Here is a 109,919-nt window from a genome sequence, read left to right as displayed (position 1 = left end):
GACGCGGGACGTGGTGGAGCCGGCGACGGCGCACATCGTCCAGGCCGACCTTGGCTCCCGGGCTTATGCGCTCGACGTCACGAACGCGTGCAACAGCTTCGTCAACGCCATCGACACGGCACGGGCGTTGATCCTCGCCGGCCGGGCCCGCCGTGCCCTCGTCGTCACCGGCGAGACCCCGAGCCGGGCCGTGCGGCACCGGCCGGCCGACGCGGGCCAACTCCGCGACGGGTTCGCCGGGTACACCTTCGGTGACGCGGGCGCGGCCGTGGTCCTGGAGGCGGTGGAGCGGGGCGGCATCGTCGACGTGGACACCGAGACGCACTCCGGGCACTGGGCGGTCGGCGGGATCTTCGGCGGCGGTTCGCGGCATCCGCGGGGCGACGAGCACACGTACTTCCGTGGGGACGGGAGCGAGTTGCGCGAGGTGTTCGAGAAGGTCGGCACGTCCGTGCTCGACCGGATGCGCCGCCGCACCGGCCTGGAGTGGGGCGACTTCCGGCACATCCTGGTGCACCAGGTCACCGTTCCGTACCTGGAGCGGTTCGTGGAACTCACGGGTGTGCCCCGGGACCGGCTCGTCGTCACCGTGCCCGGGCTCGGCAACATGGCGAGCGCCACGCTCGGCGTGCAGCTGGACCGGGTGCACGACCGACTGCGGTCCGGCGACCGGGTGTTGTTCGTCGGCCTGGGCGGCGGCGTGAGCATCATGACGATGGTCTGGGAGAAGGCATGAGCGCTCCCCTCTGGGTCGTGGTGCCCGCACACCAGGAGGCCGCGCGGATCGGCGCCACGCTTGAGGCGCTCGCCGCCCAGCGGGACCGGGACTTCACGCTCGTGGTCGTGGACAACGCCTCGACCGACGCGACGGCCGCTGTCGCGCACGCCTTCGCCCGGCGGGCGCCCTTCCCGGTGCACGTCCTGAGCGAGCCGGAGAAAGGCGTGGGCTGTGCGGTCGACACCGGGTTCCGGTTCGCGATCGACCGGGGTGCGGTGCTGCTCGCCCGTACCGACGCCGACTGCCTGCCGCGCCCCGGCTGGACGGCAGGGGCCCGGGGCGCGCTGGCGCGGGGTGCGGGTCTGGTGTGCGGACGCATCGACGCGCGGCGCGACGAGCACGGGCCGCTCGGGCGGGCCGTCTTCCGCGCCCTGGTCCGCGTCGCCGCGTTCTTCGGCCGCGTCCGCCCCGCCCACCACCACCGCCACGGCTACCTCGCGCCGTACCGGATGCACGCCGGCAACAACATGGCCATCACCGCCGACCTGTACGACGCCGTCGGCGGCATGCCGCGCCGCCCCTCGCCCACCGACCGGCTGTTCCTGAACCGGGTACGCCGGCACACCACGGCCATCGTCCGGGCCCGCGACATGGTCGTGGAGAACTCGACCCGGCGGCTACGCGCGTACGGCGTCGTCGGCACCGCCCGCTGGTACCTCGACAAGGGCCCGGGCCATCACGGGGAGGACCCGCGCTGATGCTCGACACCCTCGCCCACACCCTGCGCGCGCACCCGGACCGGCCCGCCGTACTCGGCGCCACCCGCACCGGCGCCGTCCGCGTCAAGGCCACCCACGCGGACCTGGCCGACCTCGCCGACCGCCATACCGCGGCCCTGCACGCGCGGGGCATCGGAAGGGGCAGCACCGTCGGCGTCGCCGTACGGCCAGGGCCGCGCGCCCTGGCCGTGATGCTCGCCGTGCACCGCCTCGGCGCGCGGGCCGCGGTACTCGACCCCGGGGCCGGTCCCGACGTGCTGCGCGCCCGGCTCGCCCTGGCGCGCCCCGATGTCGTACTCGCCGACGCCACCGCGCAGGCGGTCGCGGGCTTGGCCCGGCCGCTCGCGCGCCGGGCCCGCCTCGCCCTGCCGGACCTGGCCGAGCTCGGCCCGGTCGTCACGGTCGGCCCGCGGCTGCCGGGCTGCGCGCCCGCCCTGGACTCCGGTGCGCGGACGACGGCACTGCCCCGGCCGGTGGACGAGGACGGCGACGCGGTCATCGTGTTCACCTCGGGCACCACGTCGAGTCCCCGCGCGGTGGTGCACACGCGGTCCTCACTCGCGGCCGGGATGGCCACCGTCGCCGAGCTGGTCGCCCCGGAGGCCGGACGGCCCGTGCTCGGCGGCACGTTCTTCGTCCTCCTGCCGTCGCTCGTGAGCGGGGCGCCGGTCGCGCTGCCCGCACGGCCGCCACGCGTCCTGGCCCGGCAGATGCGTCAACTGGCCCCGCAGGCAACCTACTTGACGCCCCCGCAGCTGCGTCGCCTGCTCGCTGCGGGCGGCCGGTTCACGGGCCGGGTGTGGACCGGCTCGGCCCCCGCGAGCGCCGACCTGCTGACCCGCGTCAAGCAGGCGGGCGCCGACGAGGCCTGGGGCGTCTACGCGCTGACGGAACTGTTCCCCGCCGCGGCCGTCGAGCAGGCCGAGAAGGCCTCCTTCACCGGGGCCGGAGACCTGGCCGGTACGCCCCTGCCGGGGGTCGCGGCCAAGACGGACGCCACGGGCGAACTGCTGCTGTCCGGCCCGGCCGCCCGCCACCGCTGCCTCGGCCGGGAGCCGGACCCGTGGGTCGCCACCGGGGACCGCGCCCACCTCGACGCGTACGGCCGGATCGTCCTCGAAGGGCGGCTCAAGGACATGGTGCTGCGCGAGGCGGAGAACATCTACCCGGGCCTGTACGAACCGGCGTTGCACGTACCCGGCGTCGAACTCGCCGTACTCGTCGGCGTACCGGCCGGGGACGGCGACGAACACCTGGTCGCCGTCGTACAGCCGAGCCGCGGAGCCGACCGTGACGCGCTGCGCGCCGCGCTGGCCGGGCCGTTGGAGCGGATGGGCGCCGCCCGGCCGGACGCGGTGCTCCTCGCCGACATCCCGCTGGCGGGCCGCTCGCTGAAGCCGGACCGCGCCGCCACCGCCCGCCTGGCCGCGGTGCGCCTGGCCGCGGTGCGCCGGAGCGACGGGAGCCGAGGGTGAGCGCGCGGAGAGGGGCTTTGTGGGTGGTGGTGCCCGCGTACAACGAGGAGTCCGGCATCGCCGCCACCCTCACCGCACTCGCCTCCCAGACGGACACCGACTTCGCCCTGGCCGTCGTCGACAACGCCTCCACCGATGCGACCGCCGCGCTCGTACGCCGCTTCGCGAGCACTACCGCGCCCTTCCCGGTGCACGTCCTCCAGGAGAAGGAGCGGGGAACCGGCGCCGCCGTCGACACGGGGTTCCGGTACGCGATCGCCCAGGGCGCCGCGCTCCTCGTCCGCACGGACGCCGACTGCCTGCCCGCCGCCGACTGGATCGCGGCGGCGCGCGCGGAGTTCGGCCGCGGCACGGAGCTGGCCTGCGGCCGCAGCGTTCCGCGCCGCGACGAGCGGCCCTCGCTCGCGGAGCGGTATCTGCTGCCGGGGGTGGTGCGGGCGACCGCGCTGTACGGGCGGTACCGCAGCGCCCACCATCACCCGCGCTACCGCGCCCCGTACGTGCTGTGCCACGGCCACAACATCGCCGTCACCCCCGAGTTGTACCTGCGTTGCGGCGGCACGCCGCGCACCCCGCTGGAGGGGCCGCCGGAGGACGTCGTGCTCCTCAACAGGGCCCGTGAGCACTCCGACCGGATCGCCCACGCCGAGCGCATGGTCGTGTACGCCAGCCTGCGCCGACTGCGGGCCTGGGGTGCGCGCCGGACGCTGCTGTGGTGCTGGGAACGGCGTTACCGTCCCGCCGACCCGAAGGAGGTGCACGTCCGATGAACACCGCTTCGCAGGATGGAGTGCGGGCGGCCCGGCGCCGTGACCGGCGGGTGTACACCCGCTCCCACCCCGTGCTGTTCGGGCTCCTCGCCGCGACCCGCCGCAGGCCGGTGGCCCGTGTCGGGCGCGCCGTCCTCGTGCATGGCTCCGCCCCGTACCGGCAGGCCCTGACCCGGGTGCCGCTGGACCGCACGGCGGCCGGTACGACGGGCGGCGCCGCGCGTGAACTGTCGGCCGGTGGAACGCTGTTCGACCAGGAGGGCGCCGGTCACCGGGGCACCCGGCGTGCGGTCGCCGAGGACCTCGGCGCGGCCGGGGTTGGGCGGCTGCGGCCGGTGTGGCAGGAGGTCCTGACCCGCCGCCTGGCCCCGCTGGCCGCCGGACAATCGGTCGAACTCGTCCTTGTCGCCCGCGAGTTGGCAGGCGCGACCGTCCAAGCGCTGCTCGGGTCCACGGCCGCCCCGGAGGACATCGCCGAGGCGGCCGCCCACGCGGCGGCCACCGCCGTACGCGACCATCTGCCCGGGCCCAGGCCGCCCGGCACCGCGCGTGCGGCGGTCGCGGCGGCCGCGCGTCTTGAGGCGCTGCTGGCGGCGGACCTGCCCGGTGACGGCACGGAGTCCGCGCTGCGGGCGATGCTGGCGGTCGCCGCGGTCAACACCACCGTCGCGGCACTGCCGCGCGCCGCCGCCTGGTGCGCCGACGCCCGGCTCTGGGAACAGGCCGCCGACGACCGGCTGCGACCGGCTCTCGTCGGCGAACTGCTGCGCGTGACCGCCCCTTCGCCGCTGCTGCCGCGGGTGGCGGCGGCCGACGCGGAGCTGGGCGGCTGCCCGGTGCGGGCCGGGGACCGGCTGCTCCTGGTGGCACGGCACGCGGTACGCGCCCACAGCGACCCGCCGGACGCGCACCACCCGGCACCGCCCGCCGAGGCCCGACTCGTCTTCGGCGCGGGCGCGCACGCCTGCCCCGGCGCGCGCCTCGCCCGCGCCCAGCTCGCCGACACACTCGCCGCGCTCGCACCCCACCGCCCCACGGTCCTGCGCGCCCGAGTCGACCGCGGCGCGGCCCTCCCCGGCTGGCGCTCCCTCACGATCCGAGCGACGAGCCGAGCGACGAGCCGAGCGACGAGCCGACCCTTCTCCCCGGAGCGTCCATGACCACCATCGCCGTCACCGGAGCCGGCGGCTTCTGCGGCTCGCACATCGCGAGGACCGCCGCCGCCCAAGGCGCCCAAGTCCTGTGCCTGGGACGGAGACCGGGCCCCGTCGGACGGCACGTCCCCTGGGACGCCGCGCGGGAGGTGCCTGACCTGTCCGGTGCCGATCTCGTCGTGCACTGCGCGGCGGCCGTCGGCGACCCGGTGCCCGGCTCCCCCGCCGAGGCCGCGATGCGCGCCGTCAACGTCGACGGCACGGCACGGCTGCTCGACGCGGCGGCGGGCCGTCCGGTGGTGTGGGTGAGCAGCGCCAGCGTCTACGCGCCCGCTCCGGGCGGCCTCCCGATCACCGAGGACCATCCCGTGCGCGGGCACCTCAACGCGTACGGCCGCACCAAGGCGGCCGGGGAGCGACTGGCCCTCGCCGCCGGGGCCGTGGTGCTGCGACCGCGTGCGGTCTACGGTCCCGGGGACCCGCATCTGGTCCCACGGCTGCTGTCCCGGGTCCGGCGCGGGCAGCTCGTCCTGCCGGGGCCCAGCTCCCGCCTGAGCCTGACGGCCGTCGAGAACCTCACGCGGGCCTGCCTCACCGCCGCGCACTGGCCCCCGGGCGCGTACAACATCGCCGACCCCACCCCGTACGACCGTGACACGGCCATCCGCACCGTCCTGCGCGCCCACGGCACGCGTGCCCGGATCCGCCATCTTCCGCTGCCGGTCGCGGAGACGGCGGCCCGGGCGGCTCAGGCCCTGGCGCGCCTGCGCCCCCGCGGCAAGCCGGTCCTCACCCGTTACGCGGTGCGGCAGTTGGCCCACCCGGTCGTCCTGGACGTGACCAGGGCCGAGGCCCAGGGGTGGCGGGCGGAGCGGGGGCTCGGGGACTACGGGGGCGGGTAGTTCGGTGGTCGACGCCCGCGGGCCCGCCCTGGCGCACCGCGTGAGGTGCGTCAGAACGGGCCCGGGGGACGGCCGAGTTGTCGTGGTCAGCGGACCGTGGTGACCCGGTGTTCCTTGAGCGCGGCGCAATTGGAGCCGGTCACCTGGACGTACACGTTGCCGATGCTGCCGCCCCAGTCGACACAGTGGGCCTTGCCGTAGGCGTAGACGGGACCGGCGTACGAGGTGTAGGCGCCGTAGTCGTCGCCGCCCTCGCCCGTGTCGGGGATGTAGATCCAGGACGACATGTCCATCTTGGTACCGGGGTTGCTGCGGATGGTGACGACGCAGTTCTTGCCGTTGCTCGCGTTGTACGTCAGGTAGACGGTGCCCCGGGAGCCGATCGGCGCCGAGTTGACGGTCTTGTAGCCGCTGCCGCAGACCTTCTGCGGAGTGGTGTTGGGCGCGGCGGAGGCGGGAGTCGCCAGGGCGGTCGCACCTCCCATCGCCAGGGCCGACAAGGCCGCGACAGTCAGGGCAGATCGGTTGAATCGCATATTTCCCCCCATATGACGGTTGGAGTGGTCTGCTCGTACTTGGTATGACCCACAACACATCGCAATGGTTGTGCCCCTCTGTGCGGCTACTTCACCGAACCGCGGGGCTCGTGTCCGCCGCCTCGGCCGCGGCGGCGCGACGGAGGGCGTCCTCGTCCGTACGGGCGTCGTAGGCCAGGAGTCCGGGCAAGGCGGCGGCGAGCTGGCCGACCGAGACGACGCAGGCAAGGCCGCCGGTCCAGCCGGCAGGACGGGCGCCGGTCCAGCCGGCCGTCGCGCCCGCGCGGACCTGGCCGAGCTGCGGGCCGACGCTGTAGGGCGGCGGCTGCGGCGAGCCGGCCGTGCGGGACGGACTCGGCGTCCTCGCGGCCGTCCGCCGTCGCGGGCACGGTCCTGCGCGCCCACCTCTTCCGGTACGGCACCACGTCCGCGCTGTCCGGAACGTCGGCGGCCGTGGAGATCACGACGCTGCTCCGGCTGCTCCTGGAACGGCTGGAGGAGCCGGACCTGTCGTCCGAGTCCAGCTTCGCGCGCTGGGTCGCCGTGGTGCGTGGCAAGGACGTGGTGCGGCCGGTCGCCCAGCTCTCGCCGAACGGGCCGTTCCCTCGGCCCTGTTGTGTCAGGAGCCGGAGTCCGCCTTCTTCCCTGCGGGCCGGGAAGGGATCCGCGCCGACCGCCGGTGCTCGTGAAGCGCCGCGAGGGCCGTGTACGTCAACGGGAGGGTCAGCGCTGCGGAGACCAGGATGCCGACGATCACGGGGCGAGGATGCCGGCGTAGTAGGCGGCGAAGAAGTTGCCCGTGACCTGCTCGACGAGGTCCCGTACGACCGGGCGCAGCGGGAGGGCGAGTTGCACCGCCAGCCGGAGCACCCCGGCGGTGAGCGCGGCCAGCGGCAGCGCCAGGGCGAGGACGCGGGGCACTCCGCCGCGCGTCCACGTCAGCGACCAGGATCGGCGCAGGGCCGCGCGCGGGCCGAGGCCGGCTGCCGCGGCGGCCGGGGCGAGGGCGAGTCCGAGGCGCAGCAGCAGGGCGACGCACACGGCCACCGCGGGAGACGCGGTGACGAGTGTGTGCGGCCAGGATCCGCGTTCCAGGGGTTGCGGGGTGTCGAGGTGGTAGCCGGTGAGACTGTCCGCCACAGCATGGACGAGCAACGGCAGGGGCCATACGACCAGCCCGCGCAACGCGTTCACGGCGAGCACCGGTCGCCACCGCGCGCGGCCCCCGGCTCGCGGCCGCTCCTCCTCCGCGGTCGTGTCGGCGCCGTTGGCCGCCGCGACCGCTCGGGAGCACACGTTCTGCAGGGCCGCGCTGCCGACGCCGAGGAGAAGGAGGAAGAGCGGGAGGGTGTACAGGGCGACCAGAGCGAGGTCGGTGTGGTCGTGCAGGTACGGGTCCTCCAGCCGCTGGTACCTGATGCGTTCGTTCCGCATGTGCGTGAAGAGGGGCCAGGCGAGCGCGAATATCGCACCCGTCAGTACCAGCCCGACGAGTCCGGCCAGCCCGACGACCCGTGCCGTCGCACCCACCACGGCGCCTCGTTTCCACCGCAGGGCGACCAACACCGTCGCGGCGACACCGTGTTGCGGGCTCGCGCCCGGCGTGCCTGCGCCTGTCTGTGGCGCGGTGTGGTCGTGCGGGGTGGTGCGCTTCATGGGTGAGCCTTCTGTCCGTTCCTGATCCGTCCAGGTGAGACGCGGGGGCGGGCGGACGAGGTTCTCCGGACGGGCCCGGGCTTCACCGAGCCGCTTTCACCGACGGGGGGCTGGCACTACGGCTTCACCGAGGGGCGGCCAGCACTACCGCTTCACCGACGGGCGGCCAGCACTGCCGCGAGGCCTTCTTGCAGGTCCTTGACGAAATACTCGGGAACCTCCAGCGACGGGAAATGTCCCCCGCTTTCGGGTGTCCTCCATCGGACGATCTGCCGGTACCGCTCCTGCGCCCAGGGGCGCGGACACTTCTCCACGTCGCGGGGATACATGGTGAGGGCCGACGGCACATCGACCCGAAGTTCGCGGTCCAGAGAGTTGTGGCTCTCGTAGTAAATGCGGGCCGCCGATGCGCCGGTCCGCGTCAGCCAGTACAGGGTGACGTCGTCAAGAACTCTGTCCATGGAAATCGTCTCGAACGGACTGTCTTCGGTATCTGTCCACTCGGCGAACTTGTCGAGGATCCAGGCGAGAAGCCCGACCGGTGAGTCGACGAGCGAGTACCCGATGGTCTGCGGTCGGGTCGCCTGCTGCTTCGCGTACGCGGCGCGGTGGCGCCAGAAGTCGCGGGTCTCCTCGGCCCACTCGCGCTCGACCGCCGTCAGCCCGTCCGTCGCCAACCCGGGCGGCGCCTCCGCGAACGTCGAGTGGATGCCGAGGACGTGCGCCGGGAACCTGCCGCCGAGGACCGTGGTGATATTGCCTCCCCAGTCGCCGCCGTGGGCCGCGAATTCGCCGTAGCCGAGCCTTCCCATCAGTTCCACCCAAGCGGCCGCGATCTTTTCGGTTCCCCACCCGGTGGTGGCCGGCTTGTCGCTGTAACCGAAGCCCGGCAGCGACGGAACCACGACGTGGAACGCCGGCGCGTCCGCGTCTTTCGGATCTGCCAGCTCGTCCACTACGTCGATGAACCGCACGATGCTGTCCGGCCACCCGTGCGTCAGGAGCAGCGGAGTGGCATCCGCGCGCGCGGATCGGCGGTGCAGGAAATGGATTCCCAGATCATCAATGGCCGTACGGAACTGGCCGATCGCGTTGAGGCGCTCTTCGAACGACCGCCAGTTGTACCCGGTGCGCCAGTAGTTCACGACGTCGACGAGGTCGGCGAGCGGAACGCCCTGTTCCCATCGGCGAGGGCCGGGCGCGGCGCGGTGGACCGTCTCGGCCTCCGGCAGTCGCGCCGCGGCCAGTCGCGCGCGCAGATCGTCGAGGTCGGCGTCAGTTGCGTGGGCTTCAAATGCTTGTACGTCGCTGGCTGTTGGACGGGGCATGAGACCTCCTGGCCATCGCGGAACCGGCTTAGACGGTTCTAGCAGTCCGCCGAGCCGCGCCGCAACCGGCTAAGCTGGTTCCATGCCTGCCGACTTCCCTGACTTCCGCCTCGGCAACGTGCTGGCGACCAGCTTCACGGGGACTCTGTCGGAGCGTCATGGCAACGCCGTGGAGCGCGTTCCCACGCCGCGGCGACTCATCGACTGGCTGGCGGTGTACGGCCTCGCCGTGGACTCCTGCACCGCTGCCCAGCTCGACCTCGCTCGGGAGCTGAGGGAGTCGATTCACGCCGCCGCGACAGCGGCGGCGACGCGGGACGCTCTCCCTCCTTCCGCCGTCCAAGTCATCAATGACCGCAGCGCTCAGGGGCGGGCCGCGGCGATCCTGACGCCCGAGGGCAAGCGGCAATGGCGGCTCAGCTCGGCTTCCGTGGAGGATGCCCTCAGCGTGATCGCCGCCGACGCGATCAGCGTCATCGCGGGCGAACGAGACGGAAAACTGGCCCTGTGCGCCTCACCAACGTGCCGAGCCGCCTTCTTCGACACCAGCCAGAGCCGCACCCGCCGGTGGTGCGACATGAACACCTGCGGGAATCGTCAGAAGAAGGCACGCTTCAACGCCAACCAGCGCAAGAACTCCAGATCAGCGGATTGATCACGGATCCGCGAGGAGTCCCCCACCGTGCCCTGGGGGCGGGGCTCTCAGGCCAGGTCCAGCAACTGCTCGTGGAATCCACCGAATTCACGGCGGCGGTCCACGAACGCGACGTCGTCCGGGCCGATCACCCGGTCCGGCGGGTTCTCCCGGTACGGCACCAGGGTGTTGGCGCCGGAGCGGACGATGCGCTTGTGCCCGTGCCTGGCCGTGCCTGGCCGTGCCGAACATCTCGTTTGCCAGGCCCTGACGCGGTCACCGGCCTCGCGGGCCAAGAGCGGCGCGACCGTGTACAACGTCCAGGCATCGGCGAGCAGTTCGGGCTCCTCCTCGACCCGCTGCATCGTCCGCCGCGCCGCTTTCGGTCGACTCCGCGCCGACCGGTCCGCGCACCCGCAGCCGGCGCCCCAGAGCGGGCCAGTAGTGCTCGCGTCGTCGGCTCGGCGACCTCCCCGCAGACGGTGAAGGACGCGATACGGGTCGGGAGGTGCGGGGTGGTCAGGGTCGAGGTGGTGAGGGACGAGGTGGTCAGGGGCGCCGTGCTCGGCTGGCTCATCAGTTCCCCTTCAGGCCGACGATCGGTGCCGCGTCGAGTGATACCCGAGCACTGCCCCTGGGAACCGTATGCGGTTGCTACGAAACTTCGTCTGGCATTCGCTGCACGGCAGCACACCTGGGAGTGTCGACATGGACGTTGGTCGACTTCACCCGCGCCGTGACCGTGACGCCGACCTGGATGCCGAGTTCCTCGACGGACTCGCGCGTCACAAGCGAGACGATCCGGTGCGGCCCCGACTGGACTTCGACCTGCGCGGCGATGTCGTCGAGCGTCACGCGGGTCACGATCCCGGTGAACGCGTTGCGTACGGACGTGACCGCGGACCTTCCCGGCAACGGGTGCGCGCCCGCTCCCCGTTCCTTGGCGAACGCCGCCAGACTCACGCCGTCGATCGCCCGGTTTCCCGGCCCCTCCCGGTCCATGAGCAGCCGTCCGGAGTCGGCCCGCCTCCGGACGGTCTCCGAACTCACGCCCAGGAGTCTCGCTGCCTGACCAATGCTGTACGACGGCACGCGGCGCACTCCAGGCCAGGGCGCCGCCTCCCTGGTCAGCGGCACAGAAGGGGGCGGCGTGCAGGTCGAGTTTGTGGTCGAGGCGGGAGAGGTTGCGGCCGGTGAGTGCCTGTACGCGTTCGATGCGGTAGTGGACGTGTTGACGTGCAGATGCAGGGCTGCGGCGGTGCGGGCCCAGGAGCAGTTGTGGGCGAGGAACACCTCCAGGGTCTCCAGAAGCGTTCGGTGCGAGGCGGACTCGCTGCCGTCGAGTGGGCCGAGAGCCGTGCCGCTGAAGGCCCTTCGCACGTCGTCGGGGATGCCCGCCAGGAGTGCTTCCAGAGAGGAGAGTTCGCCGATCGTGGCCACGTGGCCGGTGGTCGGGGAACTGTGCCGCGCGGCCGCGATCGCGTAGCGGGCCTGGGCGAGGGCGGCGTGGAGTCCGGTGGGCTTTCCGGCGAGGCCGCTGACCCCGGCGTACAGCGGAGTCCGCGGTCGGCAGCCGTTCAACAGGGGCCAGGGCTCGGCGAGTCGGAGGGAGTCCTCGCCCGCGTGCGCGCGTACGACGGCGACGGCTTCGGCGTCCATGGTGGTTCCGGCCGCGAAGACCGTGCCGGGGAGGTGCTGAAGTGCCTCCCGGAGCGCTTCCTCGGCACCGCTGTCCGTGAACCGCCCGCCGCTGTCCGTGAACCGCCCGCCGGTGGCCGTGACCACGACCCGCCAGGGCCCCTCGGCCAGCGGCCCGCAGGACGCGAGGGCGTTCGCGAGCGCTCCCGCGTCGGTGCCGCCCAGGTCGATCAGCGCGATCAACTCCTGCCCGGCCCGTCGCCGGGCCGCTTCCTTGCCGTGGCGATGGCGGCGGTACCGGCCGATCACCTCCGCGATCTCATGCAGCGCTCGGGGCGGCGCTCCCCCGGACCGGGGCAGGTGGAGATGCCAGGCGTCGTACGGGGTGGTCTCCGCCTGGACGTGCAGCGTCTCCCCGGTGCGGCGGCGCAGGCTCTCCACCGCCCGTGCCGCCGGAAGCCGGGGAGCCGAAGCGGTGCGGGCGATCGTGCGGCCGCCGCTGGTGAGCACGTAGGCCGGCGGTGTGCCGAACGGCGCGAGCGCACGCCCCAGGAGTTCGTCGGCGCCGGTGTCCTGTTCCACGAGGCGGCCGAGGTCGCCGCGTACGTTCTCGGGCAGGGCGAAGTGGTCGGCGGGGCCGCGGTTGAGGTCGCCCCACTGGCGCCGGTACACGGCTTCGGTGATGGCCCGGAAGGTGGTGTGCGCGGATACGGCCAGGAGCGGGATGCCGTGTGCGCGGCAGTAGTCGACGACGTCGACGGGGACGCTGCCGTGCGTCTCCTCTCCGGCGAGCAGTGCCGTGGCTCCGGCCTGTGCCAGCGCGGAGACGAACCGCTCGGCCCTGGCCCGGCCGTCCGCCTCGTTCCACCAGACCAGGCCGCTGAGCACGATCTCGCCGGGCCTGACGAATCGTGTGGGGTCCTCCAGGTCGGTCGCGGTCACTCCGCTGATCGCCCGGCCGAGCAGTTTCTCGCCACCCCAGAGGTGGGTGAGATCGAGTCCCTCGATCTGGAGGAGGTCTCCGACGTGCATGGCGCTGACTCCTTGTACGGCCACCGGAACGTGCTCCGGCTTCTCGTATTCACCAGGTGAATCCGAGTCGAAGCATCGTAAGTGCCAGCTTGTCGCAGGGGGATGCCTCTTGGTTGATTCACCAGGGACGGGCGGCTCCGGCGGGAGATTTTCCGTGTGGCGGACCAGTCGTTCTCGGCCTCCGGCGCGGCTTCACTGGGGAGGCAGGCAGCGACCGACGGCGATGGAGACATGGATCTGAACACGGTGCTCGACATGCGTGACGCACGACGTCACGAGCCCTGGCGGCCGGGGGACGCCTGGCTCGGCGGCGGCACGTACCTCTTCTCCGAGCCGCAGCCGCGGCTGCGCCGCCTTGTCGATCTGAGCCGGATGGGCTGGGAGCCGGTCCGGACACTGCCCGACGGTTCGGTGGAGATCGCGGCCACCTGCACGATCGCGCAACTGTCCCGGTTCGGGCGGGCGCTCGGCGCTCAGGCCGCTCCGCTCATTTGCAGTGCCGGGGCCAGGTCGAAGGCGGAGTCGCCCAGGCGCTGGGTGCGACGCTCTTCGAGACCGTACGGGTCGACGAGCGCGGCGAGGTGACGACGGCCGCCTTCCGCCGGTACCGCCTCCCGCAGTACGCCGACATGCCGCGCACCGAGGTCCACTTCATGGAGACGTCCGACTCGACCGGCCCGCTCGGCGCCAAGTCGATGAGCGAGAGCCCCTTCAACCCGGTGGCCCCCGCCTTCGCCAACGCCTTGTACGACGCCACGGGCATCCGGTTCACCGAGTTGCCCGTGACCCGTGACCGCGTCTGGCTGGCGAGGCACCAGCGGACGGCGTGACGAGGCGCGTCCACACCCCCTGATTACTTGACCGCTGAGCGAAGGAGACCGCCATGCTGGCCATCGCCGAAGAGCTCGACCGGTGGGCCCGGGAGGGTCGTGAGTTCGCCGTCGCCACGATCGTGGCCACGAACGGAAGTTCGCCCCGGCAGCCCGGTGCGGCCCTCGCCGTCGACAGTGACGGCACAGCCTTCGGTTCGGTGTCCGGCGGCTGTGTGGAGGGCGCGGTCTACGAACTGTGCGACAGGCCCTGGCCGACGGCGAGAGCACCCTGGAGAGCTTCGGCTACAGCGACGAGGACGCCTTCGCCACCGGGCTGACCTGCGGCGGAGTCATCGACATACTCGTCACGCCGGTCCTGGCCGACTCGCCCGCCCGGGCGGTGTTCGCCGCGGCCTGCGCCGCCGCCGCGCAAGGGGCGGCGGCGGCCCTGGTCCGCGTCGCCGAGGGACCGCCCGAACTGCTCGGCCGTGCCCTTCTGGTGCACCCCGACGGCAAGTACGAGGGCGGGCTCGGCGGCCACTTCAACCTGGACCGGGCGGCAGTCGGCGAGGCCCACGCCCTGTTGGACGCCGGGCGGACGGGGACGGTCGCCATCGGCGAGGGCGGCGCGCGCTGCGGACAGCCGCTGACACTCCTCGTCGAGTCCAGCGTCCCCCCACCCCGCATGATCGTGTTCGGGGCGATCGACTTCGCGTCGGCACTGGTCAGGGTCGGCAAACTCCTCGGCCACCACGTGACCGTGTGCGACGCCCGCGCCGTCTTCGCGACGAGGCGACGCTTCCCCGAGGCGGACGAGGTCGTCGTGGACTGGCCGCACCGCTACCTGCAGTCGACCCGGCTGGGCTCCCGTACGGTGCTCTGCGTCCTCACCCACGACGCCAAGTTCGACGTACCCCTGCTGGAGCTGGCGTTGAGACTGCCCGTGGCGTACATCGGCGCGATGGGTTCACGCCGCACCCACCTGGAACGCGACGAGCGGCTGCGGCAGGTCGGCGTCACCGAACGGGAACTGGCCCGACTGCGCTCCCCCATCGGACTCGACCTCGGCGCACGGACACCGGAGGAGACGGCACTGTCGATCGCGGCGGAGATCGTGGCCGTCCGGTGCGGCGGCTCCGGTGCGTCGCTGAGGGGAGCGCACACGCCGATCCATCACGACGGGCCGAGACGCTCCGAGCTGACGATCGGCGAGGTCGCGTAGACCCTGCCGGTTCACCAAGGGGGCTCGACGGTCACGAGCGGCGGTAGGCCCGCGTACGCAGGCCCCGGTTCCACTGACGACAGGATCAGGTGGTCCCGCATGATGCCGTGCACCGTACGGAGATCACCGCAGCAGTCCCTCAGGTGGTCCGCTCGCGATCTGGCGAACGCGGCACCCAGTCGGTCCCGGTGTTCGGGCCGAACGTGCTCGCGGGTGCGGTCGAGCAACGTGCGCTCGGCCGCGTGAGCGTGTGCGGCGAGGGTGGCGAGCACTTCGACGCACGCTGTCCACGCATAGGGGGCCTGCGCTTCGGCCTCCATCAGGTCGAGCAGAGCTCGGGAAACCTCGCCCTGTGCCGCGACGCCCCGGCCGAGGAACGTGTCATCGATCACCGAGTGATGGTGGAGCTCGGGATAGACCTCGCCCCGTTCGGCCCGGACATGGGCGATGTGCAGTTCCGCGAACTGCTGCAGCGCGCGGGAACGGTCGACGCGTGGATGCCGCATCTGCGCCAGGAGATCTTCCGCCATCTCCTGGTCCTTGAGGATCAATTCGACAACGTCGGAGGATGACGACATGGAGCCTGCCTCTCGGACTCGGTCTCCCCCGGCTACCCGGACAGGCCGAAACAACACCGCGGGCACCGACCGAAGCCGCGAGACTCCGAGGCCGCGAGCCCGAACCCGAGAGTTCCGGCACGGCCCCTTTCGGGTGAGCATGTCCGGCACGTACGGGGGCAGCGGAACGAGATGAGACTTGTTTCCGCCGTCGAACACACGATGGAAAGATGGTCCGACTCGCTGTGGGCCTTCCTGCTGCCGCCACGGCGGAAGGAGTGCGAGGTCGTGGCCATACTGTTCCGCCAGTGCGATGACAACGCATTGATCCTCAACCGCGAACGGACCCTGGTACCCAACGACTTCGTCATCGAATTCCCCCCGCCCATTCACAGCAGGCTCACCGAAGGAAACAGCAACCTGGACCGGCAGCTCTCCGTCCAGGTCCGACGGCACGCCGCCGAAGCGGGATATTCATTCGCCGGCCCGGTGACCGTGCACCTGACGTCATCCGGAAGCAGCGCCGTACGGCGATTCCGCATCCACAGCCGCATCGTTCCGTCCGACCTCCGCCACAGGAACCGGTGATCCCCGCCACCCGCTGCCCCTCCTCGTGAACGGTCGTGTTCTCAGCGTGAGTTGACGGGGCGCTAACATCGGTGCGCCGCTGCTGTCCGACCGAGAAGGCGAATCCGCGCGATGGCCGATGACGCATACCTGTTCCTGCTCCCTGACCGGCACCCTCGACTCGGAGCCGCGCTGGCCGCCGTCGGCGCCCTGGAGTGCACGGAAACGCCTGCCGTACACGGTTGGCTCCAGGCCCACGACGTATCCGACTCCTCGCAGCAGGTCCGCATCCTTCCCGCCGGAGACGCGGCACTCATCCCCGACGAGGCCGAGCGTCTGCCCATTCCGTTGAGCGGGGAAGAGGCCCTGCGGGTCCAGCAGGAGTGTGCGCCCCAGTCGGTCATCGACATGGAGGGCGAGTTGCTGGAGTTCCGGGACACGACCCAGGACTGGGAAGCCCTCGTGCACCGCGCCCTGACCGCGGGCATTCCCGCCCCGCGCATTGCCCAGTTGACCGGCCTTGACCCCCAGGACATCGGACGCCTGACCGCGTGACCATGGCTGCAAATGAAGGTGGTTGAGCCCCTTCGACGGCCTCAGCCAGGCCCAGCTATTTCTCTTCGCATTCCTCCTGCCAGGCAGACTCCTGGTTCTCGTTTATCTGGTCCGGCGAGTACTACATAGCCGCGAATCGGCTCGCCGGACAGCGAGAGAAGAATCCACGCCGCACGAGCAGGAAACGGCCGCATCCACGGATCGCCGAATAGGCCGCCGCGGGTGGATGAGTCGCAGCAACAACGCCCCACCATTCAGGTGGTTTTGACGATGGCCGCATCGCGTCTCCTTCACCGCTTAACGCTTTTCCCTATTGTTTCCCTCCTGCGAGTCACAAGACGTGTTCAGCCCTGCCAAGAGAGGCCAGACGTGCAGCGCGAATACATGGCAACAGGTGGCAGGTTCAAGGCTCTTCATATTCTTCAGCCCGATGGTGGAGGGGTGCCCCGCGTTGTCGTCGACCTGGTGCGCGAGCAGGCCCGTGCCGGTTTGGACACGGTAGTCGCGTGCCATCCGGAGCTCTCCCTGGCCGAGGACCTGACCGTGGCCGGTGCGCACGTGGTCCCGTGGCGGGCCGCACGGTTCCCCGGACCCCAACTGGCGTCCGAGGTACGTGAGGTGGCCCGGATGGTGAAGGACGTACGGCCCGACCTCGTGCACGCGCACAGCGCGAAGGCCGGTCTGGCGGCCCGCCTGGCGCTGCGCGGCCGAGTGCCCACGGTGTTCCAGCCCCATGCGTGGTCGTTCTCCGCGGTCGAGGGAGTAACGGCCGCTGCGACGGTCCGCTGGGAGCAGCTCGGCGCACGCTGGTGCGATCGGATCGTGTGCGTCAGCGCGGCAGAGCGGCGCGAGGGGCAGGACGCCGGGATCATGGCGCACTGGGAGGTGATCCCGAACGGGGTCGACCTGTCGCGGTTCAGACCGGCGGAGCCGGGAGGCGGCCGGTGTGCTCGGCCCCCGGTGGTCGTGTGTGTGGGGCGCCTGTGCCATCAGAAGGGCCAGGACGTGCTGCTGAGCGCCTGGCCGAGGGTCCTCAAGGCCGTACCGGACGCGAGGCTGCTGCTGGTGGGTGACGGTCCCTCGCGTGCGCACTGGGAGGCGACGGCGCCCGCACAAGTGGAGTTCGTCGGTGCCGTGAGTGACGTCCTTCCGTGGCTGCGGAGAGCGGATGTGCTGGTTCTTCCGTCGCGCTGGGAGGGGATGGCGCTGGCTCCCCTGGAGGCCATGGCCACGGCCTTGCCGGTGGTGGTGACCGATGTGAACGGGGCTCGGGAGAGCCTGCCACCGGGCCACCGCGCCCTGGCTCTCGTACCGCCGGATGACCCCTCGTCACTCGCCCGTTCCGTTTCCAGGCTGCTCGCCGATGCGCCGCTGCGAACGGAGATGGGCCGTCAGGCGTGCGTCCACGCCCATGCCTTCTTCGATGTGCGCCGTACCGCGCGGGCCGTCATGGACCTGTACGAGCGCGTGGCTCCGTCGCCTGCGGTCACGCGTCAGCGGCAGCGCGTATGACGCCGCACAGCTCAGCCCTCTCCGCCACCGCCCCGTCCGGACGGGAGTTCCAGGACGTGGGCGCCGGTGTCCGTACGCCCGGAGTCCAGGAACGGCGCGTACGGGCCGTCATGCCGAGGGCCCCGAGACGTGGCCGTTCCGCGCGGTCGCTGTGGGTCGGCGATGTCGGTGCGGTGGTTCTCGCGACTGCCTTGATGGCTCGTACGAGCGCTGTGGTGACGCAGTTCGGGGAGCTCCTGGCTCTCGTCGTCCTGCTGGCGTTGGCGCAGACCGGGCTGCATCTTCGCAAAGGGCTCTACCAGGACCGGCTGAGTCGCTCGGTTCTGGCGGAGACTCCCGCACTCGCTTCCTGCACGCTCCTTGTCTGGGGCGCGGCCGCGGCGTTGCTCGCTGCCTGGGACCACGGTTACGCGCTGTCCTTCTCCGCTCTGGGTCTCGCAGTGGCGATGCAGGTCCTGACGCTGATCGTCCTCCGCGCCGTGTGTCACCAGGTGTGGCGGGTCCGGCGCTCTCGCCGGCCGCATCCCGCGATCATCGTCGGGCAGGGCCCCGATGTGCACCGGCTGGTTCATGTGCTGCAGCAGCAGCCGCAGTTGGGGCTCCATCCGGTCGGACTCGCCACGACGAGCCGGTTCCCCCCTCCCTTCAGCGGCGACAGGGGACCCGCCCTGCCCGTGTTGACGGACCGTGACGCCGTACTGCGCGCTCTGATCCAGAACGGGGTGCGGCATGTGGTGCTGGCTCGCTCGGGCGGCTCCCCCACGCTGCCGGCGCCCGACTTGATGCGCCTCTTCGCCACGCACGGGCAACAGGTATGGATCGTCGACTCCGGCGAGGAGAACCACCAGGTCGTTCCTCCCCGGTCCCTGCCGGACCATCTGTACGGATATCCGGCGCAGTTGCTGCGTACCCGTGCGGCGCGCCGGCCGTCGATGTACGTCAAGCGGGCGGTGGACGTCGTCATGTCCGGGGCGGCCCTGGTGCTGCTGGCGCCCGTGCTGGTCGTCTGCGCCTTGGCGGTGCGGTGCAGCGACGGCTCCGGGGTGCTGTTCCGCCAGGTGCGGATCGGCCAGGACGAGCGGCCGTTCATGCTGCTGAAGTTCCGCACCCTGCGCCCGGCCGACGACGTCGAGTCCGAGACGCGGTGGAACGTCGCCGGGGACGCCCGCATGAGTCGCGTGGGCGGGTTTCTGCGACGCAGTTCGCTGGACGAGCTGCCGCAGCTGTGGAACGTGCTGCGGGGAGACATGAGCCTCGTCGGTCCGCGGCCCGAACGCCCGTACTTCGTGGCGAAGTTCGCCAAGGAGCACCCCGGTTACGCCGCCCGGCACCGGATGCCCGCCGGGATCACGGGGCTGGCCCAGGTGAACGGGTTGCGCGGGGACACGTCCATCGCGGACCGGGCCCGCTTCGACAACCGCTACATCACCACGTGGACGTTGTGGCAGGACATCACCGTCATGCTGCGCACGGCTGTTTCGCTGCTACGCCTGGGAGGCGGCTGAGCATGGCTGACCTGGTACGGGACCTGGTAGGGGCCCGTCCCCAGTGGCCGAAGGTCCGTGGCGGCCACCACCGGTCGAGCCACGCTGTCGCGCTGGTTCTGCTGGCCGCCCCGGTCCTGCTGCTCGCCCTTCCCTACACGGGCGGCGACGCCACCACCGTCGATGTGACGCCAGCGGATGTGGGGAGCGCGCTGCTGGTCTGCTTCTGCGGTGTGCAGGTCCTGCGGGGCCGCGCCCGGCCGCTGCCGCCTGCGGCGGCCGTGGTGTTCGCCGCTCCCACCGTGGCGCTGGCGGCGGCAGCGGTGACGGCGGCGGACCCCGTGGCGGCGCTTCCGGGGCTCGCCCGGTACCTGCAGATCTTCGTCCTGGTCCCCGTGGCCGTGGTGCTGCTGGTGCGCGACGAGCGGGACTTCCGGCTTGTCGTGGCAAGTCTGCTGCTGCTCGCGGTGGTTGAGGGCGCGGTCGGGCTGCACCAGTACGTCACCGGCACCGGGGCGTCGTACATGGGGCAGGACATCCGGGCCGTCGGGACGTTCGGGGCGACGGACGTCATGGGGATGGCGACGGTGGTGGCGCTCGGCACCGTGGTCGCCGTGGCCCTGGCTCTCAGACCGCCCGCGCGGCACCCCGACTGGTATCGGCCCGCGTTGCTGGTCACCGCTTGCGTGCTGTGCGTACCGCTGGTGCTGTCCTTCAGCCGCGGAGCCTGGATCGCCACGGTGCCGACGCTGCTGGTACTGGTCGCCTTCACCGGATGGCGCCGGCTGGTGCAGTTCCTGGCGGCGGCGATCGCCGCCGTGGTGGTGCTGGTCGGCGGCTTCGGTGTCGGCTCCTCCCTGCTGAACCAGCGGCTGAGCAGCATCACGCAGGTCACCGACGCGCCCGACCAGTCGGTCACGGACCGGTACACGATGTGGGCGGCGGCCTCCGGCATGTGGCAGGAGCACCCGGTCACCGGCGTCGGGCTCAAGGGGTTCGCCACGCACCGGGACGCGTACTCCGGCCTCGCGCTGTCCGCGGGCAGCGACACCGCCGGCGCGGGGCGGGACTTTCACCGTCAGCCCCTTCTGTCACCGCACAACATGTACCTGCTGGTGCTCAGTGAGCAGGGCCTCCTCGGTGTGGTCGGCCTCGTCGGCAGCTGGCTGGCGATTCTGGTGCTCGCGCTGCGCCGGACGTGGCGCTCCCTGTTCCGCGGCATCGGCACGTCGGCGGACTGCGGCCTGGTCGCGATCGGGCTGCTCGCGTGGCAGCTGATCGACTTTCTGTACGCGGACATCGGCGGCCCTTCGACCGCGCTGACCGGCATGCTCTTCGGCCTGTGCGCCTGGTGGGCGCTCGCCTCGCGGGACGGCGAGGGCGGACATGGCTGAAGCGGTGTGCGGCAGCGGGCCGTTGCCCGAGGCGCCGCCGGGCCCTCCCCCGCCGACGTCTCCGGCCCCGGTCGGCTCGGACCGGTTGGGGCGCGTCCTGGCCAGGGCCGCCGCGTGCACCGCCGCGCTGACCATCGCCGGTGCGGTCCTGGGCCTCGTACGCGACCAGTCCATCGCGCACCTGTTCGGCGCGGGAGAGGACAGCGACGCCTTCCTGGTGGCCTGGACCGTGCCGGAGATGGCCTCGACCCTGCTGATCGAGGACGGCATGGCACTGGTTCTGGTGCCCGCCTTCAGCCACGCGCTCGCGCGGCGGGCGGCACAGCCGCAGGAGCCCGATCCCGTACAGGCGTTGGTCGTCCACACTCTGCCGCGGCTCGTCGTGGTCCTGGTCTGCTGCGCGGGTCTGCTGATGGCGGCCGCTCCGCTGGTCGTGCGGCTGCTCGCGCCAGGGCTCAGCAGGCCGGACGTCGCGGTCTCCTGCATCCGCCTGACGGCCGTCACCCTGCTCGCCTTCGGTCTGGCGGGCTACTTCAGTGCCGCGCTGCGGGCGCACCGCAGCTTCGTCGCGCCCGCCACGATCTACGTGGCCTACAACGTCGGCATCATCGGCACGATGCTGCTCCTGCACGAGGCGTGGGGTATTCGCGCCGCCGCGGCGGGCGTGGCTCTCGGCAGTTGCCTGATGGTTCTCGTGCAGCTGCCCGCGTTCCTCCGCCACCGTGGCGCGGTCCGGCGTATCCCCGCTCCCCGGTACGGGCATTCCGCCGTCGCGGGCCCGGCGCTTGTGAGCCTGGCCGCCCTCGCGCCGATCGTGCTGTTCACCGTGAGCCGGCAGCTTCAGGTGGTCGTCGAGCGTTTCCTGGCGGCAGGCCTGCCCGCGGGGGCCATCTCGCACCTCAACTACGCGCAGAAGGTGGCGCAGATCCCGATGGTGCTGTCGCTGATGATCTGCACGGTCACCTTTCCCGTGGTGGCGCAGGCGATGGCCGACGGCGACTCGGAGCTGGCGCGGCGCCGCATCGAACGCGACCTGGCCACCGCCGCTCTCCTGGTCCTTGCCGGTTCGTCCCTGGTCATCGGGTACGCGCCGCAGATCGTCGAAGTACTGTTCCAGCGCGGCGCGTTCGGCGAAGCCGACACCACGGTGACCGCCGGGGTGATGCGCGTCTACGCTCTCGGTCTCCTGGGGCAGTGTCTGGTCGGCGCGCTGTGCCGCCCCTACTTCTCCACCCCCCGCCCCACCTGGTATCCGCTGGCCGCCATGGCTGTGGGCCTGACCACGACCGCGGTGGCGGGGGCCTGGAGCGTTCAGGTGTGGGGGGCGTACGGCATCGCCGGCGCGAACGCCCTCGGCATCAGCGTCACCGCCGTACTGCTGCTGTGCGGCCTGGGGCCGCGTGTGGTGCCCATCGGTGTCCGCACCACGGCCGCCACCCTGGCGAGACTGGCGACCGCGGCGGCCGTCAGTTCGGCCGCGGGCTGGTTCCTCGGGCCTCGCGTACCCCACGCGTTCCTCAGCCTCTGCGCGGGGTTCCTGCTGATCCCCGCGGTCTTCGCCGCGTCCTGCGCCGCGTTGCGCGCTCCGGAGATCGCCCACCTCGTCGATTGGCTCCGTCGGAAGGTCCGTCATGCCCGTTGAGACAGGGATCGCCCCCACCGCGTCGCGCCTCAGGCCAAGGACGCCGTGGATCTGGATGTACCACTCCGTCGATGACGCCACCTGCGATCCGTACGGCATCACCGTCGAACCGGACCGCCTGGAGCACCAGATGAACTGGCTGCGGCGCCGGGGCCTCAGAGGTGTCGGTGTGGCCGAGTTGCTGCGCGCCCTCGCCACCGGGCAGGGCGACGATCTGGTGGGGCTCACCTTCGACGACGGCTACGCCGACTTCGCCGCGCACGCGCTGCCCGTGCTGCGGCACCACGGCTTCACCGCCACGGTGTTCGTCCTCGCCCATCGTCTTGACGGCACCAACACCTGGGATCCGCTGGGGCCTCGTAAGAGATTGCTGTGCGGCGACGGTGTGCGCTCCGTCGCCGCGGCCGGCATGGAGATCGGTTCCCACGGACTGCGTCACACCGATCTCACCCAGCTCTCCCCCGCCGACCTGCGCAGCGAGGTGCTGGACAGCCGGACGATCCTCTCCCGGGTGACGAACCAGCCGTTGCAGGGCTTCTGTTACCCCTACGGGCGGCTGAACGAGCGGACCGTGCAGGCCGTGAGCCTGGCCGGATACGAGTACGCGTGCGCGATCAGCCCCGACCCGCCGCATGGTCTGCTCGCCCTCCCCCGGATCCACATCAGCCAGGCCGACCGCTCGTGGCGGCTCCACGTCAAGCATCTGCTGCACCATGCGCCCCGGTGCATCGGTACGTCCCGGCCGGCCGGCCCCGACCAGTGAGCGAGCCCATGAAGATCCTCCACATCATCACGGGCCTCGGCATCGGCGGAGCCGAGCAGCAGCTGCGGATGCTGCTGCCGCACCTACCGGCACGCAGCGACGTCGTCACCCTCACCCATCCCGGTCCTGTGGCCGTTCAACTCCGCGAGGACGGTGTGACGGTCGAGCACCTGGGCATGCGGGGCAACCGGGACCTGCGCGCGTTGCCCCGGCTCACCCGGATCATCGCCAACGGGGGCTACGACCTCGTCCACACCCACCTGTACCGAGCCTGCGTCTACGGTCGTCCTGCCGCGTATCTGGCGAGGGTGCCCGCCATCGCCACGGAGCATTCGCTGGGCAGCCACCACATGGAAGGCAGGCCTCTCAACCGCGGCAATCGGGCCTTGTACCTGCTGACCGAGCGGCTTGGCCGGGCGACCGTCGCGGTGTCGGACACGGTCGCGACACGGCTGCGCGAGTGGGGAGTTCCGGAGCAGCGCATCCATGTGGTTCCGAACGGAATCGACGCGCGCCGGTTCCGCTACGACGCGGCCCGGCGGCAGCGGACGAGGGCCCGGCTGTCCGTCGGCCCGGACACCTTCCTCGTCGGGGCCGTCGGCAGGCTGGTGCCGGGCAAGCGGTTCGATCTGCTGCTGCGCGCGCTGGCGGAGACTCCCGGCGCGCACCTGCTGCTTGTCGGGGACGGGCCGGAGCGGCTCGCGCTGGAGAAGCTGGCCGCGGAGCTCGGCGTCACCGACCGGCTTCATCTGCCCGGCGCATGCGGGACGGACGGACCGGAGCCGACCGTTCCCGGTCTGCTTGCCGCGATGGACGTGTTCGTCTCCACCTCACGCGAGGAGGCCTTCGGACTGGCCGCCGTGGAAGCGCTCGCCGCCGGGTTGCCGACGCTACACACCGCGTGTCCCGCGCTGGAGGATCTGCCCGCCCACCAGACCGAGGGCGCCCGCCGGGTGAGCAGTCATCCCACGCTCCTGGCCAGGGAGTTGACGCGGTACATCACCGCCGGCGCCACGAGGATCACTCCGCCCGCCGCGGTCGCGCACTACGACATCGCGCGCAGCGCGGACCGTTTGACGCACATCTACGACGACACCCTTCGCCGCACCTCTTCAAGGAGCTGACCCGCCGTGCGACCTCGTTTCCGCATCCCGTCCGTCGTCAAGGCCGCTCGGCTGCGGCTGCGTGGGAGAAGGCCGCCGGTGCCGGTCTGGTGGCCGCTGCCCGCCTGTGCGGCCCTGGGGCTCACGGCCGGAGCCGCGTACGGCGCGCTCGCCGAGCCGGAGTACGCGTCCACGACCTACCTGATCGCCGTGGCCGAGAAGGATTCCGAACCGGCTGCGACGTTGGGCTTCGCGCAGGCCTACGGACGTCTGGCCACCAGTACGAGCACGCTCGCCTACGCACAGGGCAATGCCGGGGTGCCCACCCGGCAGTTGGGGTCTCGCGTACAGACCGAGACGTCACCGGAGTCGCCCATGATCGGAATCACGGGGACCGCCGGGAGGCCGGGGGATGCCGCCGACATCGCCAACGCGGTCGCCGACGCGCTGCGTCTGAAGGCCAACGGCCAGAGCGAGAACACCGGTGTGAAGCTCGTGCGGTTCTCCCAGGCCGTCAAAGTACCCGACCCGGTGTCCCCTTCCCTTCCGCTGAGCATCGCCGTCGGTACGAGCGCGGGCGCCCTCGTCGGCGGACTGATCCTGCTGGTCAGGCCGCGCCGGACTCCCGCGTACGAGTCCCCGGTCCTGCCCGCGCCCGCCGGTGAGCCCGCCACCACCAGGGACCCCGCCCCCGCGCCCACACCCGTCACCGTCAAGGTCACCGCCCCCGCACCCACACCCGTCACCGTCAAGGCCACCGCACCCGCCGCCACCACCACCGCGCGGGCCAAGAAGCCGCGGAAGAAGCAGGAGAATCAGTCGTCGTGACCGTTTGCCTCGCCCCGGAAGCGCCCGCGGTGACAGCGTCGTTGTGCCGGGACGGCGAGGAGTTCGCCGCTCTCGGGCCGTCCTGGAACCGACTGCATCAACGGTGCTCCGCGGCCACCGCGTTCCAGAGCCACGCGTGGTTGTCGTCGTGGTGGCGTGTCTACGGCAAGCCCGGGAGGCTGCGCATCCTGCTGGTCCGGCGGGGTGGGGCGCTCATCGGTGCCGCGGCGCTGACGCTGACGCACCGGCCGCTGCCCGTGCTGGTTCCGTTGGGCGGTGCCGTCTCCGACTTCGCGGACGTCCTCGTGGACGACGAGCATCGCGGTGTGGCCCTGCCCGCTCTGGTCGGTGCGCTGGGCCGACTGGCGCGGCACCGTGTCGTCGACCTGCGTGAGGTCCGCCCGGCTGCCGCGGCACAGGAACTGTTCGAGCGCTGGCCGGGCCCGCGGCACCGCCGGGAGGACTCGGTCTGCCTCGAGCTTCCGGCCCTGGCGATGGACGGCCTGATGGGGCGTCTGACGTGCAGCCGCGCACAGCGCGCACGGGCCAAACTGCGCAAGCTCGACGCGGCGGGCATCGAGGCACGGCCGGTCTCCGGCCCCGCCGAGGTCCCCGAGGCCGTCGACGTGCTGCTGCGCCTGCACGCCCGGCAATGGCAGGGGCGTGCCGTGACACCGGAGCACCTCAGCCCCGAGTTCGCCCGCCATCTGCGGAGCGCCGTACAGGGGATGATGCGCACGGGAAACGCCGCCATGACGCTGTACCGACTCGACGGCCGAACGGTGGCCGCCAACCTGAGCCTGCAGGACCGCTCCGTTTCGGGCGGCTACCTCTATGGAGCGGACCCCGAGCTGCGGCGCAGGAAACTCGACGTGGCCACGATGCTGTTGCGGCGGGACGCGGAGCTGGCGGTGGCCGAGGGCCGCAGCGTCATCAGCCTGCTGCGGGGCGACGAGCCGTACAAGCATCACTGGAAGCCGGAGCGAGTCGACAACCAGCGGCTGCTGCTCGCTCCGCCCGGAACGTCCCCGCTGCTCGATCTGTACCGCGCGCAGTTGGACGGGCGGCGCGTGCTGGCGCGTACGGTGCGCCGGCACGCGCCGGTCGTCGCTGCCTGGCGATCCAGGATCAGTACGGCCTGCCGGTCCTCCGCCACTCCCAGCGCCAGCCCGTCCGGGAGTCCCGACGAAGGCACCAGTTCGCGTCGGCCCCGATCCAGTTCTTGATCCAGTCCTCGAGCCCATGCGGCACACACCAGGTGTCGGAGTTGACGGTGGGTGCGGAGGGACGCGGGGGTTCGGGAGTGGGGCTGGGCTCTGGCTCCCCGGGCGGATCCGTCGGTGTCGGGCGCGGGGGCGTGGTGGGCTCGGGCAGCCGTGACGGCGGCGGTGTCGTGGACGGTGGGGTCGGCTTGGAGGGAGGGGGGCTCGGGGGTTGTGTGGGGGTGGTGTCCCCGTCCGGGTCGGTCGGTTTCGGCTTCGGTGTCGGTGTCGCCGTGGGAGTCGGGGTCGGCGTCGGAGTCGGGGTCGGCGTCGGGGTCGGAGTCGGAGTCGGAGTCGGAGTCGGAGTCGGGGTCGGCGTCGGGGTGCCGAGCCCGAAGAGGCGCGAGCGGAAGACCTTCGACGACTCCGGGTTCGCGTCGCACTGCCACACGCCGTGCGGGCAGTAGTCGCTGATGGTCTGGTACAGCGGCCTGTGCTGCTCGAACCAGTCGAGCATCCCGCGCATGTACTCGGGGTTGTCCCCGTTCCTGAACAGGCCCCATTCCGGGTACGAGATGGCCTTGCCGTGCGCCTTGGCGAAGTCGACCTGATGCTGCAGGCCGTAGGGGCCGCGCACCTGTTCTTCGAACGACTCCCCCGGCGGCTGATCGTAGGAGTCGAGGCCGATGACATCGACCACCGAATCTCCCGGGTAGCACTGAGTCCAGGGCACGGCGTCGGGGCCGCGGTTGGGGGCGAAGTCGAACGTGAAGTCCTGTCCGGGCACCGACCTCATGGCCGTCACGATGCGGTTCCAGTACGCCTTCCATGCCTCGGGGTCAGGCCCGCAGCGGTGGGTGTACGTGATGCCGTTCATCTCCCAGCCGAGCACGATCACCGTGCCGGGGACCCCCAGCCGTACGAGACGCTGGGCCAGCTTGCGGTAGTGCTGATCGAACGCGCCCTGCGCGCCCGCTCGCAGCAGTCGGCGGACTTCGTGGTCGGGTACCCGCTCCTCGTTCCGCTCCAGCATGGGGACGTTGAGGACGAACATGCGGTTGGGCCCACCGCGTTTCCAGTTCGCCCAGGCGCGGAGAAAGCCCGGGCTGCCTTCGATGTTGGACCACACATCGCCGGGCAGATAGGTGTGTCCGACGCGCAGCGGAGATCCTCCGAGCCAGCTCGACAGGTGCTGCATGCGCTCCACACCGGCGGGGCCGTAGTGCAGGTACGCGCCCATCGCCGGCGCCGGTGGGTCAGGGGGTGGCTTCGTGCTCCCGGGCGGGCCGGGGGAGCTGGAGGCGGGCACGGCCGATGCGTCGAGGGCGACTCCCGCGGTCAACAGGGTCGCCGTCGCCGTGATCAGACCCATTCCCGTCATGCTGCGTCGAGAAAGCCATGCCTCGCTCACTGGACCGTCCCTCGTGTGATCACCATCGGTAATAGGACGTTCCTCTCGATCGATGGAATCGGCATCTCTCGCAGGGCCATTCGTGAGATCAGAGATTTCTGGCGCGGCACACCGACGCCCCCACGCGCGCCTGGATTGCCGGTTGTTGAAGCGCAGAGCGTGGACAATGCGACGGTGAGCAGAGCCGCGCAGGAAGGCCGGAAATGAAGATCACCTGTGTGGGCGGGGGGCCCGCAGCTCTGTACTTGTCCATTCTGGTCAAGCTCGACGAGCCCGGGCACGAGGTCACGGTGCTCGAACGGAATCAGGAAGGCGCGACGTACGGCTGGGGGGTCACGTTCTGGCCCGACACCCTGAATCTCCTCAAGACGCACGACCCCGAGTCGGGCCGCCGCATCGGTGAGCAGGCAGTGCGCTGGCGGGACGGCATGGCCCAGGTGGGAGACCGGACGGCCACGCACGCGGGAGACGCCGGATATGCCATCGGGCGGCACCGACTGCTCCGCACGCTTACCCGTCGCGCCCAGGAACTCGGCGTACGCACGGAGTTCGGCCACGAGGTGCGGGCCGACGTGCCCGATGCCGATCTCGTTGTGGCGGCTGACGGAATGAACAGCAGAATGCGTTCACAGCATGCGGAGCATTTCGGGACGCGCATCACCCACGGCAATACCCGCTTCTTGTGGTTGGGCACCACCAAGGTGTTCACCACTTTCAGTTTCGCGTTCGTCCCTACCGACCACGGCTGGATCTGGTGCTACGCGTATGGCTTCAGTTCCACGGAGAGCACCTGTGTCATCGAGTGTTCGCCGTCGACCTGGAGTGGACTCGGCCTGGACACGATGGAGCACGCGGCGTGTCTGCGCCTCCTGGAGCAGCAATTCGCCTCACTCCTCGGCGGCCATCCTCTGATCAGTCGTGCGGACCGCATGCGCGACGGCCAGAACTGGCAGCCCTTCCGGACCCTCACCAACAGAAACTGGTCCCACGGCAATTCCGTCCTGCTCGGGGACGCGGCCCACACCACTCATTTCTCCATCGGCGCCGGCACCGCCCTGGCACTGCAGGACGCGGTGGCTCTGGCCCGCCAACTGCGGACCGTTCCTGAGAGGGGTCTCGGCCCAGCACTGAGCCACTACGAGAAAGAGCGCAAGCGCGCGCTGCTTCCGGTACAGAGTGCCGCCCGTCACAGCGCGCAGTGGTACGAGAACCTGCCGCGCTACCTGCGTCTCCCGCCGGAGCAGATGTTCGCTCTCCTGGGGCAGCGCCACTCGCCGCTCCTGCCCCACGTACCACCCGGCCTCTATTACCGGCTCGATCGCGTCGTGAGCCAGGCGGACTCGCTGCGCCGCTTCAAGCGCTGGCTGGGCCCGCACATCGGCAAGGTCGCGCAGCAGATCAGCCGTCCTTGAGGCGATGCCTCGGCTGCGCACGTGCAGGGGCCGGTGCTGTGACCATCACCCGATTACCTCGTTTGACGGAGCGGAAGCAGCTCAGTGTGCCGAATCCGGAAGGCGCCCCGCCCGTGTTCACACCCCACCGCCACGTCGACGCCGGCACCCGGCCGCCGCTCGATCAGGCCGAGGCCACACTGGTCGACCAGTACACCCGCTTGGTGAGCCTGGCCTATCTGACGCTGCCGGCCAGGTTGACGCGGCATCAACGTGTCCTGGTCGCACACGGGCTGGTGCAGCGTGCCTTGCCGAGGTTTCGCGGATTCCGTGCCGACCGTGCCCCGCGGGTGCCGGCTCAGCGTGGCCGCGCCGACCGGAGTGTCGCTGCCTGGCTGCGCGTTCGTGTCCTGCGGGCGGCGCTGGCGCACGAGCGGCGCCCGCGTGCCTGGCCGAGGCGTCTGCCACCGCCCCGAGCCCTGGTGACGCTGCTGCCCGGGGTGTGGGGGCTGCGACTGTTCCCCCGGGCGGGCGGCGCCGAGGAGGTCGCCCTCAGCGACGCGCTGACGCGGGGTGCCCGCCGCGGCCAGGGCGGCTTTCGTACTCCGGCGCCTGGACGGCCTGCCCGACAGCGAGGTGCTGGACCTGCTGCGTGCCGCGGGTCCATCGCGGCCCGAGGCTGCGCTGCGCACCTCACACACGCTGGAAGACACGGCGGGCCCACCGGCGGAAACGCTTCTGCGATCACAGGAATTCGACGCGTGCACGGTCCAGACCCGGCCCACCGACCTGCTGCGACGCCGACACCGGATGCGGTTCGCGGGGGCACTCGCCGCGGTCGTGGTGATCGCCGCGGTCCTGACGACCGCTCTCGGCGCCGACGCCGGGGGTCGGTCTGCTCCGCCGCCGTCGATGGCCTCGGCTCAGGCGCCGGATCCCGACGATCTCGTACGGATTCCGCGGGACGACTGGGCCGACACCTCGCGCGTCGACTTCACCGCCTGGCCCGCCCGTGGCGGCCGTACCGGCGACCGGCCCCTGCTCGTCCGGGCCCTCACCACGTGGACCGATCCACCGGCCAGCACCCAGGTCACGCAGAGCGCCGCCACCACCGCCGAACCGCCGGGTGGTGCACCGCAGTTGCTGTACGCCGGGGACGTCGCGGGCACCGCCCTTGTCGTGTTCCACGACGGTCATCGGCTCGTCCGCTACCGCGAAACGGCCGGAGCGGCCCCCGAGCTCTCCTTCGCCCGCACCGACGATGCCGACGTCACCACCGCCGCCGCGATCGCACTGCACCGAGGAGAGAGCGGAACCCGCTTTCTGCTGGCTCCGTGGATCGTGGAATCGGAGAGCCGCGACCTCCTGCGCCCCGACACCCCGGGCAACGCCCTCGGCGCGAACGAGGACGGCATCACCGACCCGGTACGCGGCCCCTCCGCCGGAGGGTCCTGCGACAGCTGGCCCGCTCTCCAGCTCCGCTCCTCCGGCCGCATCGTGGAGAAGCACGCGTTCCTCGTCACCGACCTCGGCGGCCTCAGCCCCGCACATCTCAGCTACACACCGCTGCCCGAAGACGGCAACCGGCCGCGCCGGCCCCGCGAGGCCACCAGCCCGACCGCTCTGGCGAGTTGGGCCCGCACCGCGTGCCGCCTCACCGAACTCCGCGACGACGGCGTACGGGCCGTGAACGTCTGGGACTTCGCGGCACAGGAGCTGCCGCAGGACTCCGGACGGGCCGTGTGGTCCTGCACGCGGGCCACCACCTGGCGCGGACCGGGCCACGTACTGCTCCAGTTCAAAGCACCGGCCGCTGCTGCCCGGGAAGCCGCTCCGGTGGTCGCCGTCGCCCGGTCGACCGCGGCCTGCAGTCGGTTCGGGCAGCACGTGCTCGCCACCACGCACTGGAAAGCACCATCCGGCGAGGGGTATCTGCTCGCCGCGGGCAGCAGGGAGGTCTCCTCCATCGAGGCATCCGGCGCAGTGGAGACCGAGGCAGAGGGGCGGACCCTGGCGCACAAGGCCCGAGACGACGCCAGGACACAGGTGCGGGCCCGGCTGTCGGACGGCTCGCGCCTGACACCGGTCGGCCGGCGATGACCGGCACAGTGTTCGTTCGGTCGTACGGGCCGACCGGTTCCGGTGCTGCCGGGCAACCCTCCCCGCCTGTTCAGCGCGGAGGCGCCATCGCCCAGCGGATCGAGCGGGTGAGTCCGTGTCCGCCCAGCCGTACGAAGGTCCGCTCGGCCCTCGGCAGCAACGGCAGACCGAGCGGTGTACGGGCCCAATGGGGCAGCGCCGCCACCGCGCTCGCCGCGAGTACCGCGTAGGCGGGGCGGGCGATCCATGGCAGGGGTGGATGGAGGAGCAGGAACTGTGCTGCCTCTCGGGCCTCCGGGGTGGCCCGGAGCTCCGGCCGGTAGGCAGTCAGGCGGGCGGTCAGACCGTCAAGATCGCGCGGTGGACGCACCACGCCGAGGGCCTCTGCCACCCGAGCCGTGTCGAGGACGTACCCGTCGCACTCCGGGGCGTCCAGCGGCCGCGCACCGTACAACTGGTGGGCGAACAGGAAGCTGTAGACCTCCGCGATGTGGACCCATTCGAGCAGGTGCGGATCGTTCGCGTGGTACGGCTCACCGCTCGAAGTCGTTCCCCGGACCTGGTCGTGCACAGCTCGAACCCGGTCGACGGCCCGCTGCGCGTCGATGGCCCTGCCGTACGTGGTCACGGCGAGGAACGTACTCGTTCGCTGCAATCTGCCCCATGGGTCACCGCGATAGCCGGAGTGTGCCGCCACAGCGGCCATGGCGCGAGGATGCAGCGACTGCAGCAGCAGAGCGCTCAGGCCACCGATGAACATCGACGCATCGCCGTGGACCCGGCGGATGGGCCGGTCCTCTCCGAACCACCGCGGCCCCGGCATGTCGTGGATCCGGGAGCGGCTCGCCTGGTGCTCGGGGCCGGCGACCATGGCGAACAGGCCCCTTCCGAGACGCTCCCGCAGACTCGTCAGCGGAGCGCCGGACACCGAGAGTGCGGCTGCCATCGCCATAAGGCCATTGTCCACCTCGGTCAACGATGCCCGGGAGGCCGACGTTGCCAGAGGGAAACGAGCCGGGCGATGAAGAACGCGGCGACGATCAGGGCTCCGACCACGATCAGCCAGACCCAGACGCGGGGGCCGCTGCGGGAACCCGACCCCACTCAAAGCAGCCCACAAGCGGTGCATAAGCGCTGCGCGTTGCGACGCAGGGCGAGGTTCGGAAGCGTATGCAGTCGCCGGGTGCCTGAACTCCCGGACGCGGACGACCGCTTGCGGGCCGTGACACGCTCCCCTGGCACGGTCCGTGACCACACCTCCGGAGTTGAGGAGCGAACACGTGCACTGGCTCTTCGGCGACCAACTCGGTCCGCACTTCCTCGCGTCCGGCGACGGCGGCCCCGGACGCGACACACCGCTGCTGATGATCGAGGCGCGCTCGGTGTTCCGCCGTCGGCGCTTCCATCGGGCCAAGGCCCACTTGGTGCTGTCGGCGATGCGGCACCGCGCGGTGGAACTCGGCGACCGTGTCACCTACGTGCGGGCCGACACGTACCGGGAGGGGCTGGCCCGAGCGATGGGTGAGAGGCCGGTGACCGTCCACCATCCGACGTCGTACGCCGCCCTGAACCTGATGCGATCCCTGCCCCAGGTGACCGTCGGTCCCGCCCGCGGGTTCCTGGTGCCGATGGACGACTTCGCGGCCTGGGCGGACGGGCACGGCGGCAAGCGGCTCCGCCAGGAGGACTTCTACCGCTGGGTCCGCCGGGGGCACGACCTGCTGATGGACGCCGACGCTCCGGCAGGCGGCCGGTGGAACTACGACCACGAGAACCGCCGGCCACCTCCGCGCGAGGCGCCCACCCTGCCGGTCCCCGCCCCCTACCGTCCGCGCGAGGACGACATCGACGACGAGGTCCGCCACGACCTCGACCGCTGGGAGCGGGACGGCGACGTCTCCTTCGTCGGACGGGACGGCCCGCGCCTGTTCCCCGCCACCCGGGCCGAGGGACTCCGCGCCCTCAAGCGCTTCGTCGAACACCGCCTTGACATGTTCGGCCCGTACGAGGACGCCATCCTCACCGCCGACCCGGTGATGAGCCACAGCCTGATCTCCGCGCCGCTGAACCTCGGCCTCCTCGATCCGGCCGAGTGCGTCGAGCGGGCCGAAGCCGCGTGGCGGGGCGGGCTGGCTCCGCTGAACAGCGTGGAGGGCTTCGTGCGGCAGATCGCCGGCTGGCGTGAGTACGTCTGGCAGTTGTACTGGTACTTCGGTGAGCGATACCGGCGCTCCAACGTTCTACGGCACACCGCTTCGCTGCCCGACTGGTGGAACGACCTGGACGCTGACGCCGTCGGTGCGCGCTGCCTGCGTACGGTCATCGAGCAGGTGCGGGACACGGCTGGACGCACCACATCCCGCGGCTGATGGTCCTGGGCAGTCACGCGCTCCAGCGCGGCTGGGATCCGGCCGCGGTCACCGACTGGTTCCACCGGTGCTTCGTGGACGGTTACGACTGGGTCATGGTCCCCAACGTGGTCGGCATGTCCCAGTACGCGGACGGCGGCCGCATGACGACCAAGCCGTACACCTCCGGCGGCGCGTACCTGCACCGCATGAGCGACCTGTGCGGACCGTGCCGCTACGAGCCGCGCGAGCGGACCGGCGAACACGCCTGCCCGTACACCGCCGGCTACTGGGCGTTCTTCGACCGCCACCGGAGTCTGCTCGCACACAACCCGCGCACCGCTCGCACGGTCGGGCAACTGGACCAGCTCGCCGACCTCCCGCAGGTCCGGCGACAACAGGACGCGAGGGGTGACGCACCGCCATGAACCGGTTGGCAGCGGCAGGTTGAGTGCATCACGGCTGTGCTGCCGCGGAGTCGTCGTGCCCGTAGCGTCACGTACGTTCAGGTGGGCTCGGAGGGGCTGAGCCCTGCTGCGGCAGGAGCGCTCACCGGTCGCGCCGTTCGACGACTGCCGCACCGTTCTCAGTGGTGCGCACGAGTTCAGCGCCCGTCGACAGGGCGTCCGCGACCGCGGCCACCACCTGACGCGGGTCGGCGCCCGCAGGCAGCGGCGGCGCGGTTCCCACCAAGGGCCGGTCGGCCAAGCCGGTGTCGATGTGCCCCGGCCGGACGTCGAGGACCTGAACGCCCCTGCCCCGCGCCTCACCACGTACGGCGCGGAGCCAGGCGCTCAGTGCTGCCTTGGACGCGCTGTAGTCGGCCATCCCCGGCTGCGGCCGCTGCGCGACCACACCGGTCAGTGCGGCGATCGCCGAACCGGGTTCCAGCACGTCGAGCGCGGCGCGGAAGAACGCGATGGGTGCGAGGGCGTTCACCGCCATCAGATGCTCGGCGATGTCGTCACCCACCTCTTCGGCGGTGCCGAACGCCACCGACCCGAACGCGGTGACGACGGCGTCAAGGCCGCCCAGCCGGGCCGCGCCCGCATGCACCGCGCGGGCACAGGACGACGGGTCGTACGCGTCGAACACGACCGTCGGAGCGTCCTGGAGCGCCGAGGCGGCGGCCGCCAGGCGTCCGAGGTCGCGTCCGGCCAGTACCGGACGGGCGCCCCGGCCGACCAGTTCGGCGGTCAGCGCGCCGCCGAGAACGCCGGTCGCTCCGGCCACCAGTACGCGCGAGCCTGCGATGTCCACGTCTCACTCCGGATCGCCACCCAGCCACATGTCCTTGCACCGCACGTTCGGCCGCACCGCCTCTCCTGGATGCGGTGCGCACCGGATCGGCGTCCTGGCGTCGGCGGTGAGCAGTCAGCCTCGTGGGAGAGGGCTCGGTGCCCCTGATGGGCCTGTGCCGCCTCCGCCACACGGGGCCTTGAGGCACCGCGTGCCGCCGCGAGCCCGCAGCAAAGGCCGCCCACTCCGGCATTCTGCAGGGATGGCTACCACCCGACCCTCCGCGATCGTCGCACCTACACCGCTGCGCGCCGTGGCCCTGGTCTGCACTCTGTCCGCATCCCCCAAGCCATCGAGCTCGCAGCTCCTGGCCGAGCAGACGTTGGAGGCACTGGCGGAACATCAGGTTTCGGGAGACGTGATTCGTATCGTCGATCATGATGTGAAACCGGGCGTGGAAGCCGATATGGGCGACGGTGACGCCTGGCCACGGATCCGCGAAGCCGTCCTCGACGCGGACATCTTGATCCTCTCCACGCCGATCTGGCTGGGCCATCCCTCAAGCGTCGCCCAACGTGTGCTGGAGCGCCTGAACGCGGAGCAGTCACACACGGATGACCAGGGCCGTCCTGTCACCTACGGAAAGGTCGCCGGAGTCTGTGTCGTCGGCAACGAGGACGGCGCCCACCACGTGAGCGCCGAGCTCTTCCAAGGCCTGAACGACGTGGGATTCACCCTCCCGCCGAACGCCGTCACCTACTGGGTGGGCGAGGCCATGCAAGGAACCGACTACCAGGACCTCGACGCAACCCCGGACAAGACCAAAGAGACCACGGACACTCTTGCGTCCAACGCCGCCCACCTCGCGCGCGCACTCAAGCAGGACGTCTATCAGCCGTCCTGATCGGCGGAGCACCGCGGGACCGCCGCCAAAACCGCCCCCTGTGCGCCAAGGTCTACCCGCGTGTGCGGCGCAGGCTGAGAGCACAGAGGGCGGCCCACGACAGCGCGAAGCCCGCGACCTTGAGCCGTGTCTCGCGCTGCTCCAGCTGGGATCCGAAGACCACGCTGTACAGCGTGGTGGCGGCGCCGAGGACCGGCCCTCCGACCGGCGCTCAGGTGGGCTCGGCCCGAGGCGCCTCGCGCTGGAGCTCCTGCCGGACCCGCGCCTCCACACTGGTGAACGGCCGGTAGTAGGCCGCGTGGTGGGCCTCGACGATCTGGTGGGTCCAGTAGCCGGGAATCACGTCCCGCCCCACGAGCTCGCGCTCCACCAGGTCGGCCTGCGCCGTGTGGCCCGCCCGTCGCAGCAGCTCGACGGCCATCTCGACGGCGAGGTCGGCGCCTCCGGTCAGCTGGTGGAAGGCGTACAGGTGGCCACGGGCGCGCCGCACCCTCTCCAACGCCTCCGACAGGAGCCGGAGTGCGTCGACCGTGGCGTCGCGAACACCCGCCGGGCGTAGATGCTCCGCATCCGGCCGGTGTCCGTCCCCGTCGTCGGTGGCTCTGCCCATGCACCGATCCTGCCTCTTCCCGGGCACCGGTGCCGCCCCTGGGAGCGGCCCGACTGGCCGATGTGGTCGAAGAGGCCCCCAGAGCCCCCAGAGGCCCCCAACGGAGGAGGTCGTCGTCACCACCGGACGGCACCGGACGGCGGTTCAGGCCCTGACGATACGGCGGACGTTGTCGAGACTTCCGCAGCCCTCATCGAGGTTCTTGGCGCGCTCCTTGGTGAATGCGGCACCCAGCTCTTCGCGGCGCTCCATCGGCACGTTCTCGCGTGCGCCGTTGAGGATCGTCCGCTCCTCTTCGTCGGTGTGGTGGGTGACCGCCTCGACCAGTTTCTCCAACCTCTCATCCCAGTCGTCGCCGCCCACGCCCTTCACCTCCAGCAGGGCCAGAAGCGCCTTGTTGCCGTCAGCGTGTTCTTCGACGCCGTGCTCGACCTCGTCGTTGTCGACATCCCTGAAGCGCTTGAGCGCGGGATACACCTCGTGCTCCTCGGCGAGTGCGTGCGCCACCAGGAGGTCCGCGAACTTCCGCAGCGCGTCGGCCCGTTCAGCCTCCACGCTGCGCATCTTGCGGAACAGCTCCTCCATCCGCCGGTGATCGTCCAGGATCAGTTCAACAACGTCAGTGGATGCTGCCTTGTCCGGCATACGGTGGCTCCTTCTCCGCGGGAGGGGCTGGGATCCGCCCGCTGCGTGCCTCGGGTACGTTCACTGCCAACTGCCATACGTGGCGAACTCACCACACCACGAAGCACTCCGCTCGACGCGGAGGTGCCTTCGGTGCGCGAGCCACCTTGTTCCTCGAAGAGCGTCTCGCCGCACACCTGCTACGCGAGTGGCGACACGGGCGGAGTGCCTTGCTCAGCCGGACGTTCAGCGCGGGAACCTCCCCCGGGGCGCGGGGAGGGCAACGGACGGTCGGCGTGTGGCGGCGGCCGGTTTCAGGGTCCACCGGGTTCTACTTCGCCGTCATCGCCGCCGGCAACTTCCTGGGTCCGCTGCTCCTCGGGCGCCTCTTCGACACCTGGGGCGGACGGCCGATGATCGCCGGTACGTACGTCCTGTCGGGGCTGCTGCTCTTCGGCACCGCCGCGCTCTTCGGCTCGGGGGTCCTCGACGCCACGACGATGACGCTGTGCTGATGCGTCGTGCTCTTCTTCGCCTCCGCCGGGGCCAGTTCCGCGTATCTGACGGTCAGCGAGATCTTCCCGATGGAGACCCGGACCATGTCGATCGCCTTCTGCGTGGGCGCCGGTCTCATGGTGGCGGCCGGTCTGGCCGCGTTCTTCTTCGCCGTCGCCGCCGAACGCCGCTCCCTGGAGGACATCGCCACCCCACTCTCCGTCGCCTCCGGGGCGTCGGGGCGATGACACCACACGTACCAGCCCATCTGTCAGGCGATCGCGAGCGGCAGTCCGCCCGGCTCGACGGTGCCCGCGCACAGCAGTGTCGGGAGGTCGTCAGGCGGCGCTGCCCGGGGGCTCGTCTGCGCGGTGTGAGGCATGAGGGTCGCCGTTCCGACGGCAGCGGCTCTCCGGTACACGGCGGCCGCCGCGCGGACCGCGTCCCCGACATTGGCCGTGCCGGTCATCTCGCACAGCGCGTAGGCACTGTCCTCGCGTGCGCGAACCGTCTCGGGGGTCGAATGGCGTTCATCCTCGATGATGGCCTCCGCGTGCCAGGCCAGCACGCGACGCAGGTCTGCGGATGCAGGGTGCAACACGTCATCTCCTCGGACGTCCGGCCCCTCCTGATAGGAAGCCGTCCTGCCCTACGGCCTGCCCCGGCACCGAAAGGTGCGTAACGGGACTTTGGTCCTTGATGGAACCGGGAACCGGGAGCCGGGAGCCGGGAGCCGGGAACCGTGTCAGCGAGCGACGGGGCGCCACTCGAACATGACGATCGTGGCATCGTCGCGCAGCCGGTTGCCTTCGGCGTCCAGAATGAAGTGGATGAGGCGGCGCAGCGTCTCCGGCGCGAGTTCACCGGTTGCGGTGGCTCGGATGACGTAGTCGGCGAACTGGTCGAGTCCGAGTTCGTCCCCGTTCTGCGAGCGGGCTTCGGTGACGCCGTCGGTGTACATCAGGACCCTGTCCCCCGGCTCGAGTTGCATGGCGTGCACCTGGCGTGGGGTGGTCGCGAAGGCGGCCGGCAGTCCCAGGGGCGGGTCGGCGTCGCGGTCCATCGCGCCGGCGACCAGGCACTGGTCGCGGATCAGCAGCGGCGCGGGGTGCCCGCAGTTGATCCAGCGCAGCCCGCCCGTGGCGAGGTCGAGTTGGCTGAGGATGGCGGTGCAGAACTGCTCGGGCAGCCACTCGGCGAGGGCGGCGTCGACGGCCCGCGCGAGGTCGCCCAGGTCGGCCCCGGTGCGCCGCGCGTTGCGGCAGGCCGCCAGTGACACCACTGTGGTCAGCCCCGAGGCGAGGTTGTGCCCCATGGAGTCCAGGATTCCGGCGTGGAGTGTCGTATCGGTGAGGGCGTGGTCGAAGGCGTCGCCGCCGACTTCGTAGGCCGGTTCCATGACGGCTGTGGAAACGGCGTGCGTCGTGCCGATCGTGCGGGGCGGCAAGTAGGCGCGCAGCATTTCGGCGGGCAGTTGCATGGGTTCGGTACGGGCCCGACGCACGTAGGTGTCCTTGTACGCACGCTTCGAGGTGATCATCATGGCGCACAGGTGGGCGAGCGTCCTGGCTCGCCGCAGGCGGAGCGGGTCGAGAGCGGGTGCCCGGACGGCGAGCACTCCGAGACGCTCGGCGCCGTCCACCATCGGCAGCCAGGCCGTCAGCCCTCCCAGGTCCGACTCGTCCACCCGCAGGGACTGCGTCCGGTAGGTCCAGCCGGCGAGGGAGTCGTCGATGGGCAGGACCGGCGCCACGTCGTTCAACGGCGCCAGCCGGCGTTGCTGCAGATCAGCGAGGTACACCACGGTGCCCTGCAGCCCCAGCGCCTTGGAGCAGCGTGCCACGGCCGTGGTCAGGTCCAGCGCCGCGTGGCGGGGATCGGCCAGAAACTCGCCCAGAGCGGTATCCGGGGTCTCGGGTGCCGCCACGTCATCGCTCCTCTCTCAGGTCGCGCGAATGCCCCTTCAGGTAGTCTCACTCCCCGCGGCTCGGACCGCTCCTCCGGTTACTCCTCGTCGACGTCGACGGGCCCTGGGCCATGACGACTCCCGACCCGCCGTCCTCGGCGGAGGCGCTGGCACAGCGACAGGTCGCTCTCATCGACCTGCTCGACCGCCTGCTCAGCGGTGGTGTCGTCCTGACCGGTGACGTCGTTCTCTCCATCGCCGACATCGATCTGGTGCGTGTCTCGCTCAGGGCGCTGATCGTCTCCGTCAGCGCGCAGAATCCCCCGCCATGGGCCGAGACCCTGCCCTCCGGCACGACGCCCTCGCGAGGCGGCCATGACGACTGAGGGTGCCGGCGGGGCCGGGGCTGAGGGTGCCGGCGGGGGCCGGTCCCGCGCCCGGCGGGCCGACCGGACGCCTGGAGGAGATCGCGGGGCGGCCGAACGCGCCTTCCGCCTCCTGCCCGCCGCGCCTCGCGATCTGCCCCCGCCGAGCGGACGCGCCCACACTCCCGCGCGCCGGATCTCCTCGGACCCCGACACCGTGGAGCGGGACCTCATCAGGCTGGTCCTCACCGTGGTGGAACTGCTGCGCCAGCTCATGGAGCGCCAGGCGCTGCACCGTGTCGACGAGGGAGACCTCACCGAGGAGCAGGAAGAACGGCTGGGGGCGACGCTGATGGTGCTGCATGAGCGGATGAGTGAGCTGTGCGCGCAGTACGGGCTGGCCATGGAGGACCTCAACCTCGACCTGGGTCCGCTGGGCACTCTGCTGCCGCCTTCGGACTGAGACACGTTCACGTCCGGAGTCCTCGGGTACCCGGTGCGCGACACACACGAGGCCACCCACGGAGGGAGAGACCGGTGACCACAGTCAAGGAAGCAGTCGAGGTGGAGGTGCCGCTCCGTGCGGCGTACGACCAGTGGACGCAGTTCGAGGAATTTCCGCAGTTCATGGACGGGGTCGATGAGGTCAGGCAGCTCGACGACCGGCACAACCACTGGGTGACCAGCATCGGCGGCGTGCAGCGGGAGTTCGATACGGAGATCGTCGACCAGCTGGCCGACGACCGGATCACCTGGCGGACCGTGGGCGGCGAGACGTCGCAGCGCGGCTCCGTCCGGTTCGAGCCGATCGACGACATGCACACGCGGGTCGAGCTCACCATGGATGTCGAGCCGAGCGGTGCCGCGGAGAAGGGCGCGGACGCGCTGGGTGTCATCGACCGTCGAGTGAAGGGAGACCTTCGCCGGTTCAAGGACTACGTCGAGGGCGGCGGCGCCTCCGGCGAGGGATGGCGCGGGCGCATCCGGCCCGAGGGCCCGCCGCCGCCGATGTGACCGGTACGGATACTTCCCGGCGAGCGAGGAGTTCGGCCCCGCCGAGCTCCTCGCCCGGGCGAGGCGGCCGACGGGGCACTCGACGTAATTTGAGTGACCACATATTCAGAGAGCACAAATCAGAGAGCGCACAATTCAGAGAGACGCGTATGCGAAGCAAGTCCGAGAAGCGGAGGCAGAAATGATCGTAATTGGTCTGATACTCCTGATCATCGGCCTGATCGCCGGAATCTCCATCCTCACGACGATCGGCGCGGTGCTGCTCGTGATCGGTGCCGTGCTGTGGCTCCTCGGCTCGCTCGGGCACGCGGTAGCCGGGCGGCGGCACTACTGGTAGGCGAACCGGAAGACAACGCGAGCCCGGCACGCGTTCCCCGTGATCCCATCGGCGGGGCGCTGCGCGCCGGGCTGCTGACTGCGTCACATGGGGTCAGTGGGGTTCTCCGCGCATGGAGCGGCGGGCTCTGCGTATGCGCTCCTCAGCCTTGCCGCGAAGCTTCTTCACCTCACCGCGGGCCTGATCGGTCTTTCCCTCGATCTCCTGCTCGCGATTCCCCGTGACCTTTCCGGCCACTTCCTTGGCCTTGCCTTTCGCTTTGTCCATGCGGCCCTTGCCGGTCATGGCTCCTCCTCATTCGAAAAGGCTTACACCCCCAAGGTAGGCCGAGCTCGCCCCGTACACACCTTGGAGCCTCACGCCGTAGGGTGACGAGGCCAACTCCCCTTCCGGCAGCAGAATTTGGCGCCCTTTCCAGGGGCTGGATCGCCGCCTGTCCATGGCACGGAAAGGCTCTGACCGAAGCCCGTGGCCGATCCGCCGTGCGCCCCGCCTGCCGAGGTGTCAGCGTTGATCCAACGAGCGCGGGACGCAGCGGACGCGCTCACGGTGACGGGCGGCGTCGGGAGTCGGACATGGCACGCGCGATCTGGACCGGTGTCATCACCTTCGGGCTCGTCAGCGTGCCCGTCGGCCTGTACACGGCGGTCGAGGACCACACGATCCACTTCCACCACCTGCAGCGCGGCAGCGCCGACCGGATCCGCAACCGGCGGGTCAACGAACGTACGGGACGGCAGGTCGCTCCCGAGAACATCGTCAAGGGCTACGAGGTGGCCGAGGGAGAGTACGTGATCGTCGATCCCGACGAACTGGACGAGATCGCGCCCGGCCGCTCCCGGGCCATCGACATCAGTGACTTCGTCGACCTGAGCGAGATCGAGCCGGTCTACTTCGATCGGACGTACTACCTCGCGCCCCGCGGCCAGGAGCACACGAAGGTCTACGAACTGCTGCGCGCGGCGCTCGCGAAGAAGAACAAGGCGGGCATCGCCACGTTCGTGATGCGCGGCAAGCAGTATCTGACGGCGCTGCGAGCCGAGGACAAGATCCTGGTGCTGCAGACCCTTCACTGGGCGGACGAAGTCCGCGACCCCGCCGAAGAACTGCCCGAACTGCCGTCCGGCCGCCAGGGGAAGGCCAAGGAACGCGAGATGGCCGCCCAGCTGATCGACACCCTGACTTCCGCCTGGGATCCGAGCCGCTATCAGGACACGTACCAGGAGAAGGTCCATGAGCTGGTTCGGGCGAAGGCCGAGGGGCACGAGGTCGAGGCGGCCGAGGACGCGCCCGAGGCCACCAACGTCATCGACCTCATGGATGCCCTGCGAGGCAGCCTCGACCACGCCCGGAAGCTCAAGGGCGGGCGGAAGAAGGCCGCGGGCCGAGGTCGCTGTCGTACCGCCGAGACGACTGCGGCACGCACCTCCTCGCCCCGCGCCGGCCAAGACGAGAATCAGGACGACCTGCGGCGACTGAGCAAGGCGGAGCTCTACGAGCGGGCGTCCGGGCAGGACATCGCGGGCCGATCCAAGATGAGCAAACAAGATCTCATCGACGCGCTGTCCCGAAGCGACCGCCGCCGCGGCAAGGGTGCTGCTTGACCCTCGGTGCTCGCCCGCCCGAGGTCACCAAGCCCGGTTCCCCGGTCACCAAGCCCGGTCCCCCGGTCACCAAGCCCGGTTCCCCGGTCACCAGGCCCCGTCCCCCCGCAGCACCGCGTCCGCTCCCCCGTCGGCGAAGACGATCTGGCCGGTGACGAGGGTGTTCTCCGGGGAGGTCAGCCAGGCGATCAGCGGGGCCAGGTCCTCGGGGGTGGCGTGGCCGTGCAGCGGCATCGGGACGCTCTGCTCGACCAGGGGGCGCGTCTCGGGGTCGTCCAGGAGCGGCCGGGTCATGGGTGTGAGGACGACACCGGGGCCGACCGCGTTGAGGGGGATGCCCGCTCCGGCCCAGTCGGCGGTGACGGCGGCCCGCCGCACCCAGCGTGAGATCGCCGCCTTCGACGAGGAGTACGCGAGGTGTCCCTCGCCGCGGTCGACCGCCGCCTGGGCCGCGGCCACGGCCGCCTCCTCGTCGCCCGCGAGTGCCGCTTCGACCGTCGCCGCGTCGGTCGGGTGGACCGCGTCGATGGAGCCGATGACGAGGGCGCGGGGTGCGGATCCTGCCGCGAGAATCGGGCGGAGGCCCTCCAGGGTGGCGACGGCGCCGAAGTGGTTGACCTGGACGGTACGCGGCTCGAAGCGCGCGATGCCCGCGCAGGCGATGACGGCGTCGAGTCGGCCATCGGTCAACTCCGCTGTACGGGCGACGAGTTCGGCCCTTCCCTCGGCGCTCGCGAGGTCGGCGGCGATGTCGCTGTCCTTGAGGTCGGCGCCGATCACCGTGTGGCCCCGGGCGCGCAGGAGGTCCGCGGTGGCTCTGCCGATGCCTGAGGCCGCTCCGGTGACGAGGTACGTACGGGGCATGGGTGCTCCCTCTCTCTGCGACGGTACGGACGCGGTACTCAGGCGGTACGCATGCGCCAGTCAGGCGGTACGGGTCGACTGGTCGCGGCCCGCGATGTGGTTGACCGCGATCCAGCTGAACGTCATCGCCGGGCCGATGGTCGCCCCCGGACCGGGGTACGTCTCCCCCATCACCGCGGCCGCGACGTTGCCCGAGGCGTACAGCCCCTCGATCGGCGTGCCGTCCTCCCGCAGGACCCGCGCCCGGGCGTCGGTGACCGCGCCGCCCTTGGTGCCGATGTCGCCGGGCTGGAGGGGTACGGCGTAGAAGGGGCCCTTCGTCACGGGCGCCAGGTTGGGGTTGGTGAGCGTCGGGTCGCCGTAGTAGCGGTCGTAGGCGCTGTCGCCGCGGTGGAAGTCCTCGTCGCGGCCGGCGCGGGCGAAGGCGTTGAAGCGGTCGACGGTGGCGCGCAGCCGGGTCGCGGGCAGGCCCGTGCGTACGGCGAGTTCGTCGAGCGTGTCGGCCTTCTTCACGAAGCCGCTCTCGGTCCACTGCTTGGGGAACGGCTGCCCCGGGAAGAGGCCGGTGATCATGTAGCGGGACTTGGCGGCGGCGTCGAGGATCATCCAGGACGGGACGGTGGAGGCGTCCGGCCTGTCGTTCGCGTACATCGCGTCCACGAACGCGTGGTACGGGCAGGCCTCGTTGGTGTAGCGCTCGCCCGCCTGGTTCACGATCACCATGCCGGGGATGCCGCGGTCGGCGACGAGGAAGAAGGGCTTCGCGCCGGGGGCCACGACCATGGGGCCGCCCCACACCTTGTCCATCAGATCGGTGGCCGCGCCCGCGGCCAGGGCGAGTTCGAGCCCGTCGCCCGTCTGTCCCTCGGCCGCGGCGGTCCACTCGGTGGAGGTGGGCGACGGCAGGAACTTCTCGCGCAGCTCCGGGCTGTGGGAGAAGCCGCCGGAGGCGAGGACGACGCCGCCCGTGGCGCGTACGGCGATCTCCCGGCCGGCGCGCTCGACGCGTACGCCGGTGATCCGCTGCCCCTCCGTGACCAGGCCGGTGACGGGTACGGACAGCCAGAGGTCGGCGCCGTGGCGGTCGAGGGAGTGCCGCATCCGGGCGACCAGGGCCTCGCCGAGGGAGAGCATCTTCCGGCCGGTGGCGAGGTTCTTCACGGCCCGCGCGCCCACCTTGAGCGAGGTCCGACGGCCCTTCCAGGTGCGGCCCACCATGTTGAGGTGGCGGAAGTCGCGGGTGGTGATGGTGAGTCCGTACGTGGGGAGTCCCGCCCGGCGCATGCCGGCCCGCTGTTCCGGTGTGAGCCGTTTGAGGTCGAACATCTCCGGCTCGATGGAGCGGCCCTGCGGGAAGCCGCCAGGGCGTTCCGGGTAGTAGTCGGAGTAGTCCGGGACGTAGCAGAAGCGGACATCGGTCCTGTCGTGGAACTCGCGCAGCATGGCCGGGCCGTGGGCGAGGAAGGCGTCCTTGCGCTCGGCCGGGACGCGGTCGCCGACGGTGGCGTCGAGGTAGGCGCGGCCCTGCTCCGGGGTGTCGCCGAGGCCGGCCGCCTCGTGGTGCAGGTTGTCCGGAATCCAGACGCCGCCGCCGGAGAGTGCGGTGGAGCCGCCGTAGCGGTCGGTCTTCTCGACCACGAGCGCGGTCAGTCCACGCAGTCGGGCCGTGATCGCGGCCGCCATCCCGGCGGCGCCCGACCCGACCACCACCACGTCGTACGTGTGGTCCCAGTGTTCAGTCAACGGGTGCTCCCAGGCTTGCTCGTGCGGGGTCGTGCGGTGTCGAGGGTGGTCACCAGGGCGTGGTCGAGGACCGGTGCGTCGTCGCGGTCGGGGGCGGTGGCGCGAAGCCGCCAGCCGCCCGCGGCCGGCTCCGACCAGACGCGGAGCCGGAGGGTCTCGCCCGGGTGGAACGCGCCCGCGAAGCGGGTGCGGCAGCCGCCGATCGCGGCGGCGTCGCCGTCGAGGAAGCGGTCGGCGACGGCCTTGACGACCATCCCGAAGGTGCACAGGCCGTGCAGGATCGGCCGGTCGTGGCCGGCCGCCCGCGCCACCTCCGGGTCGGCGTGCAGGGGGTTCCAGTCGCCCAACAGGCGGTAGAGCAGGGCCTGTTGGGGGAGGGTCGGCAGGTCGAGCACGGCGTCGGGGGCGCGGTCGGGGGCGGGCGCACGGTCCGAGGGGCCGCGCTCGCCGCCGAAGCCGCCCTCGCCGTGCACGAAGATCTGGTTGCGCTGGGTGAGCAGCGGTTCCCCGTCCTCGCCGACGAGGGTCGACTCCTGCACGATGACGGCGGCCCTGCCCTTGTCGTACACGTCGGTGACGCGGGTGACGGCCGAGGCCTTCGCGGCGGGCGGCAGCGGCCGGTGCACGGTGACCTGCTGGCCGCCGTGCAGCGCGCTCGCCAAGTCGACGTCCACGCCCGGGAGTTCGAATACCTGGAAGCCGACGTTGGCGGCGGTCACGCCGAACAGCGGCAGGACCTTCAGGCCCCGCGGGTGCCGTTCGTACACGTACCGCAGTTCGGCCGGGTCGGTCTCCGGGACACCGGCGCCGAGCGCCAGGTGGTACAGGCGTACGTCGCGGTCGTCCCACGAGACGTCGGTGTGCACGGGCGGCGCGGAGGTCAGCTTCGCCACGTCGATGGGCATCAGAACGCCCCCACGGCGTACCGGCTGCGGAAGTACAGCAGGGGGCTGCCGTCCTCGCGGGCGTCCAGGGCCACCACCTCGGCGGTCGCCAGATAGTGGTCGCCTGCTTCGTGCACGGCCCGCAGCTCGCACTCCAGGGCGGCGAGGGCGCCGTCGATCCGGACGGTGCCGTGCTCGCTGACGCTCCACGGCACGGCGGCGAACTTGTCGGGGCCGCTGCGGCCCAACTCGGCGCAGATATCCCGCTGTTCGGCCGCGAGGATGTTGACGCAGAACCGTCCGGCCCGCTCGATCCGAGGCCAGCTCACCGACGTACGCCCGGCGGCGAGCATGACCAGGGGCGGGTCGAGGGAGAGCGAGGCGAAGGACTGGCAGGCGAAACCGACCGGCTCGCCCTCGTCCAGGCCGGCGACGACGGTGATGCCGCTCGCGAAGCGGCCGAGCACGTCCCGGAAGGCGTCCGGTTCGATCAGCCGTTCCACTGGTGGCCCCAGAAGCTGTCGGCGGTGATCTCCTTGGCGACCCAGGTGGCGGGATCCACGATCAGGCCGTCCCAGCCGTACTCGACCTGGAAGCCCCCGGGCGCCTGGGCGTAGAAGGACACCATGTGGTCGTTGGTGTGGCGGCCGAGGCTGGACGCGATGGGGATGCCTGCGGCGTTCATGCGGTCCAGGCCGCGGCCCACGTCGTCCAGGGTCTCCAGCTCGACCATGAAGTGCACGATGCCGGGCGGCAGCGCGCCCGGGTACAGGCCTAGGCTGTGGTGGCGGCGGTTGGGGCTGAGGAAGTGCATCCAGTGGAAGTCGCGCTGCTCGGTGGCGGTCGGGACGGCCTGCGGGGGCAGCCTCATCGAGTCGCGCAGCTGGAAGCCGAGCAGGTTCTCGTAGAAGTCGAGGGCGGCCTCGATGTCGGATACGGGCAACACAACGTGTCCCAGGCCGAGTTCGCTGGTGACGAAGCGGTTGCCATAGGGCGTGCCGAGCGCGGAGTGGTCCTGTGCCTGGCCCCAGTAGATCTCCAGGGGGTTGCCGCAGGGGTCGGCCACCTGGATCAGGTCGCGGACGCGACGCTCGGCGATCCGCCCGGCGTCGGCGTGCTTGACGGCGTGGCCCGCCTCCTCCAATTCCCGTGCCGCACGGGCGAGTTCGGCGGCGTTGGCGACCTCCCAGCCTGCGGCGATCAGGCGGTCGCTCTCGCCCGCCTGGACGACGATGCGGTGGCTGCGGTCGTCGATGCGCAGGCAGAGGGTGTCCTCGGTGCTGTCGGCGCTCTCGACCATGCCGAGGATGTCGAGGGCGTAGGTGCGCCACTCGTCCAACTTGGTTGTCTCGATGCGGAGATAGCCGAGCGAGCGAATGTCCATGGTCGCTTTTCCTTACGAGTACGGATTCGGGGACGGGTACTGGTACGGGTACGGGTACGGGCTAGTGGGAGAAGAAGTCCACGGCCAGCCGGTTGAACTCGTCGGCCTGCTCCACCTGCGCCCAGTGCCCGCAGTGCGGGAAGACGTGCAGGCGGGCGTCCGGGATGGTCTTGAGGGCCACCAGGGCGCCGTCGAGCGGGTTGACCCGGTCCTCGCGGCCCCAGGTGAGCAGTACGGGCTGGGTGATGCGGTGGGCCTCGCGCCACAGCATCCAGTCCTCCTGCCAGGCCGGGTCGGCGAAGGCCGCGCCCATGCGGGCGTTGCCCAGGCGGGTCTCGGGGTCGGTGGCGGAGGCCCAGCGCTCCTCGACCAGCTCGTCGGTGACGATGGACTGGTCGTACGCCATCACGCCGAGGAAGGCGCGGAGTTGGTCCTTGGTCGGCTCGGGGGCGGCGTTGAACTCGAAGAGGCGCTTGATGCCCTCGGTCGGGTCCGGCGCGAAGAGGTTGACGGAGACCCCGCCGGGGCCCATCAGGACTAGCTTGCCGACCTTGTCGGGGTGGTTCAGGGCCATCCGCACGGAGGTGCCGCCGCCGAGCGAGTTGCCGATGAAGTGGGCCCGGGAGACGTCGAGTTCGTCCATCAGGGCGGCGACGGCGTCCGCGCTGTAGCTGAAGTAGTCCTTGTCGAGCTCGGGCTTGTCGGACCGGCCGAAGCAGACCTGGTCGACGAGGAGGGTGCGGAAGTGCTCGGCGAAGACGGGCAGGTTGCCGCCGAAGTTGGACCAGGCGGAGGCGCCGGGGCCGCCGCCGTGCAGCATGATCACCACGGGGGCGTCGGGGCGGTCCTGCGGTCCGGCCTCGTGGTAGTGCAGCGTGAGGTCGCCGGCCTTGGCGGTACGGGACGTCGACTCGTACGTGTGCACGATTACTTGAGTCCCCATCAGAGCATCGTGTCCTTGATGTCGAGGTCGAGGGCGGCCTGCCCGTAGAGGGTCAGGGCGCGCTCGGGGTCGTTGGCGGCGTGGCCGCGGCCGGTGTGCACGTCGCGCCAGGCCCGCTGGACGGGGTTGGGGCCGGTGCGCATCGCGTTGCCGCCGGCGTTCTCCATCAGCAGGTCGACGGCGGCGACGGCGCGCTCGGTGGCGAGGACCTGGTCGCGGCGGGTGCGGGCGCGCAGCTCGGTCGGCAGCTCCTCACCGCGCTCGGCGTGCGCGTACAACTCCTCCATGTTGCGGGTGAGTTGGAGCCAGGCGGCGTCGATGTCGCTGCCCGCGCGGGCGATGCGGACCTGGGCGAACGGGTCGTCGGCGACCTTCTGGCCGTAACTGACGCGGATACGCCGCGTGGTGGCCTCGACGTACGCCTCGTAGGCGCCCTCGGCGATGCCGACGATCGGCGTCGAGATGGTGGTGGTGAACACGCCGGCGTACGGGAGCCGGTACAGCGGCTCCTGGTTGAGCTCGTGGCCCGGCACGTCGAGGGCGGTGACCGGGCCGAAGCTGAGGGCGCGGTGCTCGGGGACGAAGACGTCCTCGACGACGATGTCGTTGGAGCCGGTGCCGCGCAGGCCGACGGTGTCCCACACGTCGTCGACGCGGTACTCGGTGTCCGGGATCAGGAAGGTGCGCATGTCGACGGGGTTGCCGTCGGCGCCCGCGACGAGGCAGCCGAGCAGCACCCACGAGGCGTGGTCGCAGCCGGACGAGAAGTGCCAGCGCCCGGAGAGCCGGAAACCGCCGTCGACCGGGGTGGCCTCGCCGGTGGGGGCGTACGAGGAGGCGATGCGGGTCTTGTCGTCCTCGCCCCACACCTCCTGCTGTGCGCGCGGGTCGTAGAGGCCGACGTGCCAGGGGTGGATGCCGACGACGGAGGCGACCCAGCCGGTGGAGCCGCAGGCCTTGGCGATCTCCTTGACGGCGCGGTAGAAGACCGTCGGGTCGGCCGCGCGGCCGCCGAAGGCCGTGGGCTGGAGGAGCTGGAAGAAGCCGGTGTCCTCCAGCTCCTTGATGGAGGTGTCCGGTACGCGGCGCCGGCTCTCGGCCTCGGCCGCGCGCTCGCGGAAGGTCGGGGCGAGGTCGCGGACCGCTGCCAGGACGTCTTCGGCCATGGGGCCATCCCCTCTCGGGTCGTACGGGTGGAAGTGGCAGGAACGTACGGCGTGCCGCGGCGGAGCGAAATCCGCTGCTCCCACTGAGCGGGAACGGCGGCCCCGGGCCCGTACGGCCGGGCTTGTTTCCCGGTGACCGGGAAGGCTCGTGGTGTCTCGTGGTGTCTCGTGGTGTCTCGTGGAGGCCACCGCCCTGCGCTCCAGCCCCCGTTGAGCGAGGTGTGGAGGACGAAATGGGGGCGGCGGGCGGCTACATGCTGGAAGCAACTCTCGACGTCTGGAACCGGCACGCCGAGGACGGCCGCGACCCGCTGCTGCACGTGGACGGCGCGCCGATCCCCCGGCCTGTTCGCCGCGGGCCGGGCCACGGCGGGCATCGCCGCCTGGGGATACGCGAGCGGCGCGTCCCTCGGCGACGGGAGCTTCTCCGGGCGCGGGGCCGGGCGGAGCGCGGCGGCCGAAGTACAGGACGCGGGCCTGTGGCGCCGTCCCTTGCACGCGGGGCGGCGCCACGCGCCAGGGCGAGTCCTAGCCGTCCGTCCGCTGCCCCGCCATGTGTGCGGCGGCGAGGTGGGCGAAGACCATCGCGGAGCCTATCGGGACGCCGGGGCCCGGGTAGCAGGGGCCGGAGACCGAGGCCGCGGTGTTGCCCGCCGCGTACAGGCCGGGGATCGCGGTGCCGTCCTCGCGCAGCACGCGGGCGTCGGCGTCGGTGCGTACGCCGCCCTTCGTGCCCAGGTCGCCGAGGACGATCTGCACGGCGTGGAAGGGGCCCTTCTCGATGGGCACCAGGCAGGGATTGGTGCCCTCGCCCTGGCCGAAGAACCGGTCGTAGGGGTCCTCGCCGCGCTGGAAGTCGGCGTCGACTCCGTGCTCGGCGTGGCCGTTGAAGGTCTGCACGGTGCCGCTCAGCGCCTCGGCGTCGACGCCGATCTGTTCGGCGAGCCCGGCCAGGGTGTCGGCGGTGCGCCACAGCCCCGCCTCGGTGAAGGCGGCGCGGTCGGCGGGGACCACGGTGATGCCGGGCAGCTCGTCGCCGAAGCGGCCGTCGAACACCCACCAGACCGGGTTGTCGTGGCTGGTCCCGGCCTTGGCGGCGAGCATCCGCCGGCCCATCCGGTCGTACGGCAGCGACTCGTTGGCGAAGCGGCGGCCCGAGCCGTCGACGAAGATGCCGCCGTGCAGGCCCAGGGTGAAGGCGGCCGAGCCGTCCGGGAAGCGCAGCGAGGGGCACCACCAGGACTCGTCGAGCTGTCCGACGGCGGCGCCCGCCCCGGCGGCCGCGCTGATCGCGTCGCCGGTGTTCGCTCCGGGGGCGCCCATCGTCCAGTCGGCGCCGGGCAACCGCTGCCATGCGCGGCGCAGTTCGGCGTTGGCCTCGAAGCCGCCGGCCGCGAGCAGCACGCCCCGCCGGGCGCGGATCCGCAGCGTACGGCCGTCGTGCTCGGCCTCGGCGCCGACGACCGTGCCGTCCTCGGTGATCAGCCGGGTGAGGGCGGTGCGCAGCCGCGTGCGGCCGTTGCCGGTGGAGTCCAGGGCGAGGAGCAGCCGGGCGATGAGGGCGCGGCCGTCGGTCAACGGGCCCTCGGGCGCGGGCAGTCCGAGCCGTTCGGCCCAGGCCGGGGGTCGCACGGCGTCGACCAGCGCGTGCGGGGCCCCGGGTGCGGGCAGGTCCACGGGGAAGACGGCGCGGCCCAGGTCGAAGCGGCCGGGGGCGGCGAAGTAGTCGGGGAACGGCCGGTACTCGAAGCGGACGTGCGGGCTGTCCTCCAGGAAGGCGACCGTGGCCGCCGCGTGGTCCAGGTAGGCGTCCTGGAGGGCGTGTTCGGTGGCGTCGCCGACCACCGCGCGGAAGTAGGCGCGGCCCAGTTCGGCCGAGTCCTCGACGCCGCCGCGGGCCTGTGCCTGGTTGCCGGGCAGCCAGAGACCGGCCCCGGCGTAGGCGGTGGTGCCGCCGAAGTGGCCGGTCTTCTCGACGACCAGGGTGTCGAGGCCGCGCGCTGCCGTGCCGTACGCGCCGGTGAGGGCGCCGCCGCCGGAGCCGACGACGAGGACGTCGCACTCCTCGTCCCATGAGTGCCCGGTCGAGTGCCCGGTCGAGTGCTCGGTCGAGTGCTCGGTGTGCGCTGTGTTCGCCATCTCGTCCCTTCCCTGGGTGAGTTGGCCCACGGACCGGTACGCCTGCCGGGGCCGGGAGGGGCCGAGTATCGGCGGGGCGCGGGGCGGGCGGCCAGGGTGGCTTCCCGCTGGGTGGGAAACGGGGGAAACCGGGGAAACGGAGATCGGCCCGTCCGTACGACGGGGGATCGGCCCTCCCGTACGACGAGGGATCGGCCCGTCCCGTACGCCCAAGACCCTCACACCATCGAGTCGTTGACCTCGGCTCCGAGGGCGTGCCTGCCGTACAGGCCGAGGGCGCGTTCCAGGTCGTTGGCCGCCTGGCCGCGTCCGGTGCGCAGGTCCCGCCAGGCGCGCTGGACGACTCCGCCGTCGGGGCCCATGATGCCGCCGCCCGCGCCCTCCACCAGGAGGTCGACGGCGGTGACCGCGCGTTCGGTGGCGAGCGCCTGGTCCCGGCGGGTCCGCGCGCGCTGGTCCGGGGTCGGCTGCTCGCCGCGCTCGACGGTGGCGTAGAGCTCGCTCATGTTGCGGGTCAGCTGCAGCCGGGCCGCGTCGATCTCGCTCGCCGCGCGGGCGATGCGGACCTGCGCGAACGGGTCGTCGACGGCCTGCGGGCCGCGCCCGGTGCGGACGCGGTCGCGGGCCGCGGCGACGTACTCCTCGTACGCGCCCTCGGCGATGCCGACCATCGCCGTCGAGATGGTGGTGGTGAAGAGCGCGGCGTACGGGAGGCGGTAGAGCGGCTCGGGGTTGGCCTGGTGGCCGGGGCAGTCCAGGGCGTTCACGGCGCGGTAGCCGAGGGTGCGGTGGGCCGGGACGAACGCGTTCCGGACGACCAGGTCGTTGCTGCCGGTGCCGCGCAGGCCGACGGTGTCCCAGACGGCGTCGACGGCGAACGCGGAGCGCGGCACGAGGAAGGTGCGCATGTCGACGGGGCTGCCCTCGGCGTCCGTGACGAGGCCGCCGAGGAGCGCCCAGTCGGCGTGGTCGCAGCCGGAGGAGAAGTGCCAGCGCCCGGAGAGCCGGAAGCCGCCGTCGACGGCGGTCACGGTCCCGGTGGGAGCGTACGAGGAACAGAGCAGGGCGTCGGGCCGCTCGCCCCACACGTCGTCCTGGGCGCGCGGGTCGAAAAGGGCCAGGTGCCAGGCGTGCACGGCGACGACGGCGGCCGCCCAGCCGGTGGAGCCGCAGGCCCTGGCGATCTCCTGGACGGCGGCGTGGTGGACGGCCGGGTCGGCGGCGAACCCGCCGTACGCCGTGGGCCTGAGCAGCCGGAAGAACCCGGCCTCGGCGAGCTCCTCGACCGACTCGGCCGGCGTGCTCCGCAGCTCCTCGGTGGCCGCCGCCCGGGCGCGCAGGGCGGGTGCGAGCGCGCGGACCGCCACGAGGACGTCGTTCTCGCGCATGCTCGTGCCTCTCGGATCTCCAGGTCGTCGCGGTGGGGGACGGGACGGGGACAGACAGGGTGACGGGACGGAACCTACGCGCTACCGTTCCGGAACGGAATACCTCTTCCCTGCAGATGGGAGCCGCTGGCACAGTCTCCGGCACTGTTGGAGGCGCGGCCGCGGCGAAGGTGCTGTCGGCTGTCCGTGTGGGAGGTGCCGATGTCGGCGCATGCTGTCGAAGCCGGAAGTACGCCGCTGTCCTTGCTGGAGAAGGCGGCCAAGGCGCTTAGCGCGTTCCAGGGGTCACGCCCCCGGCTGACGCTCACCGAGGTCGTGCACCGCTCCGGCCTCCCCCGCTCCTCCGCGCACCGCATCCTCGACCAACTCGTCCAGCTGGGCTGGCTGGAGCGGGAGGGCCGGGACTACCGCCTCGGCATGCGGATGCTGGAGCTCGGGGCGCTCGCCTCGCACCACAACCGGCTGCGGCAGGCGGCGTTGCCGCATCTGCACGCCCTGCACGAGTCCACCGGGCATCTGGTGCACCTGACCGTGCTCGACGGCACCGAGGTGGTCTATCTGGAGCGGATCGGCAGGTCGGACGATGCGAGCGTGCCGTCCCGGGTCGGCGGCCGGCAGCCCGCGTACTGCACGGCGTCCGGCAAGGCGATCCTCGCGTTCGGTGACGCGGCGCAGGTGGACCAGGTGATCCGGCAGGGCCTGCGGGCCCGTACGCCCCGGACTCTGACGCGCCCCGAGTTCTTCCGCAGCGAGCTGCGCCGGGCCCGGGAGCGCGGGGTCGCGTTCGACTACGAGGAGTCGTACCGCGGTGTGTTCTGCGTGGCCGCGCCGCTGCGCGGATCGGGGCGGGCGATCGCGGCGGTCTCGGTGTGCGGCAACGGCGTGCACCGGGAGCTGGAGCGGATCGCCCCGATGGTGGCCGGGTGTACGCGCCTTGTGTGGCAGTCGATGTTCGGCCCCGGCCGGCCGCCGAGAGGCCAGGAGCCGGAGGCCGCCGAGCCGCCGGTGCCGCGCGAGTCGATGGACGACATGATGTCCTGGCTGCGCTCCAGCGACTGGATGTAGGCCTTCCGGATCACCGAAGAGACTGCATGTAGGCCTTCCCGGATCACCGAGCCCCAAGGGCGAGAGCCTCACATTCCCACTGGCCGGGAACTCCCCGATGTGCCGTGCCACCTCTGCCTGTCACGCTCCGACCGTTGTCGTCGGCCCCCGCCGAGGGGACGGTGAGGAGGACGTGACGGATCATGCGTGGCCCGCAGACGATCGCCCGGCTCGCGGACTGGGCGGCTCAGAGGTACGGGGACGAGGAGGCCCTCGTCTTCGGCGAGGAACGCTGGACGTTCCGGCAGTTGCGCGACCGGGTCGACGAGGCGGCGCGGGCGTGCCTCGCCCACGGCCTGCGCCGCGGCGACGCGGTCGCGGTGTGGGCGCCGAACAGTGCCCGCTGGGCGGTGGCCGCGCTGGGGGCGGTGGCCGCGGGCGGGGTGCTCGTGCCGGTCAACACCCGCTACCGGGCGGCCGAGGCGGCGGACATCCTGCGCCGCTCGCGGGCCCGGCTGCTGTTCACGGAGCACGACTTCCTGGGCACGGACTACCGGGCGCTGCTCGCGGACTCCGGTGAGCAACTCCCCCTCCTGGAACAGACGGTGGCCCTGCACACGCCTGACTGGGCGGTGTTCCTCGCGGGCGCGGAGCGCGTGCCGGACGGGGAGCGCCTCGCCCGTTCCGCCGCCGTGCGGCCCGGGGACACCGCGGACATCCTGTTCACGTCCGGGACCACCGGCCGCCCGAAGGGCGTGCCCGCCACCCACGAGCAGACCCTCGGGGTGTTCGACGCCTGGGCCACCGCGGTCACCCTCCAGCGCGGCGACCGCTATCTCCTGGTCAGCCCGTTCTTCCACACCTTCGGCTACAAGGCGGGCATCGTCGCGTCCCTGCTGCGCGGGGCGACGATCGTCCCCGAGCGGGTCTTCGACGCGGACACGATGCTCGCCCGGATGCAGAGCGAGCGGATCTCCGTGCTCACCGGCGCCCCGACGGTGTTCACGTCGCTGATCCAGCATCCCGGACGCGAGGCGTACGACCTGTCGTCGATGCGGATGGCGGGCACCGGCGCGGCGAACATTCCGACCGAACTCATCCACCGGATACGGGAGTTCATCGGCGCCCGGAACATCTTCACCGCGTACGGGCTGACCGAGTCGACCGGCGTGGTGAGCATCTGCGAGCCGCACGAGTCGCCGGAGACCCTCGCCGGTACGTCGGGGACCGCCCTGGCCGGCACCGAGCTGCGGATCGACGCGCCGCCCGGGCAGCCCGGCGAGATCCTCACCCGCGGCCCGCACGTGATGCACGGCTACCTGGACGATCCGGAGGCCACCGCGGAGGCCGTGGACGCGGACGGCTGGCTGCACACCGGCGATGTGGGCGTGCTCGACGAGCGGGGCTTCCTGCGGATCACGGACCGGCTGAAGGACATGCTGGTGGTCGGCGGGTTCAACGTGTACCCGGCGGAGGTGGAGCAGATGCTGCGCGGCCATCCCGCCGTCGCGGACGCGGCCGTCGTGGGGGCGCCGGACGAGCGGCTCGGGGAGATCGGCGTCGCGTACTGCGTGCCGAGCGCCGGGGCGCGGATCGACGCGGCCGACCTGGCCGCCTGGACGCGGGAGCGGCTCGCCAACTTCAAGGCCCCGCGGGCCTTCCACTCCCTGACCTGCCTGCCGCACAACGCGGCGGGCAAGGTCGACAAGAACGCGCTGCGGCTGCAGGCGAAGACCGGATGAGGAGCGTTACGAACGTGAGCGACAACAACACCGAGTCCGTGCACGACGTGGACGCCGTGGACGCTGTGGTCGTCGGCGCGGGCGTCACCGGCCTGTACGCCGTCCACAAGCTGCGTGAACTGGGCTACCGCGTACGGGGGTTCGAGCGCGGCGCGGACGTGGGCGGCGTCTGGTACTGGAACCGCTATCCGGGCGCGCGCTGCGACGTCGAGTCCGCGGACTACTCGTACTCCTTCGACGAGGAGCTGCAGCAGGCGTGGGACTGGAGTGAGAAATACGCCACGCAGCCGGAGATCATGCGCTATCTGAGCCATGTCACCGACCGATTCGACCTGCGCCGCAGCTACACCTTCGGCACCTCGGTGGTCTCCGCCGAGCTGGACGGGGAGACGTTGCGCTGGACGGTGCGCACGGACGACGGCGACGGTGGCGGCGAGGTGCTGTCCGCGCGGTTCTGCGTGTTCGCGGTCGGGTGCCTCTCCAGCACGCATCAGCCGTCGATCCCGGGGCTCGACTCGTTCGCCGGGGACACGTACCACACCGGTGAATGGCCGCACGAGGGCGTGGACTTCACCGGCCTCCGGGTCGGCGTGATCGGCACCGGCTCGTCCGGCATCCAGTCCGTGCCGCTCATCGCCGACCAGGCCGCGCAGCTCACCGTCTTCCAGCGCTCGGCCAACTACAGCATCCCGGCCGGCAACAAGCCGCTCGACGAGGAGGCCCGGCGCGAGCTGAAGGCCGGGTACGCCGAGCGGCGCCGCCTGGCCCGGCTCAGCGGCGGCGGCTCGCCGTTCATGACGCATCCGCAGCGCACCCTCGAAGTGGGCGAGCGGGAGCGGCGGAAGGCCTTCGAGAAGCGCTGGGAGCTGGGCGGCGTCCTCTACTCGAAGACGTTCCCCGACCAGCTCACCGATCTGGCGGCCAATCACGCGGCCCGGGCGTTCTGGGAGGAGAAGGTCCGCGCCCTGATCGACGATCCGGCCGTGGCCGACCTGCTCGTCCCCACCGACCACCCCATCGGCACCAAGCGCATCGTCACGGACTCCGACTACTACGAGACGTACAACCGCGAGCACGTGCGGCTCGTCAGCCTGCGGGAGAACGCGATCGAGCGGGTCGAAGGGCAGAGCGTGTACCTCGCGGACGGCGAGCGCTTCGAGTTGGACGCGCTGGTCCTGGCCACCGGGTTCGACGCGATGACCGGTTCCCTGGACCGGATCGACATCCGCGGCCGGGGCGGCCGACTCCTCAAGGACGACTGGAGCGCGGGCCCGCGCACGTACCTGGGTCTCGGCACCGACGGCTTCCCGAACCTGTTCAACCTCGCCGGCGTCGGCAGCCCCTCCGTCCTCGCCAACGTGATCCTCTGCGCCGAGCAGCACGTGGACTGGCTCACCGACTGCCTCGCGCATCTCGACGCGCACGGGTACGTCGCCATCGAGGCGGCCGAGCGTGCCGTGGAGGACTGGGTGACGGAGTGCCGGGAGCGGGCGGCGGCCACCCTGATGATGTCGGCGGACTCGTGGTACCTGGGCGCCAACATCCCTGGAAAGCCACGGGTGTTCATGCCGTTCGTGGGCGGCTTCGGGGCGTACGGCGAGATCATCGCCGACGTGGCGGCGTCCGGGTACAAGGGCTTCGACCTGATCCCCGGCTGAGGCCCCGCGCCCCGAAAGGGGCGCGGGGAACTGCGCGACCAGCCACCGACGGGGTGCAGCCACTACGAGACCGCACCCGGCACGTCCGCGTGGAGGGCGGCACGCAGCACCGTGAACGCGCTCTCGCAGGCCGCGGCTGCCTCGGGCAGGGCTGACGCCATGGTGAGAAAACCGTGGAACATGCCCTCGTACCGCCGCACCAGGACCCGCACCCCCGCCGCCGTGAGCGCCGCCGCGTACGCCTCGCCGTCGTCGCGCAGCGGGTCGAGCCCGGCGGTGACGACGTGCGCAGGCGGGAGTCCGCCGAGGTCGGTGCGGCGCAGCGGGGCGGCGTACGGGTCGGCCGCGTCCTGCTCGGAGTTCAGGTACTGCCGCCAGTACCAGCGCACATGGTCGGCGGTGAGGAAGTACCCCTGCGCGTTCTCCCGGTGCGAGGCGCCGGAGCGGGTGGGGTCGAGCATCGGGTAGTACAGCGCCTGGAAGGCGATCTCGGGCCCGCCGCGGTCGCGGGCGAGCAGGGTGAGGACCGTGGCGAGGTTGGCGCCCGCGCTGTCCCCCGCGACCGCGATACGCCGCCCCGAGTACGTCTTCGCGGCCCACAGCAGGGCCGTGTACGCGTCCTCGGGGGCCGCGGGGAAGGGGTGTTCGGGGGCGCGGCGGTAGTCGACGGAGACGACGACGGCCCCGGTGGCGTCGGCCATGGCGCGGCAGAAGCCGTCGTGGCTGTCCAGGTCGCAGAGCGTGAAGCCGCCGCCGTGCAGGAAGAGCACCACGGGCGCGTCCTGCACGGCAGCGGGGTCGTAGACGCGTACGGGCACCCCGTCGGCGTCGGTGTCCGTGACGTGGGCGACGGGCAGCGGGTCGACGGCGGGCCTGGGGCGGGCGGCGAAGAACGCGCGCACCTCGGCGATGTCCGTCATCTCTGTGCCGAGCGGCGGGAAGTTGGCGGTGGCGAGCTCGATGACCGCCTGGACCTCGGGGGCCGGCCGGCTCACGCCTCGGCTCCCCGCCGCGGGAAGACCGGCATGCGTCCCGCCGACGCCCCGCCGTCCACGGCGAGTTCGGCCCCGGACAGGTAGGAGGCGTCGTCGGAGGCCAGGAACGCGACGAGCCGGGCGACCTCCTCGGGCTCGGCGACGCGTCCGAGGGGCGCGCCCGGGTGCTCCTTGGTGCCGAGGTGGGCGGTCATCGCCGTATCGACGGCGCCCGGGTGGACGGAGTTGACGCGGATACCGTCCGGGCCGAGTTCGAGAGCGGCCGTCTTGGTGAGCCCGCGCAGCCCCCACTTGGCGGCCCCGTACGCGCCGTGCCCCCAGATGCCCTGCAGCCCGGCCTGCGAGGAGATGTTCACAATGGAGCCGCCGCCGCTCTCCCGCAGGGCCCCGGCGGCGGCGCGGATGCCGAGGAACGGGCCGAACAGGTCGACGCGGAGCAGCGCCTCGAACCGCGCCGGGTCCTCCTCCACCAGGGGTGAAGTGCTGTAGATCGCGGCGTTGTTGACGAGGCAGTCGAGCCGTCCGAAGCCGTCCACGGCGGTGGCCACGGCCGTCGCCCAGTCGTCCTCGTCGGTGACGTCATGGCGTACGAACCGGGCGCTGGCGCCGATCGACGCGGCCGTGGCCCGTCCCTCGGCCTCCAGGAGGTCGGTGAGCACGACCTTCGCCCCGCGGGCGGCGAACAGGCGGGCCTCGGCCGCACCCATGCCACGGGCCGCGCCGGTGACGATGGCGACCTTTCCGGTGAGATCGACGGACATCGGGGTCCTCCTGGTTGCGTCGGTCGAACAGGGTGGGTCGAACAGGGTGGGCGAACAGGGTGGGGCGGCCCCGAACGGCGCGGGGCGCGTCCGTCGAGCCTGCCCGCACAGGCCCGTACGCGGCAGTGCGCTTTCCCGGTGAGCGGGAAGCTCCGCGAGCCACCGGTCGGGGGCCGCTGCGAGCATCACGACGAACCCGCACCCATCGGCTTACGGAGGTCCCCACATGAGCGGCAGGACGGACGGCAAGGTGGTCGTCGTGACGGGCGGCGCGCGCGGTCTGGGCGAGGCGCATGTCCGGCGGCTCGTCGCGGAGGGCGCGAAGGTGGTGATCGGCGACGTCCTGGTCGAGGAAGGCGAGGCGCTGGCGGCCGAACTCGGCCCGGAACAGGCCCTGTTCGTGGAGTTGGACGTCTCGTCCGAGGCGGCCTGGAAAGCAGCCGTGGCCCGTACGGAGGAGGCGTTCGGCTCCGTCACCGGGCTCGTGAACAACGCCGGCCTCGTGCACCGCTGTGCCATCGAGGACCTGACGGAGGCCGACTACCGGCGGGTGATCGACGTCAACGAGGTCGGCGTCTTCCTCGGCATGAAGGCGGTGCTGCCCTCGATGCGCGCCGCGGGCGGCGGCTCGATCGTCAACATCTCGTCGGTCTGCGGGATCGTCGCCTTCTCCCACATCCTCAGCTACACGGCGTCCAAGTGGGCGGTGCGCGGCATGACGAAGGCGGCGGCGCAGGAGTTCGCCCCGTACCGCATCCGGGTCAACTCGGTGCACCCCGGGATCGTGTCCACCGCGATGACGGCGGACTCGGAGCGCTCGCACGAGAAGGCGCGGCAGCAGCCGATCCAGCGGGAGGCGCAGCCCGCCGAGGTGGCGAACATGGTGCTCTATCTCCTCTCGGACGAGGCGAGTTACTCGACGGGCTCGGAGTTCGTGGTGGACGGCGGGTACACGAGCCAGTGAGCGGGGCGAGGGCATGGGGGAAGGGGGTGGACCCGCTCGGATCCACCCCCTTCCCCGTGCCCTCGGGCGGCCGTCAGGAGTACGTGACCTCCACCCGTTCCGTGAGCGGCAGCGCCTGGCAGGCCAGGACGTAGCCCTCGGCCAGGTCCTGCTCGTCCAGGACCTCGTTGCGCAGCAGCTTCACCTCGCCGCTCACCACCCGGCAGGTGCAGGCCGCGCAGGCGCCCTCCCGGCACGAGTACGGGGCGTCCACCCCGGCGGCGAGCAGGGCGTCGAGGAGCGGCGCCCTGGACGGCCAGTCGACGGTGTGCGTCTCGCCGTCGAGGTCGACCTCGGCGGTGGAGCCCGGCTCGGACGGGTCGGCCGCGAGGGCGGACGGTGACGGCACCTCGAAGACGTCCGCGCTCAGGGAGAAGAACCGCTCCCGATGGATACGGCCGGCCGGGGCGCCGAGCGTCCGCAGGGCCTGCTCTACGGCGTCCATCATCGGCGCGGGACCGCAGACGAACGCCTCCCGGCCGGCGTACGGGGCGAGCAGGGCGGCGAGCCGGTCCGGGGCGGGCAGGCCGAGGAGCACCTCCAGCCAGTGGATCACCACGAGCCGGTCCGGGTACTGCTCGGTCAGGCCCCACAGCTCGTCGCGGAAGACGACCGAGGCGTCGTCCCGGTTGGCGTAGAGCAGCGCCACCCGGCCCTGCCCCTTCGACAGGGCCGACTTGGCGATGGAGAGCACCGGGGTGATGCCGCTGCCGCCCGCGACGAGGAGCAGGTCCGCGTCGAGCGAGTCGGGCGTGAACGTGCCGGCCGGGGGCAGCACCTCGACCTCGTCCCCGGCCCGCACCCGGTCGCACACCCAGTTGGAGCACTGCCCTCCGGCGACCCGTTTGACGGTGACCTTCAGGGGCTCACCGGTGTGCGGTGAGCTGGACAGGGAGTAGCAGCGGGCGGCCGAACTCCCGTCCGGGCCGGGCAGTTTGAGGGTGAGGAACTGTCCCGGCCGGTAGGCGAAGCGGTCGGCGTCGTCCGGCGCCGGCCGCAGCACCAGGGAGTGCGTGTCAGCGGTCTCGGTGATCACCTCGGTGACGCGCAGCCGGTACCGGCGCCCGGCACGGTCGGGCTCAGACATCGAGCACCTCCAACGTCCCCGCCGCGACGGCCCGTTCGATGCTCGCCCGCAGCCCGCCGCAGGTCCGGATCCGGGCGCTGCTCGCGCCCTCGGCGACCTGTTCCCGGAACTCCGCGCAGGCGACAGCCGCGTCCGCGGTCCACTGCACGGAGGTGTGGGCCAGGCTGAACTTCTCGCACAGGACCTGGTTTCCGCAGGTCACGCACTCCACGGCTTGCATGTCAGGCTCCGGTCCCCGGCACTGCCGACTGCTCCGCGCGGCGGCGTTCGAGGTTCTCGGCGACCTCGGCCCGCCAGGCCTCGTTGGCCCGCTCGGTGTCGATCTCGAACTCGAAACGCCGCGTCATCTCGTCCTTCACGTCGGCGGTGTCGACGTAGAACTGCTCGTACCAGCGCCGGAGTTGGTAGACCGGGCCGTCCTCCTCGGTGAGCAGCGGGTTGTCGATCCGGGTCTTGTTCTTCCAGATCTCCACGTCCTGCTCGAAGCCCGCGGCCGCGCCCTCGGCGGTCTGCGCGGCGGCCTCGTCGGCCTGCTCCCGCGTCATGCCGGGCAGCTTCTTGACGATCGCGCCGTACTGGAGGAGGAAGCTGTTCTCGTCGATCGGGTAGTGGCAGTTGATCAGGACGATCTCCATCTCGGCGCCGCCGCCGATGTCGCTGTAGAGATAGTCGATCATGTACGAGGGCCCGTAGTACGAGGCGTCCGAGCGCAGGCCGCCCGCGCTGAGCGTGCCCAGGTCCATGTCGCCGCGCGGGCTCGACTCCATGTACTGGGTGGCGACGTGCCCCTCGAAGACGTTCTTGAAGTACTCGGGGAACGAGTAGTGCACGTAGAAGAAGTGCGCCATGTCGACGACGTTGTCCACGATCTCGCGGCAGTTGGAGCCGTCGACGCGCAGCGTCTTCCAGGTCCAGTCGCTCCACTCCCCCGCCTCCGGGCCGTGGATGCCGGGGATCTCGGGGATCGTGACGTCGGCCGGGGGCGGGTTGCCCTCGGGGTCGTGCCAGACGAACAGCTGCTTGTTGCGCTCCAGGGTGGTCCAGGAGCGGGTCTTGGCGCGGGGCGGCACCCGGCGGGCGTACGGGATGCCGGCGCAGCGGCCGTTGCCCGACCAGCGCCAGTCGTGGAACGGGCAGGCCACCGCGTCGCCCTTGACGCTGCCGTGGGCCAGGTTGCCGCCCATGTGCGGGCAGTAGGCGTTCAGGACGTGCAGTTCGCCGTCGTCCTGGCCCTGGAAGACCACGAGTCTGGTGCCGAACGCCTCGATCTCGTGGGGTTGTCCGTCCTTGAAGCTTCTCGCCAGGCCGAGGCAGTGCCAGCCGCGGGCGAAGCGCGTCGGCGGCCTGCCCGCGTCGATGACCCGGACCTCTTCGTTGAGAGCAGTCATCTCGTCCTCCGGTTTCGGTTGCTCAGTGCTCAGTTCTGCGCTGCGAGTTCGACGGCGATGTCGATGAGCTGGTCCTCCTGGCCGCCGACGAGGCGCCGCTCGCCCGCCGCGAGGAGGATCTCGGCGCCCGAGACGCCGTAGCGCTCGGCCTGCCGGTAGGCGTGCTTGAGGAAGCTGGAGTAGACCCCGGCATGCCCCATCAGGAGCGCCATCCGGTCGAGGCGGCACTCCTCGTCCATCACCGGCCGGACCACGTCCTCGGCCGCGTCGATGATCTTCAGTACGTCGATGCCGGTACGGATGCCCATCTTGGCGCAGACCGCGACAAGCGCCTCGACGGCGGTGTTCCCGGCGCCCGCGCCGAGGCGGCGGGTGGAGCCGTCGATCTGCAGGGCACCTGCCTTGATGGCGGCGATGGAGTTGCCGGTGCCGAGCGCGAGGTTCTCGTGCCCGTGGAAGCCGATCTGCGCGTCGTCGCCCAACTCGGCGCGCAGGGCGGCCACTCGGTCGCTCACGTCGTCCATGACCATGGCCCCGGCCGAGTCGACCACATACACGCACTGGCAGCCCGCGTCGGCCATGATGCGGCCCTGCTCGGCGAGGATCTCGGGGGTGGTGGAGTGGGCCATCATCAGGAAGCCGACGGTCTCCAGGCCCATCTCGCGGGCGAGCCCGAAGTGCTGGACGGCGACGTCCGCCTCGGTGCAGTGGGTGGCGATCCGGCAGACGCTCGCGCCGTTCGCGTGCGCGGCCCGGATGTCGTCCTTCACGCCGAGCCCGGGGAGCATCAGGAAGGCGATCTTCGCCTGCCGTGCGGTGTCCACGGCGATCTTGATGAGCTCCTGCTCGGGGGTCTTCGAGAAGCCGTAGTTGAACGACGAGCCGCCGAGCCCGTCGCCGTGCGTCACCTCGATCACGGGGACCCCGGCGTCGTCGAGGGCGGCGACCACGGACCGTACGTCCTCGCCCGTGAACTGGTGCCGCTTGGCGTGCGAGCCGTCGCGCAGCGAGGAGTCGGTGATCCGGATGTCGAGGGTGTCCGAGTACGCGGAGTGGGTGTGTGCGGAGTGGGTGTGTGCGGAGTGGGTCGTCATGCCTGCATGCCCTTCGCGAACTCCTCGCCGACCTTGGTGGCGGCGGCCGTCATGATGTCCAGGTTTCCGGCGTACGGCGGCAGGTAGTCGCCCGCGCCCTCGACCTCCAGGAAGAGCGCGACGCGGGCCATGCCGCCGTTCTCGGGCCGGGGGTCGTCGAACTGCGGCTCGCTGCGCAGCCGGTAGCCGGGTACGTACGTGGCGACCTGCTCGGCGATCTCCTTCACGGACTGCGTGATCGCCTCGCGGTCGGCGTCCTCGGGGATGGCGCAGAAGACGGTGTCGCGCATGATGACCGGAGGCTCGGCGGGGTTGAGGATGATGATCGTCTTGCCGCGCCCGGCGCCGCCGATGGTCTCGATGCCGCGTGAGGTGGTGCGCGTGAACTCGTCGATGTTGGCGCGCGTTCCGGGCCCGGCGGACACGGACGCCACCGAGGCGACGATCTCCGCGTACGCCACGGGCACGATCCGGGAGACCGCGTACACCATGGGGATGGTGGCCTGGCCGCCGCAGGTGATCATGTTGACGTTGGGCGCGTCCAGGTGCTCGCGCAGGTTCGCGGGCGGTACGACGGCGGGTCCGACGGCAGCGGGCGTCAAGTCGACGGCTTTGATGCCGAGTTCGGCATAGCGCGGCGCGTTGGCGCGGTGGACGTAGGCGCTGGTGGCCTCGAAGACGAGGTCGGGCAGCTCGTCCTGGGCGAGCAGCCAGTCCACGCCCTCGGGGCTGGCCTCCAGGCCTGCGGTGCGGGCGCGGGCAAGGCCTTCGCTGTCCGGGTCGACGCCGATCATCCAGCGGGGTTCGACGAGTTCGGAGCGCTGGAGCTTGTAGAGCAGGTCGGTGCCGATGTTGCCGGATCCGACGATGGCGGCGGTCGCCTTGGTCTTGCTGGTCATCATCACCTCAGGTGAACGAGAGGGAGACCGGGCCGAGCCCGGTGAAGTCGGCGGTGTACGTCTGTCCGGCCGCCACGTCGACGGCCCGGGTGCACGAGCCGGGCAGCACCACGTGCCCCTTCTTCAGGGGCACGCCGAAGCGGGCCACGGTGCGGGCGAGCCAGGCGACGGAGGTCGTCGGGTCGCCGAGCACGGCGTCGCTGCGGCCCTCGGCGAGCAGGTCGCGGCCGCTGGTGAGGCGGGCCTCGATCGCCTTGAGGTCGAGTTCGCGGGGGTCGCGGCCCTCGCCGACGACGTATCCGGCGGAGGAGGCGTTGTCCGCGATGGTGTCGGCGATGCTGATCCGCCAGTCCCGGATGCGGCTGTCGATCAACTCCAGGGCGGGGACCACGCGTTCGGTAGCGGCGAGCACGTCCGCCTCGGTGCAGCCCTCGCCCGGCAGGTCGTCGCCGAGTACGAAGCCGACCTCGACCTCGATCCGCGGGTAGCAGTACGCGTCCACGGGGACGGGGCGGTCGTGGCTCAGCTCCATGTCGGCGAGGAGGTGGCCGTAGTCCGGCTCGTCCACGCCCATCATCTGCTGCATGACGGGCGACGACAGGCCGACCTTGTGCCCGCGCACCTCGGCCCCGGCCGCGAGGCGGTGCCGGATGTTCATGAGCTGGATCTCGTAGGCGTCCTCGGTGTCGATCTCCGGGAACGCCTCGATCAGCGGGGCGACCGGTGCGCGACGGCGCTCCGCGGAACGGAGGATCTCCGCCGCGTGCTGCCTCTGGTGGTCGGTGAGCATACGAATCCTCTGCGGTGGGTCGGGTGCAGGGGAGGTTAGGCAGGGGGTCGGCCTGAGGTGGAGGTCGAATTCCCGCTCACCGGGAAAGGGGGTCCTTCCGGGGGTTCTCCGGATTCGTGCGGGTGGTCGGGGGTGCCGTTTGCGCAGTTCCCCGCGCCCCTGTCGGTCGGGCGCGCCTGCGTCGTGGTTGCTCGCGCAGTTCCCCGCGCCCCTGTCGGTCGGGCGCGCCTGCGTCGTGGTTGCTCGCGCAGTTCCCCGCGCCCCTTTCGGGGCGCCTAGCTCGCGCCGTACACCCCCTCCGGGGTCCGGGCGGACGCCAGTAGCTTCAGGGTTGTCTCGCCCGCCTCCGCAGGCGTCCAGCGGGCCCCCTTGTCCGCCGTGGGCCCGGGGTGCCAGCCCTCCATGACCGTGATCCGGCCCGCCTCCGCCTCGAAGACCCGCCCCGTGACCCCCGCCGAGGCCGCGGAGCCCAGCCACACCACGAGTGGCGAGACGTTCTCCGGGGCCATCGCGTCGAACGCGCCCTCCCTCGGCGCCGCCATCGTGTCCTTGAAGGTCTGCTCCGTCATCCGGGTGCGCGCGGCCGGCGCGATCGCGTTGATCTGGACCCCGTAGCGGCCCATCTCCGCCGCGGCGACCAGGGTGAGCCCGAGGATGCCCGCCTTGGCCGCGGAGTAGTTGCCCTGTCCGACGCTGCCCAACAGGCCTGCCCCGGAGCTGGTGTTGACGACCCGCGCCTCGGGCGTACGACCCGCCTTGGCCTCGGCCCGCCAGTGCGCGGCGGCGTGCTTGAGGGGCAGGAAGTGGCCCTTGAGGTGGACGCGCATGACGGCGTCCCAGTCGTCCTCGTCGAGGTTGACGAGCATCCGGTCGCGCAGGAAGCCCGCGTTGTTGACCAGGGTGTCGAGGCGGCCGAAGGCGTCCAGGGCCGTGGTGATCAACGAGGCCGCGCCGTCGGAGACAGCGATGTCGCCGGTGTGCGCGACCGCCTCCCCGCCCGCCGCCCGGATCTCCAGGGCGACCTCCTCGGCGGGTCCGGCCGCCGCGCCGCTGCCGTCGAGTGCGGCGCCGATGTCGTTCACGACGACCTTGGCCCCTTCGGCGGCCAGGGCGAGGGCGTGCGCCCGGCCGAGGCCGCGGCCGGCTCCGGTGACGACGGCGACGCGGCCTGCGCAGATTCCCGTGCTCGTGCTCATGGTTGACTCCCGATACGGAGGGTGTAGAGGTGTAGAGGTGTGGAGGTGTGGAGGGCGGTCCCTGGCACAAACCCCGCCCCTCATTGGTCAGTTGTTGACGTTGGCCGCGTCGAGGAACGCGGGCCGCTCCCCGCCGCCGTGCACGTGCAGGCTCGCCCCGCTGACGTACGCGGCCCGCCGCGAGGCGAGGAACACGCAGGCGTCGCCCACGTCGGCGGGTTCGGCGAGCCGGCCGAGCGGCACGGTGCGGCCGACGGCGGCGATACCGTCCTCGTCGCCGTAGTGGAGATGGGAGAGCTCGGTGCGGACCGGGCCGAGCACCACGGTGTTGACCCGTACCCCGGGCGCCCACTCCACGGCCATGGAGGCAGCGAGGTTGTCCAGGCCCGCCTTGGCCGCCCCGTAGGCCGCCGTCCCCGGCGACGGCCGGGTGCCGCTGACGCTGCCGATCATCACGATCGACCCGCCGCCCGCCTGCCCGCGCATCACCTCGTACGCGGCGAGCGAGGCGGTGAGCGGGGCAAGCAGGTTCAGCTCGACGACCCTGGCGTGCCGCGCGGGCCCGCCCTCGCCGAGCATCCGGAAGGGCGCTCCCCCGGCGTTGTTGACCAGGGTGTCGAGGCGCCCGTACTCCTCGCGGACCTGCGTGAAGAAGGCGCTGACGGCGTCCTCGTCGCGCAGGTCGATGGGGTGGAAGCGGGCCGTGCGCCCGGCCGCCTCGACGGGCTCGTCCGGTGGGCGCCGGGCGCAGGTCACGACGTCCGCGCCCGCTTCGAGGAGAGCGCGTGCGATGCCCGCGCCGACGCCCCGGGTGCCGCCGGTGACGACGGCGACCGTTCCGGACAGATCGATGATCGCTGCCAAGGGACACCTCCCGCAGCGGGGCAACCGCTGCTATCTTCCGCCTAACAAACGTTTGGTGGAAAGGTAGCTGATTCGCTCATGGGTGTCTCCACCTCCGCCCCGGAAGAGGGCATCGCGGTCGTCACCGTGGACTTCCCGCCCGTCAACGCCCTTCCCGTACAGGGCTGGTACGACCTGGCGGCCGCGGTGCGCGCCACCGGGGCCGACCCGAAGGTGCGCTGCGTGGTGCTCACCGCCGAGGGGCGCGGGTTCAACGCGGGCGTCGACATCAAGGAGGTCCAGCGGACGGACGGGCACGAGGCGCTGATCGGCGCCAACCGCGGCTGCTACGAGGCGTTCGCGGCGGTCTACGACTGCGAGGTCCCCGTCGTCGCGGCCGTGCACGGCTTCTGCCTGGGCGGCGGGATCGGGCTCGTCGGCAACGCGGACGCGATCGTGGCCAGCGAGGACGCCACGTTCGGCCTGCCGGAGCTGGACCGGGGCGCGCTCGGCGCCGCCACGCATCTGGCCCGCCTCGTCCCGCAGCATCTGATGCGGGCCCTGTACTACACCTCGCGCACCGCCACAGCGGACGAACTGCACCGGCACGGCTCGGTGTGGCAGGTCGTGCCGCGTGCTCAACTCCTGGACGCCGTACTGGAGTTGGCGCGGGAGATCGCCGCGAAGGACGGCTATCTGATCCGGCTCGCCAAGGCCGCGATCAACGGCATCGACCCCGTCGACGTACGCCGCAGCTACCGCTTCGAGCAGGGCTTCACCTTCGAGGCCAACCTCAGCGGCGTCGCCGACCGGGTCCGCGACACCTTCGGCGACTCCGGCGCGGCGAACACTGGAAAGGAGAACCAGTCATGAGCAGGGACAAGACGATGACCGCAGAGGAGGTGGTCGGGCGGCTGCGCAGCGGCATGACCATCGGCATCGGCGGCTGGGGCTCGCGGCGCAAGCCGATGGCCCTGGTGCGCGCGCTGCTGCGCTCGGACCTCACCGATCTGACCGTGGTCTCCTACGGCGGGCCCGACGTCGGGCTGCTCGCCGCCGCGGGCAAGGTCCGCAAGGTCGTCGCGGCCTTCGCCACCCTCGACTCCGTGCCGCTCGAACCGCACTTCGGCGCGGCCCGGCAGCGCGGCGACCTCGAACTGTCGGAGCTGGACGAGGCGATGTTCATGTGGGGCCTGACCGCGGCCGCGCACCGGCTGCCGTTCATGCCGATCCGCGCGGGCCTCGGCTCCGACCTGATGAAGGTCAACCCCGGTCTGCGCACGGTGGTTTCGCCGTACGAGGACGGCGAGGAGCTGGTCGCCGCGCCCGCGCTGCGGCTCGACGCCGCCCTGGTCCACCTCAACCGCGCGGACGCGCAGGGCAACGGGCAGTACCTCGGCCCGGACCCGTACTTCGACGACCTGTTCTGCGAGGCCGCCGACGCCGCGTACGTCTCCTGCGAGCGGATCGTGGACAGCGCGGACCTGCTCAAGGAGGCCGGGCCACAGACGCTCCTGGTCAAGCGCGCGTTCGTGGACGGTGTCGTCGAGACCCCGAACGGCGCGCACTTCACGTCCTGCGCGCCTGACTACGACCGCGACGAGTCCTTCCAGCGCGCCTACGCGAAGGCGGCCCGCGACCCGGAGGACTGGCGGGCGTTCGTCGCGCGGTTCCTTTCCGGCGACGAGGACACGTACCAGGCCGCAGTGACGGCGTTCCACGAGGAGGAGTCCGCATGAGCACCGCCGCAACCACAGCGACCCGCGCCGAGTACTGCGTGGTGGCCTGCGCCGAGGCCTGGCGCGGCGCGGGCGAAGTGCTCGCCAGCCCCATGGGCACCGTCCCCATGATCGGGGCCCGGCTCGCGAAGCTCACCTTCTCCCCCGAACTGCTCCTCACCGACGGCGAGGCACTGCTGATCGGCGACGTCCCGGCGGTCGGCGCCGAGGCCGAGGTGGTGGAGGGCTGGCTGCCCTACCGCCAGCACCTGGCCCTGGTCGCGACGGGGCGGCGGCACGTGATGATGGGCGCCTCCCAGCTCGACCGGCACGGCAACCAGAACATCTCCTGCATCGGCGACTGGGCGCGGCCCAAGCGGCAGCTGCTCGGGGTGCGCGGCGCGCCGGTCAACACGCTGAACAACCCGACGAGTTACTGGGTGCCGAAGCACTCCACACGGGTCTTCGTCGAGCAGGTCGACATGGTGAGCGGCGTCGGGTACGACCGTGCCGCCGCTGCCGGGCCCTCCGCGACCCGCTACCACCGCATCCCCCAAGTCATCAGCGACCTGGGCGTGTTCGACTTCGAGACGCCGGACCGGACGATGCGGCTGCGCTCCCTGCACCCCGGCGTCACCCTCGACCAGGTGCGCGAGGCCACCGGCTTCGCTCTCGTCGTACCGGACGACGTCCCGTACACCCGCGCGCCCGAGCCCGAGGAGCTGCGGCTGGTGCGCGAGGTCATCGACCCGAAGGGGCTGCGCGAGCGCGAGGTGCCGACAACATGAGCGATCTCTCCCTGCCCACCCGGCTCACCGAACTGGTCGGCGTGCGGCACCCGATCGTGCAGACCGGGATGGGCTGGGTGGCGGGCCCGCGCCTGGTCTCCGCCTCGGCCGACGCGGGCGCGCTCGGGATTCTCGCCTCGGCCACCATGACGGTCGACCAGCTGCGTTCGGCCGTACGCGAGGTCAAGTCCCGTACGGACGCGCCGTTCGGGGTGAATCTGCGGGCGGACGCGGGCGACGCGGAGGAGCGGGTCCGCGTGATCGTGGACGAGGGCGTGAAGATCGCCTCCTTCGCGCTCGCCCCGTCCCGTGAGCTGATCGCCCGCCTCAAGGAGGCCGGGGTGGTCGTCATCCCGTCGATCGGCGCGCGCCGGCACGCCGAGAAGGTCGCCGCCTGGGGCGCCGACGCCGTGGTGGTGCAGGGCGGCGAGGGCGGCGGGCACACCGGGGACGTCGCGACGACCGTGCTGCTCCCGCAGGTCGTGGACGCCGTGGACATCCCGGTGATCGCGGCGGGCGGCTTCCACGACGGGCGCGGCCTGGTCGCCGCGCTCGCCTACGGCGCGGCCGGCGTCGCGATGGGCACCCGCTTCCTGCTCACCTCGGACTCGACCGTCCCGGACGCCGTCAAGGCCCGCTACCTCGCGGCGACCGTCAAGGACGTCACGCTCACCACCAAGGTCGACGGGCTGCCGCACCGGATGCTGCGCACCGAAATGGTCGACGGTCTTGAGCGCTCCGGCCGGGTCAGCTCGCTCCTCCGGGCCGTACGGCACGCCTCGGCGTTCCGGCGGGAGACCGGGATGAGCTGGGCCGGGCTCGTCCGTGACGGGCTCGCGATGAAGCACGGCAAGGACCTGACGTGGAGCCAGATCCTGCTCGCCGCCAACACCCCCATGCTGCTCAAGGCCTCCATGGTGGACGGCCGCACCGACCTCGGCGTGATGGCCTCCGGCCAGGTCGCCGGGCTCATCGACGACCTGCCCTCGTGCGCCGAACTCGTCGACCGCGTCATGCGTGAGGCCCAGTCCACGCTGCGGGCGCTGCCGGTCCCGGGCGCCTGAACCCGTACGCCTTCTCGGTCTTCTCCCCTCTCCCTCAATTTCCCTGCGACTTTCCCTCAATTTCCCTGCAGCTTTCCCCCAATTTCCCTACTACGCCCAGGAGTTGATCTCCGTGCGTACCATCCGAATCCGCCGCACCGCCGCCGGTCTCGTCTCGGCCGCGCTGCTCACCACCCTCACCTCGTGTTCGTCGGCCGAGTCCCCGTCGTCCGCCGACGCTCCGGCGAAGCCCGTATCCCAGGGGCGTACGGCCTCCGGCGGCCTCGTCGAGCTCGAAGGCGCCGTCAACGTCCGCGACCTGGGCGGCCTGCGCACCGAGCACGGTAAGCGGCTGCGCGCCGGGCGGGTCTTCCGCGCCGACTCCCTCGCCAAGCTGACCGACGCCGACGTCCGCAAGCTCGACTCCCTCGACCTGCGTACCGTCATCGACTACCGCGTCCCCTTCGAGGTCGAGCAGGAGGGCGCCGACCGGCTCCCCAAGGGCCTCGACGTGACGGCCCGGCCCATCGACGACAGCGGCCTCTACGCCAAGACGATGGAGGCCATCGGGTCCAAGGACCCGGTCAAGCAGCAGGAGATGCTCGGCGACGGCAAGGCCGAACGGATGATGAAGGAGATCTACCGCTCCTTCGTCATCTCCCCGGAGAGCCGCGGCCAGTTCGCGGCGACGCTCCGCGACCTCGCGCAGCGCGACAAGGCCCCGCTCCTCTTCCACTGCACCTCGGGCAAGGACCGCACCGGCTGGACGGCGTACGTACTGCTGCGTGCCGTCGGCGTACCGGCCGAGAAGGCGGAGAAGGAGTATCTGCGGTCCAACGAGTACCGGGCCGAGGCCGACCGCAAGACCCGCGAGGGCCTGAAGGCCGGCGGCTACATGGAGAACCCTGACCTGCTCATCCCCCTCCAGGAAGTCCGCGAGGACTACCTGGACGAGGCCCTCGACCAGGTGGAGAAGGAGCACGGCGGCCTCGACCGCTACCTCACCGATGGCCTGGGCCTGGACCGGTCCACGCTGCACAAGCTCCGCGCCAGGCTGGTGAGGTGAGCCCGTCCTGCGGGGACTGCGGGAACTGCCGGGACTGCCGGGCCTGCGGGGACTGCGGGGACTGCCGGGACTGCGGGGCCTGCGAGGCCTGCGGGGTCGAAGTTCTCGACCTCGTCGTCCTCGCGGTGCCCGACGTCGAGCCCTGGCTGCGGAGTTGGCGCGCCGAGTACCTGCCGGGCGCCCGCGAGCGCGGCATGTCCGTGGCGCGGATGTGGCAGAGCTGGACCGGCCCGGACACGGTGGCCGTCCGCGTCCTGTGGTCGCTGCCGGACGCCCGCGCGTTCTACGCCGCCCGCTCGGCCGCCAACCGGGACCCGAGCGTCCCCGAGTTCTGGGCGCGTACGGACGCGCTCGCCGTCAGCCGTGACCGCCAGGTGCTCCAGCCGGTGGACCTCGAATCCGTGACCACGGAGGTGCCCGCATGACCCGCTGGGTGGCCCTGCTCCCGGCCGAGGGGTGCGAACCGTACGAGAAGGCGGGGACTGCGGACGGGGTGTCCGCGTCGGTGGTCGGGCCCGATCTGCCGGGCAGTTTCGGTGGTCAGGGCGCCACCTGGGACCTCACGTCCGAGCGGTCGCCCGGCGAGGTCGCCGCCAGGCTCGGCCTGCCGGTGCCGCCGGACGCGGTGGCGCTCGCGCCCGTGCGGGCCCGTGCCGAGCCGCTCGACGGACCGCGCGTGAAGCGCACCCTGCTGCTCGCGGTCCGGCCCGGCACACCGGCGGAGCTCGTCGCGCGCCTGGAGGCGGATCTCCTCGCCATGCCCGAGCACATCACCACGATCCGCTCGTGGGCGCTGAGCCGGGTGGACCGGACGCGTACGCCGAGCCGCTGGACGCACGTCTGGGAGCAGGAGTTCGCCGACGTCGAGGGCCTGACCGGGGAGTATCTCGGCCATGCCTTCCACTGGACCTGCGTGGACCGCTGGTTCGACGGCGAGGCACCGGGCGGCGGCATCGTCGAGCCGTTCGTGGCGCATCTGTTCCGCTGGAGCGGGCGGGCGGTTCTGGTGGACGGCTGAGCGCACGCGGCACACAGCACAGGCCCGCGGGTCCGGGAGTGCCGCCCCGGACCCGCGGGCTCTGCTGCTTCAGCCGGCGGAGATCCGGGGGCTCAGAGCCGTTCGATGATCGTCACGTTGGCCTGGCCGCCGCCCTCGCACATGGTCTGCAGGCCGAACCGGCCGCCGGTGCGCTCCAGTTCGTGCAGGAGCGTGGTCATCAGCTTGGTGCCGGTCGCGCCGAGCGGGTGGCCGAGTGCGATGGCGCCGCCGTTGACATTGACCTTCTCCGGGTCGGCGCCGGTCTCCTTCAGCCAGGCGAGGACCACGGACGCGAACGCCTCGTTGATCTCGACCAGGTCGATCCGGTCGAGCGACATCCCGGCCTTCTTCAGGGCGTACGCGGTCGCCGGGATCGGCGCCGACAGCATCCGGATCGGGTCCTCGCCGCGCACCGACAGGTGGTGGATCCGGGCGCGCGGGGTGAGCCCGTGCTCCCGTACGGCGCGCTCGCTCGCCAGGAGCATCGCGGAGGCGCCGTCGGAGACCTGCGAGGAGACCGCGGCGGTCAACCGGCCGCCCTCGACCAGGGGTTGGAGCCCTGCCATCTTCTCCAGGCTGGTGTCGCAGCGCGGGCCCTCGTCGTGGACGACGTCCCCGTACGCGACGGTCTCGCGGTCGAAGCGGCCCTCGTCGATGGCGCGGGCGGCCCGCTGGTGGGAGCGGAGCGCGAACTCCTCCATGTCGCGCCTGCTGATGTCCCACTTCTCCGCGATGAGCTCGGCGCCGTGGAACTGGTTGACGGGCTGGTCGCCGTAGCGGGCCCGCCAGCCCTCGCCCGCGTACGGGCTCGGCTCGGGCAGGCCGAGCGGGTCGACGGCCTGCCGGCTGGCGAAGGCGATGGGCACCTGCGACATGTTCTGCACGCCGCCCGCGACGACCAGGTCGCTGGTGCCGGAGAGCACCGCCTGGGCGGCGAAGTGCACGGCCTGCTGGGACGAGCCGCACTGGCGGTCCACGGTGACGCCGGGCACCTCCTCCGGCAGCCCGGCGGCCAGCCAGGCGGTGCGGGCGATGTCGCCGGCCTGCGGGCCGACGGTGTCCAGGCAGCCGAAGACGACGTCCTCGACGGCCGCGGGCTCGGCGCCCGCGCGCTCCATGAGCGCCTTGAGTACGTGTGCGCCCAGGTCGGCGGGGTGCACGGCGGCAAGCCCGCCGTTCCGCCTGCCGACCGGTGTGCGAACCGCCTCGACTATGTAGGCCTCGGCCATGGTCACTCCCTTGTCCGTATCTTCAGTGTCACGCGCGCGGGGCGATGCCCTCAAGGACCGTCGACAGGTACTGCCCGGCGATCTCCTCGGCGCTGCTGGGTCCGTCCGGCCGGTACCAGGACGCGGCGACCCACACGGTGTCGCGCACGAAGCGGTAGGTGAGCCGGATGTCGAGGTCCGCGCGGAACGCCTCGGTGGCGACTCCTCGCTCCAGGGTGCCGAGCCACGCCTTCTCGAACTGCGCCTGCGAGCCGGCGAGATAGCCGAAGCGCGGCTGGGCCAGGAGGTGCTTGGACTCCCGCTGGTAGATGGCGACGGCGGCACGGTGCCGGTCGATCTCCCGGAAGGACTCGATCACGAGGGCCTCCAGGGTCTCCCTGGGTCCGAGCCCGGCCGCGAGCACGGCGTCGTACCGGGCCCACAGCTCGTCCAGGAAGGTGGAGAGGATCTCGTCGAGCATCGACTCCTTGGAGTCGAAGTGGTAGTAGAGGCTGCCCGCGAGCATGCCCGCGGCGTCCGCGATCTCGCGGACGGTGGTGGCGTTGTAGCCCTGGGCGGCGAACACCTCGGCGGCGGTGGCCAGGATCTCCTCGCGCCGCTGTGGCGCCGCGCTCATCACGGCCTGCTCGCTGCTGCTCGGGCCCGCGTCATCGTGCCCTCACGCGTGCTGACTGCTGACCGAGAGCACCTCGCCGGTGAGGTACGAGGAGTAGCCGCTGGCCAGGAAGACGATGACGTTGGCGATCTCCCAGGGCTCCGCGTACCGCCCGAACGCCTCGCGCGATGTGAGCTCCTCCAGGAGTTCGGGGGTGGTGACCTTCACCAGGTGCGGGTGCATGGCGAGGCTCGGCGACACGGCGTTGACGCGGACGCCGAACTCCGCGGCCTCCAGGGCGGCGCAGCGGGTCAGCGCCATCACCCCGGCCTTGGCGGCGGCGTAGTGGGCCTGACCCTTCTGGGCGCGCCAGCCGACGACGGAGGCGTTGTTGACGACGACGCCGCCCTCCCCGGCCGCCTTCATGCGGCGAAGGGCGGCGCGGGTGCAGCGCATGGTGCCGTTGAGGGTGACGTCGAGGACCCTGTCCCACTGCTCGTCGGTCATGTCGACGAGGTCCGAAGTTCCGCCGAGGCCCGCGTTGTTGACCACGATGTCGAGCCGTCCGTGGCGTTCCTCGGCGAGGTCGAACACCGCGGCGACCTGCGTCTCGTCGGTGACGTCGCAGGCGAGGGCCGCGACCCGGTCCGCGCCGAACTCGGCGGCGAGCTCCGCCTCCGACTCCCCCAGCCTGCGGGCGTGCGCGTCGGAGATCACCACGCTCGCACCCTCCTCCAGGAGCCGTCGGGCGGTGGCCCCGCCGATGCCCGCACCGGCGGCGGCCGAGACGACGGCACCGCGCCCGGCGAGCAGTCGGTGGCCGGGCACGTACGGGGGTGGGGTCGAGGTCATCCGCGTACCTCCTTGGGAAGTCCGAGCACGCGCTCGGCGATGATGTTGCGCTGGATCTCGTTCGATCCGGCGTAGATGGTGTCGGAGCGGGAGAACAGGTAGAGGCGCTGCCAGTCGGTGAGGTCGTAGGGCTCACCGGACGCGAGCAGGCCGTCGGCGCCGCAGACGTCCATGGCGAGTTCGCCGAGCTCGCGGTGCCAGGTGGCCCAGTAGATCTTGCCGATGGACGCCTCGGGCCCGGGCGCCCCCGCGGCCACGCCGTCGAGCATGCGCAGGGCGTTGCCGCGGATGATCTCCAGGCCGGTCCAGGCGCGGGCGATGCGGTCGCGGATCAGCGGGTCGGCGGCCGCGCCGTTGCGCTTGGCCAGCTCGATGACGGCCTCCAACTCGCGCTGGAATCCGACCTGTTGGCCGAGCGTGGACACGCCGCGCTCGAAGCCGAGGGTTGCCATCGCGACCTTCCAGCCGTCGCCGGGGGCGCCGACGAGGTACGAGGCCGGGGTGCGGGCGCCGTCGAAGAAGACCTCGTTGAACTCGGAGGTGCCGGTCAGCTGGGTGATCGGCCGGATGTCGACGCCCGGCTGGTCGAGCGGCACGAGAAGGTACGACAGGCCCTGATGGCGGGTCGAGCCCGGTTCGGTGCGGGCGACGACGAAGCACCAGTCGGACTCGTGGGCGAGCGAGGTCCAGATCTTCTGGCCGGTGATCTCCCAGTGGTCGTCGTGGAGTTCGGCGCGGGTGCGGACGTTCGCCAGGTCCGAGCCGGCGTCCGGCTCGCTGTAGCCCTGGCACCACAGTTCGTCCACGGCGACGATCCTCGGCAGGAAGCGCTCGCGCTGCTCGGGCGCCCCGAAGGCGATGAGCGTGGGCCCGAGCAGCTGCTCCCCGAGGTGGTTGACGCGGGCGGGGGCGTCCGCGAGGGCGTACTCCTCGTGGAACGCGACCTGCTGCTCCAGGGTCGCGCCGCGCCCGCCGTACTCCTGCGGCCAGCCGACGCAGGTCCACCCGGCGGCGGCCAAGTGCCGTTCCCAGGCGAGGCGTTCGGCGAAGGCCTCGTGTTCCCGGCCGGGTCCGCCGCGCCCGCGCAGGGCCGCGAACTCCCCGGTCAGGTTGGCGCGCAGCCAGCTGCGGACCTCGGTACGGAACTCCTCGACGCTGCTGCTCACGGGCGGCTCCGCATCGCTCTCGGGGGACGGGCTTCCGGACGGTCGTCTTCCGGACGGTCGACTTCTCGACGGCCGGAGGCTCGTACGCTAACCTACCAAACACTTGTTAGGGAAGGAGGGCGGATGTCCGCTGCCCGCACCGGGCCCGGGAGCACCGAGCCCAGGGAACCCGTCCGCTACGAACGCCGCGGCCCCGTCGCGCTCGTCACCATGGACCGGCCCGAATACCGCAACGCCCAGAACTCCGCGATGACCTACGCCCTGGACCGGGCCTTCTACCGCGCGGCCGACGACGGCGACGTCAAGGTCGTCGTGCTCGCCGGGGAGGGGAAGCACTTCTCGGCCGGGCACGACATCGGCAGCCCGGAGCGGGACGCTCACCTGCCGTTCGACCGGAAGGCCGGGCTGTGGTGGGACCACTCGGACAAGGAGGGCGCGGAGAGCCGGTTCGCCCGTGAGTCCGAGGTCTACCTGGGCATGTGCCGACGCTGGCGTGAGCTGCCGAAGCCGGTGATCGCCTCGGTCCAGGGGGCGTGTGTCGCGGGCGGCCTCATGCTCGCCTGGATCTGCGACCTGATCGTGGCGTCCGACGACGCGTTCTTCGCCGACCCGGTGGTCCGGATGGGCATACCCGGCGTGGAGTACTTCGCCCACCCGTGGGTGATGCCGCCGCGCATCGCCAAGGAGTTCCTGTACACCGGCGACCGGATGAGCGCGCAGCGCGCGTACGAGGTGGGGATGGTGAACCGGGTCGTACCCAGCGCCGAACTCGCGGACCACGCACTGGAGTTGGCGGAGCGGATCGCCGACATGCCGCGCATGGGGCTCGCGTTGACGAAGCGTGCCGTCAACCAGGCGGAGGACATTCAGGGCCTGCACACCGGCGTGGACTCGGCGTTCGGGCTGCACCATCTGGCGCACGCGCACAACGCGGAGACCGCGAAGGACTCGCTCGGCGGCATGGACGTACGGGCCATGAAGGAGGCGAACTCGCGCTGATGGACCTCGACTTCACCGCCGCGGAGGACGCCTTCCGCGCCGAAGCCCGCGCCTGGCTCGCGGCCCACGTCCCCGCCGCCCCGCTGCCGTCCCTGGAGACCGCCGACGGCTTCGCCGCGCACCGGGAGTGGGAGCGGACCCTGCACGCCGACCGCTGGTCGGTGGTCTCCTGGCCCGAGGAGATCGGCGGCCGGGACGCGTCGATCCTCCAGTGGCTGATCTTCGAGGAGGAGTACTACGCGGCCGGCGCCCCCGGGCGCGTCAGCCAGAACGGCATCAACCTCCTCGCCCCCACCCTCTTCGAGCACGGCACCGACGAGCAGCGCGCCCGCGTCCTGCCGTCGATGGCGAGCGGCGAGGTGATCTGGGCGCAGGCCTGGTCCGAGCCCGAGTCCGGCTCGGACCTCGCCTCGCTGCGCTCCACGGCCGAACGCGTCGACGGCGGCTGGCGGCTGAGCGGCCAGAAGACCTGGTCCTCGCGGGCGGCGTTCGCGGACCGCGCGTTCGGGCTGTTCCGCAGCGACCGGGACGGCCTGGAGGCGGGCAAGCCGCACCGGGGCCTCACGTATCTGATGTTCCCCCTTGACGCGGACGGCGTGACCGTCCGGCCCATCGGGCGCATCGACGGCAAGCCCGCGTTCGCCGAGCTCTTCCTTGACGACGTGTTCGTACCGGACGAGGACGTGATCGGCGCGCCCGGCCAGGGGTGGCAGGTCGCCATGAGCACGGCGGGCAACGAGCGCGGTCTCACGCTGCGCAGCCCCGGCCGTTTCACGGCGGCCGCCGACCGGCTGACCGCCCTGTGGCGCTCCGAGGACAGCCACGCAGACCCCGCAGACCCCGCCGACACGGCCCTGCGCGACCGGGTCGCGGACGCGGTCATCGGCGCCCGCGCCTACCAGCTGTTCACCTACGCCAACGCCTCGCGGATCGCCGCCGGGGGATCCATCGGCGCCGAGTCCAGCCTCAACAAGGTCTTCTGGTCCGACCTGGACATCGCCCTGCACGAGACGGCACTCGACCTGCTCGGACCGTACGGCGAGCTGGCCGACGAGGCCGAGGACGCGCCCGCGCACGGGAGTTGGGCCGAGGGGTACACGTTCTCGCTCGCCGGGCCGATCTACGCGGGCACCAACGAGATCCAGCGCGACATCATCGCCGAGCGGCTGCTCGGACTGCCGAAGGGACGTCGGTGATGCGGTTCCTCCTCGACGACGAGCAGCGGGAGTTCGCGCGCTCGCTCGACAAGATGCTGGGCGGCGCCGAGCCGACGGCGGCGATCCGGGCCTGGGCTGCCGGGGACACCGGGCCCGGCCGCGCGCTGTGGGCCAGGCTCGCCGAGGCCGGGGTCTTCGCCCTCGCCGTACCGGAAGAGCACGAAGGCCTGGGGCTGCTCCCGGTCGAACTGGCCGTCTCCTTCGGCGAGTTGGGACGGCACGCGGTGCCGGGGCCGCTCGTGGAGACCGTGGCCGCGGCCGCGCTCCTCGCCCGGCTCGGGGGCCCGGTCGCCGCCGCACGGCTGCCCGGCATCGCCTCCGGCAGGACCGCCGCCTCGCTCTGCCTGCTCTCCCCCGGCAGCCCGTACGCCCTGGACGGGGACGCCGCCGACGCGGTGTTCGTGGTCGACGGCGACACGCTGCGCCTCGCGGAGTCGACGGGGCCCGTGCAGCCGTCGTCCGATCCGGCCCGGCGTCTTTCCCGGCCGGTCGGCGGGACCGTGCTGCGGCAGGGGCCCGAGGTGGTGGCGGCCGCCGCGCACGCCGCCGAGGTCGCGGCCCTCGCGGTGGCGGCGCAGGCGCTCGGCGTGGGCCGCGCGCTGCTCGCCCAGACCGTCGAATACGTGGGCGGGCGCAAGCAGTTCGGGGTCGCGATCGGCTCGTTCCAGGCGGTGAAGCACCGGCTCGCGGACACGTTGATCGCCCTGGAGTTCGCCGAACCGCTGGTGCACGCGGCGGCGTTGGCGCTCGCGCCGGGCGACCCCGGCTCTCGCTCCGGCTTCGGCTCCGGCCGCGCGGTGGCCGCCGCGAAGGTCGCCGCCTGCGAGGCCGCGTACGCCGCCGCGCGCTCGGCGCTGCAACTGCACGGCGCGCTCGGCTACACCGAGGAGCTCGACCTCTCCCTGTGGATCCGCAAGGCCCGCGCGCTGCGCACGGCCTGGGGCACGCCCGCGGAGTGCCGGGCACGCGTACTCGCCCGCTGAGCACTGCACCCCCTTGACCGTGCCTCCGCAAGACCCAACTCCCCACACCCGTAAGGCACTTACTCCGTCCCACCGCTCACGGGAGTACCCATGTCCGCCGCACCTTCCCCGAAGGACCCCGCGAGACCCGCAACCTCGCCCGACCCCGCTCTGCTGCGCAAGGTGGCGCTGTCGAGTCTGCTCGGCACCGTCATCGAGTACTACGACTTTCTGCTCTACGGGACGATGGCCGCCCTCGTCCTCGGTCCGCTGTTCTTCCCCGAGTCGAACCCGACGGTCGGCATGATCGCCTCGTTCGGCACGCTGGCCGCCGGATATGTGGCGCGGCCGGTCGGCGGCATCGTCTTCGGCCACTTCGGCGACCGGGTCGGCCGCAAGACGATGCTCATCCTGACCATGGTCCTCATGGGAGCCGCGAGCTTCCTGATCGGCGTCCTGCCCACGTACGAGACCATCGGCATCACGGCGCCCGTCCTGCTCGTCCTGCTCCGCGTCGTGCAGGGCATCGCCATCGGCGGCGAGTGGGGCGGCGCGACGCTGATGGTCGTCGAGCACGCCGACGCCGAACGCAGGGGCCTGTGGAGCGGCGTCATGCAGATGGGATCGCCGATCGGCTTCCTGATGTCGACGCTCGCCGTCACCGCGACCACGCTGCTGCCCCGCGACCAGTTCATGTCCTGGGGCTGGCGGGTCCCGTTCCTGTTCAGCGCGCTACTGCTCGCCATCGGCCTGTACGTACGGATCAGCGTCAGCGAGAGCCCGCTGTTCCGGCAGACTGTGGAGACCCAGAGGGAACAGCCCGCCGAGCGGCCCCGGCTGCCGCTGGTGCAGGTGCTGCGCAGGCCGCGCGTACTGCTCCTCGCCTGCGCCGTCGGCATCGGCCCCTTCGCCCTGACCGGCCTGATCAGCATCTTCATGCTCACGTACGCCACGGGCATCGGTTACGCCACGTCCGACGTGATGAACGGGCTGATCGCCGCCTCGCTGATGGGACTGGTGACGATCCCACTCTTCTCCGCGCTGTCCGACCGCATCGGGCGCCGGACGGTCGTGGTGGGCGGTGCCGTGGGCATCGTGCTGTGCGCCTTCCCGATGTTCGCCCTGGTCGACACGGGGAAACCGGCCCTGCTGATCGTCGGCATGCTCCTCGGTCAGCTGCTGCAGTCGGCGATGTACGCGCCGCTCGGGCCGCTGCTCTCCGAGATGTTCGGCACCGAGGTCCGCTACACCGGGGCGTCCATGGGCTACCAGCTGGCCGCGCTCATCGGGAGCGGGTTCACGCCGCTGATCGCCGGTGGTCTGCTGTCGGGCCCGGAGGGCATGCGGAGCGGCCCCCTCGCCGTGCTGGCGATCGTCTGCGGTGCCATGTCGCTGCTCGCGATCTGGCGCATCGCCGAGACCCGCGGCAAGGATCTGTCCGAACGCTACGGAGAGACACCGGGCGCGCCGCCGCAGGTTCCCTCAACGACGTTGTTCCAGAAGGGAGTTGACGTATGAGGCTGACCGAGGAGCAGGAGGAGTTGCGCTCCGCCGTACGGTCGCTGCTCGGGCGGCGCGTTGGGGCCGCGGCCTGGCGCCCGTTGACCGAGCAGATCGGCGCGGCCGGGCTCGCCGTGCCCGAGGAGTACGGCGGGGCGGGCTGCGGGGCACTCGAAGTGCACGTGGTGATGGAGGAGTTGGGGCGCGAGCTGACCCCCGCCCCGTATCTCGGCTCCGCGGTGCTCACCGTGCAGGCCCTGCTCGCCTCCGGCGACAAGGCGGCGTGCGAGGAGTTCCTGCCGGGACTCGCCGAGGGCACGACGACCGGCGCGGTGGCCTGGGCCGAGCAGGGGTCCTGGGATCCGGAGGCGGTACGGGCCGAAGCCGCGCCTGCGGTCGGCGGCGATACCTGGCGCATCACCGGGAGCAAGGAGCACGTGCTCGACGGGGCCACGGCGGACCTGCTGCTCGTCGCGGCGCGCACGCCGGAGGGGGTCTCGCTGTTCCACGTACCGGTGAACGCTGCGGGCGTGCGCCGCTCGGCGGCCGTCGCCATGGACGGCACGCGGGACCTGGCGCGACTGGACCTCGACGGCGCACAGGGACGACTCGTCGGCGCGGCGGGCGAGGGGGACCGGGCGCTGCGGCACGTACTCGACCTGGCCTGCGCCGCGCTCGCCGCCGAACAGGTCGGCGCGGCCGAACGCTGCCTCGAACTGACCGTCGCGTACGCCAAGGAACGCGTCCAGTTCGGTCGTCCCATCGGCTCGTTCCAGGCGGTGAAGCACCGTCTGGCCGACGCCTTCGTCCTGGTCGAGTCGGGCCGCACGGCGGCCCTGGGCGCGGCCTTCGCGGCGGCCGAGGGCTCGGCGGAGCTGACCCGCCGGGCAGCCGTGGCCAAGGCCGCCTGCTCGGAGGCGTTCTCGACGGTGGCCGGCGAGATGATCCAGCTGCACGGCGGCATCGGCATCACCTGGGAACACGACGCCCACCGCTACTTCAAGCGCGCCCACGGCTCCACGCACCTCTTCGGCACCCCGGTGTGGCACCGGGGGCGGATCGCGGCGGGGCTCGGGTTGGGCCCGGGGGGCGTCTGAGGGAGCCCGGCGGACCGCGTCCCCCGGCGGACCGCGTCCCGGCGTCAGGTCGGCGCCGGGCCGTCGGAATCGCGTCGGGACCGGCGGGAGCGTCCGGTCCGGCGGAATCGCATCGGGACCGGCGGAATCGCATCGGTCCGGCGCCGCGCCATGCCCGACAACACCCTCTCGAGCGTCACCAGTGGCCTCGACCTCGCCCTGGGGAGGTGCGGAGGTAAGGCAGGCCGCCTTTGGGTGCACTCGATCGCTCACGACGGCACCGTGAACCATTTGAGTCACATATGCGTTTCGGTCGTTACGTTCCCTACGGGATGCCTTGATGTGAGATGCGTAGCTTCGTAGTTGTCGCCAAGGAGCACAAGGCTCGGGCGGCCGGCATCGACGCACATCCTGGACCGTGACCCGGAAGGGCCCTCTTCACCATGCGTATGACCTCCCGCGCGCTGCGTAACTGCATCATCACCTCGACCGCGGCTGCCGCCATCAGCCTCGGCGCCGCATCCGGCGCGATAGCCGCGACCAAGCCCGAGACGCCCACCACCACCGTGGCCGCCTCCGTGACCGCCTCCCAGCAGGCGGCCGGCAAGCGTGCCTACGTGAAGAGCGTGAAGCTGGCCGCCAAGGGCCACACCGCCAAGGTCTACAAGCTCGGCAAGCGCACCTACCAAGCCGACATCCTCTTCAACGGCAAGCGCCTGACGACGCTGACCGCCTCGGGCAGGACCACCACGGCGAACCTGAACGGGCTGCACGTCAAGCTCACCGCCGGCGGAGCGGTCAGCTCCTGGGCGGACCGCGCGAAGCCCGCCCCCAAGCCGAAGCCGAAGCCGAAGCCTCAGCCGGAGAAGCGTGAGCACGTACGCAATGACACGCTCGCCGACGGCTCCCTGGCCCGCGTCTACAAGCTGTCCCCGACCCACTGGCAGGCAGTGACCGCCTTCGGGTCGCTGGACGCCAACGGACGCTATGCCGCCGGGGACCACAACGGGCTGCACGTGACCCTCTCCCCCAGCGGACAGCTGTCCTCCTACGTCGACCAGGGCCCGGCCCCGGCACCCCAGCCCGACCCGAAGCCGACCCCGGACCCCGACCCCGCGCCGGACCCCGATCCGGCCCCGGCGCCCGACCCGGTCCCGGCGCCCGACCCGGACCCGGTGAACCCCGACCCGATCACCCCTGACCAGCCCGCCCCCGCCCCCGAGCCCGCGCCGGACACGGCCGCCGCTCCCGCGGTCGGCTGAACCAGCCCCCGTCAGGACGCAGCGCACACGGGGATGCTGCGCCCTGGCGGGCCCGACCAGGACAGTGCCGTCCTGAACCGCGCCCGACCGCACGTGAGGCCTCCTCACCCTCCCTACGTGCAGCGGGCGCACCGGAAGCCAAGGCCCGCTCGGTGCGGTGGGAGTCGACCGAGCGGGCCTTGGCCACCGTTTGAACCTCGGTCAAGGCCTGGAGACCTGTGAGCTGAGACCTGGGACCTGGGACCTGGGACCTGGGACCTGCGCGGACCGACCGACCAGCGGACTGACCGACCAAGGAAAGAGCCAGCCGTGAACAAGCCCCAGTCCCCACAGAAGATGGACACCGGCATGAAGGTCACCATCGGTGTGATGTCCGGCATCGTCGCTCTGGGTGTCGCGGGTGCGGCCATGGGCGTGGGTCAGGCCGAGGCCGAGGACGATGCGGCCAGTTCGACGGCCGCACTGAGCGAGGAGAATCCGGTGGCGAAGGACTTCGAGCTGGGCGCGTTCACGATCAGGGACCACGGCAACGGCATGCGCCTGGGAAACGCGACCGTCACGATCACCAACCACTCGTCGAAGACCTCCGACTACAGCGCGACGATCGCGTTCCTGGACAAGGACGGACAGCGCATCGCCGAGGACTGGGTGTCCACGAACTCCCTCAGGCCCGGCCAGTCCGAGAAGCAGTACGTAGGGACGCTCATCCAGAGCGAGGACCTGGACAAGGTCGCCAAGGTTCAGGTCGCCGACTCCAGCCGCTGGGCCGGCCTGTAGCGGGGGCGTCCCGCGTGCGAGGGACTTTCGCCCCGCCTGTGAAGGCCTTCCGCCTCCGGGCCAGGGCTTACCTTGCCCTTACGTTGGAGCAGTCCACGACGGAACCCCAACGCCCCGCAGAAAGACCATGTCCACCGACCACCCCGCTCCCCCGCTGCCCCTGCATCGCAAGCCCGAATGGCCCCCGAGGATGCCGCGACGCCACTGGTCTCGGATCAAGCGGGTGCTTCTCATCGGCACCAGCACGACCGTCGCCCTGAGCACGGCCGCGACCGTACTTGGTACGGCTCGCCTCTTCACTGACTGATCGACAGCTCTCGGATCCACACCTTCGAGGCCCGCGGCGAGGGCCGGCGCGAGGGGGGGCACGGTGGGGCGGGTCAACCCGCATGCCGACCTCGCCGCATGCCCACTACCGCTTGAGGCTCGGACTCCGTCCGTACTGGACATCACGTGACCCGCGCCGGGTAGGGCTGCCATATGACCGACAGTGGAAGCAGTGGCCAGGACGAGAAGCCGATGGTGGGCACCAGGACGTACGTCGACGTCGAACAGGCACAGAAGCGCATGAGCGTCGAGGCGGCGGAGCCGGATCCTTCTCCGCAGTTCTCCAATGGTGTGTCGACGGCCTACCGCTGGGCGTTGGGACATGCGGACCGTGCCCCGGTCACCGGGGACGGTGCCGCTGACGGCGTCCCGGACCTGCAGACCCTGACCGCAGAAGTGGACGCCGCGGCAGTGCAGACGGAGAACCTCACCGGGTTGCCCGAGGTGCGGGAGTACAGCCGAGGCGTCCACGACGCACTGGCCTGGGTGTGCGGGCACACCCACCACGCACCATGACCTGGCAGGTGGGAAGCTCGGGGACCGGCTGATCCGCCCCCACCGGGCACCGCTTCAACACCGTGTGCCCACAGCCTCATGCGAGTCCTGGGAACGCGATGCGGACTTGCTCAGTTCGGCGGTGAACTGCGCGCCGGTCAGCAGCGCGAGGTTGGACAGCCACAGCCAGACCAGGAAGACCACGGCACCGGCGAGGGATCCGTACAGGCGGCTGTAGGCACCCAGGGACGAGCTGTAGAGGGAGAAGCCCGCCGAGGCCGTCAGCCACAGAACCGCGGCCAGGACGCCGCCGGGCAGGCTGTGGTCGCGACGGCGGGCCGATGCGGGGCCGGTACGGAAGACCACGACGACGAGTACGGCCACCAGGCACAGGAGCATCGGCCAGCGGGCCAGGCTCCAGACGAACGTGACGGCCGCGTCCAGCCGCAGGACCTGGCCCAGTGCTTCGACCACCGGTCCGCTCAGCACCAGGATGAGTCCGCTGACCACGAGCAGGGTGAGCAGCAGCAGCGCGGTGAGCAGGATGCGGTGGGCCTTGCGCCAGGGTGAGCGACGGTCGGGCGTCCGGTGCATGCTGTGCAGCGCGCGGCGGAAGACCGCGAGGTAACTGCACGCCGACCACAGGGCACTTGCGGCGCCGCCGGCCAGCAGAGGCCACACGGCGGACTGCTGCGTGAGCATCCGCTCCAGGGCGCTGTGGAGTTGGGCGCCGGCCTGCGCCGGTGCGTGGTCGGTGACCTCGGTGATGAACCTCTCCGCCGCACCCGGGCTGATGAGCCCGAACCCGAGGACGACGACCAGCAGGGTGGGCAGCACGGCGAGGATGGCGTAGTAGGTCAGCGCGGCGGCGTAGTCGGTGATGTCGTCGGCCCACAAGGACACCGGCGTTCGCCGGGCGGCGGGCCACCAGGTGCGGACTCGTCGGGTGAGCGGACGGACGGCGCCGCGCGCCCCGGCCTTCGGGGAGTCAGTGGACATGCGGAGCGCTGTGGGGCCGATGGCTGAGGCGCACACGGGCCTCGATGACATAGGGGGAGACCGCGTGTTCGGCTTCCGCGGTGACGGCGGCCAGGGCGTCGAGTACCCGCGCGGGGGCGGTGCCGGGCGCCAGCCATACGCGCATACGCAGCTGGAGCCGGCCACGGCTGAGTCGGACACGGATCCGGCAGCGGGCGATGCCGTCGTGGGCCGCGGCACGCTCGCTCAGGGCACGCTCCAGGGCGTGTGTGCGCAGCACGCTGCCCGCGCCCTCCAGCGGCAGGCGGGAGGGCTTGCGGATGTGGAGCTGTGCCAGCGATGACAGAACCAGCAGGGCGGTCATCACCACGCCGACCGCGACGACCGTGGGCGTCCACCAACTGTGGTCACGGAGCACCGCCGACTCGGCGCGGTCGAGGAGAACGCTCCGGTCGGCGGGGAGCGGCCACCAGCCGGGGAGACGTTCGGCGAGGGGCCCGCGGGCGGTGGCCGGCCAGAAGCCGCCGAGCATCAGGACCAGGCCGGTGGCCGTCAGCGCGGCGCGGTTGGCGCTGGTGCGTGGCTGTCGCCTCATCGTTCACCCCGTGTGGTGTGGCACTCGACTTGCTGGTGTGCGGCGGGTGGTGGGGGTGACGATACGGCGCTCCTGGGCCGTGGTGGCCTGCTGGTGTCGTCGGGGTTCAGGGGCTCCGGTTGCTGTGGGAGGTCGCATGTGACCGTCACCTTCAGTCGTGGGGTGCGGGCCGGCCGGCATGCCGCCAGTTCGCCTCCGGCGACCGCGGTGATCTGCTCGCGGGCGGATTCGACGTCACCGAAGTCGAGTCGGGCCCGGACTCTCACACTCCGGCGGCGCACACGCACCGAGACCGCCCCGACGCCGGGAACGTCTCGTACGGAGTCCCGGATCACGGCGGCAAGGGTGGACCGGTCGACGGCGACGTTCCAGCGGTCCGCAGGTGCTGACAGGGGCAACTGGCGGCGGCGCCCGGGAGTGAGCGCGAGCACGATCAGCCACGCGCCCAGCACGGTCACGGCGGTGCCGGCGACGACGACGGGGGTGTCACCGGGCCCGTGGCCACCGAGCCATTCCCACGTCCGCACTCTCCACTCCGCGGCTGCCTGCCGCGTCGCGTGCACACGGATCACGTCGGCCGTGACGGCGGCGATGAACGCGGCCGCCGGCACGGTCACGAGGGCCATGGGCAGGCGGCGTTGGGACCACCAGCGGCGCGGCGGGCGACGCGTGTCCGCCCCGTCCGTGTGCGGGGCGACGGGATGGCGCCGGGTGGAAAGGGTGGAAAGGGTGGAAAGACGCGAGACGGTGAGGCGCGGCGGCGGAGTCTCCAGCCCGGTCAGATAGCGGACGCGCCCAGCGACGTGCTGTCGCACCCGGCGGGCCGTGTCGGACAGCGGCGCCGGATAGGGCAGGGCGATGCGCAGCCCGACGGAGGCACGACCGCCGCGGACGGTGGCCGAACCACTGACCGACGCGGACATCGCGTCCGGCACCGCTTCACCGGCCGCCCGCTCGGCGATCTTGCGGACCGCCCTGTCCGCGATGACCGTGCTGCCCCGTCGCGCAGGACTCGTCATCGCCGGCTCCTGCGCTCGAACTGCTCGCGCAGCGTCTGTCCTCCGTCGCCCTCCAGCCAGGCGCCGACGACGTAGCCGACGCCGCCCAGGGCGGCGACGAGCAAGAAGGCCACAAAGCCTCCGAAGTACCCGGCGAATCCCAGTGCCATTCCGGCGATCATTCCGATGAGTGCTCTGCTCATTCTTCATCCATCTCCCACCGGACCTGCGAAGGGCCGGCGCCGCATCCGCTTCGCCCTGTCCCGGCTCTTGACACGTCGTGCCCGGTCGGCTGCCTACTCGACGCGGGTGTCGCCCGAGTCGTTGTCGTCGTCCTCGGGCAGGTGGACGTCGTTGATGGTGATGTTGACCTCGACGACCTCCAGGCCGGTGATCCTCTCGACCGCGGCGATGACGTTCTCCCGTACGTCTGAGGCCACTTCGGTGATGGACACCCCGTACTCGACGGTCAGATCGAGGTCGATGGCGGTCTGCCGCTCGCCGACCTCCACCTTGACGCCGCGGCCCATGTTCGGCCGGCCTCCGGGGACGCGGTCGCGCACGGCACCGATGGTGCGGGACAGGCCGCCGCCCATGTCGTACACACCGGGGATCTCCCGTGCCGCGATGCCGGCAACCTTGACGACGACCACGTCGGCGATGGAGGTCTTGCCGCGTGAGTCGGCCGGCTCGTTCACGCCGGTGGCGCCGCTGCTCACCGCGGTCGTCGCCGGGGCGCCCTTGGCCGACTTGGCGACGGAGGCGTTCGCGGACACCGCGGTGCTCTGCTGGGTGGTCATGGCAACGTCCCTTCGTGGAGCGCCTTCGTCGATCGGCGCTGCGAGTTGCTGGTGTCTCGTTGGACACCGGTCGGCGGACGTTGTGACGCGCATTCCCGTGAAATGTTGTGCGGGTCGTCGGCACCACCGATTTTCCCGTACGTGCGTCACAACGTCCGCAGACCGGTGTCCAACGAGTGGTACGCAGGAAAGGAGCCGGATCGTGGCGGGTGACCGCACATCGACCGCACCGCCCGATACACAGGCCGGGCTCGACGACGCACTACTCACCGTGCGCGCGGCGGAGGGAGACGAGGAAGCCTTCGCGGTTCTGGTACGTCGGCACGCCGGGGCACTGGTCGGCCTGGCCACGCGGCTGCTCGGGAATCAGGTGGAGGCGGAGGACGCCGTGCAGGACGCGTTCATCAGCGCGTGGCGCCGGTTGCCGGAGTTCCGTGGCCAGTCCTCCTTCGGCACCTGGATCTACCGCATCGTCACCAACCGCTGCCTCAACGTCCTGCGTGCGCGCAAGCCTCAAGCGGCCCTGGACACCGCGCCCGAGCCGGCGGCGCCGGAACATACGGTGGCACCCGACCGGATCACCGAGGCCCGTGCTGCCGTGGGCGACATGCGCCAGGCTCTGGACGGGCTGTCGGCCGAGCAGCGCGCATGCTGGGTGCTGAGAGAATTGGACGGCCAGTCCTACGAATCCATCGCGGACACGGTAGGCATCAGCCAGCAGGCTGTCCGCGCCCGTGTCTTCCGTGCCCGACGCCATCTGACCAACGCAATGGGGGCTTGGCGATGACCACCGGTACCCACCCGCCCGCCGCTCCGCCACCCGACTCCGACGACGAGCTGCTGCCCTGCGGCCGGTTGCTGTCCCAGGTGTGGGCCGCCTGGGAGGACGCCGTGACCGACGACCATCAGCGCACCTGCTCCCACTGCCGGCAGGCGATCGGGGAACTGGAGGCCTTGCGGACCTCCGTCCGGGACCTGAGCCACGGCACCGAAGCTCCCGACGGCTTCGCCGCGGGAGCGTTGGCGCACCGCGTCATGGACGTCGTACGACTGGAGTTGCGGCCCGGTAAGCCCCTGCCCCTGGGTGCCCCGGACGACGGAATGTGGATCATGGAGTCGGTGGCGGCCCGTACCCTGCGTGCCGCCGCCTCGCGGGTACCCGGCGTGCAGGCGAGCTCCTGCCGGATCGGCTACGACGATGCCGACGGCACCGGACGCGCCACCGTCAGCCTCGGCATCCAAGCGCCGTTGTCCTCAACCGACTTGGCCGAGCTGGCCGAGAACGTGCGCGGGCAGGTGGAAGTGGCCGCGGACCAGCACCTCGGTCTGGGCATCGCCCGCGTCGACATCCGCGTCACCGATCTGGTCGATGTTCCCGGCAGCACCGAGGAGGGCCACGAGCGATGACCCAGCACGCGGCTTTGACCGAAGCGCTCGCCGAGGCGGTACGGCAGGTGCCGGGCGTCGCCTTCCTCAAGCCCGGTGTGGCGCAGCGCCTGAGAGCGGCGGTGTCCGACACCGGTGACAGCGGAGCCGACAGCAAGGCATCGCCCGCCGGCCTGCGGATCAGCCGGAGCGACGGCAACGGCCCCTGGAAGATCGAGATCCAGATCGTCACGCTCGCCGAGGCACGGGCCCTGGACGTCACCCGCGCCGCGCGCCGCGCCGTCGACACGTGCCTGGAGGCCATGGTGCCGTCGGCGGCGGCGCGGATCACCATCACGGTCACTGGCATCGTGTGACACGTCAGGCCCGGATCTGGCCGGGGTACCCGCCGACGCTCGTCCGCGACCGGTTCGGTGGTGTCGGCATGGTCGCCGACGTCCACGGCCCGGCCATGCACTGAACCACCTCAGCGCTCCTCCCCGGCGCCGAGCACGAGGACCTGGATGGCCAGGACCGCCGCGCCTCGGGCCCATTCGTGGAAGTCGGAGACCTTGGTCTCCAGGACGACGGGGTCGGCCGACGGGTGGCGGTTGGCGTCGATCGCCTCGCGGACCGTCTCGCCCGCGACGTCCACGAGGCCGACGCCCTCCCCGGCCAGCAGGATCTTCTGCGGGATCGCGTAGTTGGCGATCTGCGCGACGAGGGTGCCGAGACCTCTGGCCGACTGGTGGACGATGCGGTACGTCAGCGGTTCTCCGGCGGCTGCGCCGTCGAGGATCTCGTCGTACGTCATGTCGCGCCCCGTCGCCGCCTGTACCTGGGCGCGGATGGCCGGGATGGTCAACAGGCCCTCGGCAGTGCCCCGTTCGCCGTTCTTGTCGAAGGGGCCGTAGGGGTCGATGATCCAGCGCTTGCCGCTCTCCCGGGTGCGGACGAGCTTCCCGTCGAGCACCAGACCGTAGCCGAAGCCCGCGCCGATGGTGAGGACGGCGAAGCGGTCGAGGCCGCGGCCCGCGCCGAACCAGGCCTCGGCCTCGATCAGGGCGGCCCCGTCGTTGTCGACGACGACCGGCAGGCCGATGCGCTCCTCGACCATCGCGGCGAGCGGCACCTCCTGCCAGTCCAGGAAGGCGTTCTCGACCACCAGGGAACGGTCGCGCACCCGGCCGCCCACGCCGATGCCGATCCCGGCGAGGTGGGGGAACTCCGCCTTGAACTCATCGGTCATGGCGTCGATCCGGTCGGCCACCGCCTCGGGGTCACGGTCGCCGAGCGGCGTGCGGCGTCGGGCCACGATCTCGCTTCTCAGGGTGGTGACCACGCCGTACACCGCTTCGGCGGTGACCTTGAATCCGGCGAAGTGCTGCGCTCCGGCCACGATGTCGAGAGGTCTGGTCGGCCGCCCCTGACGGGTGGTGAGGCCGCCGGACGCCCCGGCGGGTGCGGGCTCGTCCGGGCCGGAACCCGCGTCGACCAACAGCCCCGACTCGGTCAGGGGCTTCGTCAGCCGGGTCAGACTGCCGGCCGACAGGTCGAGCCGCTTGGCCAGTTCGCTGCGGGAGAGCGGACCGTGCGTGAGGATCGCGATCGCCACGGCGCGCTCCCCAGGGCTCAGCGGGCGCCAGTTCGGCATGGATGCGCTGCTCGGCACCTCGACCTCCTCGCGAATGACCATCACCGACGGATCTGCGTCAGCCCATCTTTATTCATTCCGTGACGGAAGTATATAGGCGGGGACGGTAGAGCGGAACCCCGCGACTCCCGCGCCGAGATCGGTCATTGCAAGCCTATTGACGCCGCAATACTTCCGCGTCGAAAGTATATGGCGAGCCGAGTCGCCGACGAGGGAGCCGCGCATGACCGTCACCTCAACAGCCAGCCCGCCCCTGAGCACAGCCAAGTCAGCCGTCACCCGTCCCCTGCGCCGCATCACTCGGCACCGCGGCGACGGCGCCCTGGCCGCGGTCTTCATCGCACCTGCCCTGCTCGGCTTCCTCGTCTTCCTCCTGTGGCCGACGTTGCGCGGCATCTATCTGAGCTTCACGCAGTTCAACCTGCTGACGCCGCCGCGGTGGGCCGGGCTCGACAACTACGTGCGGATGGTCAACGACCCGGTCTTCTGGGAGTCGTTGGCGGTCACCGTCGAGTACGTGGTCATCAACATAGGGGTGCAGACGATGGCCGCGCTCGCCGTCGCGGTGCTCATGCAACGCCTGACGCGTTCGGCGCTGCTGCGGTCGGTGGTGCTCGCTCCGTATCTCGTGTCGAACGTCGTCGCCGGCATCGTCTGGCTGTGGATGCTCGACACGCAGCTCGGCATCGGCAACCAGATCATCGGCGCCTTCGGCTTCGAGCACATCCCGTTCCTGACCGACGAGGCCTGGGCGATCCCCACCATCGCGCTCATCAACGTCTGGCGGCATGTGGGGTACACGGCGCTGCTGCTGTTCGCGGGCCTCCAGGCCATACCAGGCGACGTCTACGAGGCGGCGAAGGTGGACGGCGCGAGCGAGTGGCGGATGTTCTGGCGGGTCACGCTGCCGTTGCTGCGACCGGTCCTGGCCGTCGTACTGATCATGACGGTCATCGGGTCGTTCCAGGTCTTCGACACCGTCGCCGTGACCACCCTCGGCGGACCCGCGAACGCCACCAACGTCCTGCAGCTCTACATCTACAACTCCGCCTTCGGCCGCTTCCAGTTCGGCTACGCCTCAGCGATGTCCGTCGCGCTCCTGGCCGTCCTCAGCGTGATCACCGTCATCCAGTACCGGATGACCCGCGCCGGCCACACCGACCTCGGCTGACGCCACGGAAAGGAGACCGCCATGGCCACCGTGACCACCACGAGCACCGCGACCACCGCCGCGCCACCTCGCCCCCGCGCCCGGCGTCTGCCCTCGCCCGGACGTGTCCTGGCCTGGGCCGTGATGATCGCGATCGTCGTCATCACTCTGCTGCCGTTCTACTGGATCCTGCGCACCGCCCTGTCCTCGAACGCCGCCCTCACCGCGAACCCCTCGGCTCCCCTGCCCACCGATGTCACCACAGGCGGCTTCGCCCGTGTCTTCGGCCTGCAATCCACCAAGGAGGCGCTCGCGCAAGGCGGTTCGGGGTCCTCCATCGACTTCTGGCGCTACCTGCTGAACTCGGTGTTCGTCTCCACGCTGATCACGGTCTGCCAGCTGCTGTTCTCGGCGATGGCCGCGTACGCCTTCGCCCGGTTGCGCTGGCCCGGCCGCGACCGGGTGTTCGGGCTGTTCCTCGCCGGGCTCATGGTGCCGGCGATCTTCACCCTGCTGCCGAACTTCGTCCTGGTGAAGGAGCTGGGCCTGATCGACTCCCTGTGGGGCATCGCCCTGCCCACCCTGTTCATGACGCCGTTCGCCGTGTTCTTCCTGCGGCAGTTCTTCCGGAACGTCCCGCGCGAGGTGGAGGAGGCCGCGCTCCTCGACGGCGCCGGCAAGGTGCGGATCTTCTTCCGCGTGCTGCTGCCCATGGCGTCGACTCCCGTGACCACGCTGGCCGTTCTGACGTACATCACGGCCTGGAACGACTACTTCTGGCCGCTGATGGTGTCGTCAAGCGACAGCTCACGCGTCCTCACCGTCGCGCTCAGCGTGTTCCGCTCGCAGACCCCGCAGGCCGGCACCGACTGGTCGGGCCTGATGGCGGCGACGCTCGTGGCCGCGCTGCCGATGCTGCTGCTCTTCGGCGCTTTCGCGCGACGCATCGTCAACTCCATCGGCTTCACCGGCATCAAGTAGGAGGACCGCAGATGCGTTCGCGAGCCGTCACCGCGCTCACCGGGGCCCTGGCCCTCGCCATCGTCTCCGGCTGTGCCTCCGGTGACGCCACCCGTTCCGCCTCGCGCACCGTCACGTACTGGCTGTGGGACGCCAACCAACTCCCCGCGTACGAGACCTGCGCGCAGGACTTCGAGAAGCGGAACCCCGGCCTTGACGTCCGGATCACCCAGATGGGGTGGAACGACTACTGGACGAAGCTCACCGCGAGCTTCATCGCCGGCACGCAGCCCGATGTGTTCACCGACCACATCTCGAAGTTCGCCCAGTTCGCGGACCTCAAGGTGCTGGCCCCGCTGGACGAGTTGCCGTACACGAACAAGATCGAGGACTCCGACTACCAGCCCGGCCTCGCCTCCGCCTGGACCGGCCAGGACGGACACCGCTACGGCGCGCCCAAGGACTGGGACACCGTCGCCCTCTTCTACAACAAGGAGATGGCCCGCGAGGCCGGCCTGAGCCCCGAAGAGCTGAACAACCTCACGTGGAACCCGGAGGACGGCGGCACCTTCGAGAAGGCCATCGCCCGCCTCACCGTCGACGAGAACGGCCGGCGCGGCGACGAGAAGGGCTTCGACCCGCGTCGCGTGAAGGTCTACGGCCTGGCCACCAACGACGCGGGGGACAGTGACGGCCAGACCCACTGGAGCTCGTTCGCCGCCTCCACGGGCTGGCACTACACCGACAAGAAGACCTGGGGCACCCGCTACAACTACGACGACCCCCGCTTCAAGGAGACCATCGACTGGTACTTCGGCCTGGCGAAGAAGGGCTACCTGCCGCCCCAGAAGGACTTCTCCGAGACCAACGGACCCGAGGTGCAGTTCGGCTCGGGCACGGCGGCGACCGCGCTCCACGGCTCCTGGATGATCCAGACGTACTACGGCTTCAAGGGCGTCGACGCCGCCACTGCCCGTACGCCCGTCGGCCCCACCGGCAAGCGCGCCACCATGATGAACGGCCTCGCCGACTCCATCACCAGAAACGCCCGCAACAAAGAGGGCGCCGCGAAGTGGGTCGCCCACCTCGCCTCGGCCGACTGCCAGCGCACCGTGGGCCGCAGCGGCGTCGTGTTCCCCGCCACCAAGGACGGCACGGACACGGCGGTCAGGGCGTACGCCGAGGACGGCATCGACGTCGACGCCTTCACCGAACCCGTCGCCGAGAAAGCCACGTTCCCCTTCCCCATCACCGACTTCGGCGCCGACGTCCACGGCCTGATGCGCCCCGCCATGCAGGACATCTACGCCAACGACGCGCCCGTCGACACCCTCGACCGCACCAATGACCAGATCAACCTGCTGCTCTCGCAGTGAGCAGTGACCTGCCAGACCCTCACAGACGAAGGAAGTCCCGATGACCTTTTCGCTCGGCATCGTCGGCGCCGGACAGTTCTCCGGCCAGTTCGCCAAACTCTTCCGCGCGCACCCGGGCGTCGGCGACGTGTACGTCACCGATCTCATCGCCGACCGGGCCCAACAGCTCGTCGCCGCCGAGCAGTTGAGCGGCGCCTTCGACTCGTACGAGACGATGCTGCGCTCGCCGGACGTGGACGCGGTGGCGATCTTCACGCAGCGCTGGACGCACGGGCCGCTGGTCGTGCAGGCACTGCGCGCGGGCAGGCACGTGTACTCGGCGGTGCCCATGGCGATCACCGAGGAGGAGATCGCCGCGATCATCGAGGCCGTACGGGAGACCGGCCTGACGTACATGATGGGCGAGACCAGCCAGTACAACCCGGCGACCGTGCACGCCCGCAACCAGATCGCGAAGGGCGCGTTCGGCCGGCTCTTCCACGCCGAGGGCGACTACGTCCACGACATGGACCTCGGCTTCTACGAGGCGTACCAGTACAGCGGCGGCGCCAACTGGAAGGCCACCGCCAGCTATCCGCCGCTGCTCTATCCGACGCACTCGGTCGGCGGCGTGCTCGGGGCGTGGCAGACGTATGCGACGAGCGTGTCCGCGGTGGGGGTGCGCGACGACCGCGGCGACGGCGTCTTCGACAAGGAGATCAGCCAGTTCGACAACGACCTGTCCAATGCGACGGCGCTCTTCGAGGTCGCGGGCGGCGGCTCGTTCCGTACGAACGAGTTCCGACGGGTCGGCTACCCCTGCCACATCCGGGAGTCACGTTTCCGGTTCTTCGGCACGGACGGCAGCATGGAGCAGCTCGCCACCGTCAGCCTGTGGCAGGACCGCAAGGGCGTCGAGGACATCAGCGAACTCCTGCAGCCCAAGCCGACGTTGGCCCCGGACGACCCGTCCCTCGCACACATCGCCCCCGCTCTGCGCGACGCGTTCACCTCCGGCTCGGCCCCCGTGCACGACCGGGCACGGCTCCCGCGCGAGTTCGACCACCTGCCCAACGGGCACGAAGGCAGCCACCACTTCCTCGTCGACGACTTCGTGACCGCCGTCGCCACCGGCACCCAGCCCTCCGTCAACGCCTGGGCGGCCGCCCGCTACACCCTCCCCGGCATCGTCGCCCACCAGTCCGCGCTGCGCGACGGCGAACGCCTCCGCATCCCGGACTTCGGGGACGCACCAGGAGTACCGGAGACGCCCGCCGCGGGTCAGCAAGCGCACTGAAGCTGTCCGACGAGTCCGGCTCCTGGCCCCGGTTCCGCCCGCCGCTTACGGCAGGGCGGGGCCAGTCCGGACTCACCGGCCGATCAGGCCAATCAGAGCCCCAACGGGCCGACGCCGCGTCACAGGTGGCGTCGGCCTTCGCGGTCAGCGGTGGTGGAACCACCGGGGCGTGCCCCGGTTCGCTCAGGACTCCACGTTGCGCAGCAGATACGTGTCCATGATCCAGCCGTGCCGGGCCCGCGCCTCGGTGCGCAACTCCCGGATGCGGTCGGCGACTTCACCCAGCGGACCCGCGACCAGGAGTTCGTCCGGAGTGCCGAGGTAGGCGCCCCAGTAGATCCAGACGTCGTCGCCCTCGACCTGCGTGAACGACTCATGTGCGTCGAGCATGACGACGATGTCGCCGTCGTCGTTCTGGCCGACGTCCGCGAGGCGGCGGGCCGGGGTGATGTGCACCGGCCTGCCCACCTGGTTGAGCGGGATGCGGTGCCGGGCGGTGAGCGAGGCGACGCTGGTGATGCCGGGGATCACCTCGACGGTCACGGAGAGCGCGCCACGGTCCTCGATGTCGGCCAGGATGCCGAGCGTGCTGTCGTACAGGGACGGGTCGCCCCAGACGAGGAAGGCTCCGGTCTCGCCGGCGGTCATCTCCTCGCGCATCGCCCGCTCGAAGATCTCGCCGCGCCGCTCACGCCAGTCCTGGACGGCCGCCGTGTAGTCGGAGCGGTCCAGCGGGCGCCGGTCGCGGCTCGGGTCCTCGACCTCGACCACGTGGTACGGCCCCTGCGCGTGCTCCTCGATCATCTGGTGCCGCAGGTCCGTCAGGGACGCCTTGTGCGGTCCCTTGCCGACGACGAAGAAGACGTCGGCGCGGCGGATCGCCTTCACGGCCTGGAGGGTCAGGTGGTCGGGGTTGCCCGCCCCGATGCCGATGACGAGGATCGCGCGCTGCTCCATGCTCATTCCGACAGTCTTCCAGGGCCGTCCGCGGTGGGACGATCCGGCCTCGCGGTTCGGCCGTACCGTCCGCGACGGGCTCGCGCCGTCGCGCCGCCGCGTCACACGTTCCGACGCGACGTGTCCGGCCAGGTGCGCACCCCGTACAACGGGACCCCCGCCACGTAGGCGAGGGCCTTCGCTCCGGACAGGCCGACCTGCAGCGCACCGGACAGGCCGGGCCCGGTCGTGACGGCCACCGCGTCGACCTGCCCGAGCCGCAGTCCGGCCTCGGCCAAGGCCTGACGTACGACCGGTGTGAACGCCTGAAGGTGGGCGCGCGAGGCGATCTCGGGTACGGCACCTCCGAAGCAGGCGTGCCCGTCACTGGTCACGGACAGGTTCGATGTGCCGGTCGTGGGCGGCGGCCGGGTTGCCGTCACTGGCGCCGAGCTTGGCCAGGGGGAACAGGCCATCGACACGACGGCTCATCCGGTCGGTCGGCGTTGTGGGCGATGAGGCTGTGGGCATCCTGGCGTCGCCGGTCCGCCATGCCGGGTCGGTCGAGGAGAAGAGGCTGAGCCAGTGGAATCCGGCGGTGGCGCCGTCCACGGTGCTCAGTGACAGGGCGACGACGCCATCCCCGTCGAGCCCGGTGTTCGCGACCCGGGCCCGGCTCGGCTTCCCGGTCCGTGGCCCGCTTGCCTTGCCAGAGTTGGCTCGTCAGGTGGTGAGCAGACGGTCGAAGAACGACCGATACTGCCTCAGGGCCAGGCGCAGGTCCTCGGTGGCGACCTCCTCACCGCGGTGCCACCGGGCTTCGAGCTCCTGTTTGCGCTCGGAGAATGTAGTGGCAAGCAACTGCATGACTTCGGCGACCAGCGTGTCTGCCGCGCTAACGGAATCTTGTGGGTCGTCAACGAATCGCTGCTGGATGTCCTGCCACCGGGAACGTAGAGCGTCTGTCTCCTGCGGCCCGAGAAGGGGCGCGTCACCGGGCTCCTGCGCCGACGCGTCACCCCCCTCTTCCGTGCCCAGCTCGTCTCCCGCCGCGTCCGTGATTCGGGACTCCGGCGTAGTCCTGTTGGCGTTGGGGACTGCCGTCAGATCGTCTCCATTTGAAGACTGCTGCGGTGTCTGTGTCTCAGACCGCGCGATGTCCTCGGTTGACATCCCCTCTTCGAAGGGTGCGGCGCTTTCGTCGCGCCCGAATACGCCTTCTCCTCGCATGGCCCCTTCACCTCCACGAAGTGGTTGCTGTGACCGCTCCGGTCCCCCCTGCATTCAGGTGCGTTCCCCACCCGGCGAGTCGTTGTCGTCTTTCAGCAGTTCCTCGAACAACGCTCGGTAGTGAACCATCGCGTTCCGTAGTTCTTCGGTCGAGGTACTCCGGCCACCGGCTCGCGCATTGATCTCGTGGGCGACGCGGTAGTGCTCCAGCGTTTGAGCGTGTTCCACCGACAGGTCTCGCATCTGTTGTTCGTATCCCTCTGTCGGATAGCCTCGATCGCTCATCAGGGTGGTCACGAGCCGGTCCGCTTCGCCGACAGCCCGATCAGGGTCGTCGACGAAATGCTCCTGCACGCTGGTCCAGTCCCTCGCGTACCGGTCCCGGACCGTTGAGGGCAGCGCCCTGATCTCCAAGCCTTCATGCCGCTGCTCTCTCGCAGTCAGGTCGCGTTCAGCAGCTCGACGACCGTGCTCTTCCTCAACCGTGCGGTCGTATTCCGGTCCGAAACGCTCGCGCAGGCGACGGCGCCGGGCTGCGATGCGCACGGCCAGCATGACCAGGGTCAGGACAATCACGGCAGCCACGATGATGGTGACGACTGTCCACATCGCATCCATCGCATCCTCCACTCAACTGACAGCCCCTGACCAACGGCAGAGCAGGGACGTCAGGTCGACACCGATCCAGGGCCACGCTCAACGAGCGGCAGTTGGGGACTCGGGCGACCTGGACATGCGCCCAGGCGGTGCACCACGCTTGCCCTGTCGGCGGCTGTACGCGCCCCTACGCCGCTACGCCCCTACCAGTAGTGCCGTCACCAGTAGTGCCGTCGGCCGCCCACGGCATGGCCGACGGATCCCAGGATCCACAAGATCGCTCCGATGACGACCAGGACGATCCCGATGGTCCACAGAATGGAGATACCGGCCAGGAATCCGATGACGAGCAGGACAATTCCGAGAAGGACCACGGTGTCCTCCACTCTCACGATCAGGCTCTCTCTACCACTTTCGTCCTCGCTTGTCGTCACGGCAACCCCTCGCCGACCTGCGCATTCCATGATCGTGACAGGTGGCGGGTTCGCGCATACGCTCGTTCCTGTTCTGCCTGGTCAGAGACTCGACGGGCTTGCGGTGGTGATGTCAAGGCCACCGTGTGCTGGACCGTCTTGAGTTCGCCTTCGTTTGCCGAACTTGAGAGTCGCAGTGTCAGCGGCCAGGTTCACCGGCAGCAGCGAGTCAGCGGCCAGCGGCGCCCAAGGGAGTTCACACCGTCGGCTTCGGCTGCCACACCGCGAACCGGTTGCCCTCCGGGTCGACCAGGTGGGCGAACCGCAGAGAGCCGCCGTCGACCAGCGGGACGGCCACGGTCGCGCCCAGTTCCTCGGCGCGACCGATCACCTCTTGCACGTCGTCGACCTGCACGTAGAAGATCGCCCAATGCGCGCCGCCGGCCGCGGAACTGTCCCACAGGCCGCCCTGACCATTGTTGATCATCTGATAGCCCTGGTCGGGGTCGCCGAAATTCCACTTGAACAGCGAACCGTAGAACCTACGGGCCGCCTGCGGGTCGGGCGAGCCGATCTCGAAGTAGTTCACCGCGGCCATGGCGGCCTCCTCATCCCGTAATCAGGGGTCTGGGCACCGGGGTGCCGTGTCGACGAGATGCGCCGAACCGAGCCATGCCCGGTTCGACAGGCGGAGGTTACATCCGGTCATCGCCCGCATCGTGGAGGTCCGCGCGCCAGGAGGCGCCCCCCTGGTCAGTCCTGCGTCCCGGGCTTCGGCCAGGTCTCCCGATAGGCGCGGTACGTCGGCCGGTAGATGAGCCGGGTCTGGATGTCATGCCAGGACAAGATGGACTCCGGTATGTCGGAGGGGTGCACCTGCGGCAGGTCGAGGAACGCACCGGCCGCGCGGGCCACCAGCACCCAGCAGTCCGCCTCCGCCTCGGTGAAGCCGACGGAGATGACCCGCCTCCGCTCCGCCTTCTCCTCCTCGGTCCAGTGGTAGTCGTCGGGCCGGGCCATCGTCCGGAAAGGCGCTTCGTCCTCTTCCGGGCCGGAGGAACTGCCCTCCGCAGCAGCGGATTTGGCCGTCGCAGTTCCCACCGTCGCAGAAGCGCCTACGACGGCCGCCGACCGCAGCATGGCCCTTCGAGTGCCGCCTTGCATACCCTCTCCTCACGGAGCGTCGAGTTCCGGCAGTGCACGTGTGCCGAAAATCAAGCCATGCGGATCGGTTCCCGCGCAAGACGCTGTCGGCGGCTGTCGAGCGGCCTCACCACGTAGGGCTCGTGTCCGTGCGGCACAGCCGCACCGCCACCCGGACTTCCGCCCAGCCGCACACAGCACCGCGTGCCCCACCATCCGCGCCGGGTTTCGGCCAGGGCACTGTTGACGACCGCATTGTGAGCTCGTATACCGTCACTCGGCCCGACCGGCGCTCCCCTCCTCGCACCCAGTCCGGCGGCAGCGCCGGGCGCACCTCCCGGGCAGGCCATCTCCTGCCCGGATTCGCGACGAAGACCCTGGCGGTGACGGTGTCGACGAAGCACGGCCAAGTGGCCGCGAAGCGCGGCAGTGACGTACTCCACCTCGCCGATCAAGCGCGCAACAGCGCGGCGCCGCCGCTGAGTTGCGGCCGGATGGTGGGCCGGGACGCGGAACGGGACCTCCTGGTACTCCATGCCCTCGCCCCGTCCGCCGTGCTGCTCGTCGGCGGAGAAGCCGGCATCGGCAAGAGCCGTCTGGTGCGCGAAGTTCTGGCCAGTCCGCGCCTGGGTCACCTCAACACGCTCATCGGCGCGTGCCAGGACCTGCGTGAACCACTCCCCTACGCCCCGGTCGTGGATGCGTTGCGACAACTGGCCTCCGTCGACGGGCCGCACAGCGTGAGCCCCGGGACCGGAGCGCTCCGAACGCTGCTGCCCGAGCTCGACAACCGCCTCGCTCCCGCGCTCGACCCGACCGACGACCCGCAGACGGAACGTCTTCATGTCTTCCGCGGCGTGGTCGAACTGCTCCGTACGCACGCCCCGGCACTGGTCGTGATCGAGGACCTGCACTGGGGTGACAGCGGCACACTCGATCTCCTGCGCTATCTGATCGGATCGATCCCGGAGGGGGTGCGGCTGATTCTGACGTACCGTCACGCTCCTTCTGACGGCGAGCACTTGGACGGGCTGCTGGCTCGGGTACCGCACGGGACGGTCCCGTGTGAGGTTCGGCTGCGGCCCCTGGGCGTGGACGACGTCGCCACCATGGCGGCGCAGTTGCTCGATGTCGACGCCGTACCGGACCCGCTTCCCAGCCAACTGCAGGCCCTCACCGCGGGTGTCCCGTTCGTGGTGGAGGAAGCCGTGCGCGCCTTCGCCGAGCAGCCTGACTTCTTCTCCCGCCACCCGGCGGGGCATCCGGTTCCGGGGGCAGCGGACCTGACGGTTCCGCCGGGGGTGCGGCATGCCTGGGTCGAGCAGGTGAATCGATCACCTCAAGACGTACGCCGGCTCATCAGCGCCGCGGCCGTGCTCCGCGGGGCGTGCGCCGAGGAACTGCTCGTGGCTGTCGCGGGTCTGCGGGGCGGGCATGGCTCGACCGCGCTGTGCTGGGCTCTGGAGCGCGGGCTGCTGCGGGAACTGACCGCGGGCTCTTACGGTTTCCGGCACGAGTTGGCGCGTCGCGCGGCCTACGAGTCGCTTGCGGCTCCGCTGCGCAGGCGGCTGCACCGACGTGCCGTGGATGCCCTGGTCCGGGCGCGCGGCCCGGTGCCGTACGTCCAGCTCGCGCACCACTGCCGCGAGGCGGGGTTGCTGAGCAGTGCGTTGAGGTACACGGAGCAAGCGGCCGACGCGGCCCGGTCGGCCGGTGACGACGCCGCCGCGACCCGCTTGTTGCGCGAGGCCCTGGTGGTCGGGTCGTTGCCCACTGCCACCACGGTGCGCCTCGCCGTCAAGCTGGGGCGATCGGCTGTGAGCGGTCTGGAGCACGCGGAGACGGTCGAGGTGCTGCGTGATGTGCTGGCCCACACGCCGATGCCTCGGGCGGCGCGGGGCGAGGTGCGGTACCGGCTCGGTGTGCTGCTGCGCAACCAGGCAGGTGCCGGCCTGGACGGACTCGAAGAGATAGCCAGGTCCATCCCCGAGTTGCGGAACCGGCCGCACCTGGCCAGTTGGGCGATGGCATCGCTCGCCCTGGCCACCTACCTGTCCGGCGCATCGCTGCAGGAACATCTCCAGTGGGGCGAACAGGCCCGCGCCAACGCGCTCCAACTGAGCGATGCCCATCTGCGCATCCATGCGGTCGGCGGCTTCGCCGCCACACTCATGCACTGCGGCGACGCCGGCGCGCTCGCGATGGCCGACGGTCTGCCTCTCCAGACCGACACTCCGAGCGAGCGACGCGATCTGGCCCGGGCGTGGAACAACCTCGCGCACACCGCGATCAGCGTCGGGCACCACCGACGCGCGGAGCTCTATCTGGAACGCAGCACCCGTCTGCTGTCACAGGCCGAAGCCTCCTACGTCACCGGCCTCGCCGACTCGACACGGCTGCTGCACAGTTGGGCGACCGGCCGGTGGCGTGATCTGGCGCAGCAGGCGGACCGGACCCTCGCCGTCCTCGAGGATGTGCCGGAACTCGCGGCGGAGGCCGAACTGGTCCTCGGGCAACTCTCGTTGGCGCATGGCCGACTGGCCCTCGCGGAGCGACACCTCAAAGCGTGTGTCCAGGCGTGCCTGCCCCAGGGGTCCGTGCCCGGCCTGCCCCAGGCCAGCGCCGCGCTCGCCCGCCTGATGCTCAGCGAGGGCGACGCCGCGGGCGCGTGGCATCAGGTCGAGCCGATCCTCAACGGGGTGCGGCGCAAAGGGGTCTGGGCGTGGGCCGCGATCGTCACGCCCGTAGCGGTCGAGGCACTCACCAGGGCGGGCGGGCTCCACCGGGCTCGGGAGTTGCTGACCGAATACAGCAGCGGCATCGAGGGCCTCGACGCCCCGGCCACGACCGCAGCGCTCCTGGCGAGCCTTGGTGTCCTGGCCGAAGCGGAGGGCGACTTCGCAATGGCCGGAGCGCACCATCGGGCGGCGGCCGCCGTCTACGAGGCCATGCCGGCACCTTACGAAGCGGCCCGCTCGCTGGAGGGCAGCGCGCGCTGTGCGCTGATCGAGGGCGACGGTGAAGGCGGGCACACGGCCGCGGCCGCCGCTGCGGCGGCTTTCGCCACCCTCGGGGCCTCCTGGGACCTGGCACGTGTGGGGCGGCTGCAACGCACGTACGGAGCGACCGTCGTCCACCGCATGGGACGGCGCGGCTACGGCGGTCAACTCTCCCCGCGCGAGCGCGAGGTGGCCCGCCTCGCCGCCGACGGCCTGACCAACCGTGAGATCGCCGCCGCCCTGTTCCTGTCCCGGCGCACCGTGGAAGAGCACATAGCCAAGGCCGTACGGAAGCTCGGTGTCGCCTCCCGTCACGCCATCACCAGCCGGCATCTGGAGCGGCATTCGGCGAACGCGCCCGACCCGCACGCGTCGGCCGGCCTCCCGGGCTCCGCGCGCCAATAACCCCGTACCCCCTACGGATTGCAGCGCCCCGGGGCGGAACCGATGGTTCTGGCACGGGGGGAGCGGGCGCCGACCAGGACGGCCGTCAGCGCCCGCTTTCAGGCAGCCATCTCCGAAGGAGTGGTACTCACATGCGACGAACCACGAGGCTGACGGTCGCGGCGAGTCTGGTCGCGGCACTGAGCACGCCGACGGTTCCGGCGGCGCTCGCCGAAGGCCGGGCGCCGGGCAAGACGTACATCGTGAGCTTGGACCGCACCGTGGACGACCCCGAGCGCTTCGCCTCCGCGCACGCCGCGAGATTCGGCGGCAAGGTCAACGGCGTCTACCGGCACGTGCTCAAGGGGTACTCCATCACCCTGCCCAACTCCGCTGCCCAGGCGCTGCGTTCGGCCCCCGGCGTGACAGCTGTGGAGCCGGACGGCCCGGTGTACGGGGTGGAGGTCGACGCGGGCGCCGACCGTGACTATCTGAACGCCGACGACGGGCCGGGCGCGGCCGCACAGGAAGTGCCGACCGGCGTCCGGCGGGTCTTCGCCGACCAGAACCCGAATCTGGACATCGACGGTCAGGACGATGCCCGGATGGATGTCGACATCGCCATCACCGACTCCGGTATCGACTTCGACCATCCCGACCTGAACGTGGTGTCGCGCGTCGACTGCACCTCGGGAACATGCCGCGAGAACCAGGGCGACGACGGCAACGGGCACGGCAGCCACGTGGCCGGAACCGCGGCCGCCATCGACAACGGCACGGGCGTCGTCGGCGTGGCTCCGGGTGCACGGCTGCACGCGGTCAAGACGCTCGGCGACGACAACCGGGGCCAGTGGTCCTGGCTGATCGCCGGGTACGACTACATCGCCGGCCGCTCCGGCACGATCGAGGTCGTCAACTCGTCCATCGGCGGCAGCGGTGAACCGGCCGCTCTCGGTACGGCGGTGAGCAACCTCGTCGGCAAGGGCGTCCCCCTGATCGTCTCGGCGGGCAACGACGACCAGGACGCCCGCGACAGCGCCCCTGCGAAGTACGACGACGTACTGACGGTCTCGGCGCTGGCCGACTCCGACGGCGAACCGGGCGGCTCCGGGGGCGCGCCGTCCTGCCGCAGCGACCAGGACGACACCCTCGCCGACTTCTCCAACTGGGGTACCAAGGTGGGCATCGCGGCCCCGGGCGTCTGCATCCACTCGACGTTCAAGGACGGCGGCTACAACCGGAACTACAGCGGTACGTCGATGGCCGCGCCGCACGTCACCGGGGCGGCGGCACTGGTGGCCATGGTCGACAAGCCGTCCGGCAAGGACGGGGTCCACGCCCTGTACCAGTACCTCAAGGACCACGGGAACACCGACTGGCAGGATGACTCCGGCGACGGCACGAAGGAACCCCTCCTGGACGTCGGCGACGCGCAGGCGTTCCCGCCGACCCAGGACGGCAACCGACGCCCCAGCGCCTCGTTCACCCACAGCTGCGACGAGACAACCCTCAAGTGCACCTTCGACGGCGGCGCGTCCTCCGACCCCGACGGCAGCGTCACCGCGTGGACCTGGGACTTCGGCGACGGCACCACCGCCACCGGAGAGACCGCCACCCGCACCTACGCCTCCCCGGGCAGGTACACGGTCAAGCTGACGGTGACCGATAACCAGGACGCCACGGGCTCGACGACCAAGTCGGTCCGCGTCGGCCCGAACCAGGCGCCGGAGGCGGCGTTCTCCGCCGACTGCGGCAACTCCGCGGGCGTCCGGTACTGCAAGTTCGACGGCTCCGCCTCCGCGGACCCGGATGGCTCCGTCGCCTCGTACGCATGGGACTTCGGTGACGGGTCCACCGGCAGCGGCGCCACCGTCGACCACATCTACTCGGCCGCGGGCACGTACACGGTCACCCTCACGGTGTCCGACGACGAAGGCGTCGAGGACGCGGAGACGAAGACCGTCAAGGTGCCGTAGCCGGACCGGCGACCCTCACCGCCCGGCTCGCTGCTCCCCCGAAGCCATGGGGTCCGCAGCTTCCCCCTGATCCGCGGACCCCATGTTCCACCGCCGCGCCTCGCCACACCCCAAAGGGCAGGCCGGTTCTCCCTCCACAGAAGGGCACTTCATGAAGATCCGAGGCACACTGTCGCGCCGGATGACCGTGGCACTGACGGCGGCCGCCCTGGCCGCCGGCGGCGCGGCGGCGACCGCTCCCTCGGCGCAGGCCGCCGCGGAAGGGACCGTCGTCGGAGCCGAACGGGCCGGCGCCCTGACCGGCTCGTACATCGTCACCCTCGCCGGTGACCCGGCGCGTTCCACGGTCAAGGCCCGCGCGGCGCAACTGGCCGACCGGTTCGGCGGGCAGGTCACCCACCTCTACACCTCCGCGCTGCGCGGCTTCGCGGTGCGGATGCCCGAGCAGGCGGCACGGCAGCTCGCCGCGCACCCGCAGGTGGCGAGAGTGGAGGCCGACGGCATCGCCGAGGCGACCGCGACCCAGCCCAACCCGCCCTCCTGGGGCCTTGACCGCGTCGACCAGCGGGACCTCCCCCTTGACGACAGCTACACGTACCCGAACAGCGGTGACGGAGTGACCGTCTACGTCCTGGACACCGGGATCCGCTTCTCCCACAGCGACTTCGGCGGCCGCGCCCGCAGCGGCTACGACTTCATCGACAACGACAACGACGCCTCCGACTGCCACGGCCACGGCACGCACGTCTCGGGCACCGTCGGCGGGTCGAAATACGGCGTGGCCAAGGGCGTCGACCTGGTCGGCGTGCGCGTCCTGAACTGCAACGGCCAGGGCAGCTACGCGCAGATCATCGACGGCATCGACTGGGTGACCGAGAACGCGTCCGGGCCGTCCGTGGCGAACATGAGCCTGGGCGGCAGCAAGAACCAGTCCGTCAACGACGCCGTCACCCGCTCCATCAACTCCGGCGTCACGTACGCCATAGCCGCCGGAAACGACAACGGCGCCAACGCCTGCAACACGACCCCGGCCTCCACACCCGCCGCCATCACCCTCGGCGCCACCCAGAGCAACGACAGCCGCGCCTCGTACTCCAACATCGGTACCTGCCTGGACCTGTTCGCCCCGGGCAGCAGCATCACCTCCGCCTGGCACACCGGCGACTCCGCGACCAACACCATCAGCGGCACCTCCATGGCCACCCCGCACACCGCGGGCGCCGCCGCTCTGCTGCTGTCCGCCAACCCCGGCTGGTCGCCGCAGACGGTCCGCGACCAGCTCGTCTCCGACGCCACACCGAACAAGGTCGGCAACCCCGGATCCGGCTCGCCGAACAGGCTGCTGTTCGTCAGTCCGTGACGAACGCGATGCCGGGATGTCGCCGCCCGCGTACCGATCTGTTCGGTACGCGGGCGGCGGCGTCTCCGGCAACCGACGCGGAGCACCGCCCTCGCAGGGAACGGCACCATCAGGCGAGCGACGGCCACCGATCGGCGGCCCACTCCGGCCAACCGGCCCACCCAGGAGGCGGGCCGCCGACCTCACGCCCTGCGAGTTCGGCGGCGCCGGGCTCCTCGAACAGCGCTCTCCAGCGCTCGAGATCCACCTCGCTCATAGGAAAGGTCTCATCCGGCGTGCTCGACTGCCGGTGGGCGACCCGAGCGCGTTGGGTACCGGGTCCACCGGAACGTACACGAGGTGACAGGAGGCGCCCACCGACTCCACCAGCCAGCGGATCGCCGACCTCTCGTCACGAGACCAGCAGCCGAAGTCGAGGACCACGTTGGTTCCCAGCCTCAACGCCTCCAGAGCGATCCAGAGCAGCCGCCCCTCCAGCACATCGCGCTTCCCGTCCGCCTCCGGCTCCCCGAAGAGCGGAATCATCCACTCGTCCGGCGTCAGCCGCAGGGCGCTGTGCACGTCGGCAAGCCGCCGCGCCTCCGTCGTCTTGCCCGCGCCTGGCAGGCCGACCGTCAGGAACAACATCGTCACGCCCCTATTGTTCAGTGCGGATTGTTCAGTGCGGATTGTTCAGGCGGATTGGGTCAGCATCAGGTTGCCTTACACGGTCATGAACTCGTCTCGCGCGCGATGAGACCCCAGCTCAGCGCACCCGACCCCGTGGTGTCAGCGGTACTGCGGGGAGTTCCGGGGCAGGCAGTGAAGCCCCGTCGTAGCCCTTCACTTCACCGAAGCGATCACCGTTCATCCAGTTCGAACGGGCTTGTGCGATCTCCTCGTTGGAGCGCCCGATGAAGTTCCACCACGAGGCGGCGGTACTTGTCGTGGTCGTAGCCGCGGTCGCCGAGGAGCGTGTCGGGTCGTCGTCTCGGCCGGCCGACCAGGCCGGCGACGGCCGGAACCCTGGCCAGAAGGGCATCAACTGCGCGACGTCGTTGCGGTGTCCGCCGGACAACGACACAGCGAGTGGGATGCCCTGCCCATCGACGAGGACGTGGTGCTTGCTGCCCGGACGTGCGCGGTCGACCGGGCTCGGTCCGCTTTTGGGCCCCGCCGAGCGGCCCGCACATGGCTGGAGTCGATCACCGCCCGGGACCAGTCCAACTGCTTCGCCACCCGCAGCTTCGTCAGCAGGACGGCATGCAACCGGTCCCACACGCCGGCCTCGTTCCACGCAGTCAGCCGCCGCCAGCACGTCATGCCAGAGTCCGAAGCCGAGCTCCTGAGGGAGGTACTCCCACTGGATGCCGGTATGGAGGACGAACAGGATCCCGCAGAGCGCCTGCCGGTCAGGCACCCGTGGCCGACCCGCGACCAACTTCGGCCCCGGCTTCGGCAGCAACGGTTCGATCAGCGACCACAGTTCGTCCGAGACGATCCACGGCCGAGCGTCCCTCTTCCCCACGGACAGACCAACGAGCAACCCCAGGTCCGAGCCCCGTGGACCGGGGCAAGCCGGGTTCCAAGATGCACGTCCTGTCGGACGCGAACGGACTGCCCCTCCTCGTCGGCGTCTCGGCCGCCAACACCCACGACAGCCTCGCCCTGAAGCCCGTGGTGGAAGGTCACCAAACGAGACACGACCCCCACCGCAGCCGCTACTTCAAACCGAAGCGGCGGCACGCCGACAAGGCATACGACGTCCCGCACCTGCGGAAATGGTTACGCGGCAAGCGCATCGGCGTCCGGATCACCCGCAAGGTCATCGAGTCCAGCGAACGTCTCGGGCGCCGCGGGGGGTCATCGAACGCACCATGTCCTGGCTGACCTGCTACCGCCGGCTCAACCACCGCTACGAGCACAACCCCCGCAACTACCTGGCCTTTCTCGGCCTCGCGGCAGCCCTGTGCTGCTACAAACGACTCGCCCGCCTCACCACATAGAACACGGTCTT

At 71.3% G+C, this 109,919-nt stretch carries 104 protein-coding genes and 14 pseudogenes (1 of these 118 running past the window's edge); 61 read left to right on the top strand and 57 right to left on the bottom strand.

Going from position 1 to position 109,919, the window contains the following annotated elements:
- The 6 genes in view from QIT00_RS11295 to QIT00_RS11270 are tightly spaced (each overlapping or abutting the next) and all read left to right on the top strand, a layout consistent with a single transcriptional unit that may run on beyond the window.
- On the top strand, positions 1-736 hold the 3' portion of the coding sequence (locus tag QIT00_RS11295; protein ID WP_282535043.1) for a 3-oxoacyl-ACP synthase III family protein. It extends 293 nt beyond the left edge of the window; the window shows 736 of its 1,029 coding nt (coding positions 294-1,029); its start codon lies beyond the left edge, outside the window; it ends in the stop codon at positions 734-736.
- Positions 733-1,476: a glycosyltransferase family 2 protein gene (locus QIT00_RS11290; RefSeq protein WP_282535042.1), complete on the top strand. Its 744-nt coding sequence runs from the start codon at positions 733-735 to the stop codon at positions 1,474-1,476. The genes QIT00_RS11295 and QIT00_RS11290 overlap by 4 nt, the downstream gene beginning before the upstream one ends.
- On the top strand, positions 1,476-2,972 hold the full coding sequence (locus QIT00_RS11285; protein ID WP_282535041.1) for a class I adenylate-forming enzyme family protein: 1,497 nt from the start codon (positions 1,476-1,478) through the stop codon (positions 2,970-2,972). Before QIT00_RS11290 ends, QIT00_RS11285 begins: the two co-directional genes overlap by 1 nt.
- Positions 2,969-3,742, top strand: a complete 774-nt coding sequence (locus QIT00_RS11280) for a glycosyltransferase family 2 protein (protein WP_282535040.1) — start codon at positions 2,969-2,971, stop codon at positions 3,740-3,742. The genes QIT00_RS11285 and QIT00_RS11280 overlap by 4 nt, the downstream gene beginning before the upstream one ends.
- Positions 3,739-4,902, top strand: coding sequence for a cytochrome P450 (locus QIT00_RS11275; RefSeq protein ID WP_282535039.1), 1,164 nt, complete (start codon positions 3,739-3,741; stop codon positions 4,900-4,902). The genes QIT00_RS11280 and QIT00_RS11275 overlap by 4 nt, the downstream gene beginning before the upstream one ends.
- Complete coding sequence (locus QIT00_RS11270) at positions 4,899-5,798, top strand: NAD-dependent epimerase/dehydratase family protein (protein ID WP_282535038.1); 900 nt, start codon at positions 4,899-4,901, stop codon at positions 5,796-5,798. Before QIT00_RS11275 ends, QIT00_RS11270 begins: the two co-directional genes overlap by 4 nt.
- Positions 5,799-5,884: 86 nt before the next feature.
- Here QIT00_RS11270 and QIT00_RS11265 read toward each other — a convergent pair whose 3' ends face one another.
- The 5 genes and pseudogenes from QIT00_RS11265 to QIT00_RS11240 all read right to left on the bottom strand — a co-directional run bounded on the left by QIT00_RS11265 (position 5,885) and on the right by QIT00_RS11240 (position 9,318).
- Positions 5,885-6,334, bottom strand: coding sequence for a spore-associated protein (locus QIT00_RS11265; RefSeq protein ID WP_282535037.1), 450 nt, complete (start codon positions 6,332-6,334; stop codon positions 5,885-5,887).
- A gap of 91 nt (positions 6,335-6,425) precedes the next feature.
- Positions 6,426-6,650: pseudogene (locus QIT00_RS11260) on the bottom strand (MFS transporter); the annotation flags it as partial.
- A 303-nt stretch (positions 6,651-6,953) separates the two neighbouring features.
- The gene (locus QIT00_RS11250) at positions 6,954-7,091 is read right to left on the bottom strand and encodes a hypothetical protein (protein ID WP_282535036.1); all 138 of its coding nucleotides are present in this window, start codon (positions 7,089-7,091) and stop codon (positions 6,954-6,956) included.
- Positions 7,088-7,990 (bottom strand): hypothetical protein, encoded by a 903-nt coding sequence (locus QIT00_RS11245; RefSeq protein WP_282535035.1) that lies wholly within the window; start codon positions 7,988-7,990, stop codon positions 7,088-7,090. The genes QIT00_RS11250 and QIT00_RS11245 overlap by 4 nt, the downstream gene beginning before the upstream one ends.
- A gap of 152 nt (positions 7,991-8,142) precedes the next feature.
- Positions 8,143-9,318 (bottom strand): epoxide hydrolase family protein, encoded by a 1,176-nt coding sequence (locus tag QIT00_RS11240; protein ID WP_282535034.1) that lies wholly within the window; start codon positions 9,316-9,318, stop codon positions 8,143-8,145.
- An 82-nt stretch (positions 9,319-9,400) separates the two neighbouring features.
- Here QIT00_RS11240 and QIT00_RS11235 point away from each other — a divergent pair, with 82 nt between their 5' ends.
- Complete coding sequence (locus QIT00_RS11235; protein ID WP_282535033.1) at positions 9,401-9,973, top strand: CGNR zinc finger domain-containing protein; 573 nt, start codon at positions 9,401-9,403, stop codon at positions 9,971-9,973.
- A 47-nt stretch (positions 9,974-10,020) separates the two neighbouring features.
- Here QIT00_RS11235 and QIT00_RS11230 read toward each other — a convergent pair whose 3' ends face one another.
- The 3 genes and pseudogenes from QIT00_RS11230 to QIT00_RS11220 all read right to left on the bottom strand — a co-directional run.
- Entirely contained in the window at positions 10,021-10,317 is a 297-nt protein-coding gene (locus tag QIT00_RS11230) for a hypothetical protein (protein WP_408909753.1), read from the bottom strand.
- Between the two features lie 289 nt (positions 10,318-10,606).
- Positions 10,607-11,044 (bottom strand): TOBE domain-containing protein, encoded by a 438-nt coding sequence (locus QIT00_RS11225; protein WP_282535032.1) that lies wholly within the window; start codon positions 11,042-11,044, stop codon positions 10,607-10,609.
- Between the two features lie 174 nt (positions 11,045-11,218).
- Positions 11,219-12,622, bottom strand: a pseudogene (locus QIT00_RS11220) (PucR family transcriptional regulator ligand-binding domain-containing protein); the annotation flags it as partial.
- A 231-nt stretch (positions 12,623-12,853) separates the two neighbouring features.
- On the opposite strand from QIT00_RS11220, the pseudogene QIT00_RS11215 reads away from it, so the two are divergent.
- From QIT00_RS11215 to QIT00_RS11205, 3 pseudogenes are all read left to right on the top strand, one after another.
- A pseudogene (locus QIT00_RS11215) lies at positions 12,854-13,111 on the top strand (FAD binding domain-containing protein); the annotation flags it as partial.
- Between the two features lie 2 nt (positions 13,112-13,113).
- Positions 13,114-13,452 (top strand): annotated as a pseudogene (locus QIT00_RS11210) (molybdopterin cofactor-binding domain-containing protein); the annotation flags it as partial.
- Positions 13,453-13,505: 53 nt separating this feature from the next.
- Positions 13,506-14,656 (top strand): annotated as a pseudogene (locus QIT00_RS11205) (XdhC family protein).
- 11 nt (positions 14,657-14,667) lie between these two features.
- Here the strand turns inward: QIT00_RS11205 and QIT00_RS11200 are convergent.
- Positions 14,668-15,048, bottom strand: a complete 381-nt coding sequence (locus QIT00_RS11200; RefSeq protein ID WP_282535031.1) for a hypothetical protein — start codon at positions 15,046-15,048, stop codon at positions 14,668-14,670.
- Between the two features lie 6 nt (positions 15,049-15,054).
- On the opposite strand from QIT00_RS11200, the gene QIT00_RS11195 reads away from it, so the two are divergent.
- From QIT00_RS11195 to QIT00_RS38915, 11 genes are all read left to right on the top strand, one after another.
- Positions 15,055-15,228, top strand: a complete 174-nt coding sequence (locus QIT00_RS11195; RefSeq protein WP_282535030.1) for a hypothetical protein — start codon at positions 15,055-15,057, stop codon at positions 15,226-15,228.
- 177 nt (positions 15,229-15,405) lie between these two features.
- Entirely contained in the window at positions 15,406-15,801 is a 396-nt protein-coding gene (locus tag QIT00_RS11190; protein WP_282535029.1) for an FhaA domain-containing protein, read from the top strand.
- Between the two features lie 111 nt (positions 15,802-15,912).
- Positions 15,913-16,335 carry a DUF6003 family protein gene (locus tag QIT00_RS11185; RefSeq protein WP_282535028.1) on the top strand — a complete coding sequence of 141 codons (423 nt, stop codon included), beginning with the start codon at positions 15,913-15,915 and terminating at the stop codon, positions 16,333-16,335.
- 384 nt (positions 16,336-16,719) lie between these two features.
- A complete protein-coding gene (locus QIT00_RS11180) occupies positions 16,720-17,847 on the top strand; it encodes a glycosyltransferase (protein WP_282535155.1) in 1,128 nt (375 codons plus the stop codon).
- Complete coding sequence (locus QIT00_RS11175) at positions 17,844-19,352, top strand: sugar transferase (RefSeq protein ID WP_282535027.1); 1,509 nt, start codon at positions 17,844-17,846, stop codon at positions 19,350-19,352. Before QIT00_RS11180 ends, QIT00_RS11175 begins: the two co-directional genes overlap by 4 nt.
- A 2-nt stretch (positions 19,353-19,354) precedes the next feature.
- A complete protein-coding gene (locus tag QIT00_RS11170; protein WP_282535026.1) occupies positions 19,355-20,725 on the top strand; it encodes an O-antigen ligase family protein in 1,371 nt (456 codons plus the stop codon).
- Positions 20,718-22,367, top strand: a complete 1,650-nt coding sequence (gene murJ / locus QIT00_RS11165) for a murein biosynthesis integral membrane protein MurJ (RefSeq protein ID WP_282535025.1) — start codon at positions 20,718-20,720, stop codon at positions 22,365-22,367. Before QIT00_RS11170 ends, murJ begins: the two co-directional genes overlap by 8 nt.
- Positions 22,357-23,130 (top strand): polysaccharide deacetylase family protein, encoded by a 774-nt coding sequence (locus QIT00_RS11160; protein WP_282535024.1) that lies wholly within the window; start codon positions 22,357-22,359, stop codon positions 23,128-23,130. The genes murJ and QIT00_RS11160 overlap by 11 nt, the downstream gene beginning before the upstream one ends.
- An 8-nt stretch (positions 23,131-23,138) precedes the next feature.
- A complete protein-coding gene (locus tag QIT00_RS11155; protein ID WP_282535023.1) occupies positions 23,139-24,254 on the top strand; it encodes a glycosyltransferase in 1,116 nt (371 codons plus the stop codon).
- Positions 24,255-24,260: 6 nt separating this feature from the next.
- Positions 24,261-25,061, top strand: coding sequence for a YveK family protein (locus tag QIT00_RS11150; RefSeq protein ID WP_349017173.1), 801 nt, complete (start codon positions 24,261-24,263; stop codon positions 25,059-25,061).
- A gap of 494 nt (positions 25,062-25,555) precedes the next feature.
- A complete protein-coding gene (locus QIT00_RS38915; RefSeq protein WP_408909756.1) occupies positions 25,556-26,287 on the top strand; it encodes a GNAT family N-acetyltransferase in 732 nt (243 codons plus the stop codon).
- On the opposite strand, the gene QIT00_RS11140 is transcribed toward QIT00_RS38915, so the two are convergent.
- Positions 26,190-27,635: a glycoside hydrolase family 26 protein gene (locus tag QIT00_RS11140; protein ID WP_408909752.1), complete on the bottom strand. Its 1,446-nt coding sequence runs from the start codon at positions 27,633-27,635 to the stop codon at positions 26,190-26,192. The two genes, QIT00_RS38915 and QIT00_RS11140, sit on opposite strands and share 98 nt — an antisense overlap.
- A 242-nt stretch (positions 27,636-27,877) precedes the next feature.
- Here QIT00_RS11140 and QIT00_RS11135 point away from each other — a divergent pair, with 242 nt between their 5' ends.
- Both QIT00_RS11135 and QIT00_RS11130 read left to right on the top strand, forming a co-directional pair.
- On the top strand, positions 27,878-29,086 hold the full coding sequence (locus QIT00_RS11135) for an FAD-dependent monooxygenase (protein WP_282535021.1): 1,209 nt from the start codon (positions 27,878-27,880) through the stop codon (positions 29,084-29,086).
- Between the two features lie 113 nt (positions 29,087-29,199).
- Positions 29,200-31,165 (top strand): annotated as a pseudogene (locus tag QIT00_RS11130) (hypothetical protein).
- Positions 31,166-31,235: 70 nt separating this feature from the next.
- Here the strand turns inward: QIT00_RS11130 and QIT00_RS11125 are convergent.
- A complete protein-coding gene (locus tag QIT00_RS11125; protein WP_282535020.1) occupies positions 31,236-32,117 on the bottom strand; it encodes an oxygenase MpaB family protein in 882 nt (293 codons plus the stop codon).
- 328 nt (positions 32,118-32,445) lie between these two features.
- Between QIT00_RS11125 and QIT00_RS11120 the strand changes: the two are divergent.
- Positions 32,446-33,941: pseudogene (locus tag QIT00_RS11120) on the top strand (cryptochrome/photolyase family protein).
- 121 nt (positions 33,942-34,062) lie between these two features.
- Here the strand turns inward: QIT00_RS11120 and QIT00_RS11115 are convergent.
- Positions 34,063-34,773 (bottom strand): SDR family NAD(P)-dependent oxidoreductase, encoded by a 711-nt coding sequence (locus QIT00_RS11115; protein ID WP_282535019.1) that lies wholly within the window; start codon positions 34,771-34,773, stop codon positions 34,063-34,065.
- A gap of 241 nt (positions 34,774-35,014) precedes the next feature.
- Between QIT00_RS11115 and QIT00_RS11110 the strand changes: the two genes are divergently transcribed.
- The gene (locus QIT00_RS11110; protein WP_282535018.1) at positions 35,015-35,656 is read left to right on the top strand and encodes a flavodoxin family protein; all 642 of its coding nucleotides are present in this window, start codon (positions 35,015-35,017) and stop codon (positions 35,654-35,656) included.
- A gap of 211 nt (positions 35,657-35,867) precedes the next feature.
- Here QIT00_RS11110 and QIT00_RS11105 read toward each other — a convergent pair whose 3' ends face one another.
- Entirely contained in the window at positions 35,868-36,266 is a 399-nt protein-coding gene (locus QIT00_RS11105) for a hypothetical protein (RefSeq protein WP_282535017.1), read from the bottom strand.
- 144 nt (positions 36,267-36,410) lie between these two features.
- A complete protein-coding gene (locus tag QIT00_RS11100) occupies positions 36,411-36,911 on the bottom strand; it encodes a hemerythrin domain-containing protein (protein ID WP_282535016.1) in 501 nt (166 codons plus the stop codon).
- A gap of 293 nt (positions 36,912-37,204) precedes the next feature.
- On the opposite strand from QIT00_RS11100, the pseudogene QIT00_RS11095 reads away from it, so the two are divergent.
- Positions 37,205-37,633: pseudogene (locus tag QIT00_RS11095) on the top strand (MFS transporter); the annotation flags it as partial.
- Positions 37,634-37,656: 23 nt separating this feature from the next.
- Here the strand turns inward: QIT00_RS11095 and QIT00_RS11090 are convergent.
- Together QIT00_RS11090 and QIT00_RS11085 are read right to left on the bottom strand one after the other, a co-directional pair.
- Complete coding sequence (locus QIT00_RS11090) at positions 37,657-37,986, bottom strand: DUF5133 domain-containing protein (RefSeq protein WP_282535015.1); 330 nt, start codon at positions 37,984-37,986, stop codon at positions 37,657-37,659.
- A 144-nt stretch (positions 37,987-38,130) separates the two neighbouring features.
- Positions 38,131-39,312 (bottom strand): PP2C family protein-serine/threonine phosphatase, encoded by a 1,182-nt coding sequence (locus QIT00_RS11085; RefSeq protein ID WP_282535014.1) that lies wholly within the window; start codon positions 39,310-39,312, stop codon positions 38,131-38,133.
- 110 nt (positions 39,313-39,422) lie between these two features.
- Here QIT00_RS11085 and QIT00_RS11080 point away from each other — a divergent pair, with 110 nt between their 5' ends.
- The 4 genes from QIT00_RS11080 to QIT00_RS11065 all read left to right on the top strand — a co-directional run bounded on the left by QIT00_RS11080 (position 39,423) and on the right by QIT00_RS11065 (position 41,007).
- The gene (locus tag QIT00_RS11080) at positions 39,423-39,677 is read left to right on the top strand and encodes a gas vesicle protein (protein WP_282535013.1); all 255 of its coding nucleotides are present in this window, start codon (positions 39,423-39,425) and stop codon (positions 39,675-39,677) included.
- On the top strand, positions 39,667-40,119 hold the full coding sequence (locus QIT00_RS11075) for a gas vesicle protein K (RefSeq protein ID WP_282535012.1): 453 nt from the start codon (positions 39,667-39,669) through the stop codon (positions 40,117-40,119). Before QIT00_RS11080 ends, QIT00_RS11075 begins: the two co-directional genes overlap by 11 nt.
- Before the next feature lie 74 nt (positions 40,120-40,193).
- Positions 40,194-40,670, top strand: coding sequence for an SRPBCC family protein (locus tag QIT00_RS11070; RefSeq protein WP_282535011.1), 477 nt, complete (start codon positions 40,194-40,196; stop codon positions 40,668-40,670).
- Positions 40,671-40,851: 181 nt separating this feature from the next.
- Positions 40,852-41,007 (top strand): DUF6131 family protein, encoded by a 156-nt coding sequence (locus QIT00_RS11065; RefSeq protein ID WP_282535010.1) that lies wholly within the window; start codon positions 40,852-40,854, stop codon positions 41,005-41,007.
- Positions 41,008-41,100: 93 nt separating this feature from the next.
- Here QIT00_RS11065 and QIT00_RS11060 read toward each other — a convergent pair whose 3' ends face one another.
- Entirely contained in the window at positions 41,101-41,292 is a 192-nt protein-coding gene (locus QIT00_RS11060) for a CsbD family protein (protein ID WP_282535009.1), read from the bottom strand.
- A 290-nt stretch (positions 41,293-41,582) separates the two neighbouring features.
- Here QIT00_RS11060 and ku point away from each other — a divergent pair, with 290 nt between their 5' ends.
- Positions 41,583-42,611, top strand: coding sequence for a non-homologous end joining protein Ku (ku, locus tag QIT00_RS11055; protein ID WP_282535008.1), 1,029 nt, complete (start codon positions 41,583-41,585; stop codon positions 42,609-42,611).
- A gap of 87 nt (positions 42,612-42,698) precedes the next feature.
- On the opposite strand, the gene QIT00_RS11050 is transcribed toward ku, so the two are convergent.
- The 9 genes from QIT00_RS11050 to hsaA (QIT00_RS11010) all read right to left on the bottom strand — a co-directional run bounded on the left by QIT00_RS11050 (position 42,699) and on the right by hsaA (QIT00_RS11010) (position 53,122).
- Positions 42,699-43,475: an SDR family oxidoreductase gene (locus QIT00_RS11050; protein ID WP_282535007.1), complete on the bottom strand. Its 777-nt coding sequence runs from the start codon at positions 43,473-43,475 to the stop codon at positions 42,699-42,701.
- A 60-nt stretch (positions 43,476-43,535) separates the two neighbouring features.
- Entirely contained in the window at positions 43,536-45,218 is a 1,683-nt protein-coding gene (locus QIT00_RS11045; protein ID WP_282535006.1) for an FAD-dependent oxidoreductase, read from the bottom strand.
- Complete coding sequence (locus QIT00_RS11040) at positions 45,215-46,123, bottom strand: MaoC/PaaZ C-terminal domain-containing protein (protein WP_282535005.1); 909 nt, start codon at positions 46,121-46,123, stop codon at positions 45,215-45,217. Before QIT00_RS11040 ends, QIT00_RS11045 begins: the two co-directional genes overlap by 4 nt.
- Complete coding sequence (locus tag QIT00_RS11035; protein ID WP_282535004.1) at positions 46,123-46,605, bottom strand: flavin reductase family protein; 483 nt, start codon at positions 46,603-46,605, stop codon at positions 46,123-46,125. The genes QIT00_RS11040 and QIT00_RS11035 overlap by 1 nt, the downstream gene beginning before the upstream one ends.
- On the bottom strand, positions 46,593-47,486 hold the full coding sequence (locus QIT00_RS11030) for a VOC family protein (RefSeq protein ID WP_282535003.1): 894 nt from the start codon (positions 47,484-47,486) through the stop codon (positions 46,593-46,595). The genes QIT00_RS11035 and QIT00_RS11030 overlap by 13 nt, the downstream gene beginning before the upstream one ends.
- Positions 47,487-47,547: 61 nt before the next feature.
- Positions 47,548-48,429: a 4,5:9,10-diseco-3-hydroxy-5,9,17-trioxoandrosta-1(10),2-diene-4-oate hydrolase gene (gene hsaD / locus QIT00_RS11025; protein ID WP_282535002.1), complete on the bottom strand. Its 882-nt coding sequence runs from the start codon at positions 48,427-48,429 to the stop codon at positions 47,548-47,550.
- The gene (gene hsaA / locus QIT00_RS11020) at positions 48,429-49,595 is read right to left on the bottom strand and encodes a 3-hydroxy-9,10-secoandrosta-1,3,5(10)-triene-9,17-dione monooxygenase oxygenase subunit (protein ID WP_282535001.1); all 1,167 of its coding nucleotides are present in this window, start codon (positions 49,593-49,595) and stop codon (positions 48,429-48,431) included. Before hsaA (QIT00_RS11020) ends, hsaD begins: the two co-directional genes overlap by 1 nt.
- Positions 49,596-50,123: 528 nt before the next feature.
- Entirely contained in the window at positions 50,124-51,734 is a 1,611-nt protein-coding gene (locus QIT00_RS11015) for an FAD-binding protein (RefSeq protein ID WP_282535000.1), read from the bottom strand.
- 218 nt (positions 51,735-51,952) lie between these two features.
- The gene (gene hsaA, locus QIT00_RS11010) at positions 51,953-53,122 is read right to left on the bottom strand and encodes a 3-hydroxy-9,10-secoandrosta-1,3,5(10)-triene-9,17-dione monooxygenase oxygenase subunit (protein ID WP_282534999.1); all 1,170 of its coding nucleotides are present in this window, start codon (positions 53,120-53,122) and stop codon (positions 51,953-51,955) included.
- Positions 53,123-53,323: 201 nt separating this feature from the next.
- Here hsaA (QIT00_RS11010) and QIT00_RS11005 point away from each other — a divergent pair, with 201 nt between their 5' ends.
- The 3 genes from QIT00_RS11005 to QIT00_RS10995 all read left to right on the top strand — a co-directional run bounded on the left by QIT00_RS11005 (position 53,324) and on the right by QIT00_RS10995 (position 57,566).
- Positions 53,324-54,187 carry an IclR family transcriptional regulator gene (locus QIT00_RS11005; protein WP_282534998.1) on the top strand — a complete coding sequence of 288 codons (864 nt, stop codon included), beginning with the start codon at positions 53,324-53,326 and terminating at the stop codon, positions 54,185-54,187.
- A 182-nt stretch (positions 54,188-54,369) separates the two neighbouring features.
- Entirely contained in the window at positions 54,370-55,908 is a 1,539-nt protein-coding gene (locus QIT00_RS11000; RefSeq protein WP_282534997.1) for a FadD3 family acyl-CoA ligase, read from the top strand.
- A 14-nt stretch (positions 55,909-55,922) separates the two neighbouring features.
- Entirely contained in the window at positions 55,923-57,566 is a 1,644-nt protein-coding gene (locus QIT00_RS10995) for a flavin-containing monooxygenase (protein WP_282534996.1), read from the top strand.
- Positions 57,567-57,628: 62 nt separating this feature from the next.
- Here the strand turns inward: QIT00_RS10995 and QIT00_RS10990 are convergent, their stop codons facing one another.
- Both QIT00_RS10990 and QIT00_RS10985 read right to left on the bottom strand, forming a co-directional pair.
- On the bottom strand, positions 57,629-58,561 hold the full coding sequence (locus QIT00_RS10990) for an alpha/beta hydrolase (protein WP_282534995.1): 933 nt from the start codon (positions 58,559-58,561) through the stop codon (positions 57,629-57,631).
- Positions 58,558-59,322 (bottom strand): glucose 1-dehydrogenase, encoded by a 765-nt coding sequence (locus QIT00_RS10985; protein WP_282534994.1) that lies wholly within the window; start codon positions 59,320-59,322, stop codon positions 58,558-58,560. Before QIT00_RS10985 ends, QIT00_RS10990 begins: the two co-directional genes overlap by 4 nt.
- A gap of 226 nt (positions 59,323-59,548) precedes the next feature.
- On the opposite strand from QIT00_RS10985, the gene QIT00_RS10980 reads away from it, so the two are divergent.
- Positions 59,549-60,286: a glucose 1-dehydrogenase gene (locus tag QIT00_RS10980; RefSeq protein WP_282534993.1), complete on the top strand. Its 738-nt coding sequence runs from the start codon at positions 59,549-59,551 to the stop codon at positions 60,284-60,286.
- A gap of 73 nt (positions 60,287-60,359) precedes the next feature.
- Here the strand turns inward: QIT00_RS10980 and QIT00_RS10975 are convergent, their stop codons facing one another.
- The 8 genes from QIT00_RS10975 to QIT00_RS10940 form a co-directional block, all read right to left on the bottom strand.
- Positions 60,360-61,412: a ferredoxin--NADP reductase gene (locus QIT00_RS10975; RefSeq protein WP_282534992.1), complete on the bottom strand. Its 1,053-nt coding sequence runs from the start codon at positions 61,410-61,412 to the stop codon at positions 60,360-60,362.
- Complete coding sequence (locus tag QIT00_RS10970; RefSeq protein WP_282534991.1) at positions 61,405-61,632, bottom strand: hypothetical protein; 228 nt, start codon at positions 61,630-61,632, stop codon at positions 61,405-61,407. Before QIT00_RS10970 ends, QIT00_RS10975 begins: the two co-directional genes overlap by 8 nt.
- 1 nt (position 61,633) lies before the next feature.
- The gene (locus QIT00_RS10965; RefSeq protein WP_282534990.1) at positions 61,634-62,800 is read right to left on the bottom strand and encodes a Rieske 2Fe-2S domain-containing protein; all 1,167 of its coding nucleotides are present in this window, start codon (positions 62,798-62,800) and stop codon (positions 61,634-61,636) included.
- Between the two features lie 29 nt (positions 62,801-62,829).
- Positions 62,830-63,894 (bottom strand): 4-hydroxy-2-oxovalerate aldolase, encoded by a 1,065-nt coding sequence (dmpG, locus tag QIT00_RS10960; protein WP_282534989.1) that lies wholly within the window; start codon positions 63,892-63,894, stop codon positions 62,830-62,832.
- Positions 63,891-64,793: an acetaldehyde dehydrogenase (acetylating) gene (locus tag QIT00_RS10955; protein WP_282535152.1), complete on the bottom strand. Its 903-nt coding sequence runs from the start codon at positions 64,791-64,793 to the stop codon at positions 63,891-63,893. The genes dmpG and QIT00_RS10955 overlap by 4 nt, the downstream gene beginning before the upstream one ends.
- Positions 64,794-64,800: 7 nt before the next feature.
- Entirely contained in the window at positions 64,801-65,583 is a 783-nt protein-coding gene (locus QIT00_RS10950) for a 2-keto-4-pentenoate hydratase (RefSeq protein ID WP_282534988.1), read from the bottom strand.
- Positions 65,584-65,858: 275 nt separating this feature from the next.
- Positions 65,859-66,779 (bottom strand): SDR family oxidoreductase, encoded by a 921-nt coding sequence (locus QIT00_RS10945; protein WP_282534987.1) that lies wholly within the window; start codon positions 66,777-66,779, stop codon positions 65,859-65,861.
- An 87-nt stretch (positions 66,780-66,866) separates the two neighbouring features.
- On the bottom strand, positions 66,867-67,643 hold the full coding sequence (locus QIT00_RS10940; RefSeq protein ID WP_282534986.1) for an SDR family oxidoreductase: 777 nt from the start codon (positions 67,641-67,643) through the stop codon (positions 66,867-66,869).
- A gap of 78 nt (positions 67,644-67,721) precedes the next feature.
- Here QIT00_RS10940 and QIT00_RS10935 point away from each other — a divergent pair, with 78 nt between their 5' ends.
- The 7 genes from QIT00_RS10935 to QIT00_RS10905 all read left to right on the top strand — a co-directional run bounded on the left by QIT00_RS10935 (position 67,722) and on the right by QIT00_RS10905 (position 73,255).
- Complete coding sequence (locus QIT00_RS10935; protein ID WP_282534985.1) at positions 67,722-68,495, top strand: enoyl-CoA hydratase family protein; 774 nt, start codon at positions 67,722-67,724, stop codon at positions 68,493-68,495.
- A complete protein-coding gene (locus QIT00_RS10930) occupies positions 68,492-69,361 on the top strand; it encodes a CoA transferase subunit A (protein ID WP_282534984.1) in 870 nt (289 codons plus the stop codon). Before QIT00_RS10935 ends, QIT00_RS10930 begins: the two co-directional genes overlap by 4 nt.
- Positions 69,358-70,128 (top strand): CoA-transferase subunit beta, encoded by a 771-nt coding sequence (locus QIT00_RS10925; RefSeq protein ID WP_282534983.1) that lies wholly within the window; start codon positions 69,358-69,360, stop codon positions 70,126-70,128. The genes QIT00_RS10930 and QIT00_RS10925 overlap by 4 nt, the downstream gene beginning before the upstream one ends.
- Positions 70,125-71,192 (top strand): NAD(P)H-dependent flavin oxidoreductase, encoded by a 1,068-nt coding sequence (locus QIT00_RS10920; protein ID WP_282534982.1) that lies wholly within the window; start codon positions 70,125-70,127, stop codon positions 71,190-71,192. The genes QIT00_RS10925 and QIT00_RS10920 overlap by 4 nt, the downstream gene beginning before the upstream one ends.
- A gap of 112 nt (positions 71,193-71,304) precedes the next feature.
- Positions 71,305-72,237 (top strand): tyrosine-protein phosphatase, encoded by a 933-nt coding sequence (locus QIT00_RS10915; protein ID WP_282534981.1) that lies wholly within the window; start codon positions 71,305-71,307, stop codon positions 72,235-72,237.
- Positions 72,234-72,662 (top strand): NIPSNAP family protein, encoded by a 429-nt coding sequence (locus tag QIT00_RS10910; protein WP_282534980.1) that lies wholly within the window; start codon positions 72,234-72,236, stop codon positions 72,660-72,662. The genes QIT00_RS10915 and QIT00_RS10910 overlap by 4 nt, the downstream gene beginning before the upstream one ends.
- On the top strand, positions 72,659-73,255 hold the full coding sequence (locus QIT00_RS10905) for a Dabb family protein (protein ID WP_282534979.1): 597 nt from the start codon (positions 72,659-72,661) through the stop codon (positions 73,253-73,255). Before QIT00_RS10910 ends, QIT00_RS10905 begins: the two co-directional genes overlap by 4 nt.
- A gap of 92 nt (positions 73,256-73,347) precedes the next feature.
- Here the strand turns inward: QIT00_RS10905 and QIT00_RS10900 are convergent, their stop codons facing one another.
- From QIT00_RS10900 to QIT00_RS10885, 4 genes are read right to left on the bottom strand one after another with little or no spacing between them, the layout of a single operon-like run.
- Entirely contained in the window at positions 73,348-74,505 is a 1,158-nt protein-coding gene (locus QIT00_RS10900) for an acetyl-CoA C-acetyltransferase (RefSeq protein ID WP_282534978.1), read from the bottom strand.
- A gap of 28 nt (positions 74,506-74,533) precedes the next feature.
- Positions 74,534-75,121 (bottom strand): TetR/AcrR family transcriptional regulator, encoded by a 588-nt coding sequence (locus QIT00_RS10895; protein ID WP_282534977.1) that lies wholly within the window; start codon positions 75,119-75,121, stop codon positions 74,534-74,536.
- 42 nt (positions 75,122-75,163) lie between these two features.
- Positions 75,164-75,952: an SDR family oxidoreductase gene (locus QIT00_RS10890; RefSeq protein WP_282534976.1), complete on the bottom strand. Its 789-nt coding sequence runs from the start codon at positions 75,950-75,952 to the stop codon at positions 75,164-75,166.
- A complete protein-coding gene (locus QIT00_RS10885; protein ID WP_282534975.1) occupies positions 75,949-77,118 on the bottom strand; it encodes an acyl-CoA dehydrogenase family protein in 1,170 nt (389 codons plus the stop codon). The genes QIT00_RS10890 and QIT00_RS10885 overlap by 4 nt, the downstream gene beginning before the upstream one ends.
- Before the next feature lie 123 nt (positions 77,119-77,241).
- Between QIT00_RS10885 and QIT00_RS10880 the strand changes: the two genes are divergently transcribed.
- The 8 genes from QIT00_RS10880 to QIT00_RS10845 all read left to right on the top strand — a co-directional run bounded on the left by QIT00_RS10880 (position 77,242) and on the right by QIT00_RS10845 (position 85,754).
- The gene (locus tag QIT00_RS10880) at positions 77,242-78,117 is read left to right on the top strand and encodes an enoyl-CoA hydratase (protein WP_282534974.1); all 876 of its coding nucleotides are present in this window, start codon (positions 77,242-77,244) and stop codon (positions 78,115-78,117) included.
- Positions 78,117-79,313 (top strand): acyl-CoA dehydrogenase family protein, encoded by a 1,197-nt coding sequence (locus QIT00_RS10875; protein ID WP_282534973.1) that lies wholly within the window; start codon positions 78,117-78,119, stop codon positions 79,311-79,313. Before QIT00_RS10880 ends, QIT00_RS10875 begins: the two co-directional genes overlap by 1 nt.
- Positions 79,313-80,317 carry an acyl-CoA dehydrogenase family protein gene (locus QIT00_RS10870; protein ID WP_282534972.1) on the top strand — a complete coding sequence of 335 codons (1,005 nt, stop codon included), beginning with the start codon at positions 79,313-79,315 and terminating at the stop codon, positions 80,315-80,317. Before QIT00_RS10875 ends, QIT00_RS10870 begins: the two co-directional genes overlap by 1 nt.
- A gap of 90 nt (positions 80,318-80,407) precedes the next feature.
- Positions 80,408-81,814 carry an MFS transporter gene (locus tag QIT00_RS10865; protein WP_282534971.1) on the top strand — a complete coding sequence of 469 codons (1,407 nt, stop codon included), beginning with the start codon at positions 80,408-80,410 and terminating at the stop codon, positions 81,812-81,814.
- The gene (locus tag QIT00_RS10860; protein ID WP_282534970.1) at positions 81,811-82,893 is read left to right on the top strand and encodes an acyl-CoA dehydrogenase family protein; all 1,083 of its coding nucleotides are present in this window, start codon (positions 81,811-81,813) and stop codon (positions 82,891-82,893) included. Before QIT00_RS10865 ends, QIT00_RS10860 begins: the two co-directional genes overlap by 4 nt.
- Before the next feature lie 422 nt (positions 82,894-83,315).
- The gene (locus QIT00_RS10855) at positions 83,316-84,134 is read left to right on the top strand and encodes a hypothetical protein (protein ID WP_282534969.1); all 819 of its coding nucleotides are present in this window, start codon (positions 83,316-83,318) and stop codon (positions 84,132-84,134) included.
- Between the two features lie 309 nt (positions 84,135-84,443).
- Positions 84,444-84,911, top strand: a complete 468-nt coding sequence (locus tag QIT00_RS10850) for an FxLYD domain-containing protein (protein ID WP_282534968.1) — start codon at positions 84,444-84,446, stop codon at positions 84,909-84,911.
- A 480-nt stretch (positions 84,912-85,391) separates the two neighbouring features.
- Positions 85,392-85,754, top strand: coding sequence for a hypothetical protein (locus QIT00_RS10845; RefSeq protein WP_282534967.1), 363 nt, complete (start codon positions 85,392-85,394; stop codon positions 85,752-85,754).
- A 54-nt stretch (positions 85,755-85,808) separates the two neighbouring features.
- Here the strand turns inward: QIT00_RS10845 and QIT00_RS10840 are convergent, their stop codons facing one another.
- From QIT00_RS10840 to QIT00_RS10820, 5 genes are all read right to left on the bottom strand, one after another.
- Positions 85,809-86,732, bottom strand: coding sequence for a YihY/virulence factor BrkB family protein (locus tag QIT00_RS10840; protein ID WP_282534966.1), 924 nt, complete (start codon positions 86,730-86,732; stop codon positions 85,809-85,811).
- The gene (locus QIT00_RS10835; RefSeq protein WP_282534965.1) at positions 86,722-87,306 is read right to left on the bottom strand and encodes an Asp23/Gls24 family envelope stress response protein; all 585 of its coding nucleotides are present in this window, start codon (positions 87,304-87,306) and stop codon (positions 86,722-86,724) included. The genes QIT00_RS10840 and QIT00_RS10835 overlap by 11 nt, the downstream gene beginning before the upstream one ends.
- Positions 87,303-88,325, bottom strand: coding sequence for a DUF6286 domain-containing Asp23/Gls24 family envelope stress response protein (locus QIT00_RS10830; protein ID WP_282534964.1), 1,023 nt, complete (start codon positions 88,323-88,325; stop codon positions 87,303-87,305). Before QIT00_RS10830 ends, QIT00_RS10835 begins: the two co-directional genes overlap by 4 nt.
- Positions 88,322-88,507, bottom strand: coding sequence for a hypothetical protein (locus tag QIT00_RS10825; protein ID WP_282534963.1), 186 nt, complete (start codon positions 88,505-88,507; stop codon positions 88,322-88,324). Before QIT00_RS10825 ends, QIT00_RS10830 begins: the two co-directional genes overlap by 4 nt.
- Positions 88,508-88,600: 93 nt before the next feature.
- Positions 88,601-89,104 (bottom strand): Asp23/Gls24 family envelope stress response protein, encoded by a 504-nt coding sequence (locus QIT00_RS10820; RefSeq protein WP_282534962.1) that lies wholly within the window; start codon positions 89,102-89,104, stop codon positions 88,601-88,603.
- A gap of 202 nt (positions 89,105-89,306) precedes the next feature.
- On the opposite strand from QIT00_RS10820, the gene QIT00_RS10815 reads away from it, so the two are divergent.
- The 3 genes from QIT00_RS10815 to QIT00_RS10805 are packed head-to-tail and all read left to right on the top strand — an operon-like array spanning position 89,307 to position 90,846.
- Positions 89,307-89,891 (top strand): RNA polymerase sigma factor, encoded by a 585-nt coding sequence (locus QIT00_RS10815; RefSeq protein WP_282534961.1) that lies wholly within the window; start codon positions 89,307-89,309, stop codon positions 89,889-89,891.
- Positions 89,888-90,511, top strand: a complete 624-nt coding sequence (locus tag QIT00_RS10810; RefSeq protein ID WP_282534960.1) for an Asp23/Gls24 family envelope stress response protein — start codon at positions 89,888-89,890, stop codon at positions 90,509-90,511. The genes QIT00_RS10815 and QIT00_RS10810 overlap by 4 nt, the downstream gene beginning before the upstream one ends.
- Entirely contained in the window at positions 90,508-90,846 is a 339-nt protein-coding gene (locus tag QIT00_RS10805; RefSeq protein WP_282534959.1) for a hypothetical protein, read from the top strand. Before QIT00_RS10810 ends, QIT00_RS10805 begins: the two co-directional genes overlap by 4 nt.
- Before the next feature lie 110 nt (positions 90,847-90,956).
- Here the strand turns inward: QIT00_RS10805 and QIT00_RS10800 are convergent, their stop codons facing one another.
- On the bottom strand, positions 90,957-92,165 hold the full coding sequence (locus tag QIT00_RS10800) for an ROK family protein (RefSeq protein ID WP_408909751.1): 1,209 nt from the start codon (positions 92,163-92,165) through the stop codon (positions 90,957-90,959).
- Between the two features lie 181 nt (positions 92,166-92,346).
- Between QIT00_RS10800 and QIT00_RS10795 the strand changes: the two genes are divergently transcribed.
- The 4 genes from QIT00_RS10795 to QIT00_RS10780 are packed head-to-tail and all read left to right on the top strand — an operon-like array spanning position 92,347 to position 96,885.
- Positions 92,347-93,294 carry a carbohydrate ABC transporter permease gene (locus tag QIT00_RS10795; RefSeq protein ID WP_282534958.1) on the top strand — a complete coding sequence of 316 codons (948 nt, stop codon included), beginning with the start codon at positions 92,347-92,349 and terminating at the stop codon, positions 93,292-93,294.
- 21 nt (positions 93,295-93,315) lie between these two features.
- Positions 93,316-94,254: a carbohydrate ABC transporter permease gene (locus QIT00_RS10790; protein WP_282534957.1), complete on the top strand. Its 939-nt coding sequence runs from the start codon at positions 93,316-93,318 to the stop codon at positions 94,252-94,254.
- Positions 94,255-94,265: 11 nt separating this feature from the next.
- Positions 94,266-95,609, top strand: coding sequence for an ABC transporter substrate-binding protein (locus QIT00_RS10785; protein ID WP_282534956.1), 1,344 nt, complete (start codon positions 94,266-94,268; stop codon positions 95,607-95,609).
- A 40-nt stretch (positions 95,610-95,649) separates the two neighbouring features.
- A complete protein-coding gene (locus QIT00_RS10780) occupies positions 95,650-96,885 on the top strand; it encodes a Gfo/Idh/MocA family protein (RefSeq protein ID WP_282534955.1) in 1,236 nt (411 codons plus the stop codon).
- A 183-nt stretch (positions 96,886-97,068) separates the two neighbouring features.
- Here the strand turns inward: QIT00_RS10780 and cobF are convergent, their stop codons facing one another.
- The 8 genes and pseudogenes from cobF to QIT00_RS10740 all read right to left on the bottom strand — a co-directional run bounded on the left by cobF (position 97,069) and on the right by QIT00_RS10740 (position 101,081).
- On the bottom strand, positions 97,069-97,848 hold the full coding sequence (gene cobF / locus QIT00_RS10775; protein ID WP_282535150.1) for a precorrin-6A synthase (deacetylating): 780 nt from the start codon (positions 97,846-97,848) through the stop codon (positions 97,069-97,071).
- A 102-nt stretch (positions 97,849-97,950) separates the two neighbouring features.
- A pseudogene (locus QIT00_RS10770) lies at positions 97,951-98,207 on the bottom strand (tRNA (adenosine(37)-N6)-threonylcarbamoyltransferase complex transferase subunit TsaD); the annotation flags it as partial.
- Entirely contained in the window at positions 98,206-98,433 is a 228-nt protein-coding gene (locus QIT00_RS10765) for a hypothetical protein (RefSeq protein WP_282534954.1), read from the bottom strand. The pseudogene QIT00_RS10770 and the gene QIT00_RS10765, both read right to left, overlap by 2 nt.
- 111 nt (positions 98,434-98,544) lie before the next feature.
- Complete coding sequence (locus QIT00_RS10760; RefSeq protein ID WP_282534953.1) at positions 98,545-99,051, bottom strand: hypothetical protein; 507 nt, start codon at positions 99,049-99,051, stop codon at positions 98,545-98,547.
- Between the two features lie 54 nt (positions 99,052-99,105).
- Positions 99,106-99,669 (bottom strand): hypothetical protein, encoded by a 564-nt coding sequence (locus QIT00_RS10755; RefSeq protein ID WP_282534952.1) that lies wholly within the window; start codon positions 99,667-99,669, stop codon positions 99,106-99,108.
- A 197-nt stretch (positions 99,670-99,866) separates the two neighbouring features.
- Positions 99,867-100,022 carry a DUF6131 family protein gene (locus QIT00_RS10750; RefSeq protein WP_282534951.1) on the bottom strand — a complete coding sequence of 52 codons (156 nt, stop codon included), beginning with the start codon at positions 100,020-100,022 and terminating at the stop codon, positions 99,867-99,869.
- 295 nt (positions 100,023-100,317) lie between these two features.
- Positions 100,318-100,659, bottom strand: coding sequence for a VOC family protein (locus QIT00_RS10745; protein WP_282534950.1), 342 nt, complete (start codon positions 100,657-100,659; stop codon positions 100,318-100,320).
- 155 nt (positions 100,660-100,814) lie between these two features.
- Positions 100,815-101,081 carry a hypothetical protein gene (locus QIT00_RS10740; RefSeq protein ID WP_282534949.1) on the bottom strand — a complete coding sequence of 89 codons (267 nt, stop codon included), beginning with the start codon at positions 101,079-101,081 and terminating at the stop codon, positions 100,815-100,817.
- 380 nt (positions 101,082-101,461) lie between these two features.
- Here QIT00_RS10740 and QIT00_RS10735 point away from each other — a divergent pair, with 380 nt between their 5' ends.
- The 3 genes and pseudogenes from QIT00_RS10735 to QIT00_RS10725 form a co-directional block, all read left to right on the top strand.
- Positions 101,462-104,608 carry a helix-turn-helix transcriptional regulator gene (locus QIT00_RS10735; RefSeq protein WP_282534948.1) on the top strand — a complete coding sequence of 1,049 codons (3,147 nt, stop codon included), beginning with the start codon at positions 101,462-101,464 and terminating at the stop codon, positions 104,606-104,608.
- Between the two features lie 131 nt (positions 104,609-104,739).
- Positions 104,740-106,563: a PKD domain-containing protein gene (locus tag QIT00_RS10730; protein ID WP_282534947.1), complete on the top strand. Its 1,824-nt coding sequence runs from the start codon at positions 104,740-104,742 to the stop codon at positions 106,561-106,563.
- A 151-nt stretch (positions 106,564-106,714) separates the two neighbouring features.
- Positions 106,715-107,911 (top strand): annotated as a pseudogene (locus QIT00_RS10725) (S8 family serine peptidase); the annotation flags it as partial.
- A gap of 121 nt (positions 107,912-108,032) precedes the next feature.
- On the opposite strand, the pseudogene QIT00_RS10720 reads toward QIT00_RS10725, so the two are convergent.
- The 3 pseudogenes from QIT00_RS10720 to QIT00_RS10710 form a co-directional block, all read right to left on the bottom strand.
- Positions 108,033-108,556, bottom strand: a pseudogene (locus QIT00_RS10720) (AAA family ATPase).
- Positions 108,557-108,668: 112 nt separating this feature from the next.
- Positions 108,669-108,827: pseudogene (locus QIT00_RS10715) on the bottom strand (pirin family protein); the annotation flags it as partial.
- Positions 108,823-109,430 (bottom strand): annotated as a pseudogene (locus QIT00_RS10710) (IS5 family transposase); the annotation flags it as partial. The pseudogenes QIT00_RS10710 and QIT00_RS10715, both read right to left, overlap by 5 nt.
- Before the next feature lie 23 nt (positions 109,431-109,453).
- Here QIT00_RS10710 and QIT00_RS10705 point away from each other — a divergent pair.
- Positions 109,454-109,908, top strand: a pseudogene (locus QIT00_RS10705) (transposase); the annotation flags it as partial.
- Positions 109,909-109,919: the final 11 nt, after the last annotated feature.

The sequence above is a fragment of the Streptomyces luteolus genome (assembly GCF_029968015.1).
GTDB classification, from domain to species: domain Bacteria; phylum Actinomycetota; class Actinomycetes; order Streptomycetales; family Streptomycetaceae; genus Streptomyces; species Streptomyces luteolus.
This window is presented reverse-complemented; position numbering and strand designations above follow the sequence as displayed.

Bases quoted from the DNA above. Each gene is read 5' to 3' on its own strand.
- QIT00_RS10895 (WP_282534977.1), bottom strand. From the start codon at position 75,121: ATGAGCGCGGCGCCACAGCGGCGCGAGGAGATCCTGGCCACCGCCGCC.
- QIT00_RS11075 (WP_282535012.1), top strand. From the start codon at position 39,667: ATGACGACTGAGGGTGCCGGCGGGGCCGGGGCTGAGGGTGCCGGCGGG.
- QIT00_RS10875 (WP_282534973.1), top strand. From the start codon at position 78,117: ATGGACCTCGACTTCACCGCCGCGGAGGACGCCTTCCGCGCCGAAGCC.
- QIT00_RS10870 (WP_282534972.1), top strand. From the start codon at position 79,313: ATGCGGTTCCTCCTCGACGACGAGCAGCGGGAGTTCGCGCGCTCGCTC.
- QIT00_RS10855 (WP_282534969.1), top strand. From the start codon at position 83,316: ATGCGTATGACCTCCCGCGCGCTGCGTAACTGCATCATCACCTCGACC.
- hsaA (WP_282535001.1), bottom strand. From the start codon at position 49,595: ATGGCCGAAGACGTCCTGGCAGCGGTCCGCGACCTCGCCCCGACCTTC.
- dmpG (WP_282534989.1), bottom strand. From the start codon at position 63,894: ATGACGACCCACTCCGCACACACCCACTCCGCACACACCCACTCCGCG.
- QIT00_RS11265 (WP_282535037.1), bottom strand. From the start codon at position 6,334: ATGCGATTCAACCGATCTGCCCTGACTGTCGCGGCCTTGTCGGCCCTG.
- QIT00_RS10935 (WP_282534985.1), top strand. From the start codon at position 67,722: ATGGGTGTCTCCACCTCCGCCCCGGAAGAGGGCATCGCGGTCGTCACC.
- QIT00_RS11110 (WP_282535018.1), top strand. From the start codon at position 35,015: ATGGCTACCACCCGACCCTCCGCGATCGTCGCACCTACACCGCTGCGC.
- QIT00_RS10730 (WP_282534947.1), top strand. From the start codon at position 104,740: ATGCGACGAACCACGAGGCTGACGGTCGCGGCGAGTCTGGTCGCGGCA.
- QIT00_RS10965 (WP_282534990.1), bottom strand. From the start codon at position 62,800: ATGACTGCTCTCAACGAAGAGGTCCGGGTCATCGACGCGGGCAGGCCG.
- cobF (WP_282535150.1), bottom strand. From the start codon at position 97,848: ATGAGCATGGAGCAGCGCGCGATCCTCGTCATCGGCATCGGGGCGGGC.
- QIT00_RS10740 (WP_282534949.1), bottom strand. From the start codon at position 101,081: ATGGCCCGGCCCGACGACTACCACTGGACCGAGGAGGAGAAGGCGGAG.
- QIT00_RS11190 (WP_282535029.1), top strand. From the start codon at position 15,406: ATGAGACTTGTTTCCGCCGTCGAACACACGATGGAAAGATGGTCCGAC.
- QIT00_RS10795 (WP_282534958.1), top strand. From the start codon at position 92,347: ATGACCGTCACCTCAACAGCCAGCCCGCCCCTGAGCACAGCCAAGTCA.
- QIT00_RS10840 (WP_282534966.1), bottom strand. From the start codon at position 86,732: ATGTCCACTGACTCCCCGAAGGCCGGGGCGCGCGGCGCCGTCCGTCCG.
- hsaA (WP_282534999.1), bottom strand. From the start codon at position 53,122: ATGCGCGAGAACGACGTCCTCGTGGCGGTCCGCGCGCTCGCACCCGCC.
- QIT00_RS11080 (WP_282535013.1), top strand. From the start codon at position 39,423: ATGACGACTCCCGACCCGCCGTCCTCGGCGGAGGCGCTGGCACAGCGA.
- QIT00_RS10880 (WP_282534974.1), top strand. From the start codon at position 77,242: ATGTCCGCTGCCCGCACCGGGCCCGGGAGCACCGAGCCCAGGGAACCC.
- QIT00_RS38915 (WP_408909756.1), top strand. From the start codon at position 25,556: ATGGACGGCCTGATGGGGCGTCTGACGTGCAGCCGCGCACAGCGCGCA.
- QIT00_RS10970 (WP_282534991.1), bottom strand. From the start codon at position 61,632: ATGCAAGCCGTGGAGTGCGTGACCTGCGGAAACCAGGTCCTGTGCGAG.
- QIT00_RS11105 (WP_282535017.1), bottom strand. From the start codon at position 36,266: ATGGGCAGAGCCACCGACGACGGGGACGGACACCGGCCGGATGCGGAG.
- QIT00_RS10830 (WP_282534964.1), bottom strand. From the start codon at position 88,325: ATGACGAGTCCTGCGCGACGGGGCAGCACGGTCATCGCGGACAGGGCG.
- QIT00_RS11245 (WP_282535035.1), bottom strand. From the start codon at position 7,990: ATGAAGCGCACCACCCCGCACGACCACACCGCGCCACAGACAGGCGCA.
- QIT00_RS11100 (WP_282535016.1), bottom strand. From the start codon at position 36,911: ATGCCGGACAAGGCAGCATCCACTGACGTTGTTGAACTGATCCTGGAC.
- QIT00_RS11180 (WP_282535155.1), top strand. From the start codon at position 16,720: ATGGCAACAGGTGGCAGGTTCAAGGCTCTTCATATTCTTCAGCCCGAT.
- QIT00_RS11005 (WP_282534998.1), top strand. From the start codon at position 53,324: ATGTCGGCGCATGCTGTCGAAGCCGGAAGTACGCCGCTGTCCTTGCTG.
- QIT00_RS11060 (WP_282535009.1), bottom strand. From the start codon at position 41,292: ATGACCGGCAAGGGCCGCATGGACAAAGCGAAAGGCAAGGCCAAGGAA.
- QIT00_RS10905 (WP_282534979.1), top strand. From the start codon at position 72,659: ATGACCCGCTGGGTGGCCCTGCTCCCGGCCGAGGGGTGCGAACCGTAC.
- QIT00_RS10790 (WP_282534957.1), top strand. From the start codon at position 93,316: ATGGCCACCGTGACCACCACGAGCACCGCGACCACCGCCGCGCCACCT.
- QIT00_RS10975 (WP_282534992.1), bottom strand. From the start codon at position 61,412: ATGTCTGAGCCCGACCGTGCCGGGCGCCGGTACCGGCTGCGCGTCACC.
- ku (WP_282535008.1), top strand. From the start codon at position 41,583: ATGGCACGCGCGATCTGGACCGGTGTCATCACCTTCGGGCTCGTCAGC.
- QIT00_RS11140 (WP_408909752.1), bottom strand. From the start codon at position 27,635: ATGGGTCTGATCACGGCGACGGCGACCCTGTTGACCGCGGGAGTCGCC.
- QIT00_RS11275 (WP_282535039.1), top strand. From the start codon at position 3,739: ATGAACACCGCTTCGCAGGATGGAGTGCGGGCGGCCCGGCGCCGTGAC.
- QIT00_RS11185 (WP_282535028.1), top strand. From the start codon at position 15,913: ATGGCCGATGACGCATACCTGTTCCTGCTCCCTGACCGGCACCCTCGA.
- QIT00_RS10820 (WP_282534962.1), bottom strand. From the start codon at position 89,104: ATGACCACCCAGCAGAGCACCGCGGTGTCCGCGAACGCCTCCGTCGCC.
- QIT00_RS10800 (WP_408909751.1), bottom strand. From the start codon at position 92,165: ATGGTCATTCGCGAGGAGGTCGAGGTGCCGAGCAGCGCATCCATGCCG.
- QIT00_RS11290 (WP_282535042.1), top strand. From the start codon at position 733: ATGAGCGCTCCCCTCTGGGTCGTGGTGCCCGCACACCAGGAGGCCGCG.
- QIT00_RS11000 (WP_282534997.1), top strand. From the start codon at position 54,370: ATGCGTGGCCCGCAGACGATCGCCCGGCTCGCGGACTGGGCGGCTCAG.
- QIT00_RS10860 (WP_282534970.1), top strand. From the start codon at position 81,811: ATGAGGCTGACCGAGGAGCAGGAGGAGTTGCGCTCCGCCGTACGGTCG.
- QIT00_RS10925 (WP_282534983.1), top strand. From the start codon at position 69,358: ATGAGCACCGCCGCAACCACAGCGACCCGCGCCGAGTACTGCGTGGTG.
- QIT00_RS10890 (WP_282534976.1), bottom strand. From the start codon at position 75,952: ATGACCTCGACCCCACCCCCGTACGTGCCCGGCCACCGACTGCTCGCC.
- QIT00_RS10980 (WP_282534993.1), top strand. From the start codon at position 59,549: ATGAGCGGCAGGACGGACGGCAAGGTGGTCGTCGTGACGGGCGGCGCG.
- QIT00_RS11065 (WP_282535010.1), top strand. From the start codon at position 40,852: ATGATCGTAATTGGTCTGATACTCCTGATCATCGGCCTGATCGCCGGA.
- QIT00_RS11170 (WP_282535026.1), top strand. From the start codon at position 19,355: ATGGCTGACCTGGTACGGGACCTGGTAGGGGCCCGTCCCCAGTGGCCG.
- QIT00_RS11240 (WP_282535034.1), bottom strand. From the start codon at position 9,318: ATGCCCCGTCCAACAGCCAGCGACGTACAAGCATTTGAAGCCCACGCA.
- QIT00_RS10780 (WP_282534955.1), top strand. From the start codon at position 95,650: ATGACCTTTTCGCTCGGCATCGTCGGCGCCGGACAGTTCTCCGGCCAG.
- QIT00_RS11125 (WP_282535020.1), bottom strand. From the start codon at position 32,117: ATGGCGATGGCAGCCGCACTCTCGGTGTCCGGCGCTCCGCTGACGAGT.
- QIT00_RS10945 (WP_282534987.1), bottom strand. From the start codon at position 66,779: ATGAGCACGAGCACGGGAATCTGCGCAGGCCGCGTCGCCGTCGTCACC.
- QIT00_RS10845 (WP_282534967.1), top strand. From the start codon at position 85,392: ATGACCGACAGTGGAAGCAGTGGCCAGGACGAGAAGCCGATGGTGGGC.
- QIT00_RS10785 (WP_282534956.1), top strand. From the start codon at position 94,266: ATGCGTTCGCGAGCCGTCACCGCGCTCACCGGGGCCCTGGCCCTCGCC.
- QIT00_RS11135 (WP_282535021.1), top strand. From the start codon at position 27,878: ATGAAGATCACCTGTGTGGGCGGGGGGCCCGCAGCTCTGTACTTGTCC.
- QIT00_RS10985 (WP_282534994.1), bottom strand. From the start codon at position 59,322: ATGTCCGTCGATCTCACCGGAAAGGTCGCCATCGTCACCGGCGCGGCC.
- QIT00_RS10920 (WP_282534982.1), top strand. From the start codon at position 70,125: ATGAGCGATCTCTCCCTGCCCACCCGGCTCACCGAACTGGTCGGCGTG.
- QIT00_RS11015 (WP_282535000.1), bottom strand. From the start codon at position 51,734: ATGGCGAACACAGCGCACACCGAGCACTCGACCGAGCACTCGACCGGG.
- QIT00_RS10755 (WP_282534952.1), bottom strand. From the start codon at position 99,669: ATGGATGCGATGTGGACAGTCGTCACCATCATCGTGGCTGCCGTGATT.
- QIT00_RS11155 (WP_282535023.1), top strand. From the start codon at position 23,139: ATGAAGATCCTCCACATCATCACGGGCCTCGGCATCGGCGGAGCCGAG.
- QIT00_RS11195 (WP_282535030.1), top strand. From the start codon at position 15,055: ATGGTGGAGCTCGGGATAGACCTCGCCCCGTTCGGCCCGGACATGGGC.
- QIT00_RS11285 (WP_282535041.1), top strand. From the start codon at position 1,476: ATGCTCGACACCCTCGCCCACACCCTGCGCGCGCACCCGGACCGGCCC.
- QIT00_RS10950 (WP_282534988.1), bottom strand. From the start codon at position 65,583: ATGCTCACCGACCACCAGAGGCAGCACGCGGCGGAGATCCTCCGTTCC.
- QIT00_RS11270 (WP_282535038.1), top strand. From the start codon at position 4,899: ATGACCACCATCGCCGTCACCGGAGCCGGCGGCTTCTGCGGCTCGCAC.
- QIT00_RS11235 (WP_282535033.1), top strand. From the start codon at position 9,401: ATGCCTGCCGACTTCCCTGACTTCCGCCTCGGCAACGTGCTGGCGACC.
- QIT00_RS11230 (WP_408909753.1), bottom strand. From the start codon at position 10,317: ATGCAGCGGGTCGAGGAGGAGCCCGAACTGCTCGCCGATGCCTGGACG.
- QIT00_RS10810 (WP_282534960.1), top strand. From the start codon at position 89,888: ATGACCACCGGTACCCACCCGCCCGCCGCTCCGCCACCCGACTCCGAC.
- QIT00_RS11050 (WP_282535007.1), bottom strand. From the start codon at position 43,475: ATGCCCCGTACGTACCTCGTCACCGGAGCGGCCTCAGGCATCGGCAGA.
- QIT00_RS11040 (WP_282535005.1), bottom strand. From the start codon at position 46,123: ATGCCCATCGACGTGGCGAAGCTGACCTCCGCGCCGCCCGTGCACACC.
- QIT00_RS10805 (WP_282534959.1), top strand. From the start codon at position 90,508: ATGACCCAGCACGCGGCTTTGACCGAAGCGCTCGCCGAGGCGGTACGG.
- QIT00_RS10825 (WP_282534963.1), bottom strand. From the start codon at position 88,507: ATGAGCAGAGCACTCATCGGAATGATCGCCGGAATGGCACTGGGATTC.
- QIT00_RS10900 (WP_282534978.1), bottom strand. From the start codon at position 74,505: ATGGCCGAGGCCTACATAGTCGAGGCGGTTCGCACACCGGTCGGCAGG.
- murJ (WP_282535025.1), top strand. From the start codon at position 20,718: ATGGCTGAAGCGGTGTGCGGCAGCGGGCCGTTGCCCGAGGCGCCGCCG.
- QIT00_RS10760 (WP_282534953.1), bottom strand. From the start codon at position 99,051: ATGCGAGGAGAAGGCGTATTCGGGCGCGACGAAAGCGCCGCACCCTTC.
- hsaD (WP_282535002.1), bottom strand. From the start codon at position 48,429: ATGGGGACTCAAGTAATCGTGCACACGTACGAGTCGACGTCCCGTACC.
- QIT00_RS11030 (WP_282535003.1), bottom strand. From the start codon at position 47,486: ATGGACATTCGCTCGCTCGGCTATCTCCGCATCGAGACAACCAAGTTG.
- QIT00_RS10955 (WP_282535152.1), bottom strand. From the start codon at position 64,793: ATGACCAGCAAGACCAAGGCGACCGCCGCCATCGTCGGATCCGGCAAC.
- QIT00_RS11175 (WP_282535027.1), top strand. From the start codon at position 17,844: ATGACGCCGCACAGCTCAGCCCTCTCCGCCACCGCCCCGTCCGGACGG.
- QIT00_RS10865 (WP_282534971.1), top strand. From the start codon at position 80,408: ATGTCCGCCGCACCTTCCCCGAAGGACCCCGCGAGACCCGCAACCTCG.
- QIT00_RS10930 (WP_282534984.1), top strand. From the start codon at position 68,492: ATGAGCAGGGACAAGACGATGACCGCAGAGGAGGTGGTCGGGCGGCTG.
- QIT00_RS10835 (WP_282534965.1), bottom strand. From the start codon at position 87,306: ATGAGGCGACAGCCACGCACCAGCGCCAACCGCGCCGCGCTGACGGCC.
- QIT00_RS10745 (WP_282534950.1), bottom strand. From the start codon at position 100,659: ATGGCCGCGGTGAACTACTTCGAGATCGGCTCGCCCGACCCGCAGGCG.
- QIT00_RS11160 (WP_282535024.1), top strand. From the start codon at position 22,357: ATGCCCGTTGAGACAGGGATCGCCCCCACCGCGTCGCGCCTCAGGCCA.